This window comes from Streptomyces sp. BRA346, from assembly GCF_052851135.1.
The window spans coordinates 1-85,708 of record NZ_JAIWIH010000032.1 but is presented as its reverse complement, the minus strand read 5'-3'; the positions used below and the strand labels follow the sequence as shown (position 1 = coordinate 85,708).

The window sequence follows — 85,708 nt, the reverse complement described above, 5'->3', positions numbered from 1 at the left end:
CGAGGTGCCCAGAGCATCCGTGCCGTGCAGATCGTCGTCCTCGACGTGCACGGCCTTGTCGGCACCCATCGACAGCGCCTTGCGCAGCGCGTCCTTGGCGTCCTCCGGGCCCACGGTCAGCACCGTGATCTCCGCGTCGTCCGCCTCGTCCGCGATCTGGAGGGCCTGCTCGACCGCGTACTCGTCCAGCTCCGAGAGCAGGCCGTCCACATCGTCACGGTCGAGCGTCAGGTCCTCGGCGAAGTGCCGGTCGCCGGTGGCGTCAGGCACGTACTTCACACAGACAACGATCCTCAAGCTCACGCCGGCTCTCCTACTGCATCGTCTCTTCCGGGCTGCCTTGTGCTGGCAGCATAGGCGCCCTCGGGGGCTGTTCCCGGTCGGTTGGCGGCCGGGGTCGGCCCATGCACCGAACGAAATATTACTCGCCAGTACACCCAGGGTGTTCCCCGGACGCAAGCCGGTTGAACTGTGACCTTGCCAACGGATGATCAGCGGGCGGCTCAGTCGCGCAGCGCGTTGAAGCGCCCCTGGTGGTACAGGAGCGGACGACCGGCTCCCGCCGGGTCGCCCGCGACCACCTCGCCGATCACCACGCGATGGTCCCCGGCGGGTATGCGCGCCACCACCCGGCACACCAGCCACGCCAGCACCCCGTCCAGCACCGGCACCCCCTCGGGGCCGGTGTGCCAGCCGGTGTCGGGGCCGAAGCGGTCCGCGCCGCTGCGCGCGAAGGTGGCGGCCAGCTCCCGCTGGTGCTCCCCCAGGACGTGCACGCCGACGTGCTCGGCCTCGGCGATCACCGGCCAGCTGGAGGAGCCCTTGCCGACGCCGAAGGAGAGCAGCGGGGGCTCGGCGGCGACGGAGGCCAGGGAGGTCGCGGTAAAGCCGACGGGGCGCGTCCCCTGCGCGGTGATCACCGCGACACCGGCGGCGTGCCTGCGGAAGACGGAGCGGAAGAGTTCGGGGGCGCTGAGCCGGGGCGCGCCGAGATCGGGTGAAGCGGTCATGAACATGTCCTTCTGCGGTGGGGTACGAACGGGAGGAGCCGTACTGTCGTCGTCGCTCACCCGCCCGGACACCGCGCACTCGCGGTCCGTACCAGGTCCACGTGTACGCGTCCGTAGAGAAGAAGAAGTCCAGGCCGCATGACGTCACCCTGACGATGCCCGCAGCGCACCGTCAAGTGCGGACCGGTGGAGGGAAGTCCGTCGCGGGGTCTCACACACCGTGACCTCACGCCGGATCAGACCGCCTCGCCGAGGGCGGCGATGACGTCCGCGGTCCGCGGCTGTCCGGCCGCGCGGCGCACGATCCGGCCGTCCGCGTCGAGGACCAGCACGGTGGGCGTCCGCACGATGTCCAGCATCCGTACGAGTTCCAGATGCGCCTCGGCGTCGATCTCGACATGGGCCACGCCGTCGACCATGTGGGCCACCTCCGCCAGGACCCGCCGGGTGGCCCGGCAGGGCTGGCAGAAGGCGCTGGAGAACTGGACGAGGGTGGCCCGGGTGCCCAGATCCGCTCCGAGCTGGGCGGCTGCGACCCGTTCGCCCTCGTCCGCCTCGCCCTGCCCCTGCTCGTTTCGCACGCTGTCCTCCGCGGTTCGGATGCCGTCATAGGGTGCAGCGACATGGGCTCTTAGGGGATTCCCCAGAGCCCGACGTGATGAGGATCTCCCGGACTGGGTGGGACCCGCGCTAGCACAGAGAGATGACATAGGGCACCATCTGCCAGAAGCCGGGAAACCTACGGCTGCGTAACTTCCGCCGGGAGAGCCCTCCCAGGGAAAACGATGAAGGGTCCCTCTATGGCAGAGCTCGTCTACCCGCCGGTGATCGGCGCGGCCCGCACCATGTTCAAGGCGCTGGACCTGCGTATCGACATGAAGGGCACCGAGAATGTCCCGGAGCGGGGTGGCGCGGTTCTGGTGAGCAACCACATCGGCTATCTCGACTTCGTGTTCGCCGGGCTCACCGCCCGTCCGGCGAAGCGGCTGGTGCGGTTCATGGCGAAGGAAGCCGTCTTCCGCCACAAGGTCTCCGGGCCGCTGATGCGGGCCATGAAGCACATTCCGGTGGACCGGGCCGCGGGCATGGACGCCTACAAGCACGCCCTCAAGGCCCTGCGCGCGGGCGAGATCATCGGTGTCTTCCCGGAGGCGACCATCTCGCGCTCGTTCACCCTCAAGAACTTCAAGTCGGGCGCGGCCCGGCTGGCCCAGGAGGCGGGCGTACCGCTGCTGCCCATGGCGCTGTGGGGGACGCAGCGGCTGTGGACCAAGGGCCAGAAGCGGGCGCTGGGCCGCAACCACTTCCCGATCACGATGCGCGTCGGCGAGCCGATGGAGGCCGACCCGACGGAGCCGTCCGACACGCTCACCGAGCGGGTCCGGTCGCGGGTGCAGGAGCTGCTGGAGGCGGCGCAGCGGGCGTATCCGGTGCGTCCGAAGGGCCCGGAGGACACCTGGTGGGTTCCCGCCCACCTGGGCGGTACGGCCCCCACCCCGGCGGAGGCCATCGCCCTGGACCGCGGGCGGTAGTCCGTCACGACGCGGCGGCCGCCCTCCGGCGGGGGCGGCCGCGCCGTGCACCGGGTGGCTAGCGCTTCATCTCCTCCCGGAGGGCCGCCACGAAGCCGTCGACGTCCTCTTCCCGGGTGTCGAAGGAGCACATCCACCGCACGTCGCCCGCCGCCTCGTCCCAGAAGTAGAAGCGGTACCGCTTCTGGAGGCGTTCGCTCACATCGTGCGGCAGTCGGGCGAAGATCGCGTTGGCCTGCACGGGGTGCAGGATCGTGACGCCGTCGACGCCGCGCACCCCCTCGGCGAGCCGCTGGGCCATCGCGTTGGCGTGGCGCGCGTTGCGCAGCCACAGGTCGCGGGCGAGCAGGGCCTCCAGCTGGACGGAGACGAACCGCATCTTGGACGCCAGCTGCATGGACAGCTTGCGCAGATGCTTCATCGCACGCACCGCGTCCGGGTCGAGGACGACCACGGCCTCGCCGAAGAGCATGCCGTTCTTCGTGCCGCCGAAGGACAGCACGTCCACGCCCGGCACATTGGTGAACGACCGCATCGGCACGTCCAGCGCCGCGGCCGCGTTGGCTATCCGGGCCCCGTCGAGGTGGACCTTCATGCCGCGCTCATGGGCGTGCTCACAGATCGCGCGGATCTCGTCCACCGTGTAGACGGTGCCCAGCTCGGTGTTCTGGGCGATCGAGACGACCTGCGGCATCGCGCGGTGCTCATCGTCCCAGCCGTACGCCTCGCGGTCGATGAGGTCGGGGGTGAGCTTGCCGTCCTCGGTGGGCACGGTGAGCAGCTTCAGCCCGCCGACCCGCTCGGGCGCACCGCACTCGTCGACGTTGATGTGGGCGGTGTCGGCGCAGATGACCGCGCCCCAGCGGTCGGTGAGCGCCTGGAGCGCGACGACGTTGGCGCCGGTGCCGTTGAAGACCGGGAACGTCTGTGCGTACGGGCCGAAATGGCTGCGCATGACGTGCTGGAGATGCGCGGTGTAGTCGTCCTCGCCGTAGGCGACCTGGTGACCGCCGTTGGCGAGGGCGAGCGCGGCGAGGATCTCCGGGTGGCCGCCCGCGTAGTTGTCGCTGGCGAAGCCGCGTACCTCGGGGTCGTGATGACGGCGTGCGTCGGTCCTCACGGCTTGGGGGTCAGCCACTGGCGGGTTCCGTTCACTTCCCGGGCGGGCCGGTCCCAGAGTCCGGTGATGGCCTCGGCCAGCTCCGTGACGTCGGTGAAGCCCGCGAACTTCGCGTTGGGGCGCTCCGCGCGCATGGCGTCGTGCACCAGCGCCTTGACCACCAGGATGACAGCCGCGGCCGCCGGGCCGCTCTCGCCCCCCAGCTTGCGGAAGGAGTCGCCGAGGGCGAGCGTCCACGCCTCGGCGGCGGCCTTGGCGGCGGCGTACGCGGCGTTGCCGGCGGTGGGCTGGGACGCGCCCGCCGCGCTGATCATCACGTAGCGGCCGTTGCCGGTGCGGCGCAGGGCGTCGTGGAAGGCGAGCGAGGTGTGCTGGGCGGTGCGGATCAGCAGGTCGTGGAGGGTGTCCCAGTCGGCGAGCGGGGCATCGGCGAAGGTCTTGCTGCCGCGCCAGCCGCCGACGAGGTGGACGAGGCCGTCGACGCGGCCGAACTCCTTCTCGGTCCGGTCGGCCCAGGCGCGGGTGGCGTCCAGGTCGAGCAGGTCGACCGTCTCCCCGGTGACCCGGGCGCCGCCGTGGGCGTAGCGCGCCGCGTCGACGGCCTCGGCCAGCCGCGCGGGGTCGGAGTCGGAGGCGACGACGGTGGCACCGGCCTCGGCGAGGCGGAGCAGCGTGGCGCGGCCAGCCGGGCCCGCCGCACCGGCCACCGCCACCACGGCGCCGTCCAGCGGCGTCCCGCCGCCCGGCTCGTTGGGGGTCGGGCTCGACGTCGGTGTGGTCATGCTCGCTGTCTCCTCATCGTCGGTGCCGTGGTGCGGTCGTCCGGTGCCGTGGTGCGGTCCGCCGCGGGGCTCACGCCGCCGCTCGTACGTCGTCGTCGCCGGCCGTGATGCCCTTGGTCGAGGCGACCACGTCCCGCAGCTTCTTGGCGAGCGCCTCGTAGAACATGCTCAGCGGAAACTCGTCGGGGAGCACGTCGTCGACGAGCTTGCGCGGCGGCTGGGTGAGGTCCAGCGCGTCCGGGCCCTTGGCCCAGACGGAGCCGGGGTGCGGGGCGAGATAGGTCGACACCAGCTCGTACGCCTTGAACCAGTGGACGAGCTTGGGCCGGTCGATGCCGTCCCGGTACAGCTTCTCGATCTCACCGCACAGCTGGTTGGTGACCTGCGCGGCGCGCGACCAGTCGATGTGCAGGGTGTTGTCCGTCCAGCGTACGACGTCGTGCTGGTGGAGGTAGGCGAACAGCAACTGGCCGCCGAGGCCGTCGTAGTTGCGGACCCGTTCGCCGGTGACGGGAAACCGGAACATCCGGTCGAAGATCACGGCGTACTGGACGTCCCGGGCCTGGGCGAGCCCCTCCGCGTCGAGCTTCACGGCCTCCTTGAAGGCGGTGAGGTCGCAGCGCAGCTCCTCCAGGCCGTACATCCAGAACGGCTGGCGCTGCTTGATCATGAAGGGGTCGAACGGCAGGTCGCCATGGCTGTGGGTGCGGTCGTGGACCATGTCCCACAGGGCGAACGCCTCCTGGCAGCGCCGCTGGTCGGCGAGCATGTCCCGGATGTCGTCGGGGAGTTCGATGCCCAGCGCCCGGACGGCGGCCTCGCTGACCCGGCGGAAGCGGGCGGCCTCACGGTCGCAGAAGATGCCGCCCCAGGAGAAGCGCTCGGGGGCCTCGCGCACGGCGATGGTCTCCGGGAAGAGCACCGCCGAGTTGGTGTCGTAGCCGGAGGTGAAGTCCTCGAAGGCGAGGCCGAGGTAGAGCGGGTTGTCGTAGCGGGTGCGCTCCAGTTCGGCCAGCCAGTCGGGCCAGACCATGCGCAGGACGACCGCCTCCAGGTTGCGGTTCGGGTTGCCGTTCTGCGTGTACATGGGGAAGACGACGAGGTGCTGGAGGCCGTCGGCGCGCGCCCGGGCGGGCTGGAAGGCGAGCAGCGAGTCGAGGAAGTCGGGGACGCCGAAGCCGTCGTCGGCCCAGCGGCGCAGATCGGTGACGAGCGCGCGGTGGTACGCGGCGTTGTGCGGGAGCAGCGGGGCCAGCTCCTCGATGGCCGCGATCACCCTTTCGAGGGTGTCGCGGGCGCGGTGGCGCGGTGGCGCCCCCTCGGCGTCGAAGTCGATGGAACCGTCCTTGGACTGCCAGGGGCGAATCGTTTCTACAGCACCTTTGAGGGATGGCCAGGCCGGGTGTTCGATCACACGCTCCGCAGGCAGAATGCCACCGTCCGCTATCACGGACGAAAGAATTTCCGTCATGACGACTCCTTCACCGGAGAACCTTCCGTGTGGACACCGTATCCGTGAATGACCTCGCCACTCAAGGCCAGGTAACGGAAATCGTCCTGCGTCACCTCCGCATCACCGCGGTTTTTCCTGCCCCATCCGCCCCGGACCATGCCACGGCCGCGCTTGACCGGTCCTGCCGGAGTCGGCCGTTAGGCTGAGCGCCGGTCCGGCGAGCCCGTGCCTCCACACAGCCGAAGAGCGACGAAAAGCCCGACAGAAGAGCGAGATCACGTTGACCTTTCTCACCATCGGACACCGCGGAGTGATGGGCGTCGAACCGGAGAACACCCTGCGCTCCTTCGTCCGGGCCGAGCACGAGGGCCTGGACGTCATCGAACTGGACCTGCACCTCAGCAAGGACGGCGCACTCGTCGTGATGCACGACGCCGAGGTCGACCGCACGACCGACGGCAAGGGCCCCATCAGCGACTTCACCCTCGCCGAGCTGCGCGAACTGGACGCCGGGGACGGCGAGCGGATCCCGGTCTTCGAGGACGTCGTGGACGCGGTGAAGGCACCGCTCCAGGCCGAGATCAAGGACGTGGCCGCCGCGCGGGCCCTGGCCGAGGTGCTGACCGGCCGCGATCTGCTCGGCCGGGTCGACGTGATCTCCTTCCACGACGAGGCCCTCGCCGAGATCCGCACCCTGCTGCCCAGTGCCCGCACCGCCCTGGTGGCCAGCCGCTACGGGCTCGACGCCATCGACCGGGCGCACGCCGTCGGCGCCGGGATGCTGGTGCTCAACATCCGCCGGCTGACCCTGGAGCTGGTGGAGCGCGCCCACGCCGCCGATCTCAAGGTCATCGGCTGGACGGTGAACACCCCGGACCACCTGAAGCTGGCCCGCGGGCTCGGCCTCGACGGCGGCACGACCGACTTCCCCGAGATCCGCCGGGCGGTGCGCTACACGGCGTGAGCCCGCGGATGTGAGGTCAGCCCAGCGGCTTGACCAGCAGCTCGAACGCGAGGTCGGGACGGCGCGGCACGCCGAAGCGTTCGTCGCCGTACGGGAACGGGGTCATCCGTCCCGTACGGGCGTAGCCGCGCCGCTCGTACCAGGCGATCAGCTCCTCGCGGGCGGTGATCACCGTCATGTGCATCTCCCGGACCGCCCACTCGGTCACCGCGAACCGCTCGGCCTCGGCGAGGACCGCCTTCCCGAGCCCGCCGCCCTGGAGGCCCGGCCGCACGGCGAACATGCCGAAGTAGGCGTGTTCGCCGCGGCGCTCCAGCTGGCAGCAGGCGATCAGCTCGCCGTCCCGCTCGACGACCATCATCCGGCCGTCCGCACTCCGTACGACGTCGGTCACGCCCTCGGGATCGGTGCGCTGCCCGCCCAGGATGTCCGCCTCCGTCGTCCAGCCGGTCCGGCTGGCGTCCCCGCGGTACGCCGACTCGATCAGCGCGACCAGCGCGCCGACGTCGGCCTCGGTGGCCCCGCGGTAGGTGAGCGCGGCGGTGTTCGTGGCGGGGGTGTGCATGGCGGCGGTAGTCCTCTCCCTGCGCGGCCGGAACCGGCGGATGACGAGAACAAGACCCTAACCCCGTCCCGTCCGGGGCGGGGTGCGTAGGGTCGCGGTCATGGTGCACGTACTGAGCAGCCGCACACTGCTGCGGCCGACGGACCCCGACCGTTCGCGGGCCTTCTACGGCGAGGCGCTGGGCCTGGCGATCTCCCGCGAGTTCGGGACCGGCCCCGAGCGCGGCACGGTCTACTTCCTGGGCGGTGGCTTCCTGGAGGTCTCCGGCCGCTCCGAGACCCCGCCCGCGCCCGGACTCCAGCTGTGGCTCCAGGTCGCGGACGCCGAGGCGGCCCACGAGGAGCTGGCGGCCCGGGACGTGGAGATCCTGCGGCCGCCGAAGAAGGAGCCGTGGGGGCTGGTCGAGATGTGGATCGCCGACCCAGATGGCGTCCGCATCGCGATCGTGGAGGTCCCCGAGGACCACCCGATGCGCTACCGGCCGGGGATCTAGGGGGTGTCCGCAAAGTCCCGTCGGGCCCGCGACGCCTGGCACGCTCCCCCAGCTACCGCTGGGAGGTGACCCTCCGCCTTGCGATCGCACGCGCCCCCAGCTACCGCTGGGAGGTGCCCCCTGACGCCGCGGGCTGATCCGACGCGACTTTGCGGACACCCCCTAGCTCCAGCGCCACGCCCTGCGGTGGCGGGACCGGTCAGGCCACGCCGAGCAGGCGCAGCCCGGCGGCGGTGACGGCCGCGGCCAGGACGACCACCAGGAACGGCGCCTTGCGCCAGGCCAGCACCCCGGCCACCACGACCCCGGCGGGGCGGGCGATCCCCGCGGGGCCGTGGCCCTCGGTGAGCGCCGTCGTCGCCGCGACGGCGGCCAGCAGGACGATGGCGGAGGTCTCCATCAGCTTCTCCGCCCGCGCCGGAAGCGTGATCCGGCTGCGCAGCAGCGGCCCGGCGAACCGGAGGGCGAACGTACCGGCCGCGAGTGCGAGGATCGCGGCGGCCAGCGTCAGGGAACCGGGCACGGGCGCTCCTTCTCGGGGTCGTTCGTCCTGTGCGGTACGGCGGCGAGCGCCACCCCGGCCAGGGCGAGCAGGACGGGCACCCCGGCGGGCAGGAAGGGGGTGGTGGCCAGGGCGATGGCGACGCCTGCCGGGACCGCCAGCCGCTTGTCCCGGTCGCGCAGCGCGGGCAGGACCAGGGCCAGCAGGATGGCCGGGAACATCGCGTCGAGCCCGAACAGATCGGTGTCGTCGATGACCGTGCCGATCAGTCCCCCGGCCACCGCGCCCAGCGGCCAGCACAGGAGAATGCCCAGGCCGCAGGCCCAGTAGGCGGCGCGCTGCCGCGCGATGCCGTCCTGGGCGAGCGCGAAGACGACGCTCTCGTCGTTCATCAGATGGCTGCCGAGGAGGCGCCGGCGGCCGCGTCCGAGGACAGCGGGCAGGGCCAGCCCGAACGGCAGGTGGCGGGCGTTGACGACGAGCCCGGCCAGCACCGCCGCGACGGGACTGCCGCCAGCGGCGATGAGCCCGACGAACAGGAACTCCGAGGCACCGGCGAGCACCAGCACGCTCAACGCCGCCGGAACCCACAGCGGGAGACCGGACGCGACGGCGATCGCCCCGTACGACAGGCTGGTGACACCGACGGCGAGGCAGACGAGCGCGATGTCCCGCAGCAGCACACGATCGAGCGTTCTCCATATCGAATGCATGACGCATATAATGAACACAGGGGAGCGCGTTCGTCAAACCGAACACATGACGTCTGGAGCGAACGGATGGCACAGGAAGTACCGGCAGCGGCTTCGGCGGCCTCGACGACTTCGGCCGCTGCGGCAGCCTCGGCCGCTTCGGGCAAGGTCCCGATGGACTCGATCGCGGCCGTACTGCGACGCGAGCGCGGGCGGGCGGGGCTGTCGCTCACCGAGGTGGCCCGGCGCGCCGGAGTCGCGAAGTCCACGCTCTCCCAGCTGGAGTCCGGCAGCGGGAACCCGAGCCTGGAGACCCTGTGGGCGCTGTGCGTCACCCTGGACGTGCCGCCCTCGCGGCTCCTCGACCCGCCGCGCCCCCGCGTCCACGTGATCAGGGCCGACGAGGGCGTGACGCTCGCCTCAGCGCAGGCCGACTACCAGGCCGCCATGCTCTCCGCGGGCCCGCCCGGCGCGCGCCGGGACATCTACCGTCTCAGCGCCGAGCCCGGTGCGGCGCGCGCCTCCGATCCCCATATGCCCGGCGTGGTGGAGCACATCGTCCTGGCCTCGGGCCGGGCCCGGGTCGGCCTCGCCGACGACCCGGTCGAGTTGCGCCCCGGTGACTACGTCTCCTATCCGGCCGATCTGCCCCACGTCTTCGAGGCGCTCGAACCGTCGACGCGGGCCGTGCTCATCTCCGAGCACAACTGACCCTCTCGGTGGGCATCCGCGCGCTCCCCCACTGCGCCCGTGCGCTCCCGTAGCCCGGTCCGCGCCCGGGCAACCTCCCGGCATACGTCCGCAGACATCCGCGGCGTTCCGGACCGGGAGGTGTGCCGTGCACGGACCGCCGCTGATCGGCTGGCTGCTGGTCGCGCTGTGCGCCGCCACCGGCACGTACTGCCTGCTCCAGATGCGCGGCGAGCCGCCAGGACCGGACCGCCGGAGCGCGCGCGCCGAGGCGCTCATGGGGTGGGGGATGGCGGCGATGGCGGTGCCGTCCGCCGTCCTGGACCCCCGGCCGTGGGGCCCGTCCGCCTTCGCGGCGGTGTTCGGCGTGGCGGCCGTACGGGCGGTGGGGCACCACCATCTGCACCACGCCATAGGGGCGTCGGCCATGGCGTACATGGCGTTGGCGATGATGGCGGGCACCCCGGGCGGCCACGGTCATGACGCCTCCATGGCGGCGGGCGGGCACATGACGGCCGGCGGTGACATGGCGTCGGACGCGGCGGCGAGCGGCATACCGGTGCTCACCGGCGCGCTCCTCGCCTACTTCGCCGTCTACGCGGTCCGGTCCGGGCTGCGGCTGCTGCCGATGACGGACGGCGCGGTGGCGGCCGCGGGCGCGCCGTCCGTCGGCTGGTCGCGGCGGCCCGAACTGCGGCATGCGTGCAGGCTCACGATGGCGATAGGGATGTTCGCGATGCTGCTGACGCTCTGACCGCGCCTGACGCTCCGAGCACGCCCGCCGGGGCGTACGCCGGGTGGCGGTGCCCGCCCGTCGGGCACACCGGGTGACCCCGCCCCGGCAAACCGTGGCGTACGTCACTTCGCCCGCGCGGACATACCCGGGCCGACCGCCCCGACCATAGGGTGACGGCCATGATGGTCCCGCTCGCGCTGATGGGCCTCGGCGCACTGGTGGCGGCAACGGCGCCGCGCCTGATGTCCCGTTCCACATGGGTCGACCGCGAACCCGTACTCGCATTGTGGGTATGGCAATGCGTCGTCGTAGGAGTGCTGCTGTGCTGCGCGCTCACCATGGCACTCACCGCCGCAGCGGCCTCGGAGGCCATCCGCGGGAACGTCTTCGCGCCCGCGCCCAACGGCGTCGTGGAGGCGTACGCGCTGTCCGGCTACGGTCCCTGGGCGGCGCCCGTCGCCCTCGCGCTGGCCTTCGGCGCCGTATGGTCGGCACTGATGCTCAGCCGCGAGATCGGCCGCGCCCGCGCCTGGCGCAGGCAGCACCGCGCCGAACTCCTCGTCCGCTCCCCCGTGTTGCCCGGCGAGGAGCCCGCCGGGGAGCGGCTCGTGGTCCTGGAGGGCGACAAGCCCGACGCCTGGTGGCTGCCGGGCACCACGCCCCAGCTCGTCATCACGACCGCGGCCCTGCGCCGCCTCAAGGGGCGACGGCTGGACGCCGTGATCGCCCACGAGCAGGGCCACGCGCGCGCCCGCCACCACTGGCTGCTGCACTGCGCCGGTGCGCTGGCCGGAGGCTTTCCGCAGGTGCCGGTGTTCGCGGCGTTCCAGGACGAGGTGCACCGGCTGGTCGAGCTGGCCGCCGACGACTCCGCGTCACGGCGGTTCGGGCGGACGACGACCGCGCTGGCGCTCGTGGAACTCAACGAGGACCGGGGGGTGTTCGGACCCTGCCCCAGCGGACTCGCGCAGGTCCCGCAGCGGGTGGACCGGCTCCTGGCCCCCGCGGCGCGCTTCTCCCCCGTACGCCGTCTGCAACTCACCGCCGCGGCCGCGCTGGTCCCGGTCGTCCCCCTGCTGGTGACCCTGGTCCCGGCGCTGCGGGTGCTGGGCTGAGCGCTGCTGGTGCCGGGCTGGAGTCTTGCCGGTACCGGGCTGGAGCGCCGCCGGTGCCGGGCTGGAGCGCCGCTCTCACCCGCGGGACGGCTCCCACCTGCGTGCTGGCCCCGCGCACCCGGCGTCGGCGATCATCGACCCATGCAGCCGCAGACCCGCCCCCCGCACACCGTCCGCATCGCCGCGGTGCTCAGCGTCCTCTTCGTCGTGCTGCTCGCCCTCGTCGCCGCCCGCTGGGGGCCGCTGACGGGCGCGGACCGGGACGGTGTCGTCCCGCTGCACCGCATCGCGCTCGACCACCCCGGCTTGACCCAGACCAACAGAGTGCTGACGGACTGGATCTGGGACCCGTGGACGATGCGCGCCCTGACGGCCGTGATCGTCCTCTGGCTGCTGCTGCGCCGTGAGCGGACGCCCGCCCTGTGGGTCGTCGTCACGGCCGCCGCCGGTACCGCCCTCCAGCAGGGCGTGAAGGCACTCCTCGACCGCCCCCGCCCCCACTGGGCGAACCCGGTGGACTCGGCGCACTACGCGGCCTTCCCCTCCGGCCATGCCCTCACCGCGACCGTCACCTTCGGACTGCTGCTGTGGATGCTGAAGCTGCACGCCGCACCCGCCCTGTGGCAACGCCTGGCCACCGCCGTGGCCGCCGTCTCCGTGCTCGGCGTCGGATTCACCCGGCTGTACCTGGGCGTCCACTGGCCCACCGACATCCTCGGCGGCTGGCTGCTGGGTGCCGCGCTGGTTGCCTGGGCGGTCGCCACGTACCCCGTTATCCACAGGGGCGAGCGGAAGTCCTCCTCCGATGGGAGAGTTCGTCCATGAGCAATCTCGATCTGCGGCCCACGGCGACCGTATGCGGCGGCCGCGCCGACGTCACCGCGCGGCCGGTGCGCGAGCTGCTGGCCTCCAAGCAGGTCCCGCTGGGCGAATCCACCGTGGTGCGCCGTCTGCTGCCGAACCTGGGCCGCCGCATGATCGGCGCATGGTGCTTCGTCGATCACTACGGCCCGGATGACATCGCCGACGAGCCGGGCATGCAGATCCCCCCGCACCCCCACATGGGCCTCCAGACGGTGAGCTGGCTGCACGACGGCGAGGTGCTGCACCGCGACAGCCTCGGCAGCCTCCAGACCCTGCGCCCCGGCGAGTTGGGGCTGATGACCTCGGGCCGGGCCATAGCGCACTCCGAGGAGTCCCCCCGCACCCACGCCCCGCTCCTGCACGGCGCCCAGCTATGGGTGGCCCTCCCCGACAGCGACCGCCACACGGCCCCCACCTGGGAGCACCACGCCGACCTCCCGCGGATCACCGGCGGCGGAGGCCTGCGCGCCACCGTCATCCTCGGCGACCTCGACGGCGCCGCCTCGCCCGGCACCACCTTCACTCCCCTGATGGGCGCCGACATCACCCTGGCGGCAGGCACCGACACCCGCCTGCCGGTGCGCCCCGACTACGAGTACGCCGCCCTCACCATGTCCGGCGAAGCCGAGGTCGACGGCGTCCGCCTGGCCCCCGGCTCACTCCTCTACCTGGGCTGCGGCCGCAGCGAGCTTCCCCTGCGGGCGGATGTGGACAGCGCGTTCATGCTGCTGGGCGGCGAGCCGTTCGAGGAGAAGATCGTGATGTGGTGGAACTTCATCGGGCGCTCCCACGACGACATCACCCAGGCCCGAGAGGACTGGGCTTCGGGCCGCCGCTTCGGCGAGGTCCACGGCTACGACGGCCCTCCGCTCCCCGCCCCCGAACTCCCTCCGGTCCCCCTGAAACCGCGCGGACGTACGCGTTGACCTGCACTTTCGCCGAAGGCGAGCCAGCCCCGAAGTCTTGATCACTAACGGCCAAAGGCCAGGACGCCCTCCTCGCGGAGCAGAAGCCGTCGGCCCTCGGGGCCACCTTTGTACTTGGGGTACCGCGGTGCCTCAATGGAGGATGCGACCGTGGGCTACGGCTTCCGTCCCACGCGTGCCGGCGGCTGGCTCCTGGCCCGGCCGCGAACAACCCCGATGGTTGAATCGTTCCTATGTGCGAGCCGATCGTTACCTGGCAATCGCATGGTCACACGTTCGTCGTGATGGGGCGTCAATGGGAACGCTGCCACCACCCGCGAACGGCGAGTCACCGGCCGTCGCGGCATCCGTTCGGGCAGGTGAAGGGCCGTACGTTGCGACGGCTGAGTCCGTCCGGCACTGCCGCGAGCGCCGCCACCTGATGTGCGGCTCGGCTTCTCCCGCGAATCGCGTCGCAGCCGCTCCCACGACGACATCACCCAGGCTCGGGAGGACTGCCTGTTGGGGCTCGGTGACCCGGACATCCGGCTGAAGGAGACCCTGGCCCGGACGCACATGTACCTCGACGCGGGCGCGGACGGCATCTTCGTTCCCGGCGTCACCGACACCGCCACCATCGCGGCGTTGGCCACAGACATCGCCGTACCGCTGAACGGCATGGCCGGCCCCGGCTCCCCGACCGTTGCCGAGCGCGGCGCCCTCGGCGTGGCTCGCGTCAGTCTCGGCTCGGGCGTGGCGCAAGCCGCCTACGGTGCCGCGCGCCGCGCCGCGCAGGAACTCTTCGGCACCGGTGGCGACGACTCCCTCGCCGAAGGCATGGCCTTCCCGGAACTCGACGCGCTGTTCTCCGATCCCCACTGATCCAGGTCGAGCCGGGCGGCGCCGCGGGTGAGGTAGCTCAGCCGCGTACGCGGGAGGCTCGCAGCGCGCCGTACTGGAGCGCCGCGAAGCCCGCGACCACGGCGGCCTGGAGCGGGATCCACACGGCCCCGGCGGTGGACGGCGACAGCCACAGCGCGAGCGCCGCGATGCTGAGCACCGCCCACGCCAGGTTCGCCTCCACGACGCCCCGCACCGCGAGGACCGGCGGGTGCTCCCGGGACGCGAGGAAGCCGACGCCCGCCGCGTACACCAGCAGGAACGCTCCCGCACAGACGAGCAGCACCCGGTCGACGCCGAGCAGGCCGCCGAAGGGCCCGGAAGCGGCCAGGTAGGCAAGGCCGTTGGCACCGGTGACGGCGGCGTCGAGGGCCAGGAAGCGGCGCAGCCAGACGCGGGCGGCGTGGGCATCGGCGGGTGCGGTACCGCCCAGGTGCGTTGCGGACATGGCGATCAACCTCCGTCAAGGGAAGGGGCGTTGGTCAAGACCGGGCCCGGAGCCGGAGTGCACCGACTCCGGAACCCGATGGCCCTCACCTTGCCGTCGCCCGCGCGGACGGTCGATTACCCCGCGGGTAAGGGGCCAACAGGCCGGGCTACCGTCGGACCGCGGGCGAAGCCGGACGCCGCGGTGTCCCGGGCAGGGTCGGCGCGGCGGGCCGGTTGCGGGCCAGCATGAGCGCGGGCACCGCGGCGAGGACGAAGAGCACCCCCGCCATCGCGACGTAGAGGTACACGCCGGTCGCCGAGCTCACCGGGGCGCCGTCGGCAAAGGTCTCGGGAACAAGGGTCGCTTTGAGCACCTCGCCCCCGGCGATGTTGAAGACGACCGAGCCGAGTGCGAGCACGACCGACACCAGACCGGCGACCGTGCCCTGCCGCTCGGGCGCTTCCAGACTGGTCGCCAGGTTGTAGCCGGAGGCGCCGATCGCGCCGGCGGCCATGCCGAGCAGGGCGCCGCAGGCGATCGCCAACGGGAGCACCGATACGCCCGCCAGCATCGCGAAGGTCGCCACGGCCCCGACGGCGATGCCGCCGAGGAGGGGCAGTGCGGGACCGAACCGCCCCGCGATCCATCCGGCGCACGTGCCGCCGATGACGATGCCGACATTGGGCGTGGCGAGCAGCACCGCGACCGCCTCTCCGTCGCCCAGCCCGTAACCGAGCCCGAGGTCGGGGGGCACCTGGGCGATGATGCCCGTCAGTTGCAGCATGCTCCGGAAAGAGCCTGCCGCCAGTACCAGGGCCAGCAGCGTCAGCAGGATCGGGCGGCTGAGGGCCCGGATGTCGATGATGGGTTCGTCGCCCCGCAGCGCGCGGAACGCCCAACCGGTCAACGCGGCGACACCGGCGGCCAGCAGCGCGATCATGCCCCCGGACAGCCATCCGAGGTCACTCCCGAGGCTGGCGTAGCCGAGCACCGCGCCGAGACCGCCGCCGAGCAGGAGCGCCCCGCCCACGTCGATCCGGCCGGGCTTGCGGACCGGCGACTCCGGGATGAAGGAACGCACGCAGAGCGCGGCCGCGGCGGCGAGCAGCGCCGCCACGATGAACACGCTCCGGTAGCCGAACACATCGATGACCGGCTGCATCAGGAACGGCTCGATGATTCCGACGAGCGACGAGCCCGACGTCACGAGCCCGACCAGGGCCATCGCCACCCCCGGGGTGCAGATCTGGCGTGCGAGGGCCACCGTGATGAAGACCGCGGCGAAGGCGGCGCCCTGGAGGAAGCGCCCCGCCAGGAAAATCCAGACGTTGGGGGCGACGAGGCAGACCAGCGCTCCCGCGCAGGCGAGGAACAGGGTGCCGATGAGTATCCGGCGCTTGCCGAAGATGTCGGAGCTCTTCGCGAGCAGCGGCGACCAGATGGCTCCGGCCAGCATCGCGCTCGCGTTCAGCCACGCGGCCTGGTCGGTGTCGAAATGCTCCAGTAACTGGGGCAGGACCATCATGGGCGAGCCGATGACCACATCGGCCAGGACGTTGGCGAGGGTGAGGACGGCCGCCCAGAGGATGAGCCGCTTGCTCCAGCGGTGCTCTCGGGCGCCCGGGGCGGGCTTTTCCAGCGTGTCTTTCACTGTGCCTTCTCTCCAGCACATCGAGGGTCGGGTCCCGGAGCGGTGCCGGGGGCTTGCAGCGCCTTGTTACGGGCGGCAATGGCGGCCCAGGTGGTCGGCAGCATGCGGTCGCGACCGCTGTGGACACGGTCCTGGGCGAAGGTGACGTACGGGCGCTGCCGGGCCTCGTACCGGGCGAACGCGGCGGTGTGGTCATGGCCGCACCGCTGAAGTTCTTCGGCGAGAAAACGGGCACCGGTGAGCGCGAGTGAGGTGCCCCGGCCGGACAGGAAGGCCGGGCTGTACCCGGCGTCCCCGACGAGGGCGACGCGGCCACGGTGCCAGGAGGGCATATGGATCTGGCTCGCGGAGGTGAGGAAGAAACCGGGATCGGCGCGGGCCGCATCGAGCAGCTCCGGGATCCGCCACGACCGGTGGCCCGCGAAGGCCTCGATGAGGATCTTCTTCTGGGCGTCCAGGTCGTGGTGGTCGTAGTCGATCGGTTCCGAGCGGAACTGGAAGACCGCGACGGCCTTGCCCTTGTACCGGAAGAGGCCCGCCATCCGGCTGGGGACGTTGTATATCGAGTTGGCGCCCTCGGATCGCGCCTCGCCGGGGTGGTCGGCGAGGGCCAAGTAGACACCGAGGTGCCGGAGGTAGTCCTCCTCGGGCCCGAACACCAGCCTGCGGACCGCGGAGTGCTGGCCGTCGGCACCGATCACCAGGTCGTACCGCCCGGTGCGGCCCGACGCGAAACGCACGTCGACGCCGCCGTCGTCGTTGCCGCCGTCTCCGTCGCCGTCGGTCAGTGTCTCGATCGAGTCGCCGAAGCGGGTCGCCGCGGTGTCCGGGAGCGCATCGGCGAGGATGCGCACGAGGTCCTCGCGGAGGAGCTCGATGTCGTCGTCGGAGTCGCTGATCTCCGCCATCGGGATCCGGGCCACCGGCTCGCCGTCGCTGTCGACGAACTGGGTGAGCTCGGACATCCGGATGCGTTGCTTCTGGATCTCCGCGAGCAGTCCCATCTTGTCCGCGGTCTCGATGGCATCACCGCGGATGTCGATGGGTGTGCCGGTGAGCCGGAGGTGGCGGGCGTACTCGACGACGGTGACGTCGTGGCCCCGGGTGCCGAGCTCACGTGCGCAGGCGAGCCCGGCGATGCCGGCTCCGGAGACAAGGATCTTCACGTGTGCGCTCCAGGTTTCGCTGAGGTGGGCGTGCGGATCGGATCGGCCGCCGCTCGCCGGTCGGGCAGGCGAAATCCGCGGAGCGGTGCGGCCGGCGGGCAGGCCGCTGCCACGGCAACCCGAACACTTAAAGAAACAGTCTGTCGCTTTTAGCGAGCTTACTGACGACCGGCTTGCACCGCAACGCCGCACCTGACGACAATCGGCACCCCAGCAGAAAACAGGAGGTGAGCGCGGCGATGGCCGACGGGACCGCTGACCGGCAGCCCGCACGGCGCCCCGGTGGCCGCAACGCGCGGGTGAGGGCGCAGATCCTCGCCGCGACCGTCGAACTCGTGGCGCGCGACGGCATCGCGGGCTTCCGCTACGAGGAGGTCGCCGAGTTCGCCGGCGTGCACAAGACGAGCGTCTACCGCAACTGGCCCGACCGCGAGGAGCTGGTGGTCGAAGCCCTGCTGCGCTACGCCGAGGATCTCGCGTCGGTCGCCGACACCGGCGACATCCACCGGGACCTGGTGGACTTCATGCTGGCCCTGGCCGGTGGTCTGGAAACGCCGTTCGGCCGGACGCTCGAACAGGCCATCCAGCCCGCCCGCCACAGCGCCACCGTGAAGGCGCTGACCAAGATCCTCGATCAGCGCGTGGCCGCCATGCGGCGGCGGGTGGACACGGCCGTCGACCGGGGCGAACTCCCCCCGGTCGACAGCTCCTTCCTCGGCGAGATGATCTCCGGCCCGGTGCACCTCATCGTCAACCGGGGCATGCGCCCGTTCACCCGCACGGACGCGGAGCGCATCGTCGGCGTCGTGCTCGCCGGTATCCGGGCCACGGCACCGCACGCCTGAGCAACGCCCCGGCCGCACCGTGCAGATGAGCCTCGCCGGATGCTACGGATGGGCCTTCTCGGTGTGATCGGTCACGGCAGGATCTCGACGTACCCGTCGGTGCCGTGCACACGGATCCGCTGCCCGTCCCGGATCAGCCGGGTGGCCTGCTCCACTCCTACGACGGCGGGCAAGCCGTACTCCCGGGCGATCACCGCGCCATGGGTCATCAGGCCGCCCACCTCCGTCACCAGGCCCGTGATGCCGACGAACAGCGGCGACCAACTGGGATCCGTGAAGGACGTGACGAGGATGTCGCCCGCCTCGAGATCGGCCTCCGTCATGTCGAGGATGACGCGGGCCCTCCCCTCGATGGTCCCGGCGGAAACCGGGAGGCCGATCAGGGCGCCGGACGGCACGTCGTCGCGCCGGTACGACCCGGTGAGGGCCTCGCCGTCCGAGGTGAGCACCCGGGGCGGGGTGAGCGCCTCGTACGACCGGAACGCGTCCTTGCGCTGCCGGATGAGCCGATCGTCCACCTGGTTCGAGCGCACGACGTCGTGGAGTTCCTGGAACGTGAGGTAGAAGACGTCCTCCTTCTCAGGAAGCACGCCTGCCTGTACGAGGCGCCCGGCCTCCGCCAGCAGGGCCTGCTTGTAGACGAAGTAGCGGCTGACGACGCCGTACTTCGGGTACTCCCGGTACCCGACGAAGGTGCGGACGCGGTCGATCATCCGCTTGGCCTCGTCGGCTTTCCGGTCCCCGTCCGGCAGGGCCCGCAAGCGCGACAGCACGTCCTGTTCCTTCTTCTGCGCCTTCTGCCGCCCTTCCTCGAAGCGCCGTTCGGCGGCGCCCGGCTCGAAGTTCCTGACGTTGTCGAGGATCACGGGCACGAGCGTGGTGGGGCGTTCGCGCCAACGGGGCCTCGTGATGTCGATCTCGCCGACGCAGCGCATGCCGTACCGGTCGAGGTAGGTCTCGATGGCGTCGCGTGCTTCGGCCCCGCCCGCGAGCTTCGCCAGCTCGTCCAGGAAGGCATCGTCCTCGACGTTCTCGACGCCCCGGAGGAACGCCACCACCTCCGGATGCGGGCGGATCACGTCCGCGACGTCGAGCAGCGCCAGTCCCATCTCCGACGTGATGTTGTCGGGGGCGGACAGCGTGAGCGTGTCAGCCGCGTTCTTCTCGCCCAGCCACTCCCGCAGCTGGTCGTTGAGCCACCACGTGGCCTCCATCCCCGCCATGATCGCCTGAAAGCTCAGCGGATCGCTGAGGACGCGCTTGTGCTCCTCGAAGGCCTCCAGCAGGAAGTCGAACAGCGCCGGTCCGGTCTTCGTGCGGATGTCGCGCTCCAGGGCGGCGATGGACGCCTGGCTGCGCTCGATCAGCCCGGTGACGATGGCCGGATCGGTCGCGATCGGGGCGGGCGCGGCGCCGCCGGTCCGCGGCCCGCCGGGATCCGCGTCCGGGAGCGACGGGACGAAGTCGTCGCGGTCGAGGACGGTTTCCAGCGCGTCCCTGACCAGCGGGTCGCCTCGTCCCATGAGGTCCAGGAGGCTGGCGCGGCTCGTGGGCGAGGCCAGGCGCCGGGTGACGTCGACGAACAGCCTGCCGCCGGCCGTGTGCATCGGCGCCATGGCCGTCAGCTGCCACATGGAGAGCCCCAGGGGCTTCATGGGGTCGGTCATCATCTGCTGATGGCCGACGGAGACGTAGACGTGATGCTCCTGGTCGCCGGTCTCGGGGATGGGGAACAGCGTGGTGATCGGCCGACTCTGAACGATCTGGAAGCCGTCGTCGACCAGGCACCATTCGATGTCCTGCGGGCGGCCGAAGTGCGCTTCGATGCGCCGCCCGAGCTGTACGAGCCGCACGACCTGCGCATCCGTCAGTGCCGGTTGCTCCTGCCGCTGCGCATCGATCGCCACTTCCCGCGTACCGCCGGTCGGCAGGGCGTGAACGGCGCGCTGTTTGGCGGCGATCGTCTTGGCGGCGACTTCGCCGTCTCGCACCGTGAAGACGTCCGGGTTCACCAGGCCGGAGACCAGGGCCTCGCCGAGGCCGAAACCGGCGTCCACGGTGGCGACTTTCCGGTTGCCCGTGACGGGGTCGGCCGTGAACAGGATCCCGGCCGCATGCGGGAAGACCATCTGCTGCACGACCACGGCCATGTGGACCGTACGGTGGTCGATGCCGTTCCGCCGACGGTAGGTCACGGCCCGCTCGGTGAACAGCGAGGCCCAGCACCGGCTGACGTGCTGGAGGATCGCCTCCGGCCCCACGACGTTCAGGTACGTGTCCTGCTGGCCGGCGAAGGAGGCCGTCGGCAGGTCCTCTGCCGTCGCGCTGGACCGGACGGCGCAGGCGGCCTGCTCGCCGAGTTGGGCAAGCGCGCGGGTGATCTCCCTCGCGAGATCGCCCGGGATGGCGATCCCTTGGATGGTCCGGCGGATCTGCGCGCTGAGCGTGCGGATCGCCTCCCGGTCATCCGGGTTCACGCGCGACAGCTGATCGAGCTGATCGTCGATCGACGGCGCTTCCGCCATGATCCGCCGGAAGGCGTCCGTCGTCACGCAGAAGCCACCTGGCACGCGGATGCCGCCGATCCGCGACAGCCCTCCCAGATGCGCGCCCTTGCCGCCGACGACCGCGACCTGCGTCGCGTCCACCTCTTGAAGATCCCGCACGTACTGCACGTCGTGCCCCCCCATTTCCGCAGGTTGTGGTCTCGGCCGACGATTCTGCGCCGCGACCAGGGTCTTGCCGCAAGCCCCCCATCGCGCTATAACTTGAGAGTGGCAAGGAGAGCGATCTCCTTGCCTTTGCTGTGTGTCGTCCGCTGCTGGCGTCAGCCAACTGACGCGCGCCCCATACCGTCGTCAACCGGCCGCTCAGTTTCTGACGCACGCCTCGATGACCGCCGCGACCTGTTCCGTCGCCGCCGAATTCTGGTCCGGTCGGCGTGCCAGCCCCAGGTCGACGGTTTCGGTCTCGACGAGCGGCAGGTAGGTCACGCCGTCGAGGCGGAGGCTCTGTACGGACTCCGGGACCAGGGCGACGCCGTGGCCCGCGGCGACGAACACGACCAGGGTCGCGGTCTCACCGACCTCGACCAGCGCGGAGGGCTCGAAGCCCGCGCGGGCGCAGGCGGCGAGGACCAAGCCGTGCATGGAGGAACGGGCGCGCGACGGATGGACGACGATCGGCTCGTCGGCGAGGGCCGCGAGGGGGATCTCGTGGCGGTCCGCCAGCGGATGCCCGGTGGGCAGGACGGCCACCAGGCGTTCGGAACGGAGGGTGGTGACCTCGACGGCGGCGTCCACCGGGGTGTCGGTGCGCATCAGGGCGAGGTCGTAGGTGCCGTGGAGGAGTCCTTCGACCAGTTCGGGGTTGAGCAGCTCACCGCGCAGCTCCAAGGACACGCCCGGCAGCTGTGCCCGCACCGTACGGGCGATCCGCGGCAGGACGTCGTAGGTGGCGGTTCCGACGAAGCCGATGGACACGCGTCCGGTCCGGCCGGTGGCGAGCAGTGCCATCTGGTCCTTCGCCCGCTCCACCTCCTCCACGATCGACCGTGCGTGGGTGACCAGGTGGCGGCCTGCCTCGGTGAGCTCCACGCGCCGCGTGGAGCGGGTGAAGAGCGTCGTCCCGAGCTCTCGCTCCAGCTGTTTGAGCTGCTGGGAGAGCGCCGACTGGGCCACGTGCAGGCGCTGGGCGGCGCGGCCGAAGTGGCATTCCTCGACCAGAGCGAGGAAGTAGCGGACATGCCGGAGTTCCATGACCTCAGCTTATCTCTCCGACTGATCAATCCAGCGGAACTGGATACTGGATTAGATCAATCCTCGGACCTACGTTGAGTCCATGGTTGCCAGCTTCGTCTACACAGCAGCGAGAACGCCGTTCGGGCGGTTCGGTGGAGCGCTCGCCGAGGTGCGGCCCGACGACCTCGCCGCGGTCGCCGTCTCCGGGGCCCTGGCCAAGGCGCCGTCGCTCGACCCGGCCCTGATCGGCGACGTGGTCTGGGGCAACGCCAACGGCGCGGGCGAGGAGAACCGTAACGTCGGTCGGATGGCGGTCCTGCTGGCGGGGCTGCCGACCTCGGTGCCCGCCACGACCGTCAACCGCCTCTGCGGCTCCTCGCTGGACGCGGCGATCATCGGCTCGTGTGCCGTCGAGAGCGGTGACGCCGACATCGTCCTCACCGGCGGAGTGGAGTCGATGACGCGGGCTCCGTGGGTGCTGCCGAAGCCGTCACGCGCCTTCCCCGCCGGTCATGTGACCGCCGTGTCGACGACCCTGGGGTGGCGGCTGGTCAACGAGCGCATGCCGAAGGAGTGGACCGTCTCCCTGGGCGAGGCGAACGAGCAACTGGCGGGGCGGTTCGCCATCGACCGGGAACGGCAGGACGAGTTCGCCGCCCGCTCACACCATCTCGCCGACGACGCCTGGAACGCGGGCTTCTACGACGACCTGGTGGTGCCCGTCGTCCTGGACGGCGAGGTCCAACTCTCCCGCGACGAGGGCATCCGGCCCGGATCGACGCCGCAGAAGCTGGCCGGTCTGGGGCCGGCGTTCCGCCCCGACGGCGTCATCACCGCCGGAAACGCCTCGCCCCTCAACGACGGCGCGTCCGCCGTGCTGATCGGCTCGGAGGAGGCGGCGTCACGCATCGGCCTCGCACCGCTGGCCCGGATAGCGGGCCGCGGGGTATCCGCGCTGGAGCCGCAGATGTTCGGGTTCGCACCGGTCGAGGCCGCCGAACGGGCCCTGAGGCGGGCGGGGATCTCCTGGTCGGACGTGTCCGCGGTCGAACTCAACGAAGCCTTCGCCGTTCAGTCGCTGGCCTGCGTGGACGCCTGGAAGATCGATCCGGCCATCGTGAACACCAAGGGCGGTGCGATCGCCATCGGCCATCCCCTCGGCGCCTCCGGCGGACGGATCCTGGGCACGCTCGCCGCGCGGCTGCGCGCGTCGGGGAAGCGGTGGGGCGTCGCCGCGATCTGTATCGGTGTCGGACAGGCCCTGGCGGTCGTCCTGGAGAACGTTGCGGAGCAGACACGATGACCGTTCAGGTGTGTACGGATGCCGATGAGGCCGTGGCCGGGATCAGCGACGGCTCGACGGTGCTGGTCGGAGGGTTCGGCATGGCGGGCATGCCGGTCGAGCTGATCGACGCGCTCATCCGGCAGGGCGCGGGCGATCTGACGGTGGTGTCGAACAACGCGGGCAACGGCGACACCGGGCTGGCCGCCCTGCTGGACAAGGGACGGGTGCGCAGGATCGTGTGCTCCTTCCCCCGCCAGTCCGACTCCTGGGTCTTCGACCGGCTCTACCGCGAGGGACGGATCGAGCTCGAAGTGGTGCCACAGGGCACCCTGGCCGAACGGATGCGCGCGGCCGGTGCCGGTATCGGCGCGTTCTTCTGCCCCACGGGCGTCGGTACGCCCCTCGCCGAGGGCAAGGAGACCCGCGAGATCGACGGCCGCACCTATGTGCTCGAGTACCCCATCAAGGGCGACGTCGCCCTGATCGGCGCCCACACGGCGGACCGGATGGGCAACCTCGTCTACCGCAAGACCGCCCGCAACTTCGGACCGGTCATGGCCACCGCCGCGACCACGGTCGTGGCACAGGTCCGCGACATCGTGGAGACCGGCGCCCTCGACCCGGAGACCGTCGTGACCCCGAGCATCTACGTCGACCGCATCGTGCGGACGGAGGCGGCCGCATGAACCCGACCAACTCGACTGTGGAGAACCCCGACCGGGGGCCGCTGGGCAAGGACGAGATGGCCGCCATCGTGGCGCGCGACATCCCGCACGGCTCCTACGTCAACCTGGGCATCGGCCAGCCGACGCGGGTCGCCGACCACCTCCCCGACGGATCGGGGGTGGTGCTGCACACCGAGAACGGCCTGCTCAACATGGGCCCCGCGGCCAAGCCGGGCGAGGTGGACCCCGACCTCACCAACGCGGGGAAGATCCCGGTCACCGAGCTGCCGGGCGCGGCCTACTTCCATCACGCCGACTCCTTCGCGATGATGCGCGGCGGCCACCTCGACGTCTGCGTGCTCGGCGCGTTCCAGGTCTCGGCCGCCGGCGACCTGGCCAACTGGCACACCGGCGCGCCCGACGCGATCCCCGCCGTCGGGGGCGCGATGGATCTCGCGATCGGCGCCAAGAAAGTGTTCGTGATGATGTCGCTCTTCGCGAAGGACGGCTCGCCCAAACTGGTGCGGGAGTGCGGTTACCCGCTGACCGGGCTGGGATGCGTCGACCGCGTCTACACCGACCTCGCGACCTTCCGTCTCGGCCCCGAAGGCGCCACCGTGCTGGAGACGTTCGGCATCACCTACGACGACCTCGCGGCCCGTCTCGACGTACCGCTCGCACCGGCGGACGGGGCCGCCTGCTGACCCAGCTCGATCACGCCCGATCACGCCCGATCACGAGGAGGAACCGGAGGCCCAGGACGCCCGGTCGAGGGCTGTCAGCACGTCCGCGCGCCGGGGCTGCCCGGACGCCCGGCTCACGACCCGACCAGCCGGGTCGAGGACCAGCACGGTCGGCGTCCGGAGGATGCCCAGCCGCCTGACCAGCTCCAGCCGCTCCTCCGCGTCGATCTCCACATGCGCCGTGCCCGGCATCGTCCCGGCGATGTCCGCGAGCAACCGCCGCGTCGGCCGACAGGGGGCGCAGACGGCGGTGTCCGGCGTCCCGCCACCGCGCCCTCCCCCACCACACGATCGACCTGAGCGAACTCGATCTGTCGTACGTGGAGTTGGACGGCGCGGACCTCGCGGGCGCGCGGCTCGTCGATACGGACCTGACCGGCGCCCGCCTGGCCGGAGCGAAACTGACCGCCACCTGTCTCCAGGGCGCCGATCTCACCCGCGCCGAGCTGGAGGGCGCCGACCTCACCTACGCGCAGCTCGACCGCGCGGACCTCTCGTACGCCACACTCGAGCGGGCCTCCCTCAGCGGCACCTGGCTCAACCGCGCGAAACTCACCGGTGCCCGGCTCGACGAGGCCGACCTCACCCGTGCCCAGATGGACCGCACCGACCTCACCGGGGCCCACCTCGACGCCGCGAACCTCACCGACGCCCAGATCCAGCGTGCGAACTTCGGCGAAGCCCGCCTCGTGGAAGCGGACCTCACCCGCGCCTGCCTCGACGCGGATCTGACCGGCGCCACCCTGTACGCCGCCGTCCTCACCGATACCTGGCTCGACGGCGCGGACCTGCGGGACGCCGGGCTCATCACGGCGGAGCAGGTGGCGGCGGCCTGCCCCACCCCGACCACGCGGCTGCCGTCCGAGATCGCCGACGATCCCCGGGTCACCGGCCGCATCGCCACCGTCGCGACGTGGGGAACCCGATGGACCGTCTCCACCGTCTCCGTCACCTTCACCCGGCGGACGGCCCGCGGCACACGCGGCGCGAAAGGCGACGAGGTCCTGGCCTTCCGGCGCAACGCCATCGAGACGGGCCCCGCGGCGCGGCGTTAGGGGGTGCGGGCGCTCAGCCCGACGGAAGCCTGAACCGCAAGCGGCCGCTTGGCACATTATTTCTTCCGCCGAGATCCGCCGAGATCGGAACCGCCTGCGAAGGTGGAGCGTCAGTGATGACCACAAGGTGATCGTCGATGATGCGATCGGCAGCGGATTTCACAACGCCGAACGATAGAGCGAATACACACCCGCTTCGCTCCGATAACATGATCGAACTCATGAAGAGCGCCCTCATCGCCCGCCAAACCATGCCACTGGCGCGAAGAGGAAACCAACATCGAACACATCGGCCGAATAATTGATACCTAAAGCATCGCGGGTGTTTTCGCGAATAAACAACAAAAACGCGTTCGCCGCGTGGCGCGGGCCACGGGCGATCCTGTGGGTCACGGCGGGTGTGGCGACCCTCGGATTCCTCATCGGGCTGGAGATCACCGCACGTCGCTACGGCCTGCCGGGGCCGCTCACCAGCCAGGTGCAAGAGGTGATAATCGCGCCCAAATCGGGATTTCTCCTGTACGCCGGTATGGCATTGATGATGGTGGTGCTCACCTGGCGGGAACGGTTCATCGCGACCGGTGCCGCGATCGGCATCGACGTCGTCTTCTTCCTGGTGCGGTGGGCGGTCGGCGCGAAGGTGACCGAGGGTCATCCCTTCGGCAACGGCGCGCTGTGGGTGATGCTGGGCTGCGCGGTCATCGCCCTCACCGCCCGCACGGGCCGGGAGCGTGCCCTGCTGCTGAAGGGCGTCGGCCTTGGCCTGCTGCTGGTGGCCGGGCGCAAGACCGGTGACACCTGGCTGCTCATCACGGCGAAGACCCGCCCGGCGGTGCTCGACCCGTACCTGGCGGTCGCCGACCACGCGCTGGGCAACCCCTCGTGGCTGGTGGGCCGGGCCCTCAAGGCCACCGGTCCGATCGGGACCCATCTCCTCGACTACGTCTACATCCAGCTACCGGTGGCCGCGGTCATCGTCACGCTGTACCAGATGCGCAACGTGGCGACCGAGCGCCGCTTCCCGAGCCACCACCTGGTGCGCACCTTTCTGGTCATCGGCCTCCTCGGACCGGCCATCTACATGATCTTCCCCGTGGTCGGACCGGTCTTCGCCTACGGCGGCGGCGCCTTCGGCACCGGCGGCGAGCACTGGGCGATCGCCACCCTGTGGCCGAACACACCGGCGCCGATCAACCCCCCGCACCCGGTGCTGTACGACAACCTCACCCCCCGCAACTGCATGCCCAGCCTGCACACGGCGTGGGCCACCGCAATCTTCATCCATTCCCGCAAGGGCCCGCGGATTCTGCGATGCGCGGGCACGTTCTGGCTCGTTGCCACGCTCGGCGCCACCCTGGGATTCGGCTACCACTACGGCGTGGACCTCATTGCCGGTGTGGTGTTCGCGCTCACGATCGAGGCGGCGCTGCGTTCGTCCGCACGCGGCTGGGACCGGTCGGGAATCCAGCTGGTCGCCTACGGCACAACGGTCTTCGCCGCGCTCCTGGTGGCGTATCGCCATCTGCCGATGGAGATGGCCAGGCATCCATGGGTGTTCGGGCCGCTCCTCATTCTGGCGATGGCCTCGGTGATCCAGGGATACGTACGGACCACCCAGCTGTGGGACCCGAAAGTGCCACCGGTGCCGCAGCCGGAACCGCATCCCGAACTAGCGTGAGTCCTGCGGGTACCAGCGCAGTTCCACGGTGTTGCCGTCCGGGTCCCGCACATAGAGGGAGACCGCGGTGCCCCGGGCGCCGTAGCGCTCGCCGGGGCCGTCCAGCACCGTGAAGACGCCGGAATCGATGACCTGCTGCCAGTCGAGCGGTTCGACCACCAGACAGATGTGGTCGACGTTGGAGCCCTCCGGCCGCCCCTCGGGGGCCCCGTCGCGCGTCCCGTCGGGCGCCTCGACGAGGTCGATGATGGTCGTGGGGCTCACCCGCACGGATGGGAAGGACACCTCGCCCGCGCGCCACTCCTCCGCCCGTACCGGTTCCAGCCCCAGCGGGCCGGTGTAGAAGGCGAGCGAACGCTCGACGTCGGCGACGTTCAGGACGAGGTGGTCGAAGGCGATCACGCGCATGGGTGTCTCCGCGGAGTCGGGGCGCCGGGGCGCCGGTGGGTTGCGTACGACGGGGCGCTACGGCTGCCGTGCCCCGCCGTCGACCTCAGCATCGCCGAGCGGAGATCCATCGGTCCAACACATGTTTGTCATCCGACCCATCGTGTTTCACGATGGATCGGTGGACCTCCAGCAGATGCGCTACGTCCTCGCGGTGGCGGAGACCGCGAGCTTCACCCGCGCCGCCGAGCGCTGCCACATCGTCCAGTCCGCGCTCAGCCACCAAGTGGCCCGGCTGGAAAAGGAACTGGGCGCCCGGCTGTTCGAGCGGACCAGCCGCCGGGTGCGGCTGACCACCGCCGGAGAGGCGTTCCTGCCCGCCGCCCGCCAGGCCCTGGAGGCGGCCGAGCGGGCCCGGGCGGAGGTGGCGGCGGCCACCGGCGAGATACGGGGCAAACTGGCCGTCGGATCGATCTCCACCGTGGCCGCCGTCGACCTCCCGGCGGCGCTGCGGGACTACCGTCTGCGCTACCCCCGGGTGCGGATCAGCCTGCGGGTCGACTCCAGCGAGCGGCTCGTCGAGCAGGTGCGCGACGGCCGACTGGACGCTGCGTTCCTCGGCGTACCGCCCGGATCCCGGCCGCAGGGCGTCCGCGACCGGGAACTCACCCAGGGGCGGCACGTCGCCGTGATCGCCCCGGGCCATCCGCTGGCGGCGGAGGACGAGGTGGACCTCCCCCGCCTCGCCGAGGAAGTGTTCGTGGACTTCGCCGACGGCAGCGCCGCCCGCGCCCAGTCGGACGAGGCGTTCACGGCGGCCGGTCTGCGGCGCGAGGTCGCCTTCGAGGTGTCCGGCGTCGAACTCATGGCCCGGATGGTCCGCCATGGCCTGGGCATCGCCCTGCTGCCCGCGGCGTTCGCCGCCGACCTGCCCGGCCTGCGGAGCGTGCCGGTCCGCAACGGTCCGGTACGGGTGGAGCGCCTCGCCTGGAGCCGGTTCGCCCCCTCCCCCGCCGCCTCCGCCTTCCTCGCCCTGCTGGGCGTCAGCGAGCGGGATGGGGACTGAAGCCCGGTGAAGCCCCCACCCCGGCCCTCCCGAGCCGTCAGCCGACGGCCGCGCCGAACCACTGGGGCAGGGTGCCGAGCAGATCCTGCTGGTCCTCGCCGACCCACGCCACATGGCCGTCCGGCCGCACCAGCACCGCGGGCGCGTCCAGTTCCCCGCTGACGTCGACGACGTGGTCGACCCGGTCCGCCCAGCCCGCCACCGAGAGCCGACCGGTCTGGTCGAGCAGCAGCCCGCGGCCGCCGTGCATCAGCTCGTAGAGGTGCCCCCGCTTCAGCGCCACGTTCCGCAGCCTCCGGCCGAGCAGTTCGTGGCCCTCGCCGAGGTCGTAGCGGACGTCGACCGCGGTGATGATCCCGGTGACGTACCGGTTCACCTCCTCGAAGTCCATCAGCTTCGAGAACAGCTCGCGCAGCGCGGTCGCACCCGGATCTGTCCCCAGCAGCGTCATCTGCGCGCGGGTGTTGTCCAGCACGGCGGCGCCCACCGGGTGCCGTTCGGCGTGGTAGGTGTCCAACAGCCCGTCCGGCGCCCAGCCGTTCACCGCGGCGGCCAGCTTCCAGCCGAGGTTGAACGCGTCCTGGATGCCGAGGTTGAGCCCCTGCCCGCCGGTCGGCGGGTGGATGTGCGCCGCGTCGCCCGCCAGCAGCACCCGGCCGAGCCGGTAGCGCTCGGCCTGCCGGGTGGCGTCGCCGAACCGGGACAGCCAGCGCGGCGAGTGCACGCCGAAGTCGGTGCCCGCGGTGGCCCGCAGCTGCTGGCGGAACTCCTCCAGGGTCGGCGGAGTCGTACGGTCCTCCGCCACGCCGTCGGCGGGCACGCCGATGCGGTACACCCCCGCGTTCCCGTCCACGTCGGGGATGGCGCCGAACCGCAGCTGGGTCTTGCGGACTTCCTCGACGACGGCGGCGATCGTCGCCGGGTCCTCGGTCGCCTCCATGTCCCCCAGCAGCGTCTCGACCTTCGCGGGCTCGCCGGGAAAGCCGACGCCGAGGCGCTTGCGCACCAGGCTGCGACCGCCGTCGCAGCCGACGAGGTAGCGCGAGCGCAGATGCGTGCCGTCCGCCAGTTCGACGGTCACCCCGTCGTCGTCCGCGGACTGGCTCAGCCCGACCACCTCGCAGTCGCGCCGGATCTCGGCCCCGGCTTCGAGGACACGCTCGTTCAGCAGCCGCTCGGTCAGCTGCTGCGAGACGGCCAGGCCGTACGGGTGCGCCGTGTCCAGCCGGTCCGGCCACGGCTTCATGATGCCGCCGAAGAGGCCACCGACCCGGAACGTCTCGCTGACCGCGAGGAATCGGTCCAGCAGGCCGCGCTGGTCCATCATCTCGACGCTGCGCGCGTGCAGACCGCGCCCGCGGGACTGCCGGGTCGGCTCGGTCAGCCTCTCCAGCACGACCACGTGCACGTCGTGCAACCGCAACTCGGCGGCCAGCATCAGCCCGGTCGGTCCGCCGCCGACCACGATCACATCAATCATGAAAAGCCCACCCATTTCCCCCGGTTCCGGCCCTGGGCGGGTTATTCTGCGGCACGACGGGGGCCTTGCCGCAAGGCCCCCGGTGCGCTATACGTTGAGAGTGGCAAGGAGAACGGATGACCTCCTTGCCTTTCGTTGTGCGGTCTCCCGTACCGCCTCCTTCGCCGCCTCAGCGGTTGCCCGTACGCACCGCCCCCGCGCTCGCCGCGACCACCATCGCGATCGCGGCGCACTGCGGCAGCGACAGCCCCTGGTCCAGCACCAGATAGCCCGCCGCCGCGGCGACGGCCGGGGCCAGGCTCGTCAGGACCGCGAACGTCGCCGCGGGCAGCCGTCGCAGGGCGAGCAGTTCCAGGGCGTAGGGCACGCCCGAGCTCATCACCGCGATCGCCAGGCCCAGGCCGACCGCCACCGGGTCCAGCAGGGCCCCGCCCGATGCCCCGACGCCCAGCGGCAGGCTGATCAGCGCGGCGACGGACATCGCGATTGTCAGGCCGTCCAGACGCGGGAAGCGGGCGCCGGCGCGGGCGTTGAGGACGATGTACGCCGCCCACATCACCCCGGCGCCGACCGCGAAGGCCACGCCCGCGGCGTCGAGCTGCCCGAAGCCGCCGTGCCCCAGCAGGTACACCCCGGCCAGGGCGAGACCGGCCCACAGCAGGCTGGTGGCGCGGCGCGAGGCGACGACCGACAGCAGCAGCGGGCCGAGCACCTCGATGGTGACCGCAGCGCCCAGCGGGACGCGGTCGACCGCCTGGTAGAAGAGGATGTTCATGCCGCCCAGGGCCACGCCGAACCCGCAGGCCACCGCCCAGTCGGTGCGCCCGTATCCGCGCAGCCGGGGCCGGGTGATGACCAGCAGCAGCAACGCCGCGATCGTGATCCGCAGCGCGACCGTGCCGAGCGCCCCGGCGCGAGGGAACAGCAGCGCGGCGCACGCCGACCCGAACTGCACGGACACGGTGCCGATGAGGACCAGGCCGACGCCGCCGAGCGTGCCGCGGCCGGAGGTGTGGCGGAGGAGGACGGGGGCGGTCGTCGTCGCGGAAGCGCTGCGCGCCGGTGATGTCATGCCCTCACGCTAGGAATCCGGACCACGCCGTGTGAAATGCGCGATTCCCTGCGGTTATGCTTCTCGCGTATGACCGTTGAGCTGCGGCACCTGCGCGCCTTCCTCGCCATCGCCGAGGAGGGCAACGTCACGCGTGCCGCCGCCCGTCTCCATCTGAGCCAGCCCGCGCTCTCGCGCACACTGCGCCAGATCGAGGAACACTTCGGCACCCGCCTCGTCGACCGCTCGACCCATCACCTCCGGCTGACCGCGGAGGGCCGTACATTCCGTGACAAGGCCCTGGCCGCCCTGTCCGCCGTCGAGACCGCGCTCGATCCCCGGGGCCTGAAGAGCTGGCCGCTGCGGCTGGGCCACCCGTGGGCCGCGCTCGGAGACCACACCATCCCGCTGCTGCGCCGCTGGGACGAGACCCACCCCGGCACCCCGCTGGAGCTGCTCCGCATCGACGACCGCACGGCGGGCCTCACCCAGGGCAAGGTCGACGCGGCCCTGCTGCGCGGCGAGGTCACCGCGGAGGGGCTCCGCACGGAGCTGCTGATGTCCGAGGAGCGGGTGGTGGTCATGCCCGCGGACAGCCCGCTGGCGGCCCTCCCCCGGGTCACCCTGGCGGACCTCGCCGCCCATCCGATCGCCCTCAACACCGTCTCCGGCACCACGACGATGGACCTGTGGCCGCCGACGGCCCGGCCCGTCGCGGCCATCGAGGTGACCAACACCGACGAGTGGCTCATCGCCATCGCGGCGGGCCGCGCCGTGGGGATCTCCACCTCGGCCACCCCGAGCCATCACACCCACCCCTCGCTGGTCTTCCGCCCGCTCACGGACGCACCGGCCATTCCCGTCGTCCTGGCCTGGCGCGAGGGGCTGGGACACCCGGCCATCCCCCACCTGGTGGCGCTCGCCCACCAGGTCATCGCGTCCGACGGGACGGGGCGCACCAGCTGGTGACCGGCGCGCCGCCCGGCTTTCACGGGTCCAGGCGGCGGACCCGGACGCTCAGCCCCTCCGGGCCGCTCACCCTCGCGTCGCGGCGCCCGGCCTCGTCCCGCCAGGTGACGGCGCCCGGGCCGTCGTCGCGGGCGCGGGCGAGGACACCGTCCAGATCCTCGACGGCGACGACGAGTTCCCACCGCGGGACGGCGGCGAGGGGGCCGGATGCGGCGACGAAATCGGCGCGGGCAAGGCGGGCGCCCGTCGTCTCGCGGTAGAAGCGCCGGGCCCGGTCCGGCTCCTCGCACGCCAGGACCATGCGGTGGGGGGCGCCCGCGGTGCGGGGCGGGAACCCCCACCCGCTGAACCGATACGGCTGCCACAGGGAGAAGGCGGCGCCCACCGGGTCGATCAAGGTCGCCATGCGGCCCTGATCGCCCGCGTCGAAGGGAGGGACGACGAGGCGGGCGCCGTGGGCCGTCGCCGCTTCGGTGCGGCGGTCGACGTCGTCGACCGCGAGGTAGTACGCGATGTGCGCGGGGGTTTCCGGTGGGTACACCGGTTGCGCGAGGTCGCTCACGCCGCCGATCCGGTGACCGTCGACGGCTATCACGGTGGCCCGGCGCCAGTCCTCCTCGTCCACCGCGAAGTGCCAGCCCAGTGTCTTCGAGAAGAAGGCGGCGGTGCCGGGCAGATCACGGGTCTTGAGGTCCATCCAGCAGAACGCGTTCACTTCGTCACCACTGGGTTGATGCGTCGTCATGGCAGCATCCTGCCAGCGTGGACCTCCGCTCCCCGCGGAGCGCACCCCTGTGCGGGGGCGACGTGCCTACGGCGAGGACCGACGAGATCAGCCGGTTCAACTTCACCGTCGTGTCGGCGAGCTGACGTCCGCAGGGGAAGGAATCCGCCGGTTCGGACGATCCCCCGCGTCGCCCGAACCGGCGGAGGTTACAAGCCATCCTCGGGAGATCGTCGGACAGCATCCTGCGCCCTGAGTATATTGGCTCGCAGCCAACCAACGCAGGAGTTATAGCTTGTCCCCCCGCAGCCCGTCGGTCAATGAGGAGTTGCGCCGCCGGTCCCAGGCCCGTCTGCTGCAAGCGACGGTGGAACTGGTCGGTGAGCGCGGCTACGAGGCGACGACGCTCGCCGACATCGCCGACCGGGCGGGGGCCGCCCGCGGGCTGGTCTCGTACTACTTCCCGGGCAAGCGCCAGCTGCTCCAGACCGCCGTGCACCGGCTGATGCACGAGGAACTGGCCAAGGCCCTGGAGCGCGAGCCGCGCCCGGAGGGCGAGGGCGCGGGCCGCGAACTGCTGGCGCGCGCGATCGACGCGATCCTGGGGCTCGCCCGGGACCAACCGCGGCTGATGCGGACGCACATGGCGGGGATCCTCACCGCGGAGGGGTTCATCCAGTGCCCGGAGCAGCAGCGGCTGGCCGCCCTGCTGCACGACACGGTGACCCGCTACGGCTCCCGGGACCCGGAGGCCGACTACCGGCTGCTGCGCGCGCTGCTGATGGGCGCGGTGGTCGCGGTGCTGCTGCCGGGGGCGCCGATGGAGCCGGAGCGGCTGCGGACGGAGCTGTTCCAGCGCTATGGGCTGGACTGGGAGCTGGGTGTCCCGCCGGGCGGGGAGCCGCCCGGCGGGGCCCCGGCGAACGATCAACCGGAGAAGGGTCGGACAGGCTGAGCGCTCGGGCGAGCCGTCAGCGGTAGTCCGGCTGCGTCTGGACGTTCAGCTCGCGCAGCCGCACCGACCGGGCGCTGTCCGTGCGCCGGTCGTCGATCTTCAGGACGTCGAAGCCCTTGGTCATGTCGTTCGAGTAGATGTGGCCGTTGTAGTAGTACGCGGACCAGGCGCCGCCGGAGACCAGCGTGTCGGCCGAGATCGGACCGCGTTCGAAGTAGCCGATCTCCTTGGGGCGGTCGGAGTCGGTGAAGTCCCAGATGGACACGCCGCCCTGATACCACGCCTGGACCATGATGTCGCGGCCCTTGGCGGGGATCAGCGAGCCGTTGTGGGCGACGCAGTTCTCGGTGGCGGCCTGGTGGCGCGGGATCTTGTAGTAGCTACGGAACTTCAACTTTCGCTTGTCGCCCTTGCCGACGATGTCGTAGATGCCGTCGGCGCCGCGCGTCGGGCCGGTCGCCTCGTTGCAGGTCGCGGCCCCGCCGCCGCCCAGCTCATCGGTGAACACGACCTTGTTCCCGCGCTCGTTGAAGGTCGCCGAGTGCCAGAAGGCGAAGTTGACGTTGTCCTCGACCCGGTCGATGACCCGTGGCTTGGCGGGGTCGGCGATGTCGAGGAGGATGCCGTCGCCCATGCACGCGCCCGCCGCCAGCTTCAGCTCGGGGAACGTGGTGAGGTCATGGCAGCCGGTGGTCTCGCTGACGCCCGGGTTGGTGGAGCCGCCGGGGTTGCCGCCGTCCGGGAAGAGCACGGGGAAGTCGACGACCGCGGCCTTCTCGGGCGCCTTGCGGGGCACCTTGATGACGGAGATGCCGTCGTGCGGGGGCTGGCAGTCCGGGAACGTCTTGCTCGGGTAGTACGAGGAGACGTAGACGTACACGTTCTTGCGGTCGGGCGCCAGGGTGTGGGTGTGCGAACCGCATGAGGTCTCGACGGCGGCGACGTAGCGCGGGTTGCGCTTGTCGCTGATGTCGAAGACCTTCATGCCCTCCCAGGAGGACTTCTCGGTGGCGGGCTGCGTGGTGCTGTTGCAGGAGTTGTCGCTGCGCGAGGAGTCGGTGGACAGGAAGAGCAGGTTCCCGGAGACCGATACGTCGTTCTGCGCACCGGGGCAGAGCACCTGGCTGACGATCTCCGGGTGCTTCGGGCGGCTGATGTCGTAGATGACGAAGCCGTCGTAGTTGCCCGCGAAGGCGTACTTGCCCTGGAAAGCGAGGTCCGAATTGGTTCCCTTGAGGTCCTGCTTGGGGATGTTGGTGAGGTGACTGACGTTGTCGCTGTGAACGATCGCGTCCACCCGGGGGATCTCGCCGCTCTCGATGGCGGCCCTGGTGCCGGATGCCTGATCCTTCGTCATCCGCTCGTTGTGCGGCGCGTCACCGGGGTCCGGTGTCGCGACCGCGGGGCTCGCCGCCAGCAACGAGACCACCAGGCCAAGCGCGGCCACGGCCGCACCGAGGTATCTGCGCCGCTGCGGGGGTCTTTCCCACGGCTTCACTGCGTCCTCCCTTACGTCCCTGATGCCCGTTCGGAGTTGAACGGTTCATTGGACGACGTGGGCAGTATCGCGCCTCTCATGTACACCACAACAGACGGCAACATGGTCGTAACGGAAAATCCCGACTTCCCCTGGAGGCAACGGTGTTGCACCGGCGTACGAGGCTTCACGCCGCATCCCTCGCGTTCGCGGTGACGGCCGCCGCCGTGATGTTCGCCCTCACCGGCTGTGAGTCGGACGGCGACCGGCAGGACACCGGGAAGGGGAAGGACGGGAAGCCCGCGGTGATCGCCCCGGGGCGGCCGGGCGAGGCGGCGGAGACGCTGTCGGCGGAGGAGGCGGCGAAGGCGGGCGACGACGACTCCCCCAACGCCGCCGACCGCCGTTACGTCGCCATGATGATCGAGCATCATCAGCAGGCCCTGGTCATGACCGACCTCGCCCCCGACCGCGCGCGATCGGCCAAGGTCAGACGGATCGCCGAGCGCATCGCGGCGGCGCAGCGGCCGGAGATCGACGCGATGCGGGGCTGGCAGCGGAGGTCCGGCGGCGGCGCGGCCGACCAGCACCACCACGGCGGGACGGCGGACATGCCCGGCATGGCCACGCCGAAGCAGCTGGACGCGCTGCGCGCCGCCGAGGGGGCCGACTTCGACGCGCTGTTCCTCAAGCTGATGATCGCCCACCACCGGGGCGCGGTCTCCATGGCGACGGATGTGCTGGGCCGGGGCAACAACGTCCGGGTGGAGGAGATGGCCAACGATGTGATCGCTCAGCAGAGCAGCGAGATCCGCCGGATGCAGCGGGTGACGTGAGCGGCCCGCCCAGGCAGCCGGCGTGAGCGGCTCGTCCATGCGTCCCGGGCGGCTCGCCCGGGCGACCTGCCCGGGCGGCTCGCCTGAGCGGGCCTCGTAAGCGGCTTGCGTCGGCGCCTCGCGTGCACCAGGAGCACCTTCCGTCACTCGTCCTCGTCGTCCGGCGCGTAGCGCCGCACACCGCCGCCCGCCGGGTGCGATGCTGGAGACAGCCTGCGGAAGGAGTTCCTCCGTGCTTCGCGTCGCCGTCGTGGGATCCGGGCCGAGCGGCGTTTACGCCGCCCAGGCTCTCGTCCAGCAGCAGGCCGTACCCGAGGTGTCGGTGCATGTGCTGGACCGGCTGCCCTGCCCGTACGGGCTGGTGCGCTACGGCGTCGCGCCCGACCACGAGAAGATCAAGTCGCTCCAGAACACCCTGCGCGCGGTCCTGGAGCACCCGCGGGTCAGCTTCCTGGGCAATGTGCACGTGGGTCCGCCGCCGCTGGTGCCCGAGCGGCTGCTCGGGCTCTACCACGCGGTGGTCTACTGCGTGGGCGCGGCGACCGACCGGCGGCTCGGGGTGCCGGGCGAGGAGCTGCCCGGCAGCTACTCCGCCACCGAGTTCGTCTCCTGGTACAGCGCCCATCCGGACGCCCCCGGCGACGCCTTCGCGCTCGGCGCGCGCTCCGCCGTCGTCGTCGGGGTCGGCAACGTCGCGGTGGACGTGGCCCGCATCCTGGCCCGCGGGGCGGAGGAGCTGCGGCCCACCGACGTGCCCCATCTCGCCCTCGGCGCGCTGGCCGACAGCCGGGTCGCCGATGTGCACGTGGTCGGGCGGCGCGGTCCGTCGCAGGCGAAGTTCACCACCAAGGAGCTGCGCGAGCTGGGCTCGCTGACCGGTGCCGATGTGCTCGTACGCGCCGAGGAGCTGGCGCTGGACCCGGCGTACGGCGACCCCTCGGAGCTGCCCGCGGCCAACCGGCGCAACGTCGAAGTGCTGCGCGACTGGGCGCGGCGCGAGCCCATGGGCCGTCCGCGCCGCATCCATCTGCGCTTCTTCCTGCGGCCCGCGGCACTGCTCGGCGAGGGCGCGGTGCGCGCCGTACGGTTCGAGCGGACCGCGCCGGACGGGCGGGGCGGGGTGGCGGGCACGGGCGTCTTCGAGGACATCGAGGCGCAGCTGGTGCTGCGGTCGGTGGGCTACCGGGGTGTACCGCTGCCCGGGCTGCCGTTCGACGAGCAGCGGGGCACCGTGCCGAACGCGGCGGGGCGGGTGCTGCGCGGCGGGGCGCCCGCGCCCGGTGAGTACGTGGCGGGGTGGATCAAGCGCGGCCCGACCGGGGTGATCGGCACCAACCGTCCGTGCGCCAAGGAGACGGTCGCCTCGCTGCTCGCCGACGCGGACGTCCTGGCGGCGCGGCCGGTGGCCGAGGACCCGCTCGCCGCGCTGCGCACGGCGGGGGTGGAGCCGGTCGAGTGGACGGGGTGGCTGCGGATCGAGGCGGCGGAGGCGACGCTCGGGGAGGCGCTGGGCCGTACGAGGGTGAAGATCCCGGACTGGACGGGCCTGCTGGGCGCGGCCCGCGGGGAGGACTGAACTCAGCGGTGGTCGCCCGCCCGGTCGTCCTGGCGGACGACGGCGGTCAGGACGCTGTCGAGCAGTCCGGGGAACAGCGCGTCCAGGTCCTCCCGGCGCAAAGCGTTCATCTTGGCGGTGCCCCGGTAGATCTGGTGGATCAGGCCGCATTCGCGCAGCACCCGGAAGTGGTGGGTGGTGGTCGACTTGCTGACGGGCAGGTCGAACACCGAACAGGACAGGTCGCAGCCCTCCTCGGCCAGGGTCCGCACGACCCGCAGCCGCATGGGGTCGGACAGCGCGTGCAGCACGTCCTCCAGCCGGATGTCCTCGCGCCGCGGATGCTCCAGCGAACGGCCCGTCCCCTGCGCCTGCGGCGTGGTCTGCGTCTGCACGACTGCTGCTCCTCGTCGCGTCGTTCCGGGACCCACCATCGTACGAAGCTCCTCGTAGTTTGGCAGCCGCCGTACAACGACGGCAGGACGACAACGCGGGCGCGGGCGCGGGCCGCTGGGCCGCCGCCGTCGACGGCGAGCCCGCCACGGCAGTGAACCGGCCGACGACCTGACGCACCCGCTCCCACCTGCGGGAAGCCGCTTCCACGGGCCGTTGTCAGTGGTGGGGTGCAGACTCTGTGATGTCGGACACATCCTGCGTCAGTCTTCTCACCCTCTCCCCTCCCGCTCCCCCTCTCCCCCTCCCCTCTCCCTACGTCCCAAGGAGTGAGTCCGTCATGGACGATGTTCTGCTCGCCGTCGGCACCCGCAAGGGTCTCTTCCTCGGCCGCCGCCGCCCAGGCCCGGGCTGGGATTTCACCGGGCCGCACTTCCCCATGCAGGCGGTGTACTCCGTCGGCATCGACACCCGACGCTCCGGCACGCCGCGGCTGCTGGCCGGAGCGGACAGCTCCCACTGGGGCCCGTCGGTCTTCCGCTCCGACGACCTCGGGGAGAGCTGGCACGAACCCGCCCGCCCGGCGGTGCGGTTCCCGGAGGGGACCGACACGTCGCTGGAGCGGGTGTGGCAGCTGCACCCGGCCGGGCCCGCCGCGCCCGACGTGGTCTACGCGGGCACCCAGCCGGGCGCGCTGTTCCGCTCCGAGGACGGCGGCGAGACCTTCGAGTTCGTCCGGAGCCTGTGGGACCACCCGCAGCGGCCCGAGTGGGGCGCGGGGTTCGGCGGCCAGGCGGTGCACACGGTGGTCACCGATCCGCGGGACGCCGACGCGGTGACGGTGGCCGTCTCGTCCGGCGGGGTGTACCGGTCGGTGGACGGCGGGGCGAGCTGGGCGCCGTCGAACAGCGGGCTCAGGGCGGAGTTCCTGCCCGATCAGTACCCCGAGTTCGGGCAGTGCGTGCACAAGATCGCACAGGACGCGACCGACCCTGACCGGCTGTATCTCCAGAACCACGGCGGGGTGTACCGCAGCGACGACCGCGGGGCGCACTGGCAGGAGATCGGCAAGGGGCTGCCCGCCGACTTCGGGTTCGCGATCGCCGCCCATCCGCGGCGCGGCGGAGTCGCCTACCTCTTCCCGGTGTCTGACGGCTCGGACCGCTATCCGCCGGAGTACCGCTGCCGGGTCTTCCGCACCGAGGACGCGGGCGCGTCCTGGGAGGAGCGGTCCACCGGGCTGCCGGGCGAGCCGCACTACGGGGTGGTGCTGCGGGACGCGCTGCGTACGGATGACGCGGACCCGGTCGGGGTGTACTTCGGCAATCGCAACGGGGAGGTGTACGCGAGCGCGGACGAGGGCGAGAGCTGGCAGCAGATCGCCCGGTACCTTCCCGATGTGCTCTGCGTACGAGCGGCGGTGATCGGATGAGGCCGTGACCGGGTGAGGCGGCACGCGGCCACGCGCTGAGCCACTAGAGTGACGCGGTGTGGCTGCACGACCGTTGAACGAGATTGTGGAACCGGGCTGGGCCAAGGCACTTGAGCCCGTGGAGGAGCGCATCGCGGCGATGGGCGACTTCCTGCGGGCCGAGATCGCGGCGGGCCGTACCTATCTGCCCGCCGGACCGAATGTGCTGCGCGCCTTCCAGCAGCCCTTCGACGAGGTGAAGGTCCTCATCGTGGGTCAGGATCCGTATCCGACGCCCGGTCATGCGGTGGGCCTGAGCTTCTCGGTGGCGCCGGAGGTGCGGCCGCTGCCAGGCAGCCTGGAGAACATCTACCGCGAGCTGCACACCGACCTCGGTCTGCCCCGCCCGTCCAACGGCGATCTCACGCCCTGGACCGGGCAGGGCGTGCTGCTGCTCAACAAGGCGCTCACCACGGCGCCGCGCCGCCCCGCGGCCCACCGCGGCAAGGGCTGGGAGGAGGTCACCGAGCAGGCCATCCGGGCGCTCGCCGCGCGCGGCCGTCCGCTGGTGTCCATCCTGTGGGGCCGCGACGCGCGCAACGTCCGTCCGCTGCTCGGGCCGCTTCCCTCGGTCGAGTCCGCGCACCCCTCCCCCATGTCGGCCGACCGGGGATTCTTCGGTTCGCGCCCATTCAGCCGGGCCAACGACCTGCTCGTACAGCAGGGAGCGCAACCCGTCGACTGGCGCCTTCCCTGAGCGCTTCTTTCCAGGTGGGCGAGGGGTAGTCTGCCCGCCATGACGACTCATCCGAACACCCCTGCGGGCTGGTACGCCGACCCGCAGGGCACCCCCAACCAGCTGCGCTGGTGGGACGGCGCCCAGTGGACCGAGCACACCCACCCGGGGCAGCAGCCCGCACATCCCGGACAGCAGCAGGGACACCCGGGGCAGCAGCCCGGCCACCCCGGGCAGCAGCAGGGTCACCTCCCGCCGCATCAGGCCGCCCAGCCGCACCCCAACCCGGCCAAGGTCCAGCACCAGGTGCAGCAGCAGGCGCACGTCGCCCCGGGCGCGGGCGGCGGCGGCACGCTGTTCACCGAGCCGGTGCTGGTGGTGAACCAGAAGGCCAAGCTGATCGAGCTGACCAATGAGTACGGCGTCTTCGACCAGCACGGCCGGTCCGTCGGGTCGGTGGTCCAGGTCGGTCAGAGCACGCTCAAGAAGGTCGCGCGGTTCGTGTCGAGCCTCGACCAGTTCATGACGCACAAGCTGGAGATCCGGGACGCGGCCGGGCAGCCGCATCTGGTGCTCACCCGGCCCGCCAAGTTCATCAAGTCCAAGGTGCTGGTGGAGCGCCCGGACGGCCAGCCGGTCGGCGAGATCGTCCAGCAGAACGCCATCGGCAAGATCAACTTCGGGATACAGGTCAACGGCCAGCAGATCGGCGCCATCAAGGCGGAGAACTGGCGCGCCTGGAACTTCGCCATCGTCGACCACACCGACACCGAGATCGCCCGGATCACCAAGACCTGGGAAGGTCTGGCGAAGACCATGTTCACGACGGCGGACAACTACGTCCTCCAGATCCACCGTCAGCTTCCCGACCCGCTGCTGAGCCTCGTGGTGGCCACCGCTCTGACCGTGGACACCGCGCTCAAGCAGGACTCACGCGGGTTCGGCTGAGCCGGTGGACGATGCGACACATGTGCTCGGGATCGACTCGGGCGGATCGGGCGTACGGGTGGCCGTGGCGCGCGCCGAACCCCAGCTCGGCGGCGCCGCAGAGACGCCGCTGACCTGGGCCTCGGCCACCCCCGCCGGGATCGGCGACCGGGGCATCGACGCGGCCGGGCTGCTGGAACGGGTGCTGCCCGCCGCCCATGAGCTGCTGCGCCGGGCCGGGGCGCGGCGCCCGGCGGCCGTCTGCGTGGGCGCCGCGGGGATGGCCTCCCTCGGCGACGATCTGCGGGCGACGCTGCCGGGCGCGCTCGCGGAGGAGTTCGGGGTACGCCGCCTCGCGCTCGCCGCGGACGCGGTGACCGGCTATGCCGGGGCGCTCGGCCAGCGGCCCGGCGCGGTGGTTGCCGCGGGCACCGGCCTGATCGCGCTGGGCGCGGTGCCGCTGCCGGTGCCGGTGGCCCCGCCCGGGGGCGCGGCGCGTGACCGCCCGGGCGGCCCGGACCGCCCCGGCGACGGCACGCCCGGAGACCGTACGGCCGGGGAACGGACGCCGGACGACCGTACATCCGGGGGCCATGCGCCCGGGTGGCGGCGGGCCGACGGCTGGGGGCATCTGCTGGGCGACTGCGGCGGCGGGGCGTGGATCGGGCGGGCCGGTCTGGAGGCCGCGATGCGCGCGTACGACGGGCGCGAGGGCGGCTCGCGGCCGCTGCTGGCCCGGCTGGAAGCGGTCTTCGGCCCGGCCGCCGAACTGCCGGGCACGCTCTATCCGCGGCCCGACCGGCCCGCCGTACTGGCCTCCTTCGCACCCGAGGTCGGCCGGTGCGCCGCCGCGGGCGATCCGGTCGCGGAGACGGTCCTGCGGGACGCCGCCCGCCACATCGCCCAGGCCGCGGAGGCGGTCTGCCCCCGGCTGGAGTCCGGTGAGGTCGCGCTGACCGGCGGCCTCTTCCGCATGGGCGCACCCCTGCTGACGCCCCTGCGTGCCGAGTTGGCCGCACGACTGCCGGGGGTCCGGGTCACCGAGGCGGCCGGGGACCCGCTGGACGGCGCCCTGCGCATCGCGGCGGCGCTCGCCGCCGGGGAGCTGCGGCTGCCGCTGGACGCCGGGCTGCTGAGCGTCGTCACCACATGAGGTGACGACGGCCACGACCGATAGCCGGAACGGCGGCTCCGGATGACGAACACCCTATCGGCTGTACGAGCAGCTCTGTTCGCCCACCGCACAGCAACGAACAGCAAGGCTCGGCAAAAGGGGACAGAAAACGCCCAGTCGCCCCCCTCCCGAACAGCCAACCCTATAGAGCGACTAACATGCGGCGCCATGAGCTCCCCCACAGGGCCCGCGTCCGGCCTGCCAGTACGAATGCCGCGTCCCCGCCAGTCCGGACGGCACCGCCGCCCGGAGCCCGCGGCCGCACCCGTGGGCGCACCGCCGCTGGTGCTGGCCGTTCCGGGGACCCCTGAACCCGCCACCCGGGGTCTGGCCGAGGAGATCGTGAGCATCGCCCGCTCCGAGCTGCCCGGCCTCGACGCCCAGGTCGGCTATGTGGACGTGGAAGGCGAGAACGAGGAGTTCCCGCAGCTGGAGGCCGTGCTCGCGCGGGCCGCCCAGGACCGCACCGAGCGGCTGCGCCAGGCGCGGGAGGCCGCCAAGGCCACCGCCGCCGCCACCGCGGAGGCGATCGCCGCGGCCGAGGCCGCGGGCGAGGAGATCCCGGAGATGCCTCCGCCGCCGCCCGTCCCGACCGACGGCCCGTCGGCCGTGGTGGTCCCGCTGCTCGCGGGCCCCGACAACGCGCTGCTGCGCCGGATACGCCAGGCCGTCGTGCACAGCGGCTCCGCCGCCGACCTCACCGACGTCCTCGGCCCGCACCCGCTGCTCGCGGAGGGTCTGCACGTCCGGCTGTCGGAAGCGGGCCTCGCCCGTGCCGACCGGGCCCGCCTCTTCACCGTGGCGACCGCCGCGGACGGCATCATCCTGGCCACCGTGGGCGGCGGCGAGGCGGCCGACGCCGGTGGGATCACCGGCATGCTGCTCTCCGCGCGCCTCGCAGTGCCGGTGATGGCCGCCGCGCTGGACGAGGACGGGGCCGTGGTCCGCGTCGCCGAGCAGCTGCGCTCCGCCGGTTCGGCCCGGCTCGCGCTCGCGCCGTACCTCATCGGCCCGGAGGTGTCCTCCGAGCTGACCAAGGCGGCCGCCGAGGAGGCGGGCTGCGCCGCGGCCGAGGCGCTGGGCGCGTACCCGGCCGTGGGCAAGCTGGTCCTGGCGAAGTACGCGGCGGCGCTGGGCATCACGCTTCCGGCGTCCTCGGGACTGCGCTGAATCGTCCCTCCAGCCGAAAACAGCCGAAGGGCCCGCGCCGCGCGGGGCATACCGTCCCGCGCGCGGCCCGCGCCCTGCGGTCCCCCCTCCAGGCGCCCATGGCGGTCAGCCGAAGATCACGCAGGACGCCGCCGGCACCTCGAGCGAACCGTCCCGACTCGGCACCCCCGTGGTGGGGTCGAGGGTGAACCAGGTGACCTCGCCCGAGCGTTCGTTCGCGACGTAGAGACGGCTGCCCGAGGGGTCGAGGGCCAGGTCACGCGGCCAGTGGCCGCCGCAGGGTGTGGTGGTGACCAGCTCCATCCGGTCGCCCGGGGTGTCGAGGGCGAGCGTCGCGACGCTGTCGTGGCCGCGGCTTGCGACCCAGACGAAGCGGCCGTCCGGGGAGACCGCCGCCTCGGAGGGGAAGGTGGCGGTGTCCGTACCGGGCGGGACGACGCGGGTCTCGCCGAGCGGTGCGAGGGTGCCGGACGCCGCGTCCCAACGGCACACCGTGACCGTCGGGTCCAGCTCGTTGACCACGTACGCGCAGTCGCCGCGCGGGTGGAACGCCAGATGGCGCGGACCGCTCCCCGCCCGCAGCCGGACCTTCCGGTGCGCCCGCGGCCCGGCGGGCTCGTACACCCACACGGCGTCGGCGCCGAGGTCGACGCTCAGCAGCCAGCCGCCGGACGGGTCGGGCAGCACCTGGTGGGCGTGCGGTTCGCCCTGCCGCTCGCGGTTCGGGCCGCTGCCCTCGTGCCGCAGCACCGCCGTCGGCTGCCCGAGCCCGCCGTCGTCGCCGACGGGCAGCGCGCTGACGGTGCCGGAGCCGTAGTTGGCGGTGAGCAGATACCCGGCGGCGAGCGCGAGATGGGTGGGTGCCGCGCCGTGGACGGGCACGGGGGCGCCGAGGAGGGTGAGCGGGCGGGCGGGGTCGTCGCCGGTCCGGAAGGCGGCGGCCGCGCCGTCCTCCGTCTCGCTCACTGCGTAGAGGACGTCCCCGCCGGATGAGAGCGCGAGATACGAGGGGTTGGCGACCTCGTCCGTGGTGTACCGCGGGGTCAGCGCGCCCGTGTCGCGGTCGACGTCCGCGACGGTGATCCCGGCTCCGCCCGCCTCGGTGAACGACCCGATGTACGCCCTGTACGCCCGTTGCTCCGTGGTCACCGTGCTGCCTCTCCAGCGGTTCCGCTTGCGGCCGACGCTAACAGCCCGGTCCGGACCAGGACCGTGGAATGCCCGATTCCCTGCATGACGTGCCGTCAGCGCGCCCCGGTTGGAGGAACCTTCCTCAGGCGCGCAGCGGGTCCGCGAGGCCCGTCAGGGCGGCCTCCAGGTCGTGCAGATGGGCCAGGGCGCGGTCGGTGGCCGGGTGGGGCGGCGGACCGGCGGCGGGTGCGGGGGCGGCGGCGGACGGGGGGACGGGGGCGGTCAGGCGGCTCACCGCCGCCTCGACCCGCGCGCACGCCGCGGTCAGGCGGACGTCGTGGGACGCGACCGGGTCGGCGGCGAGCGCGGCGAGACCGCGCGCCTGGCGGGCGCAGTCGTCGAGCGCCAGCATGACCTGCCGGGCGCGGGCCCGCCGGGCGCGCAGCGGGCTGAGCGGGTGCAGCAGCGGGGCGATCGACATCCGCAGGCCCCGCAGCGCCGCCTCCAGCTCGGCGACGTGCGGCGCGGGGTCCGCGGCCGGGTCGCCCGCGAGCCGCCGCGCGGCGTCGGCGGCGCAGCGCCGTACGGACTCCAGGGCGCGCCGGATCCACGCGTCGGTCGCGGCGTGGGTGGTGACCGGGAGTACGAGGGCCACGGCCAGTCCCGCCCCGGCCGCGCCGATGGCGGTCTGCTCCAGGCGCAGCGCGAGCAGCCCGGGATGCAGCACGCCGAGCAGGCCGTACAGCAGCCCGGCCATCAGCGTCACGAAGAACACCATCCAGCTGTACGACAGCGGCGCGGTGTAGAAGATCCCGAAGACGCAGGCGGCGACGAGGACGGCGGTGGGCGCCGGGGCGCCGTGCAGCGGTACGGCGACGGCGAGCCCGGCCGCGATGCCGCTGACAGTGCCGACGACCCGGCGGAAGCCGCGTACCAGCGTCTCGCCGCGCGAGGCGGTGTTGACGAAGATCCACCAGGCGGTGCCGACGGCCCAGTACCACCGCTCGCCGGAGAGGGCCTGGCCGGCGGCGAGCGCGAACGCGCAGGCTGCGGCCGCCTGGAAGGCCTGCCGCGTGGCGGGCCGGGCCAGGCCCGCTCCACCCGGCGGCGCGGGCGCGGCGGCGGGCGCCCCGGGCGTACGCCGCTCGATGCACCACACGCCGAACCGTACGAACGCGGCGACCGCCAGGCCCAGGGGCACCGCGACGGCCAGCACGGGCAGTTGCCGCGGTCCCGCCTCCAGGAACTGCGCCGCGAAGAACATCATGAACGCGAAGATGCCGAGCGCGTTGCCGCGCGGCCCCCACCGCCGGGCCGCGACACCGCAGAAGACCACCGCGAGGAAGGCGGCGTCGCGGCCGAGCGGAACCCGGTGCAGTGCGACGGCCAGCGCCAGCACCGGGAGGCCGACGGCCGGGAGCAGCGCGGTGGTGACGGCCTGGCGCCGGGGCGTCGGGTCCGCCACCGTGAACAGCGCGAGGAGCGCCGCGAGCCCGCCCACGACCGCGGCGGACAGCGGCAGCCCGGCCCACGCCACCGCGGCGACCGCCGAGCCGACGCCGAGCACGGCCCGCGCCGAGATCCGCAGCCGCCGCAGCCCCGGGTCCGGAGCCGTGAACATGGTCGCGCACGGCCTCACCGCCGTCTGGAACTCCCGCAGCACCCCTGTGTCCCTTTCACGTCCGACGGCCGGGCATGACAAAGGCGCTGCGGGGACCCGGATGCGGCTTCCTTGCCGTCCGGCGCAGCCCAGCGCAACGCCATCTGCCTCCAAGAGAAGCACCCCGCCGCCATCGGCTCAAGCGATCACTGTTTCGCTGGGCCATTGGTACAGTCGCCCGTCGAGGAAACCGACCACGAGGGAGCCGATGGCCCATGCCCGCACCGGTGGACGCGGTGGACGCGCTCGACGCGAAGATCCTGCGGCTGCTGCTGGAGCAGCCGCGCACCAGCGTGCGCGAGTACGCCCGGATCCTGGGCGTCGCGCGCGGCACCGTGCAGGCGCGGCTGGACCGGCTGGAGCGGGACGGCGTGATCACGGGCTACGGCCCTTCGCTCTCCCCCGCCGCCCTCGGCCACCCGGTGCTGGCCTTCGTGCACATCGAGGTCACGCAGGGGCATCTGGACGACGTGGGGGACGCGCTGGCCACCGTCCCGGAGATCATCGAGGTGTTCTCGACCACCGGCGTGGGTGATCTGCTGACCCGGGTCGTGGCGCGGGACAACGGGCATCTGGAGGACGTCGTGCAGCGGGTGATCCGGCTGCCGGGGGTGGTCCGCACCCGCACCGAGATGGTGCTCAGGGAGCGGGTGCGCCATCGGATGCTGCCGCTGGTCGACGCCGTGGGGCAGACCGCGGGAACCCCCCGTCGGCCTTGATCACGTACTTGGCATGCTGGTCCGTATGAGCATCCGGCGCACCCCTTCCGTGATCTTCGACCTCGACGGCACGCTCGTGGACAGCGAGCCCAACTACTACGAGGCGGGCCGGCGCACCCTCGCGCAGTACGGCGTCACCGGCTTCAGCTGGGAGGAGCACACCCAGTTCATCGGGATCGGCACCCGCGAGACCCTGGAGACCCTGCGCGCGCGGTACGCGCTCGACGCGCCGGTGGACGAGCTGCTCGCCGTCAAGAACGGCCACTACCTGGAACTGGTCCGCACCTCCACCACCGTCTTCCCCGAGATGCGGGCGTTCGCCGAGCGGCTGCACTCCGCCGGGCATCCGATCGCCGTCGCGTCCGGCTCCTCGCGGCCCGCGATCGAGGCGGCGCTGACCGCCACCGGTCTGGACGCGCTGCTGCCGCTCTACGTCTCCGCCGAGGACATCGGGCGCGGCAAGCCCGAGCCGGACGTCTTCCTGGCGGCCGCGCGGCTGCTGGCCACCGATCCGGCCGACTGTGTGGTGATCGAGGACGCCGGGCCGGGGGTGGAGGCGGCGCGGCGGGCCGGGATGCGCTGCGTCGCCGTCCCGTACGACGAGCACGCCGCCGGGGACGGATCGGCGTACGACCACGCCGGGATGATCTTCCGGGGCGGGCAGCGGGAGTTCGACGCGCGGGCGGCCTACGACTGGGTGACGTCCGGCAGTTGAGACCTGACAGATATTGAGACCCGACACATCATCATTTCTCGCCCGGTGAGAGGATGCCAGCGCCCATCCATCATCCGAGGAGAGCGAGGGCGTATGGGAAGACATGGGGGTAACGCGGTCCGCCGCTGGGGAGCGGCGGTCATCGCGTCCACGGCGGCACTCGCGGTCGCCGCACCGGTGGCGAGCGCGCAGGCGGCTCCGGCCGCCGCACCGGCCGCACGGGCCGCCGCCGGACCGTCCGGCATCGCCGCCAAGGGCGCCTATCTGCTCGACAACAGCGCGAACAAGAAGCTGTGGAGCAAGAGCCCGGACACCAAGCGCCAGATGGCGAGCATCACCAAGCTCATGACGGCCGTCGTGGTGCTCGACACCCGGGGGGTGAACCTCAACAAGAAGGTCACCGTCAAGAAGGCGTACCTGGACTACATCAGGACCAGTGGCGGCAGCGCCGCCGACCTGAAGCAGGGGGACAAGCTCACGGTCAAGCAGCTGCTGTACGGCATGCTGCTGCCGTCCGGCTGTGACGCCGCGATGGCCCTCGCCGACACCTTCGGCAGCGGGAGTACCACGGCGAAGCGCACCACGTCGTTCATCTCCAAGATGAACAAGAAGGCGGACGCGCTGGGGATGACCAAGACCCAGTACGACTCCTTCGACGGCATCTCCACGCACGGCGCCAACTACACGACCGCCCGTGACCTGGCGAAGCTGGCGCGGCACGCGCTCGGCAACGCCACGCTGCGTACGGTGGTCAAGTCGGTCGGGACCGAGCAGAAGGCCCCGGCGGCCAACGGCCGGACCCGGACCTACTACTGGAACAGCAGCAACAAGCTGCTTGGCTCGTACGACGGCGCCATCGGCATCAAGACCGGTACCGGCACCGCCGCCGGCAAGTGCATCGTGTTCGCCGCAAAGCGGAACGGCCGGACGGTCGTCGGGGTCCTCCTCGGCGACAGCAAGCGGTACCCGGACGCGAAGAAGATGCTCGACTGGGCGTTCCACACTCGCACCGCGGTGACGTGGCGCCGGCTTCCCGCGGGCACCCCGCAGGACTGATCACCCGCACCGCCCGGTGCCCCGGCCGGAATCCCTTCCGGCCGGGCACCCGCGTCCCGCGATCCGCTCAGGCGCGTGCCGCGAAGTCGCGCCAGGGCTTGCCCGCGACCGGCTCGGTGTCGACCCACAGGGACGTCACACAGTGCGGGCAGACGTAGGCGACGACGGTGAGCGCGTCGTGGACGCGGACGTCCCGGCCCAGGTCGTCCGGGCCGAGCGCCACCCGGCCGGCAAGCCCTTCCCAGCCGCCGGACAGGCTGCCGAGTCCGGCTCCGCAGTGGCGGCACGCGGCGGACGGCCCGCCGGGGCCGGGGGACGTCCTGAGGGCGCTGCCCCAGATCCCGGAGGGCTCCCCCGTGACCGTACGGATCCCCGCCGCCGCGGGCGCCCCGGCGGCCGGGGCGGTCATGCGGGCCCGGCGGTCCTCGCGGATCCGCTCCCGGCGGGCCGCCGTCGCGGGCTCGTCCACACCGCCGTCCGGGGTCAGGGCGACTCCGTACAGCCGGGCGGCGGACTCCGGGGTCACCGCGTGGCGTTCGACGTCGGCGGCCACCCGGGCGGGGTCGCGCAGCAGCGGGTCGCCGTAGCCGCCGCCATTCTGGACGGTGCACTCGAAGACGTCGCCGTGGGCGATGCGGGCCGCCGGGGAGACGCCGGGCAGCGTTTCATGGCTGCCGTCGAGTTCGGCGAGCCGGGTGATGGGCTGTCCGGATGCCAGCCGGTCCAGCGGCGCCGCGGAGGTGACGCGCTCGAAGCGGGCGCACGAGCCGGGCAGGCCGCCGAAGAGGCCGGTGCGGTTGGGCAGCGAGACGCCGTGGGTGCCCAGGACCCCGGTCACCTCCGGGGTGTCGATCGGGGTGAGGGCGAACTGGATGCCGTTGCCGCCGCGGTAGGTGCCCGCGCCGCCGGAGTCGGGGACCTGACGGCGCCACAGGTACATCAGCGGGTGCCGCATCTCCTGCTGTTCGACGTCGGTCGCGCCGCCACCGAGGATGACCATGGCGCCGCCCGCGTCCACGCCGTCGCGGAAGGAGAAGGCGGGCCCGCCCCACATCAGCGAGTCCATGTACATGGAGGCGAACGGCTGCCCGTGCTGGTCGGCGCCGCCGAACTGGCTCAGCTGCCAGGATCCGTCGCTCGGGCCGAAGGCGAAGCTCTCGTAGCGCTCGGAGAAGCTGAGCATCTTGGCGATCGCGCCGCCCGCGGAGCAGGTCGCCGTCCAGTTGGCGCCCGCCGCGCCGCCGCTGACGGGCATCGGCTCGACGGCGGTGACACACAGCCCGTCGGGCGCCTTGACCTCGACCGGGCGCATGATGCCGTGGTTCCAGGGGATCTCCGAGCCGAACGTGCACAGCATGAGCGTGGCCACGGCGCCGAGCAGCCCGCCGCGGGTGGTCATGCCGTACGCGGGGCTCTGCGGGCTGGAGCCGGAGAAGTCGAAGACCAGCCGGTCGCCGGTCTTCTCCATCCGGCAGGGGACCTCCAGCAGTTCGATGCCCTGGTCGCCGTCGTTCCCCGATCCGTCCGGGCGGTCCAGGTACGAGGTGTGCTCGTACACCCCGTCCGGCAGCTCCTCCAGCATGGCCCGCAGATCGGCCTCGCTGTGGTCGAGGGTGCGTTCCATGGTGGTGCGCACCTGGTCGCCGCCGTAGCGGTCGCACAGCTCGTGGAAGCGGCGCTCGGCGACGCGCAGCCCGGCGAGGAAGGCGCGGAAGTCGTTGGCGACCGTGCCGGCCATGCGGGAGTTGGCGACGATGGTGTCCCACAGCTCCTGGTTGACGGTGCCCTTGCGGACGATCCGGCCCGGCGGGATCCGGATGCCCTCCTGGTACACGTCGGTGGCGGTGGTGCACCAGCTGCCCGGGTCCATGCCGCCGAGGTCGACCTGGTGGGCCATGCAGCCGAGCCAGGCGACCAGTTCGCCGTCCCGGAAGACCGGGCTGCAGAACTGCACGTCGTTCTGGTGCATCGCGGCGATGTAGGGGTCGTTGATGATGAAGACGTCACCGGGCTCGATGTCGTCGTACCGGCGCTGGAACTCCTCGATCGCCATCGCGCCCGTGTAGACCGGGGTCAGCAGATAGGTGCCGATGACGGCCATCTCGCCGGAGGCCGTGTAGATGCCGAAGTTGTAGTCGGTGGCGTGGACGACCGGGGAGCCGGAGACGTGCTCGACGGTGGTGGCGCCCTCGGCGTTGATGGACCAGAGCTTGTGCCGGATCACCTCGTGGGTGACGGGGTCGGCCGTCCCGTTCGCAGCCGTCCCGTTCGCGGCCGCGGTCGTGCGTGCGGCGGTGTTCATCGTTGCTCCTTGATCGGGGGCGCTGCTCACGGGCGGTTGTGGATGACGATGCCGCCGAGCCGGTCGACCACGGCCTCCTGGCCCGAGCCGATGACGACGGTGGTGTCCGGCAGTTCGACGATGGCCAGGCCGTCGATGCGCAAGCCCTCGTGGAGATGCTCGGCGCGGTAGACGGCGGCGTCGGTCCACTCGCCGTCGCTGAACACCCGGCGGCTGCCCGGCCCGGCCACGGACCCGACGCCCTGGGGCAGGCGTCCGGTCTCGAGTTCGGCGCGTGGGACGGGGCTCGCGGCGACGACCCGGAAGGTGGTGATCTCCACCCCGGCCTCGGGGAACGCCGAGCCCTTGCCGAACCGGCCCTCGTAAGCGTCGATGAACCGCGCGACCATGGCGTTCACGCCCTCGGCGGTGATCGGGCCGTCGTCGAAGGAGACGGTCAGCACATGGATCTGGGCCCGGAACCGGATCTCGACGGACCGGGTGAAGGTGACCGTCTCCCGGTCCGCACCGGCCTCGACGAGCCCGCGCGCGGCCTTGTCCTGGAGCTCGGTGAAGGCCGCCTCGATCTCCTCCGGCGGCAGGGCGGCGCCGTAGTCGGTGGTGCCGGGCGGCGCCTGGAGGGGCTTGGACAGCTCCTCGACCATGGTCAGGTCCGAGCTGCCGATGCCGAACGCCGAGTGGACGGAGGCGGTGAGCGGGACGACGATCCGCGGGCAGCCCAGCTCGGCGCCGTAGGAGAAGGCGTGCAGCGGGCCCGCGCCGCCGTATGCGAACACCGCGAAGTCGGCCGGGTCGTAGCCCTGTTCCACCGTCACCTGGCGCACCAGGTCGGCCATCCGGGCGTCCACGATGGTCTTGATGCCCTCCGCGGCCTGTTCGACGGTCAGACCGGTCGGCCGGGCGATGTGCTCCTCGATGGCGGCGCGGGCGCGCTCGACGTCGAGGGTGAGCCGCCCGCCGAGGAAGTTGTCCGGGTTGAGGTAGCCCAGCACCAGGTCCGCGTCGGCGACCGTGGGACGCGCGCCGCCGCGCCCGTAACAGGCCGGTCCGGGGCGGGCGCCCGCGCTCTCGGGCCCGACGGTGAGCACCCCGCCCCGTACGGAGGCGATGGAACCTGCCCCGGCGCCGATGGCCCGCACCGCCACGGACGGCAGGGCGAGCCGGTCGCGGCCGATGAGGGTGGTGTTGGACATGACGGGACGCTCGTCGAGCACCAGCCCGACATCGAAGCTGGTGCCGCCCATGTCGGTGGTGACGATGTTGCGGTGCTGGTCGCGGCTGCCCAGGTACTGGGAGGCCACCACTCCGCCGACCGGCCCGGACATCACGGCCGCTGCCGCGCGCTTCTCCGCCTCCGCGAAGGTCGCGAGCCCGCCGCCCGACTGCATGAGCAGCGGCCCGGTCCGCAGGCCCGCCTCGGCCAGGGTGGATTCGAAGCTGTCCAGCGACGCCCCCAGCAGCGGGCGCAGGCCCGCGTTGACCGCGGTGGTCAGGGTGCGCTCGTACTCCCCGATGCGCGGGAGGAATGCGCTCGACAGGGTGACGCTCGCCCCGGGCACCTCCTCGGCCACGATCTCGCCGACCCGGCGCTCGTGCGCGTCGTTGGCGAAGGACCAGAGCAGCGAGACGGCGAACACCTCGGCCCCGGCGTCCCGCAGCCGCGCCACGGCGCGCCGTACGTCGTCCTCGTCCAGCGGACAGACGACCCGGCCCGCGTAGTCGACGCGCTCGGTGACCTCCTCGGTCAGCGAACGGGGCACCGCCGGGGGCTGTTTCACCAGCGTGCGGAACCGCTTGATCTCCTCTTCCTCGAGTCCGGAGCCCTTGAACCCGCGCATGGTCGTCAGGGTGTCCCCGAAGCCGCGGGTCTGGATCAGGCCGACCCTCTTGGTACGGCCTTCGAGGAGAGCATTGGTGGCGATGGTGGTGCCGTGGGCGAACATCTCGACGTCCGCGAGCAGTTCGCCCAGGTCGACGCCGTGCTCCTCGGCGGCGTCGACCAGGGTGCCCAGCACGCCCTCGGCGGGGTTGTCGGGAACGGTGGAGGACTTGTACCTGCCGACCCGTCCGTTGTCATCGATCACGACGGTGTCGGTGAAGGTGCCACCGATGTCGGAAGCCACGTAGTACGAAGGCATCCGGGAAGGATCACTCCTCGGTATTCAGCTGATGCACGACGTAACGAGCCTTTCCGCCACGCCGGATCACTGTCAACCGGAAATGATCTTGATCGGCGCCTCCACCGGTGCCGGGGCCGGGGGCCGGGGCGTCACGCGGCGGCGTGTGCTCCGGCCCCCTCCTCACGGTGGATGGGCGTCCCCGAGCCGGTCAGCGGCACGCCCGTGCCGCCCCGCCGTGCCGCGACGATCTCCGCCGCGATGGACAGGGCGGTCTCCTCGGGCGTACGGGCGCCGAGGTCGAGGCCGATCGGCGAGCGCAGCCGGGCCAGTTCGCGGTCGGTGAGACCGACCTCGCGGAGTCTGCGGAGGCGGTCCTCGTGGGTGCGGCGCGAGCCCATCGCGCCGACGAACGCGACCGGCAGCCGCAGGGCCTCCTCCAGGAGCGGCACGTCGAACTTGGCGTCATGGGTGAGCACGCACAGCACCGTGCGGGCGTCGGTCTCCGTCTGCCGCAGATAGCGGTGCGGCCAGTCGACCACGATCTCGTCGGCCTCGGGGAAGCGGAGGCGGGTGGCGAAGACGGGGCGGGCGTCGCACACGGTCACGTGGTAGCCGAGGAATTTGCCGGTGCGCGCGAGTGCCGCGGCGAAGTCCACGGCGCCGAAGACGATCATCCGGGGCGGCGGCACGCTCGACTCGACGAACACCGTCAGACCGCCCTCGGAACCTTCCGGGCTCTCCGGCAGGGTGAACGCGCCGGTGCGGCCCTCGGCCAGCAGGGCGCCCGCCTCGTCCGCCGCCGTGCGGTCCCGCTCCGGGCGGCCGCCGAGGCCGCCGTCGTACGAGCCGTCGGGGCGGACGAACAGCGCCCGGCCGAGGAGCCCGGCCGGGCCCCGGGACACCCGGGCGACCGCGGCCGTCTCCCCGCGGGCGGCGGCCGCCAGGGCCGCCGCGAACACCGCCCGGTCCGGGGCGTCCGCCCGCACCGGGGTGACCATGACTTCGAGCACACCGCCGCAGGTCAGCCCCACCGCGAACGCGTCGTCGTCGCTGTACCCGAAGCGCTCCAGGACCGTCTCGCCGTCCTCGAGCGCCTGGACGCAGCGGTCGTACACCGCGCCCTCCACACACCCGCCGGAGACCGACCCGATGGCCGTGCCCTCGGCGTCGACGGCGAGGGCGGCGCCGGGACCCCGCGGCGCGCTGCCACCGACGGCCACGACGGTGGCGACGGCGAAGTCCCGGCCCTCCTCGACCCACCGGTTCAGCTCGGTGGCGATGTCAAGCATCCACGTCCCCACCCGGCGCGGTACCCGCCAGCAGGACGCGGTCGGGGCGGATCGGCAGGTGCCGGTGGCGCACACCGGTCGCGTGCCAGACGGCGTTGGCGATCGCCGCCGCCGCGCCCACGATCCCGACCTCGCCGACGCCCTTGATGCCCACGGGGTCGTCCGGGTCCGGGTCGTCCACCCAGCCCACCTCGATGGGCGGCACGTCGGCGTGCGCGGCGACGTGATAGCCCGCGAGGTCCGGGCCGACGTGGCTGCCGAAGGCCCGGTCCCGGATCGCCTCCTCGTGCAGCGCCATGGACAGGCCCCAGACCATGCCGCCGCGGAGCTGGCTGCGCGCGGTCAGCGGGTTGACGATCCGGCCCGCCGCGAAGACGCCGAGCATGCGCCGTACGCGCACCTCGCCCGTCGCGGTGTCCACGGCCACCTCGGCGAACTGCGCCCCGAAGGAGTGCCGTTCCTTCTGGGCGAGGGCGCCGATGGCCTCGGCCGTGTTCGACCGGGCGGTGATCCCCTCCTCAGGGATGGCGCCGCCGAGGGCCAGCTGCTCGCGCAGCTCCTTCGCCGCGGAGGTCACGGCCCAGGCCCAGGAGCGGGTGCCCATGGAGCCGCCCGCGATCATCGCCTGGCCGAAGTCGCTGTCCGCGATGCGCATGTGGATGCGGCTCGGCTCCACCTCCAGCGCGTCCGCGGCGATCTGGGTCAGCGCGGTCCGGGCGCCGGTGCCGATGTCGGCCGCGGTGATCCGTACCGTGAACGTGCCGTCCGCTTCGGCCGTCACCGCGGCCGTGGACGGCATCGCGTTCGAGGGGAACGTGGCCGCCGCCGTGCCGGTCCCGAGCAGCCAGCGGCCCTCGCGGCGCACCCCGGGACGCGGGTCGCGGTCCGCCCAGCCGAACCTGCGGGCGCCCTCCTCGAAGCAGTCGATGACCCTGCGGGTGCTGTACGGCAGCCCGGAGACGGGGCCCGCCTCGGGTTCGTTGCGCGCCCGCAGCGCGATCGGGTCCAGGCCGCACTTTTCGGCGAGTTCGTCGAGCGCGGACTCCAGCGCGAACGAGCCCGGGGCCTCGCCCGGCCCGCGCACGAAGGTCGGGGTCGGCACGTCGAGCGCCACCACGCGGTTGACGGTGTGGTGGGCGTCGGCGTCGTACATGGCGCGCCCGTAGTCGGCGCTGCGCTCGATGAACTCGTGCACGGTCGAGGTGAGGCTGAGGGCCTCGTGGTCGAACGCGGTCAGCCGCCCCTCGGCGTCGGCTCCCAGCCTGACCCGCTGCACGGTGGGGCTGCGGTAGCCGGTGATGGAGAACATCTGGCGGCGCGTCAGCACGACCCGGACCGGGCGGTGCAGGACGGTCGTGGCCATCACGGCGGCCACCTGGTGCGGGCGGAGCCCCTTGGAGCCGAAGCCGCCGCCGACGTGCTCGGACAGCACCCGCACCGAACCCAGGTCCAGGGAGAACATCTTCGCCAGCTCGTCGGCCACCCACATGCTGCCCTGGTTGGAGTCGACGACCTCCAGCCGGCCGCCGTCCCAGCGGGCCGTGGCCGCGTGGGGCTCCATCATGGCGTGGTGCTCTTCCGGAGTGGTGTATTCCGCGTCCACGACGGCGGCCGCCGCGGCGAGTTCGGCCGCGAGGTCCCCCTTCTCGGTCTCCGCCGACGGGTCCTCCGGCTTGCGCGCACCGGGGTGCCCGGCGGCGAACGCGACGTCGTGCGGCTCCTCGTCGTAGCGGACCACCAGCGCCTCGGCGGCCTCCCTGGCCTGCTCCGGCGTCTCCGCGACGACCAGCGCCACCGGCCAGCCCGCGAACGGCACCCGGTCGGTCTGGAAGAGCGTGACGGTCGGGTCGGGCTTCCCCAGCAGGCCGACGTACTCGCCGTCGACCTGCGGGGCGTTCCCGTGGTGGAGGACGGTGAGGACGCCGGGCATCGCCTCGACGGGGGCGGACTCCACCGAGCGGATGCGGCCGCGGGCGATGGTGGACACCACCAGCCAGCCGTGGGCCAGGTCGGCGAAGGGGATCTCCCCGGCGTAGCGGGCCGCTCCGGTGACCTTCTCCCGGCCCTCGACGCGGGTGTGCGCGGTGCCGACGGACGGGGTGACGGCGGCGGTTCCGGTCGTCGTGGTCATCGGACGGCCTCCTCGGAGAGTTCGGTCAGCATGGCCACGACGAGGTTGCGCATCAGCGTCACCTTGTATCCGTTTCCGGGCAGCGTCTCGGCGGCCGCCAGTTCGGCGTCCGCGGCGGCGGCGAACGCCTCGGCGGTCGCCGGTCCCCCGGTCAGCGCCCGCTCGGCCGCGCGGGCGCGCCACGGCCGGGACGCCACCGCCCCGAAGGCCAGGCGCACTTCCTGGACGACCCCGTCCCGGACGTCGAGGGCGGCGGCGATCGAGCCGATCGCGAACGCGTAGGAGGCGCGCTCGCGCACCTTCCGGTAGCGCGAGTGGGCCGCGACCGGGGCGGGCGGCAGGGTGATGCCGGTGATCAGCGCGCCGGGCGGCAGGGCGGTCTCCAGGTGCGGGGTGTCCCCCACGGGCAGATAGAACTCGGCGAACGGCAACTCGCCCGGGCCGTCCGCCGTTTCGTACCGCACGACGGCGTCGAAGGCGGCCAGCGCCACCCCCATGTCCGAGGGGTGGATGGCCACGCAGTGCTCGGAGGCGCCGAGGATCGCGTGGTTGTGGTTCTCGCCCTCGACGGCGGGACAGCCGCTGCCGGGGACCCGCTTGTTGCACGGCTTGGCGGTGTCGGTGAAGTAGCCGCAGCGGGTGCGCTGGAGCAGGTTTCCGCCGACCGTGGCCATGTTGCGCAGTTGTCCGGAGGCCCCGGCCAGCACGGCCTGGGCCAACGCCGGGTAGCGGGACCGCACATCGGGATGGGCGGCGAGGTCGCTGTTGGTGACGGTCGCGCCGATGAGCAGGCCGCCGTCCGGCGTGGCCTCGATCTGGTCGAGGGGGAGGTCGCGCACGTCGATGAGGCGCGCGGGCCGCTCCACCCCGGTCTTCATCAGGTCGACGAGGTTGGTGCCGCCGCCGAGGTAGCGCGCGTCGGGGTCGGCGCCGAGCAGGGCCACCGCCCCGGAGACCTCGTGCACGCGCTCGTAACCGAATTCCCTCATACCGCTGCCTCCGCTTCCGTCGCGCCGATCTCGTCACCCGAGCCGCCGGATGGCGGCTGCGCGGCCTCCGCCGCCCGTGCGACCGCCTCGACGATCGACACGTACGCGCCGCAGCGGCACAGGTTGCCGCTCATGCGCTCCCGGATCTCCTCGGCCGTGAGCGGCTGCACGCCCGCCTCGGGTCGCACGTCCTGGGTCGCGGCGCTCGGCCAGCCCGCCGCGTGTTCCTCGATCACGGCGATGGCCGAGCAGATCTGGCCGGGGGTGCAGTAGCCGCACTGGTAGCCGTCGAGGTCGAGGAACGCCTGCTGCACCGGGTGCAGGTCCTCGCCTTCGGCCACGCCTTCGATGGTGGTGATGACACGCCCCTCGGCGGCCACCGCGAGCTGGAGGCAGGAGACGGCGCGGCGCCCGTCGATCAGCACCGTGCAGGCGCCGCACTGACCTTGGTCGCACCCCTTCTTCGTGCCGGTCAGGTCGAGACGTTCGCGCAGGGCGTCGAGCAGGGTGGTGCGGTGGTCGACGGGCAGCGTGTGCTTCTCGCCGTTGATGTTCAGCGTGATGGCGCTGGACGTCGGGGAGGGGGCTGGGGCCATGATCAGCCTTCTTTCGCGTAGCTGGTGCGCGTCGAGCGAGATGATCCGGGCGGTGCGGGAAGGGTCCGGGGAGTGCCCCGGGAAGAGTCTGGGAAGGTGAGCGGGCTGGTGGCGACCGGCACCAGCCGTTCGCACTGGCCGGATCTGCCGCTAAGGTAGACCTAAGTGGACAGTTGTCCGGCTGGTATGAACGTATCGGACAGTTGTCCGGTTAGCAAGGGCGGCCCGACCGCGGTTCCGGGAAGGAGGAGGGCGTGCCTGAGAAGAAGGACACCCCACTGCGCTCGGACGCGCAACGGAATCGCGAGCGCATCCTGGAGGTGGCCCTCGCGGAGCTGACGCGCTCGGCGGACGCCCCGCTGAGCACGATCGCCAAGAAGGCGTGCGTCGGACAGGGAACGTTCTACCGCAATTTCCCCAACCGTGAGGCGCTGATCCTGGAGGTCTACCGCTACGAGGTGCAGCAGGTCGCCGACACCGCGGCCCAGCTGCTGCGGACCCGGGCGCCGGACCAGGCGCTGCGGGAGTGGATGGACCGTCTCGCCCAGTACGCCATGACCAAGGCGGGCCTGGCCGGTGCGCTGCACAAGGCCACCAGCGCGCACGGCGGCCTGGTCCAACTGGCACGCGGCTCGCTGACCTCCGCCGTCACGCTCCTGCTGACGGCGAACGAGGAGGCCGGGACCATCCGCCCGGGGGTCACCCCCGACGACTTCATGCTCGCCATCGCCGGGCTGTGGCAGATCGACCCCTGCGGGGACTGGCAGGGCTGCGCCGGGCGACTCCTGGACCTGGTCATGGACGGCCTGCGCGCCGGTGCGCCGGGGCAGGCGCCTCGCTAGGACCGGCGGCGCGGCTTGCCGCGCTTGGCACCCTTGGGGGCCTTGGGGGCCGCGGAACGGCCCCGCGGGTTCTTCCCCGCCCCGCCTGCCTTGCCTGATGTCGTCTTGCCGGACGCCGACTTGCCCGCCGCGGGCTTGCGCTTCTGCTGCGCCGGGGGCGGAGTGCGGCCCCGGGTGCTGTTGACGGTCCGCCCGCGGACGATCCCGATGAAGTCCTCCACCAGGTCGGTGGTGGCGTCCTCCGGCCACGACAGCGCGACGCTCGACTGGGGCGCGTCCGTGAGCGGCCGGTACGTGAGGTCCCTGCGGTGGTGCAGCCGGGCGAGCGACTGCGGCACGACCAGCAGCCCCACCCCGGCCGCCACCAGCTCGATGGCGTCCCCCGTCGTGGCGGGGCGCTCGATCGCGGGCCGCCCCGGCGGGCGCTCCCAGCCGATCACGTCGTCGAGCGGGTGCAGCACGATGTCGTCGGCCAGATCGTCGGTGGTCACCTCGTCGACCGCCGCCACGACGTGGTCCTTCGGCACCACGACCACCGTGGTCTCGGTGTAGAGGGGGATCGCGCTGAACACCGTACGGTCCACCGGCAGCCGCACGAGCCCCGCGTCGGCGCCGCCGTCCCGCAGCACATCGGGGGCTTCGGCGGCGGACACCGCGAGGAGGGTGAGCGGGACGTCGGGCAGGCGCTCGTTCCAGATCCGCACCCACTTGGCGGGCGTCGCCCCCGGGACATACGCGAGCCGGAACGCAGGGGATTCTTCCGAGCCTGTCACCCCGCCAGGCTACCGGTCGCGCGGCCCGAGGCCGTGGTCCGGGGCCGCGTCTGCGGTCGATACCCTTGACACCATGAAGTCGCACCAGACCACCCAGACGATGAAGCCCGCGACCGCGGCGAAGAAGCTGGGTGTGTACCTCCAGGCCACCCCCGCCGAGTTCCAGGAGGGTGTCGTCACGCGCGCCGAACTGAACGCCCTCCAGAGCGATCCGCCCGAGTGGCTGCGGGAGCTGCGCCGCAACGGCCCGCACCCCCGGCCGGTGGTCGCGGCGAAGCTGGGCACCTCCATCTCGGGCCTGGCGCGCGGCGGTATCACCGAGGCCCTCACCACCGAGCAGATCGAGGCCCTGAAGGCGGAGCGCCCCGAGTGGCTGGAGAAGGAGCGCGCCACCCAGGCCGAGGTGCGCAAGGAAGCGGTGCGGATCAAGGAGAAGAAGGCGGAGCAGGCCGAGAAGGCGGAGCGCGACGCCCAGTCCGGCCCGTCGCACTCCTGACCCTTCCCAGCCCCGTTCAGTCCCTTCAGTCCTTGTAATCAGGGGCGACGCGCTCCACGAGCCGCAGCAGCGCCGACCAGGCCAGGTCGTACGCCTTGTCGTCCTGGAGGTCGGAGCCCGCGTCCTCGCCCGCGAGCTGACGGGCCGTCAATGCGCGGATGTCCGGAGGCGGCATGACGAGTTTCGCGCCCCCGGCCGTCGCCGCGACCTGGATCTCGCACGCCTTGTCCAGGTAGTACATGCGCAGGAAGGCCTGGGCGGGGGTTTCCCCGACGGTCAGCAGGCCGTGGTTGCGCAGGATCATCGCCGGGTGACCGGCGAGATCGGCGACGAGCCGCTGTTGTTCGGCGAGGTTGAGGGCGACGCCCTCGTAGTCGTGGTAGCCGAGCCTGCCGTAGAACTCCATGGAGATCTGGTTGAGCGGCAGCAGGCCCTCCTCCTGGGCGGCGACGGCGCATCCGGCCTTGGTGTGGGTGTGCAGCACGCAGTGGGCGTCGGGCCGGGAGGCGTGGACGGCGCTGTGGATGACGAACCCGGCGGGGTTGACGGGGTGCGGGGTCTCCACGACGGGGTGGCCGGACAGGTCGACCTTGACGAGGTTCGACGCGGTGATCTCCTCGAAGAGGAGACCGTAGGGGTTGATCAGGAAGTGGTGTTCGGGGCCGGGGACGCGGGCGCTGATGTGCGTGAAGATCAGGTCGGTCATCCGGAAGTGCGCCACCAGGCGGTAGACCGCGGCGAGTTGGCGGCGCAGCCGCACCTCCTCGGCGGAGGTGTCCGGTGCGGCCGGATCGGTGGGGTGGGGCGTCGAAGCGGTCACGGGGTGAGTCCTTGGGTCGTGGGGGTGACGGAGGAGTCGGTCCGTCTCAGACGGTCACGGGTGCGGGTTCGGGTGCGGTGGCCGGTTCGCCCGCCACGCGGCGGCGCCAGGCGTCGACCGCGGCCTCCTCGGTCGGCTTGGTGGCGAGGCTGACGGCCACGTAGGCGACGAGGGCGGCGAGTCTCTTGCCCCACCAGCCGACACCGACGATGGCCAGCAGATATCCGAGCATGACGAGGTAGTCGACGGCCATCAGGTCCTCCGAAGCAGAACGGCGTAGGGCGGGGGTGATGCGTGACGCTACCCACGGTGCACACTGGCGCTGAACCCGCGGACCCGCCCGATGTGAAACCGTCCGTTGGACGAATCCGACACCCCGGCGCGGTGCCGCAGGATGAGAGGATCCCTGCCTTGTGACCGAGCACGATCCACCGTCCATCCACCTCAGCGTGCTGCTCGCCGATCCCTCGCTGGGGTTGCGCCAGGTTGCCGGTCCCGCGGAGGACCGGCGCATCGGCACGGTCGGCACCACCGAGATCGAGGACCCCACGCCCTATCTCGTCGGCGGCGAACTCCTCCTCACCGCCGGAGTGCGGCTGCCGCCCGACGCGGACGGCATCGACACCTATGTGGCGCGCGTGGTGGCGGCCGGGGTGGCCGCCCTCGGTTTCGGTGTCGCCCCGGTGCACGAGGAGGTACCGGCAGAGCTCGTGGCCGCGTGCGACCGCCACGGACTGCCGCTGCTGCGGCTGCCGCCGCACACCCCGTTCGTCGCCGTCGGCCGGGCGACCTACGCCGCCATCGCCGAGGCCCGCAACCGCGACCTGAAGACGGTCTCGCAGGCGCAGTCGGCCCTCGCCTCGGCCGCCGCCCGCCCCGACGCGCTCCAGGCCGTGCTCACCCAGCTCACCGCGCACACCGGCACCTGGGCGGTCCTCTACGACGACCGGGGCAACGAACTGTTCCGCGCGGGCCGGCGTCCCCCGGAACCGGTGCCCGGTCTGTTGCGCGACCTCGCCGTCCGTACGACGACCGCCCGCCCCGCCACCGGCCGCGCCGCGAGCGGGCCGCCGCCACCCTCGGCGGCGGCCCACCACCACGACGGTGCGCACCTGACCGTGCACACGCTGCCCGGCGCCGACGGCACCACCACCCTGGCCCTCGGCCAGGCCGCCGCCACCGCCGCCCTGCCGCTGGTCCACCGCCAGGTGACCAGCACGGCGACCGTCCTGCTGTCCCTGCTCACCAGCCCGCGCCACGCGCTGAACACCGACAGCCACAGCGTCGGCGCGCTGGTGCGGCTCATGCTCGGTGCCACCCCGGCGGAGGTCGCGCCCGCCCTCGTACCCTCCGAACACCCGGGGCACGACCACTGGGTCGTCGTCCACGGACGGCAGGATCCCCACCACCGGTCCGCGCGGGCGGCGCGGCGGGGCGAGGACCCCGCGCAGCTCGCCACCCTCGGGACGGCCCTCGGCACCCCCTATCTGCACATCGACGGCCCGGTGCTGAGGGCCCTCGTCCCCGGCGCGCCGGGGACCCGCCCGCGCGCCCCCGCCCAGGCCGCCGCCCTCGGGTGGACCCTCGGCTTCAGCGACCCCTCCCCCGCGGCGGATCTGCCGCGCGCCGACGCCCGGGCCGAACGGGCCCTCCAGCGCGCGATCGCCGCCGGGGTGCCGGCCGTCGTACACGAGGCCACCGCACCGGCCGTGCACGGCCTGGTCTCGCCCGCCGACGCCCGCGAGTTCGCCCGCGCCCGCCTCGCCGCGCTCGACCGGGCCGGGCCGCCGGGCGCCGCCGTCCTGCTCGGCACCCTGCGCACCTGGCTGACGTTCCACGGCAGTTGGGACCGTACGGCCGCCGAACTCCAGGTCCACCGCAACACCGTGCGCCACCGCATGACCCGGGTCGCCGAACTCCTCGGCGCCGACCTCCAGGACCCGGCCGTCCGCATGGAACTCTGGTTCGCCCTGGAGTGGCTTTCCGAGGACGACTTCTAGCCCGGGCTAGTCCGGCAGCCCCCACGGCTTCGCGTCGCCGACGGCCGGTACGTCGCGCGGGCCCGGGTCCGGGTGGGTGCCGCGCGGGGCGACGACGGCCGTCTCGTCCCGGCGGAGCGGGATCTCGATGCGGCCCGGCCCCGTCTCCCGGTACCGCAGCCGCCTGCCGCGCTCGTCCCGTACGTCGATCGCACCGCGGATGCCGTGGTCCAGCACCAGCGGCGCGCCCGCCTCGCTGTGGACGCGCACCCACCGGGTGCGGCCACCGGCCCGGTCCGCGTCGATCAGGAACGCGCCCTGGGCGCGCAGGGAGGCCACGGACGCGTCGGGCCAACGGCGCGATACGGACGGGAAGACCCGCACCACACCGCCGTGGCTCTGCACGGCCATGTCGAGCACCGACTGCGTCGCCGTCAGGGGGCTCTCGATGCCGAGGTTTCCGCCCTCGACGTACATGGTGTTCGGGGTCATCCAGGCGTTGTTGATGACATTGCCGCCGGTGAAGAAGGTGAGGAAGTCGAGGGCCTCCTCGGGACGGCCCATCCGCGAGGCCATCGACGAGGCGGCGGCGTAGCTGTAACCGGCCCACAGGGCACGGTCCTTGACCCAGTGGTCGAAGGTGGTCCGCATGATGTCCCGGTCGCCCGGCCGGTCCCAGTCCAGCTCGTGCAGCGGATACAGCCACAGCATGTGCGAGAAGTGGCGGTGGGATTCGGTGAGCGGCTTGTCCGCGCCGATCATGACGCCGGTGGCGTCGCGCGGGTAGTCCACCAGCCGCTTCAGGATCTCGCGCCAGCGCGCGGCACGCGGATGGTCCGTACGGAGGATCCGCAGGCAGTCGAGGAGCGTGGCGCAGCCCCAGCGGAGCAGGGAGAGGTCGTAGGTGCAGTCCTCGGCGTCCGCCCACTCGGGGGAACGGGTCAGCGGAAGGTGCAGCTTGCCGTCGCCGCCCTCGTGCAGGAAGTGGTCGTAGAAGTTCACCGCCTTGACGAGGATCGGGTAGAGGACGTCCCGCACGATGCGGGTGTCCATGGTGTGGCGGTAGCTGAGCCAGACGTTGTGCATGGCCCAGATGAGGTTGCCGTTGTTGTCGGTCTTGGTGGAGGTGCCGGGGATGCCGACGGTCTTGGCGCCGGGACGCAGCATCCAGTCGGAGGGGTGGGCGAGGGCGTAGGTCTGCCCGTCCTGGTACTCCGGCGGGACCGAAAGCGGCAGATACTTCTCGAAGTCCTTGAAGGTGGAGGTGACGGAGTCGAGTTCGAGGTGGTTGGACCCCTGGATCAGCCAGGTGGCGATCTGCACGTTGAGGTTCCACCAGACGGCCGTCCAGCTGCCGCCGGTCTCCGGGTACCACGGCCCCCACTCGGACATCGAGGGCCCGTCGGCCCGGGTGGCACAGGCCGCCTTGTAGAGCTGGATCCAGTAGAAGTCCTGGAGGCGCTTGTCGGGTACGGACAGCATGCTGCGCCGGTAGAAGCGGTGCCACCAGGCGCGGTGTTCGGCCACCAGGTCGTCGGGGTCCGCGGCCAGCGTACGGGCCACTTCGGCGACGGCCAGCTCGGTGGTGCGGGACAGGTCGTCGGGATGGCGGTAGACGATGTGCGCGGCCAGCAGCCTGCCGGTGCCGACGCGCCGTTCGCGCCAGGCGGTGGTCCAGCCGCCGCCCGCGATGAGCGGCTGCTCCACGTATCCGGTGTCGCCCGCGGTGCCGGTGCGGGGGTCGGGGTTGCCCGTGTAGTCGGCGGGCTTGTCCTTGGTGCGCGGCGAGGCGGCGGGCAGCCACGTGAACGACCAGGCCGCTTCGCGCTCGCCCGCGCTGGGCCGGGTGGAGATCAGCAGCGCGGTACGGGTGTTGTGCACCAGCATCGAGAAGCGGACGCTGCCCCGGGTGGTGGTGACGGTGCCGCGCAGTTCGGCGTCCCAGAGGTCGAGGGTCCAGTCGACGCCGGTCACCTCGCCGGCCAGGGTGAGGTCGAAGTGGCCGATGGGCAGCCGCGAGAAGCCGTACGGGGCGCGCCACTGCGGCCGCTGGTCCTGCACCTGACTGTGGCTGACCATGACCTTCACGGAGTTGGGCGTGGCGCCCCGGTAGACCTGCGCGCCGAGCAGTCCGTTGGCGAGGAAGGGGCCGTCCTTCCAGTCGCCGGGCATCCGGCGCCACCGCAGGGTCGCGTCCTTGACGATGCGTTCGGTGAGGTCTCCCCCTTCGTTCGGCTGCTGGGGCGTGGCCCAGGCGGTGCCGGATCCCGTCAGCCAGCCCGCGGCGCCGACGGCGGCCGCCGAGCCGATCACACCTCTTCGAGAGATCCCGTTCCCTGTCGTCGGGGTCACGTATGTGCCTCCCATACCTGGTGGTGAACTACCCGGCATGGTGCAGGGGTTGGAGCAGCTAGGGAAGACCTCCGACGTATCGGAATTCAACACGTTCCATCTACGCAGGTGAATGAGGCGTGCGCAATCGCAGCACGACGAAGGGAGTGCCAGTCAACCGATCTCTCAGACGCTGACCATGAAGAGGAGAGCGACCACACCCCCGAAGCCGAGACCGCCGAGAGCGGTTCCGGCGATGGCCGTCCACAGACGGCCCGCACCGCGGCGGGCGTGGTGGATACCCATGGCGCCGAGGGCGACGGCGAGGCCCCCCGCGATGGGCACCAGAGGGAGGGTGAAGGACAACAGCAGGGACGGCAGCACGCCGACGATGGCGAGGACACCGACGACGGAGAAGACACCGAGGACCAGCGCGGTGGGGCCCAGCGCGACGGCGGGCGTGTCGGTACGGCGGGTCGTGGTCGGCTCGGCCATGAGGTCCCTCCCCAGGAACGGGCTCACGTGACGTACCGATCCTAGCGGGGGGGTATCGCGGCCCCCCGGTGGGCAGGGTGGGTGCGTCAAGTTCCCTTGCTGGAGAGGACGTTGCCGTGCGAGGAATTCTTCGAAGACTTGGTCCGCTCGTGGCGGTTCTCCTCACCGTGGCGCTGGTGTCCGTCGCCCAGGGAGCCGAGCGGAGCCGGGCGCGCACCGCGTCGGCCGAGGAGGGCGGCGGGCCGCGTCCGGGCGGCCACTGGGTGGGGACGTGGACGTCCATGCCGCAGCTGACCGAGCCGGACAACATGCCGCCCCCGCCGTACACCCAGGACGGCACGGTCTTCGCCGACAGCACCCTGCGGCAGACCGTGCACCTCTCGGTGGGCGGCCGCCGGTTGCGGCTCCGCTTCTCCAACGCCTTCGGCGGGGCACCCCTTCCCCTCTCCCGCGTCTCCGTGGCCCTTCCGGAGGGCGGCAGGGCCGGGGTGAGCGCGATCGAACCGGGCACCTCCCGGACCGTCACCTTCGACGGCCGCGCCGCCACCACGGTGCCGATGGGCGCCCTGATGGTGTCCGACCCGCTGGACTTCCGGCTGCCGCCGGGCGCGAACCTCACCGTGACCGTGTACCTGGCCACCGGACAGCAGTCGACCGCCATCACCTCCCACCCCGGCTCGCGCACCGCCTCCCACATGCTGCGTGGCGACCATGTCGACGCGACCGACCTCAAGGGCGCGGCCTCGGTCGAGCACTGGTACTTCCTCAGCGGCGTCGAGGTGTGGTCACCGGCGCGCGCCCGCGCCACCGCCGTGCTGGGCGACTCGCTCACCGACGGGCGGGGGTCCACCAGCAACCACAACGACCGCTGGACGGACCGGCTGATGGCCCGTCTGCGCGCCGACCACCGGACGGCCGACACCGCCGTGCTCAACCAGGCGGCGGGCGGAAACCGGATCCTCCAGGACGGTCTCGGCCCGAACGGGCTGGCCCGTCTGGACCGTGACATCCTGGCGCAGAGCGGCGTCACCTCGCTCGTCGTCTTCGAGGGCATCAACGACATCGGCACCGCCCCCGCCACCCCCGGCGCACAGCGGGACGTGGCCGACCGGCTCATCTCCGCCTACGGCCAGATCGTCGTGCGCGCCCACGCACAGGGGATCCGTGTCTACGGCGCCACCCTCACGCCCTTCGGCGGCAACACGCCCTACGACGACGCGGCGGGCCACCGCGAAGCGACCCGGCAGCGGATCAACGACTGGATACGGACCAGCGGCCGCTTCGACGCCGTCGTCGACCTGGACAGGGCGACACGGAACACGGCCGAGCCGAGCCGCCTGCGCCCGGACCTCGACACGGGCGACCACCTCCACCTCAACCCCGAGGGCTACCGCGTGATCGCCGACGCCTTTCCGCTGCGCCTCTTCCTGAACCGGCCCCTGCCAAGGGACTTCGGCCACCACTGACGCCACGCGCGGCGACCCCGCGTTCCTTGCTGTACCCCGTTCCTTCGCTTACGAATAGGCGGGGGGCTGCGCCGTCGGTGCAGAACGAACATCGGCGCAGAACGAACAAGCGGCGAATCAGGAGCATGCGCATGCAGAGCAACCGCACGGTCGAGGCCGGGGCGTCCGGAGAGCAAGGCCCGGTGTCGCGCCGGTGGTTCCTGGGCGTCTCCGGCGCGGCCCTCCTCACGGCGGGCTGCAAGGACACCGGCGGAAAGACCGAGGGCGCCGAGAACGCCGAGAACGCATCCGAGGGCCGGGCCGTCGTGCCGAGCGGCGCACTGGGGGCCAACTTCAACGAGGACCCCTCCACCATGGACTTCTCCATGCTGGAGGGCCTCTCCGCTGGCTGGCTGCGCGGGTTCGTGCCCATGCCGGACATCGACGAGACCCCCGCCCCGGAGCAGGACACCGTCAAGACGCTTCTGAGCGCGCACGACCAGGGGTACGGCACGGTCTTGTCGCTGAAGTTCCCCTACAACGGCCGCCCGATGCCCGCGGTGGACAGCGCGGACATGGACGACGAACTGGCGCGGGTGGACAAGGTGCTGGACGCCGCCATGGGCAAGGCGGACATCCTCGCGCTCGCCAATGAGCCCTTCATCGAGAGCCTGAAGAAGGACCACGACGACGGAACGCTCAACGTCTTCTACGAGAAGGTCGCGCAGCACGTCATCGCCTACCGCAAGAAGCACTTCGGGGAGCGCTGCCGGACACGGCTGTACATGGGCTCCCTCAACCACCTCGACAGGCCCGACTGGCGCACGCAGGCCACCGATCGCTGGATGGAGTTCACCCGGAAGACCCCGGAGATCGAGGGCGTGGACATCCACCCGCACGTTGCCGCCATCGAGGACTCGCAGAAGTACCTGGACTACATCCTTCCCAAGCTCCGCCGCGACCAGAAGTTCCTGGTCACGGAGTTCTCCCTGGTCCTGTGGTGGAAGGAGCACATGAGCGACACCATCCCCGCCGAGTTCGCCCGGCGCTACGAGCTGCCCGCGGACACCAAGGTGTGGCAGGTGATCAGGCAGGCGACCGAGCACCCCTTCACTCAGACGAAGTGGCACGACTTCCTGTCCATGAGCCCGTGGTACGAGACCCACAAGCACTTCCTGCGGAACCAGATCCAGAAGTTCCGTGACACGGGGCAGCTCGCCGTGGCCACCTACGGCGTGGCGCAGGCGCCGGCCATGGTGAAGGACTTCGGGCCCCGCAAGCCGCCGTGGCTGCTGAACAGCCTGTACTCCAACCTGACCGTCCAGGAAGGTGAGGGCGGAGAGCCCGCGCGGAGCTACGGCTTCTTCGACGACTTCCGCGCCCTCCAGCGCGCCGAGGACCGCCGCCCGGTGCGCACGGCCGAGACGACGACATGAGCCGCCGTTGAGGACACCGGGTCACGCCCGCAGATAGGCGAGCACCGCCAGCACTCTGCGATGGGTCGCGTCGGTCGGCGGAAGGTCCAGCTTGCCGGAGATGTTGCCGATGTGCTTGCCCACGGCAGCCTCGGACACAGCTGCGCGCGGTGCCCGGCGCCGAGGTGTCCGCGAGCGCGTCGAGCGCCGTCTCCGTCCTGGAGGACGGCGTGTCCCTCGTGACGTCCGGGGCCCGCGCCGTCGACCCCGGCCCGCTCACCGCCACCACCCGGCTGCCGGTCGAAGCCGGTGAGGCCGCTGATCTCGACGACGACTCCCTCATCGTCAACGGCGAGTGGCAGCAGCACACCGTGGGCCGACGCGTCCAGGTGTGGCTGGGCGACGGCACCAGGAAGCGGCTGCGCATCGCCGCGGTGATGGCCACCGGCACCGGCGGCAACGGCGTCTACGTCACCCCGCGCAACGCCCCGGGCGCCACCGTCGACCGGGTCGACGTCGCCCTCGCCGACGGCGCCGACGCGAGCGCCGTGGCCACCGCGCTGAGGAAGGCGGTGCACACCGCGGGCGGGCGGCTCCTCACCAAGGACCAGTGGGTCAGGGCGAGTTACCCCGAGACGAAGGACATGACCCGGATCGGCCTGCTGCTGGTCCTCGGCATCGCCCTCCTCTACGCCGGCATCTCCCTGGCCAACACCATGGCCATGGCCACCTCCGACCGCGTCCGCGACCTGGCCACCCTGCGCCTGGCCGGGGCCACCCCGGGGCAGATCCTGCGGCTGGTCGGCGCCGAGGCGCTGATGGTGGTCGTGGTCGGCGCGGTCCTCGGTGTCCTCGTCGCCGGGCTCAACCTGATGGGCATGGCAGGCGCCCTACACCTGGTGTCGGCGCCGACCACGATCCGGATCCCCTGGACGGCCATCGGCGCGGCCACGGGCGCGTGCGCGATGCTCGCCATGGTCTCGTCCGTCGCCCCCGCCGCGCTCGCCCTGCGCAGGCCGACCGCCCCGAAAGCGCTTTTCCCACGGACCGGATCTCGTCGCCGTGGCGGCTGAACCGAATACCCGCCAGTTTATTACGGCGGCTCTGAACGAGCGCTGAATGCACGCTGAGCAAAAGGCCTGACCTCCTATACATCCGCCCTGAGCGTCGATCATGATGATTCAACCTTCATCGGCGGGACGGCGACACCGGAAGGCACCGTCCAACTGAATTCCGCTGCCAGGTTTTGCCATTGCGGATATGCGTCCCTCATGAGGAGCCCATTGCCAAGGCGCCGCGCCGGGTGCGGCCCAGTGGCCGGAAACGCGTATCCGGAATCGCAATCAGGATGGGGAGATCCACTGTGACGCCGACTCGTGACCTGTTCTATCCGGACTTTCCGACGCTGGTCGACGCCGTGCGGTGGTGGGCGGAACAACGCCCCGAACACGTCGCCCTGGCGTTCCTGCCGGACGGCGAGCGGGAGCAGGCGCGGCTGACGTACGCCGACATCGACCGGGCCGCGCGCCGGACCGCGGCGGGACTGCGTCAACTGGCCGCGCCCGGCGACCGGGTGCTGCTGTGCTGCTCGTCCAGCCCGGACTTCGTGGCGTCCTTCCTGGGCTGCCTCTACGCCGGGATCATCGCGGTCCCGGTGCCCGCGCCCGGAACCACCCGGCACGTCGACCGGCTGTCCGGGATCGTCGCCGACTCGGGCGCGACCCTCGTCCTCGCCGACGCCGACACGTTCGGCCGGTTCGAGGTCCGGCCGGGCGAACCGTTCATGGGCATCCGCTGGGCGACCGTACCGGACTTGCAGGCCGCCGCCGAGGGCACCGCCGCGGAGTGGAACGCGCCACCGCCCGAGCCCGGCGGTATCGCGTTCCTCCAGTACACCTCCGGTTCGACGAGCACCCCGAAGGGTGTCGTCGTCAGCCACCGCAACCTGGCCGTGAACATCGCGATGATGGCCCGGTCGTCGGGCATGCACCCGGGCACCCGGATCGTCAGCTGGCTGCCGATCCACCACGACATGGGCCTGATCGGGGCGCTGCTGCTGCCGCTGTGGCAGGGGCTCTTCGCGGCCCTGATGCCACCGGCGGCCTTCATCCGCGACCCGATGCGCTGGCTGCGTGCGATCTCCCGGTACCGGGCCACCTTGGTCCACGGGCCGAACTTCGCGTACGAGCTGTGCTGTAGCCGGGCGAGCGGCAAGGATCTCACCGGACTCGACCTGTCCAGCCTGGAGACGGTCGTCAACGCCGCCGAGCCGGTCCGGCCCGCGACGCTGGAGCGTTTCAGCCACCAGTTCGCCCCCGCCGGGTTCCGCCGGTCGTCGTTCTATCCGTCGTACGGCCTGGCCGAAGCGACCCTCGTCGCCTCGGGCGGCTATCTGGGCGCCGAGCCGGGGATCACCGTCGACGCGGACGCGTTCGAACAGGACCGCGTGGTCGACGCCGCGAGCGGGGCGCCGGGCCGGACCGTGGTGAACTGCGGCCGCCCGTCGCTCGGGTTCACCGTGGCCATCGTCGACCCGGAGACGCTCCGCGCATGCGGCCCCGACGAGGTGGGCGAGATCTGGCTCGCCGGTGAGAGCGTCGCCCTCGGCTACTGGAACAACCCGGAGGCGACCGCCTCGGAGTTCGGCGTGCAGCTGCCGTCCCGGCCCGGCCACGCCTTCCTGCGCACCGGCGATCTGGGCTTTCTGCGCGACGGCGAGCTGTATGTGACCGGCCGGTTGAAGGACCTCATCATCGTGGCCGGCCGCAACCACTATCCGCAGGACGTCGAGTCGACGGTCGAGGAGCATCCGGCGATCCGGACCAGCAACAGCATCGCCTTCGCGCTCCCCGGCGACGACACGCTCTCTGACGGCGACACGCTCTCCGGTGGCGACGGCGAACAGCTCGGCGTCGTCGCCGAGGTGCGGGGCAGCCAACTGCGCGGCGACCTGACCACGGTGGCCGAGGAGCTGGCCGCGGCCATCTGGGACGCACACGAGCTGCGCGTGCGCGAGGTCGCCCTGATCCGGCCGGGCGCGCTGCCGAAGACGTCGAGCGGCAAGCTGCGCCGCCGGTACACCCGCGAGCTGCTGCGCGGCAACGAGCTGAAGGCCGTGCTGCGCTGGCCGGAGGCGGCCGCCCCGGTGGACGGCGGCCCGGACACGTCGCTGCGGCTGCGGCTGGAGCACCTGCCCGACGCGGACCGCGGCCCCCTGCTGCGGGAGGCGGTCACCGGTGAGCTGGCCACCGTACTCGGCAGGTCGGCCACCGACGGCGTGACGCCCGACCGCCCGCTGCGCGACCTCGGGCTCGACTCCCTCCAGGCGGTACGGCTCCAGCGGCGCCTGGCCGACGCCACCGGGCTCGCCCTGCCACCCACCCTGTTGTACGACCACACCACCCCGGCGGAGGTCGCGGAGTACCTCGGCATGGCGTGGAACGTCGCCGAGCTGATGTCCGCGGCCGAGCAGGCGGGCGCCCGGCTGCGGCTGGACGGCGACGGGCCGGACGGCGACCGGCTGGTGGTCGACGCGCCGCCCGGCGGGCTGACCGGCGCACTGCGGTCCGCCATCGACCGGTACGAGACCGAGCTGATCGCGGCGCTGCGGCACGGCGAGACGGACACGCCGATCCTCCCGGCCGACGCCGACCCGGCGGACGACGGCGACCCCCTGTCCGTCGGCCAGGCCGGGCTGTGGCTGATCGAGCGGTCCCTCGGCGCGAGCGCGCTGTACCACGTGCACTTCCGGCTGCGCTGGACCGGCCCGCTGGACCGGGACGTCCTGGCCTCCTGCCTGCGCGGCGTCGTCGCCCGCCACGCCGCCCTGCGCACCCGGTTCACCGACCGGGACGGGACGCCGCGGGCGCTGGTGTCCCCCGATACGGACGTCGAGCTGGGCCACCTCGACCTGCGCGGCCGCCCGGACGCCGACGCCGCCGCGGACAGCGCCATCGCGGACCAGCAGCGGACGGCGTTCGACCTGAGCACCGGTCCGCTGCTGCGCGCACTCGTCATCACCCGGTCGGACCACGATCACCTCATCTCGGTGACCCAGCACCACATCATCACCGACGGCTGGTCGATCGGCCTGCTGCTCACCGAGCTGCTGGAGGACTACCGCGCGGCCGCCCTCGGCGAGCCGCTCCACCGGCCGGTCCAGGCGCTCCAGTACGCCGACTACGCGCGCTGGCAGCAGAGCCGCCGCGACACCCCCGCGTACCGGCGGACGCTGGACTGGTGGGACACCCACCTCGACCAGCTCGAACCGCTGCCACTCGGCGGCAGCGGGCCCCGGCCGTCCGCGGCGGCCCCGAGCCGCCACGGCGCCACCGAATCCTTCGAACTGCCCGCCGAACACGCCGACGCCCTGCGGGACGTGGCCAAGGCCTGCGACACCACCCTCTACACCGTCCTGCTCGCCGCCTGGGCCGCCGTGCTGCAACGGCACACCGGCCGGGACGACTTCGCCATCGGCACCATCACCAGCGGCCGGGCCCGGGCCGAACTCCAGCAGATGGTGGGCTTCTTCTCCAACACCGTCGTGCTGCGCTGCGACCTGTCCGGCGATCCGGCCGCCACCGAGCTGATCGGCCGCCTCGGCGCCGAGACGGCGGCCGCGTTCGCCCACGAGGTGCCGTTCGCCGACGTGGTGGTCGCGGCCGGGGCGGCCGGTGGCAGCGATCTGAACCCCCTCGTGCAGGCCGCCTTCATCTTCGAGAACGCGCAGCTGACCCCGGGCGCCGAGGCGGACCTGCTGTCCGGGCTCGACGCGCGGGTGGCCCTGGAGGGGCGTATCGACGCGGCCGTCGAGGGCACGGCCAAGTTCGACCTGTCGCTGGTCGTCTCCGAATCCGGGGCCGGGCTGACCGGCCTCTTCGAGTACGCGACCAGCGCCTTCGACCCCGCCGACATGGTGCGGCTCCGCGACCACTTCCTGACCCTGCTGCGCAGCCTCACCGACCGTCCCGGCGATCCGATCTCCCGCCTCGACCTGGTCGGCGACGCCGAACGCCGCGAGCTGACCGGCAACTTCTCCGGCGCCCGGCTGGACTTCCCCCGGGAGCTGTGCCTGCACGAGCTGTTCGAGGCGCAGGCCCGGCGGACACCGGACCAGGTGGCGGCGGTCGAGGGCGAGCGCACCGTCACGTACGCCGAGCTGGACGCGTGGGCGGAGCACCTGGCCGGGCTGCTCGGCACCGGTGGCCTGCGGGCCGGGGAGAACGTCGGCGTGGCGCTGCACCGGTCGCTCGAGCTGATCGCCGCCGAGCTGGCCGTCCTGAAGGCCGGGGGGACGGTCGTCCCGCTGGACCCGGACCTCCCCGCCGACCGGCTCACGTTCCTGCTCACCGACAGCGCCTCCCGGTTCGTGCTGAGCGACAGCGGGACGACCCTGCCACCGGCCGTCGGAGCCGGCGTCGGAGTCGGCCGGATCGACGCCGACCGGGAGCGCACGGGTGGCGCCCGGGCGGTCCCGGCGCGCGGCATCGGCAGCGAATCGGGGGCGTACGTGCTGTACACCTCCGGGTCCACCGGCGCCCCGAAGGGCGTGCTGCTGCCGCACCGCGCGATCGTCCGGCTCGTGGTCAGCGGTGGACTGGTGCCGTTGGACGCGGACACCCGCTCGGCGTTCGCGTCCAGCCCGAGCTTCGACGTGGCGACCCTCGAAATGTGGGGACCGCTGCTGTGCGGCGGCCAGGTCGCCGTGATCAGCCGGGACGAGGTGCTCGACCCGCGGCGCTTCGGCGCGGCGCTCACCCGCCACGGCGTCAATCTGCTGTGGCTCACCGCCGGGCTGTTCAACGAGTACGCCGACCAGCTCACGGAGCAGTTCGGCGCGCTGCGCCACCTGGTCGTCGGCGGCGACGCGCTCACCCCCGACGTGGTCGCCGGGGTGCTGCGGTCGAACCGCCCGCCGCGGCACCTGGTCAACGGGTACGGGCCCACGGAGAGCACCTTCGCCGCCTCGTACGAGGTGCCGGAGGCGCCCGACGGATGGCGCAGCATCCCGATCGGCCGCCCGCTGCCCAACACCCGGATCTACCTGCTGGACGGGCACGGCCGCCCGGTCCCGGTCGGTGTCACGGGCGAGCTGTATCTCGGCGGGGAGGGCCTGGCGCACGGCTACCTCAACCAGCCGGGGCTGACCGCGCAACGGTTCCTGCCGAACCCGTACGCCGACCGGCCCGGCGCCCGCATGTACCGCACCGGGGACCTCGGCCGGTGGCTGCCGGACGGCACGATCGAGTTCCTCGGGCGCAACGACTTCCAGGTGAAGGTCCGCGGCTTCCGGGTCGAACTCGGCGAGATCGAGGCCCGGCTGCGCGAGCATCCGGCAGTCGGCCGGGCCGCCGTCCTCGCCCGGGAGGACTCCCCCGGCGCCAAGCGCCTGGTGGCCTACTACGTCCCCGCCACGGCCGACGCTCCCGACGCTCCCGACGCTCCCGACGCGGAGGAACTGCGCGGCCACCTGGCGCGCACACTGCCGCCGTACATGGTCCCGGCCGCGTTCGTCCGGCTGGACCGCCTGCCGCTCACCCCCACCGGCAAGATCGCCCGGCGGTCGCTGCCCGCCCCGGCCGACGATGCCCTGGTCACCCGCGCCTACACGGCGCCGCAAGGAGAGCTGGAGCAGCGGCTGGCCGACGTGTGGGCCGAGTTGCTCGGCGTCGACCGGGTCGGCCGCGGCGACAACTTCTTCGACCTCGGCGGCCACTCCCTGCTGGCCACCCAGGTCATGTCCCGGCTGCGGCAGGCGTTCGGGGTGGACGTGGCGGTCTCCGCGCTGTTCGCCCGGCCGGTGCTGGCCGACTTCGCGACCGAGGTGGCCGCCGCGGCGGCCACCGGCCCGGACCACGCACCGGCCCCCGATGACGGAAACCTGGTGCCGCTGACCCAGACCCGGATGTGGTTCATCGCCCAGCTGCCCGGCGGCAGCGAGGCCTACCACATGCCCACCGGCCTGGACCTCCGCGGACGGCTGGACCGTCAGGCCCTGCGGTCCGCGCTGGACACCATCGTCGCCCGGCATGACGCGTTGCGCGCCGTGTTCGCCGTGGACGGGGACGGACAGCCGGTCCAGCGGGTCGTACCCGCCGCCGACGTCCGGTTCGACCTGCTCGAACAGCACGCCGTCGATGACACCGAGCTGACCCGGCTGGCCCAGGAGGAGGCCCGCAAGCCGTTCGACCTCACGGTCGGGCCGCTGGTGCGCGGCCGGTTGATCGCGCACGGCGAGGACCGGCATACGCTGCTGATCACCATGCACCACATCGTCTCCGACGGGTGGTCGGTGCACATCTTCCTCCGGGAGCTGGCCGCGCTCTACGGTCCCCTGGCCCGGGGCCGGGCCCCCGAGCTGCCGGAACTCGCCATGCAGTACCGCGACTACGCCGCCTGGCAGGCCGCCCAGGTGTCCGAGGAGCAGCGGGAGCAGCAGCGCTCCTACTGGCAGGAGCTGCTGGCCGGATCACCCGCCGCGCTGCGGCTCCCCCTGGACCGGCCCCGCCCGGCGCACCAGGACCGGTCCGGTGATGTCGTGCCGATCGACATACCGCCCGAGTTGGCGCGACGGCTGAACGAGCTGGCCCGTCGGCACGACACGACGCTGTTCATGACGCTCCTGTCGAGCTGGGCGCTGCTGCTGTCCCGGCTCGGCGGGGACGAGGACCTGGTGATCGGCATCCCGTCCGCGTCCCGGCGCCGCCCGGAGGCCGAGGCCCTGATCGGGTTCTTCGTCAACACCCTCCCCATCCGGGTCGACCTCACCGGCCTGCCGGACGTCGGTGAGCTGCTGGGCCGGGTGACGCGGCGGGTGCTCGACGCGATGGCGCACCAGGACGTCCACTTCGAAGAGATCGTGGACCTGGCCAACCCGGTACGCAGCGCCGCGCACGACCCGCTCACCCAGGTGCTGTTCGCCTGGCTCCCGGACCTGGGCCCGATTCCCCAGCTCAGCGGGGTGAACACCGACCTCATGCCGACCGCGTCGTACGGCACCTCCCGGGTCGACCTGATGCTGTCGCTGCGGGAGGGCGGCGACACGCTCGGCGGCTGGCTGGAGTACGCCACCGCGCTGTTCGACCGCGCCACCGCCGAGCGCATGGTGCGCTGCTATCTCGAACTCCTCCAGTCCATGGTGGACCACGCCGAGGCCCCGGTGGCACGGCTGCCCATCCTGCCGGCCGACGAGTATGAGACCGTCGTCGACACCTTCAACCCCGCCGATTCGTCAGCCGATCCCGAGCACTGCCTGCACGAGACCTTCGAGGCACAGGCCGCGGCAACGCCGGATGCGGTCGCGGTCGTCCACCGCGATACGCAGGTCACCTACCGGGAGCTGAACGAGCAGGCGAACCGGATCGCGCACCGGCTGCGCGCAGAGGGCGTGAGCCCTGGTGCACGGGTCGGGATCTGCGCCGAGCGGGGCGTGGGACTGCTGGCGGCGGTCGTCGGTGTGCTGAAGGCCGGTGGCGCGTATGTGCCGCTGGACCCGTCGTACCCCGCCGAGCGTGTGGCGTTCATGCTCACCGACGCGAAGCCGATGGTGGTCCTGACAGACGGCGCCGAACCGGCCGCCCTGATCCAGGCCACCGCCCCGGAGGACACCGTGGTGTGGGACCTGACCACGGACTTCACGAACGCACCGGTCGGCAACGTCCCCGTGGCGGTCTCCCCCTCCGACGTCGCCTACGTCATCTACACCTCGGGATCCACCGGCACCCCCAAGGGCGTACTGGTGGAGCACCGCCAGGTGGCCCGCCTGTTCACCGCAACGGACGACTGGTTCGGCTTCGGCCCCTCCGACGTATGGGCGCTGTGCCACTCCTACGCCTTCGACTTCTCGGTATGGGAGATCTGGGGCGCCCTCCTCCACGGCGGCCAACTGGTGGTCGTGCCGAGCGATGTGGTGCGCGCACCGGATGAGCTCTGGCGACTGGTGTGCTCGGCCGGAGTCACCGTCCTCTGCCAGACCCCGGGAGCCTTCACGCGCCTCACCGACGCCCGCCTCCGTGCTCCCGACACCGAAGACCGGCTCCGCTTCGTCATCTTCGGCGGCGAGGCACTGGAAGTCGCCGCGCTGCGGCCATGGTTCGACGCCACGGCAGGCGGCGGGCCGACCTTGGTGAACATGTACGGGATCACCGAAACCACCGTCCATGTGACCTGGCAGCCAATCCAGCCCGACATGGCCGGTGGCCTGGGCGGTTCCCTCATCGGCCAGCCCATCCCCGACCTGCGGGTCTACGTGGTCGACAGCCACGGCCGCCCGGCACCGGTGGGTGTCGTCGGTGAGCTGATGGTCGGTGGCCGCGGCGTAACGCGCGGCTACCTCGGACGCCCTGGGCTGACCGCCGAACGGTTCGTACCGAACTGGCTGACCGGAGACGGGTCCCGGCTGTACCGCACCGGAGACCTGGGCCGGTGGCTGCCCGACGGCACGCTGGAGTTCATGGGCCGTAACGACTTCCAGGTCAAGGTCCGCGGCTACCGCATCGAACTCGGCGAGATCGAAGCCCGGCTCCTCGACCACGACGCCGTCCGGGAGGCAGTGGTCGTGGCCCGCGAGGACGTACCCGGGGACAAGCGGCTGGTCGCGTACCTCGGGGTGCAGCAGCACAGCGGTGCCTACCAGGACGACGAGGAATCGGCCGAGCAGCTGGAACACTGGCGGCAGGTCTTCGACGTGACGTACGACGACGTCGTCACCGACGACATGCCGGACACCGCCCCCGCCCCCGTCGATCCCACCTTCGACATCCGCGGCTGGAACAGCAGCTACACGCGCGAACCGATCCCCGCCGAGCAGATGCGCGAGTGGGTCGACCACACCGCGGACCTGATCCTCGCCACCCGCCCCGAATCGGTGCTCGACATCGGCTGCGGCACCGGCCTGACCGTGTTCGCCGCGGGACCGCGGGTGCGGACGTACTGGGGCACCGACCTGTCCGCGGTGGCCGTCCGCAACCTCCGCCGCGCCGTCGCCGAGTCCGAGCTGCCGCCGGGCCGGGTCACGCTCTTCGAGAGCGCGGCCGACGATCTGGACCGGGTGCTGCCCGCGCAGACCTTCGACGTGGCCGTTCTCAACTCGGTCGTGCAGTACTTCCCGGACGAGCAGTATCTGCTCGCGGTCATCGAGGCCGCGGTACGCCGCCTCGCCCCGGGCGGGACCCTCGTCGTCGGCGATGTCCGCAGCCTGCCGATGCTCCGCACCTTCCACACCACGGTCCAGGCCGCCGCGGCGTCGCCGGACACTCCGGCCGACCAGTTGCGGGCGCGCATCGACCGGGCCGTCGCCGACGACGAGGAGCTGGTCATCGACCCGCACCTCTTCACCACGCTGCCCACGCGGATCCCGGACATCGCCACGGTCCGGGTCACGCCGAGGCGCGGGCGGCACGACAACGAGATGACCACCTTCCGGTACGACGTCCAGCTCACCAAGAGCGGCGGCCCGGCTCCCGAGGCGCCGGCACCCGACACCGTGGACTGGCTCGACTGGCAGGGTGAGAACCTCACCGTCGACGGCCTCCGGAAGGAGCTGGCCTCCGACCGGCCCGATCTGCTCGCCGTCCACGCGATCCCGAACGCGCGGCTGCGACCGTACGCCGGACTGCTGGAGCAACCGCCCGCCGAGCCCGCGGTCGACCCGGAGGATCTGATCCGCCTCGGGGCCGACACCGGATACCGGATCGACCTGGACTTCGCCGAACACGGCGAACACGGCGAGCTGCGGCTCGTGGCGCGGCGATGCGACGAGACCGGGGAACCGGTCGTGGGGCTCCCGGCCACGGGCGGCCCGGGGGCGGGGCTCCCGGCCGGGGACCCGATGTGGTCCGCCTTCGTGAACAGCTCGCTGCGGCGGACCACCCGCCGACTGGTGACGTCGCTGCGATCCCGGCTCGACGCCCACCTCCCCGGCTACATGCTGCCGTCGGCGTACGTCTTCCTCGACGAGATGCCCCTGACCCCGAACGGCAAGGTCGACCGCCGCGCGCTGCCCGCGCCCGGCGCGACCGCCACCTCCGGGCAGCGGTACGAGGCCCCGGACGGACCGGTGGAGACCACCCTCGCCGGGCTGTGGGCCGACCTCCTGCGCCTCGACCAGGTCGGCCGCCACGACAACTTCTTCGAACTCGGCGGTAATTCCCTGCTGGCCGTGTCGCTGGTGGAACGGATGCACGCGGCGGACCTGCCGGGCGACGTCCGAACCGTGTTCACCGCCCCGACCGTGGCCGGGATGGCCGACGCGATCGCCGAGCTGGAGCCCGGCACGGACGACGCGGCCGTCATCCCTCCCAACCTCATCCCTGACCTGCCCGGCGATGATCCCGACACCGAGCTGGAGTTCACGCTATGACCGTCGACGAGTTGCTGTCCCGGCTCACCGGCCTGCCCATCCGGCTCCGTCGCAAAGGCGACGAACTGGCGGTCAGGGCGCCGGAGGGGGCGTTGGACCCGGAGCTGGTCCGCGGATTGCGCGCGCACAAGGCCGAACTGCTCGACAGGCTCGCGCTGAGCGAATCGGAGTGGTGGACCCCGCCGGCCCGGATCACCCCGGAGATGCTGCCGCTGGTCGAGCTGTCCCAGGAGCAGATCGACACGGTGGCCGCCTCGGTGCCGGGTGGCGCGGGCAACGTGCAGGACATCTACCCGCTCGGTCCGCTCCAGGAAGGCATCTTCTTCCACCACCTGATGGACGGCGAGGGCGACCCCTACCTCGGGTGGGGCATGTTCGGCGCGGACTCCCGTGCCGATGTGGACCGGTTCGTCGCGGCACTGCAAACCGTGGTGGACCGGCACGACATCCTGCGGACCGCGGTGGCCTGGGAAGGGTTGCCGCAGCCGGTGCAGGTGGTCTGGCGGCGCGCCGACCTCCCCGTCGAAGAGGTCACCTTCGACGCGGAGCACGAGGCGGGGCACGAGGCGGGGCACGGCGCGGGGCTCGACGCGGCTGAGCAGTTGCGGTCCCGGTTCGATCCGGCCGGGTTCCGGCTGGACCTGCGCACCGCACCGCTGCTGCGGGTGGTGACCGGGTACGACGCGGCGAGCGAGCGGTGGCTACTGCTGGTGCTGATGCATCACCTGGTCGGCGACAACGCCACGTGGAACGTCCTCCAGCAGGAGATCTCGTCCGTCCTCGCCGGGCACGCGGACGCGCTGCCGGAACCGGTGCCGTACCGCAACGTGGTGGCCCAGGCTGCACGGGGCATGACGCGTGAGGAGCACGAGGAGTTCTTCACCGGGCTGCTGGGCGACGTGGACGAGCCGACCGCGCCGTTCGGCCTGACCGATGTGCACCACGGCACCACCATCGCCGAATCGCGGATGCCGCTCGACCCGGCCCTGGCCGCCGCGGTGCGGGAACAGGCCCGGCGGGCGGGCGTCTCCACGGCGAGCCTGTGCCACCTGGCCTGGGGCCTGGTGCTGTCCCGGCTCACCGGCAGGACGGACGTCGTGTTCGGCTCGGTGCTGCTGGGCCGGACGCAGGGCGGTGTCGGCAACGGCGTCGGCCTGTTCATCAACACCCTGCCCGTGAAGGTCGAGGTGGGTTCCCGGGGCGCGTTGGACGCCGTCCGCGACACCCATGGGGTGCTGGCCGAGGTGCTGCGCCACGAGCATGCGCCGCTGGTGGTGGCCCAGCGGTGCAGCCAGGTCCCCGCCGGGCTGCCGCTGTTCACCACCCTGCTCAACTACCGGCACAGCGCCCCGGCGGACCCGGCCACATCCTCGGGCACGGCCGGAGCGCCGATGTCCGGGTTCGAGGTGCTGCACAGCGCGGAGCGCACCAACTACCCCGTCATGGTGGCGATTGACGACCTGGGCGCGGCGGGCTTCGCGATCACCACCCAGGTCGACCAGCTGGTGGACCCGGCGCGGGTGAACGCCCTGCTGGTGGCCGCCTTGCGGGAGCTGACCGGAACGTTGGCGGCCGACCCGGGGGCGCCGGTGGCGGGCCTCGAGGTGCTGCCCGCGGCGGAACGGGCGCTGCTGGTCGAGGAGTTCAACGCCACCGCGCTGCCGCTCCAGACGGATGCGTGCGTGCACGAAGCGTTCCAGGCGCAAGCGTCGGCGACCCCGGAGGCCGTGGCCGTCGTCCACGACGGTGCGCAGGTCACGTACCGGGAACTCAACGCGATGGCCAACCGGATCGCCCACCGGCTCCGGTCGGCGGACGTCGGCCCGGATGTGCGGGTGGCACTGTGCGCTCGACGGGGCGTCCGGATGCTCGCCGCGATGCTGGGTGTGCTCAAGGCGGGCGGTGCGTATGTGCCGCTGGACCCGTCGTTCCCGGCCGAGCGGCTGGCGTTCATGCTCGCCGACGCCCGGCCCGGGGTGGTCCTGACCGACGGAACCACCCTGGCCGCGGACGGCGTACCGGTCCTCGACCTGGCCACCGACTTCGCCGACGAACCCGACACCGACCTGCCCGGCGTCGCCTCGGCAGCGGACGTTGCGTACGTCCTCTACACCTCCGGCTCGACCGGTGTCCCCAAGGGCGTCGTGGTCGAGCACGGCGCGCTGACGAACTTCCTGGCGGGCATGCGGCACCTGGTCCCGCTCGGATCCGCGGACGCGCTGCTCGCGGTGACGACGGTGGCGTTCGACATCGCGGCGCTGGAGCTGTATCTGCCGCTGATGAGCGGGGCGCGGGTGGTGATCGCGTCCGAGGAGACGATCGCGCAGCCCTCGGCCCTGATCGAGCTGATACGCCGCGCCGGTGTGTCGGTGGCACAGGCCACGCCGTCGATGTGGCGCATGCTCGCCTCGCACGATCCGGACGGGATCCGCGGGCTGCGCATGCTGGTCGGCGGAGAGGCACTGCCCGCGCCGCTGGCCGACCAGATGCGGGACGTCGGCGACGACGTCCTGAATGTGTACGGCCCGACCGAGACGACGATCTGGTCGACCGCCGCGGCGCTGACCGACCGCGACGACACCGCGATCGGCAGCCCGATCCTCAACACCCGGGTGTACGTGGTGGACGGCTACGGGCGTCCGGTGCCGGTGGGGGTCGTCGGTGAGCTGTTCATCGGTGGTCTCGGTGTGGCCCGGGGCTACCTGGGTCGACCGGGGCTGACGGGTGAGCGGTTCGTACCGGACTGGCTGACCGGGGACGGCTCCCGGCTGTACCGGACCGGGGACCTGGTGCGGTGGCTGCCGGACGGCACGCTGGAGTACGTCGGCCGCAACGACTACCAGGTCAAGGTCCGCGGCTATCGCATCGAACTCGGTGAGATCGAGGCCCGTCTCCTCACGCTCGATGGTGTGCGGGAGGCCGTCGTGGTGGCCCGCGACGATCGCCTCGACGCCTACTACGCGGCCGACACCGGCATCGACGCCGGAACCCTGCGCGACGCACTGGGCAAGGTGCTGCCGTCGTACATGGTGCCGTCGGCCTTCGTGGCACTGGACGCGCTCCCGCTGACCCCGAACGGCAAGGTGGACCGCGCCGCGCTGCCCGCGCCGGATGGCGGCGCGGTGGTGGCGCGTGGCTACCGCGCCCCGGTGGGCGTGGTGGAAGAGGTGCTGGCCGCGATCTGGGCGGACCTGCTGGGCGTGGAGCGGGTCGGCCGCGACGACGACTTCTTCGAGCTGGGCGGGCACTCGCTGCTGGCGGTCTCCCTGGTCGAGCGGATGCGGGAAGCCGAGCTGTCGTGTGACGTGCGGGTCGTCTTCACCAGCCGGACCATCGCCGAACTGGCGGCGGCGGTCACGGCTGGTGCGGCGGGTGGTGGCACGAACCTGGCGGTGCCGCCGAACGCGGTTCCGGCAGACTCCGATGTCATCACGCCGGAGATGCTGCCGCTGGTCGAACTGAGCGAAGAGCAGATCGCCCGGGTGGTCGCCTCGGTCCCGGGTGGCGCGAGCAACGTGGCGGACATCTACCCGCTCGGGCCGCTCCAGGAGGGCATCTTCTTCCACCACCTGATGGGTGGCGAGGGCGACGCCTATCTGCTGTCGAGCGTGTCCGCGGTGCCCTCGCGGGAGTGGGTCGACGAGTTCGCCGGCGCGCTCCGGACCGTAGTGGATCGGCACGACATCCTGCGGACGTCGGTGGTGTGGGAGGGTCTCCCGCAGCCCGTCCAGGTGGTGTGGCGGCGGGCCGAGCTGCCGGTCGAGGAGGTGACGCTCGACGGCGACGGCGACGCGGCTGCTCAGCTGCTCGCGCGTTACGACCCGCGCCGCTACCGGCTGGATCTGGGCGCGGCGCCGCTGCTGCGCGTGGTCACGGCGTACGACGCGGCGCAGGACAGGTGGCTACTGCTGGTGCTGATGCACCACCTGGTGGGCGACCACACGACGCTGGGAGTGGTGCAGGAGGAGATCGGGGCGCTGCTGACCAGTCGTGCCGACGCGCTGCCGACGCCCGTGCCGTATCGCAACGTGGTGGCCCAGGCGGTGCTGGGCACCAGTCGTGAGGAACACGAGGAGTTCTTCCGCGCGTTGCTCGGCGAGGTGGACGAGCCGACCGCACCGTACGGTGTGCTGGACGTCCGCGGTGACGGTACCGGCATCGCGGAGGCACGCGTCGACGTGGACGCCGCGCTGGCCCGGACGGTCCGGGAGCAGGCCCGCCGCGCGGGCGTGTCCCCCGCGAGCCTGAGCCACCTGGCGTGGAGCCTGGTGCTGTCCCGGCTGACCGGCCGCGCGGATGTGGTGTTCGGTACGGTGCTGTTCGGGCGCACGCAGGCCGGAGCCGGTGCGGAACGCGGCCTCGGGCTGTTCATCAACACCCTGCCGGTACGCATCGACGTGACCGGGCGCGGCGTCCTGGACGCTGCCCGGGACACCCAGCGGTTGCTCGCCGATGTGCTGCGCCACGAGCACGCCCCGCTGGTGCTCGCCCAGGGGTGCAGCCAGGTCCCGGCGGGGCTTCCGCTGTTCACCAGCCTCTTCAACTACCGGCACAACACCCCGGCGGACCCGGATGCGACGGGCGCGGCGATTCCCGGGGTCGAGGTGCTGCACAGCGAGGAGCGCACCAACTACCCGGTCGTGGTGTCGGTCGATGACGCAGGTACGGGGTTCTCGATCACTGCTCAGGTCGATGACCGGCTCGACCCGGAGCGCGTGTGCGGACTGCTCCTGAACGCCATCCAGGAGATCAGCCAGGCCTTGGAGACGGCGCCCGATGCGCCGGTCGCCGAGGTGGAGGTGCTGCCGGAGGCGGAGCGGGCGCTCGTCGTGGAGGGCTTCAACGCCACGCAGACGCCACTCGACCGGACCGCGCGGGTGCACGGGCTGTTCGAAGCACGCGCGAAGGCGACACCGGACGCGGTGGCGGTCGTCCACGGCGATACGCAGCTCACCTACCGGGACCTGAACGCGAACGCCAACCAGATCGCCCACCGCCTGCGGTCTGTCGGGGTGGGCCCGGACGTACGGGTCGGCATCTGCGCCCGCCGCGGGGTGCCGCTGCTGGCGGCGATGCTGGGCGTGCTCAAGGCGGGCGGCGCGTACGTACCGCTGGACCCGTCGTATCCGGCGGAGCGGCTGGCGTTCATGCTC

The 85,708-nt window shown here is 72.2% G+C and carries 69 protein-coding genes and 4 pseudogenes; 36 read left to right on the top strand and 37 right to left on the bottom strand.

The annotated features are described in order from the left end of the window. From LCH29_RS31725 to LCH29_RS31710, 4 genes are all read right to left on the bottom strand, one after another. On the bottom strand, positions 1 to 303 hold a 303-nt coding region (locus LCH29_RS31725; protein ID WP_446465136.1), incomplete at its 3' end, for an electron transfer flavoprotein subunit beta/FixA family protein. Between the two features lie 200 nt (positions 304 to 503). Beyond that, the gene (locus tag LCH29_RS31720) at positions 504 to 1,010 is read right to left on the bottom strand and encodes a flavin reductase family protein (protein ID WP_446465135.1); all 507 of its coding nucleotides are present in this window, start codon (positions 1,008 to 1,010) and stop codon (positions 504 to 506) included. 56 nt (positions 1,011 to 1,066) lie between these two features. Then, complete coding sequence (locus LCH29_RS31715) at positions 1,067 to 1,150, bottom strand: putative leader peptide (protein WP_373689202.1); 84 nt, start codon at positions 1,148 to 1,150, stop codon at positions 1,067 to 1,069. 96 nt (positions 1,151 to 1,246) lie between these two features. After that, a complete protein-coding gene (locus LCH29_RS31710) occupies positions 1,247 to 1,591 on the bottom strand; it encodes a TlpA family protein disulfide reductase (protein WP_446465134.1) in 345 nt (114 codons plus the stop codon). 219 nt (positions 1,592 to 1,810) lie between these two features. Between LCH29_RS31710 and LCH29_RS31705 the strand changes: the two genes are divergently transcribed. Then, complete coding sequence (locus LCH29_RS31705) at positions 1,811 to 2,542, top strand: lysophospholipid acyltransferase family protein (protein WP_123108801.1); 732 nt, start codon at positions 1,811 to 1,813, stop codon at positions 2,540 to 2,542. A 58-nt stretch (positions 2,543 to 2,600) separates the two neighbouring features. Here LCH29_RS31705 and LCH29_RS31700 read toward each other — a convergent pair whose 3' ends face one another. From LCH29_RS31700 to LCH29_RS31690, 3 genes are all read right to left on the bottom strand, one after another. Continuing rightward, a complete protein-coding gene (locus LCH29_RS31700; protein ID WP_446465133.1) occupies positions 2,601 to 3,662 on the bottom strand; it encodes a threonine aldolase family protein in 1,062 nt (353 codons plus the stop codon). Continuing rightward, entirely contained in the window at positions 3,659 to 4,444 is a 786-nt protein-coding gene (locus LCH29_RS31695) for an SDR family NAD(P)-dependent oxidoreductase (RefSeq protein WP_446465132.1), read from the bottom strand. The genes LCH29_RS31700 and LCH29_RS31695 overlap by 4 nt, the downstream gene beginning before the upstream one ends. Before the next feature lie 70 nt (positions 4,445 to 4,514). Further along, entirely contained in the window at positions 4,515 to 5,915 is a 1,401-nt protein-coding gene (locus LCH29_RS31690) for a DUF6421 family protein (RefSeq protein ID WP_446465131.1), read from the bottom strand. 262 nt (positions 5,916 to 6,177) lie between these two features. Between LCH29_RS31690 and LCH29_RS31685 the strand changes: the two genes are divergently transcribed. Beyond that, positions 6,178 to 6,861, top strand: a complete 684-nt coding sequence (locus tag LCH29_RS31685; RefSeq protein ID WP_123108797.1) for a glycerophosphodiester phosphodiesterase — start codon at positions 6,178 to 6,180, stop codon at positions 6,859 to 6,861. Between the two features lie 16 nt (positions 6,862 to 6,877). On the opposite strand, the gene LCH29_RS31680 is transcribed toward LCH29_RS31685, so the two are convergent. Continuing rightward, the gene (locus LCH29_RS31680; RefSeq protein WP_446465130.1) at positions 6,878 to 7,426 is read right to left on the bottom strand and encodes a GNAT family N-acetyltransferase; all 549 of its coding nucleotides are present in this window, start codon (positions 7,424 to 7,426) and stop codon (positions 6,878 to 6,880) included. A gap of 100 nt (positions 7,427 to 7,526) precedes the next feature. On the opposite strand from LCH29_RS31680, the gene LCH29_RS31675 reads away from it, so the two are divergent. Beyond that, positions 7,527 to 7,919: a VOC family protein gene (locus LCH29_RS31675; RefSeq protein WP_446465129.1), complete on the top strand. Its 393-nt coding sequence runs from the start codon at positions 7,527 to 7,529 to the stop codon at positions 7,917 to 7,919. 199 nt (positions 7,920 to 8,118) lie between these two features. Here LCH29_RS31675 and LCH29_RS31670 read toward each other — a convergent pair whose 3' ends face one another. Both LCH29_RS31670 and LCH29_RS31665 read right to left on the bottom strand, forming a co-directional pair. After that, entirely contained in the window at positions 8,119 to 8,442 is a 324-nt protein-coding gene (locus LCH29_RS31670) for an AzlD domain-containing protein (RefSeq protein WP_446465128.1), read from the bottom strand. Then, the gene (locus LCH29_RS31665) at positions 8,427 to 9,134 is read right to left on the bottom strand and encodes an AzlC family ABC transporter permease (protein ID WP_446465127.1); all 708 of its coding nucleotides are present in this window, start codon (positions 9,132 to 9,134) and stop codon (positions 8,427 to 8,429) included. The genes LCH29_RS31670 and LCH29_RS31665 overlap by 16 nt, the downstream gene beginning before the upstream one ends. A 153-nt stretch (positions 9,135 to 9,287) precedes the next feature. On the opposite strand from LCH29_RS31665, the gene LCH29_RS31660 reads away from it, so the two are divergent. From LCH29_RS31660 to LCH29_RS31635, 6 genes are all read left to right on the top strand, one after another. Continuing rightward, positions 9,288 to 9,824, top strand: a complete 537-nt coding sequence (locus tag LCH29_RS31660; RefSeq protein ID WP_446465126.1) for a helix-turn-helix domain-containing protein — start codon at positions 9,288 to 9,290, stop codon at positions 9,822 to 9,824. A 127-nt stretch (positions 9,825 to 9,951) separates the two neighbouring features. After that, entirely contained in the window at positions 9,952 to 10,557 is a 606-nt protein-coding gene (locus LCH29_RS31655; protein ID WP_446465125.1) for a DUF5134 domain-containing protein, read from the top strand. Between the two features lie 161 nt (positions 10,558 to 10,718). After that, positions 10,719 to 11,654, top strand: a complete 936-nt coding sequence (locus LCH29_RS31650) for a M56 family metallopeptidase (protein WP_446465124.1) — start codon at positions 10,719 to 10,721, stop codon at positions 11,652 to 11,654. 141 nt (positions 11,655 to 11,795) lie between these two features. Beyond that, a complete protein-coding gene (locus LCH29_RS31645; RefSeq protein WP_446465123.1) occupies positions 11,796 to 12,479 on the top strand; it encodes a phosphatase PAP2 family protein in 684 nt (227 codons plus the stop codon). Continuing rightward, positions 12,476 to 13,444 (top strand): pirin family protein, encoded by a 969-nt coding sequence (locus LCH29_RS31640; protein ID WP_446465122.1) that lies wholly within the window; start codon positions 12,476 to 12,478, stop codon positions 13,442 to 13,444. The genes LCH29_RS31645 and LCH29_RS31640 overlap by 4 nt, the downstream gene beginning before the upstream one ends. A gap of 423 nt (positions 13,445 to 13,867) precedes the next feature. Further along, positions 13,868 to 14,305 carry an isocitrate lyase/phosphoenolpyruvate mutase family protein gene (locus LCH29_RS31635; RefSeq protein ID WP_446465121.1) on the top strand — a complete coding sequence of 146 codons (438 nt, stop codon included), beginning with the start codon at positions 13,868 to 13,870 and terminating at the stop codon, positions 14,303 to 14,305. A gap of 37 nt (positions 14,306 to 14,342) precedes the next feature. On the opposite strand, the gene LCH29_RS31630 is transcribed toward LCH29_RS31635, so the two are convergent. From LCH29_RS31630 to LCH29_RS31620, 3 genes are all read right to left on the bottom strand, one after another. Next, a complete protein-coding gene (locus LCH29_RS31630) occupies positions 14,343 to 14,771 on the bottom strand; it encodes a hypothetical protein (protein WP_446465120.1) in 429 nt (142 codons plus the stop codon). 148 nt (positions 14,772 to 14,919) lie between these two features. Further along, the gene (locus tag LCH29_RS31625; protein WP_446465119.1) at positions 14,920 to 16,404 is read right to left on the bottom strand and encodes an MFS transporter; all 1,485 of its coding nucleotides are present in this window, start codon (positions 16,402 to 16,404) and stop codon (positions 14,920 to 14,922) included. After that, positions 16,401 to 17,570, bottom strand: coding sequence for an FAD-dependent monooxygenase (locus LCH29_RS31620; protein WP_446465118.1), 1,170 nt, complete (start codon positions 17,568 to 17,570; stop codon positions 16,401 to 16,403). Before LCH29_RS31620 ends, LCH29_RS31625 begins: the two co-directional genes overlap by 4 nt. Before the next feature lie 239 nt (positions 17,571 to 17,809). On the opposite strand from LCH29_RS31620, the gene LCH29_RS31615 reads away from it, so the two are divergent. Beyond that, positions 17,810 to 18,415, top strand: coding sequence for a TetR/AcrR family transcriptional regulator (locus LCH29_RS31615; protein WP_446465117.1), 606 nt, complete (start codon positions 17,810 to 17,812; stop codon positions 18,413 to 18,415). A gap of 71 nt (positions 18,416 to 18,486) precedes the next feature. Here the strand turns inward: LCH29_RS31615 and rph are convergent, their stop codons facing one another. Together rph and LCH29_RS31605 are read right to left on the bottom strand one after the other, a co-directional pair. Then, on the bottom strand, positions 18,487 to 21,105 hold the full coding sequence (gene rph, locus LCH29_RS31610; RefSeq protein ID WP_446465116.1) for a rifamycin-inactivating phosphotransferase: 2,619 nt from the start codon (positions 21,103 to 21,105) through the stop codon (positions 18,487 to 18,489). A 180-nt stretch (positions 21,106 to 21,285) separates the two neighbouring features. After that, complete coding sequence (locus LCH29_RS31605) at positions 21,286 to 22,173, bottom strand: LysR family transcriptional regulator (RefSeq protein ID WP_446465115.1); 888 nt, start codon at positions 22,171 to 22,173, stop codon at positions 21,286 to 21,288. Between the two features lie 82 nt (positions 22,174 to 22,255). Here LCH29_RS31605 and LCH29_RS31600 point away from each other — a divergent pair, with 82 nt between their 5' ends. From LCH29_RS31600 to LCH29_RS31590, 3 genes are read left to right on the top strand one after another with little or no spacing between them, the layout of a single operon-like run. Further along, the gene (locus tag LCH29_RS31600; RefSeq protein WP_446465114.1) at positions 22,256 to 23,458 is read left to right on the top strand and encodes a thiolase family protein; all 1,203 of its coding nucleotides are present in this window, start codon (positions 22,256 to 22,258) and stop codon (positions 23,456 to 23,458) included. Further along, positions 23,455 to 24,126, top strand: a complete 672-nt coding sequence (locus tag LCH29_RS31595) for a 3-oxoacid CoA-transferase subunit A (protein WP_123108746.1) — start codon at positions 23,455 to 23,457, stop codon at positions 24,124 to 24,126. Before LCH29_RS31600 ends, LCH29_RS31595 begins: the two co-directional genes overlap by 4 nt. Then, a complete protein-coding gene (locus LCH29_RS31590) occupies positions 24,123 to 24,809 on the top strand; it encodes a 3-oxoacid CoA-transferase subunit B (RefSeq protein ID WP_446465113.1) in 687 nt (228 codons plus the stop codon). The genes LCH29_RS31595 and LCH29_RS31590 overlap by 4 nt, the downstream gene beginning before the upstream one ends. A 30-nt stretch (positions 24,810 to 24,839) precedes the next feature. Here LCH29_RS31590 and LCH29_RS31585 read toward each other — a convergent pair. Further along, a pseudogene (locus LCH29_RS31585) lies at positions 24,840 to 25,100 on the bottom strand (TlpA family protein disulfide reductase); the annotation flags it as partial. 68 nt (positions 25,101 to 25,168) lie between these two features. Here LCH29_RS31585 and LCH29_RS31580 point away from each other — a divergent pair. Then, a complete protein-coding gene (locus LCH29_RS31580) occupies positions 25,169 to 25,903 on the top strand; it encodes a pentapeptide repeat-containing protein (RefSeq protein WP_446465112.1) in 735 nt (244 codons plus the stop codon). 234 nt (positions 25,904 to 26,137) lie between these two features. Here the strand turns inward: LCH29_RS31580 and LCH29_RS31575 are convergent, their stop codons facing one another. Beyond that, on the bottom strand, positions 26,138 to 26,296 hold the full coding sequence (locus LCH29_RS31575; protein ID WP_446465137.1) for a hypothetical protein: 159 nt from the start codon (positions 26,294 to 26,296) through the stop codon (positions 26,138 to 26,140). Here LCH29_RS31575 and LCH29_RS31570 point away from each other — a divergent pair. Further along, the gene (locus tag LCH29_RS31570; protein ID WP_446465111.1) at positions 26,226 to 27,581 is read left to right on the top strand and encodes a phosphatase PAP2 family protein; all 1,356 of its coding nucleotides are present in this window, start codon (positions 26,226 to 26,228) and stop codon (positions 27,579 to 27,581) included. The two genes, LCH29_RS31575 and LCH29_RS31570, sit on opposite strands and share 71 nt — an antisense overlap. Here the strand turns inward: LCH29_RS31570 and LCH29_RS31565 are convergent. Next, a complete protein-coding gene (locus LCH29_RS31565; protein WP_446465110.1) occupies positions 27,573 to 27,989 on the bottom strand; it encodes a VOC family protein in 417 nt (138 codons plus the stop codon). The genes LCH29_RS31570 and LCH29_RS31565 overlap by 9 nt on opposite strands. Positions 27,990 to 28,149: 160 nt before the next feature. Between LCH29_RS31565 and LCH29_RS31560 the strand changes: the two genes are divergently transcribed. Next, entirely contained in the window at positions 28,150 to 29,034 is an 885-nt protein-coding gene (locus LCH29_RS31560) for a LysR family transcriptional regulator (protein ID WP_446465109.1), read from the top strand. Between the two features lie 37 nt (positions 29,035 to 29,071). Here the strand turns inward: LCH29_RS31560 and rox are convergent, their stop codons facing one another. Further along, on the bottom strand, positions 29,072 to 30,514 hold the full coding sequence (gene rox, locus LCH29_RS31555; RefSeq protein ID WP_446465108.1) for a rifampin monooxygenase: 1,443 nt from the start codon (positions 30,512 to 30,514) through the stop codon (positions 29,072 to 29,074). A gap of 169 nt (positions 30,515 to 30,683) precedes the next feature. Then, on the bottom strand, positions 30,684 to 31,586 hold the full coding sequence (locus tag LCH29_RS31550; RefSeq protein WP_446465107.1) for an EamA family transporter: 903 nt from the start codon (positions 31,584 to 31,586) through the stop codon (positions 30,684 to 30,686). A 69-nt stretch (positions 31,587 to 31,655) separates the two neighbouring features. Between LCH29_RS31550 and LCH29_RS31545 the strand changes: the two genes are divergently transcribed. Then, on the top strand, positions 31,656 to 32,534 hold the full coding sequence (locus LCH29_RS31545) for a LysR family transcriptional regulator (protein ID WP_446465106.1): 879 nt from the start codon (positions 31,656 to 31,658) through the stop codon (positions 32,532 to 32,534). A 19-nt stretch (positions 32,535 to 32,553) separates the two neighbouring features. Here LCH29_RS31545 and LCH29_RS31540 read toward each other — a convergent pair whose 3' ends face one another. After that, positions 32,554 to 33,279: a VOC family protein gene (locus LCH29_RS31540; protein ID WP_446465105.1), complete on the bottom strand. Its 726-nt coding sequence runs from the start codon at positions 33,277 to 33,279 to the stop codon at positions 32,554 to 32,556. 274 nt (positions 33,280 to 33,553) lie between these two features. On the opposite strand from LCH29_RS31540, the gene LCH29_RS31535 reads away from it, so the two are divergent. After that, positions 33,554 to 34,213 carry a TetR/AcrR family transcriptional regulator gene (locus tag LCH29_RS31535; protein WP_446465104.1) on the top strand — a complete coding sequence of 220 codons (660 nt, stop codon included), beginning with the start codon at positions 33,554 to 33,556 and terminating at the stop codon, positions 34,211 to 34,213. Between the two features lie 16 nt (positions 34,214 to 34,229). Here LCH29_RS31535 and LCH29_RS31530 read toward each other — a convergent pair whose 3' ends face one another. Next, positions 34,230 to 35,711, bottom strand: a complete 1,482-nt coding sequence (locus tag LCH29_RS31530) for an LVIVD repeat-containing protein (RefSeq protein WP_446465103.1) — start codon at positions 35,709 to 35,711, stop codon at positions 34,230 to 34,232. Positions 35,712 to 35,854: 143 nt separating this feature from the next. Between LCH29_RS31530 and LCH29_RS31525 the strand changes: the two genes are divergently transcribed. Together LCH29_RS31525 and LCH29_RS31520 are read left to right on the top strand one after the other, a co-directional pair. Continuing rightward, positions 35,855 to 36,526 (top strand): DUF305 domain-containing protein, encoded by a 672-nt coding sequence (locus LCH29_RS31525; RefSeq protein ID WP_446465102.1) that lies wholly within the window; start codon positions 35,855 to 35,857, stop codon positions 36,524 to 36,526. Positions 36,527 to 36,758: 232 nt separating this feature from the next. Further along, positions 36,759 to 38,102, top strand: coding sequence for an FAD-dependent oxidoreductase (locus tag LCH29_RS31520; RefSeq protein ID WP_446465101.1), 1,344 nt, complete (start codon positions 36,759 to 36,761; stop codon positions 38,100 to 38,102). Positions 38,103 to 38,104: 2 nt separating this feature from the next. Here the strand turns inward: LCH29_RS31520 and LCH29_RS31515 are convergent, their stop codons facing one another. After that, positions 38,105 to 38,476: an ArsR/SmtB family transcription factor gene (locus LCH29_RS31515; protein WP_446465100.1), complete on the bottom strand. Its 372-nt coding sequence runs from the start codon at positions 38,474 to 38,476 to the stop codon at positions 38,105 to 38,107. A gap of 338 nt (positions 38,477 to 38,814) precedes the next feature. Between LCH29_RS31515 and LCH29_RS31510 the strand changes: the two genes are divergently transcribed. The 5 genes from LCH29_RS31510 (at position 38,815) to LCH29_RS31490 (ending at position 43,892) form a co-directional block, all read left to right on the top strand. Then, the gene (locus LCH29_RS31510; RefSeq protein ID WP_446465099.1) at positions 38,815 to 39,906 is read left to right on the top strand and encodes a WD40/YVTN/BNR-like repeat-containing protein; all 1,092 of its coding nucleotides are present in this window, start codon (positions 38,815 to 38,817) and stop codon (positions 39,904 to 39,906) included. Positions 39,907 to 39,964: 58 nt separating this feature from the next. After that, positions 39,965 to 40,642 (top strand): uracil-DNA glycosylase, encoded by a 678-nt coding sequence (locus tag LCH29_RS31505; RefSeq protein ID WP_446465098.1) that lies wholly within the window; start codon positions 39,965 to 39,967, stop codon positions 40,640 to 40,642. A 39-nt stretch (positions 40,643 to 40,681) separates the two neighbouring features. Further along, a complete protein-coding gene (locus LCH29_RS31500) occupies positions 40,682 to 41,569 on the top strand; it encodes a phospholipid scramblase-related protein (RefSeq protein WP_446465097.1) in 888 nt (295 codons plus the stop codon). A gap of 4 nt (positions 41,570 to 41,573) precedes the next feature. Next, positions 41,574 to 42,701 carry an N-acetylglucosamine kinase gene (locus LCH29_RS31495; RefSeq protein ID WP_446465096.1) on the top strand — a complete coding sequence of 376 codons (1,128 nt, stop codon included), beginning with the start codon at positions 41,574 to 41,576 and terminating at the stop codon, positions 42,699 to 42,701. A 189-nt stretch (positions 42,702 to 42,890) separates the two neighbouring features. Next, complete coding sequence (locus LCH29_RS31490) at positions 42,891 to 43,892, top strand: hypothetical protein (protein WP_123105724.1); 1,002 nt, start codon at positions 42,891 to 42,893, stop codon at positions 43,890 to 43,892. Between the two features lie 105 nt (positions 43,893 to 43,997). On the opposite strand, the gene LCH29_RS31485 is transcribed toward LCH29_RS31490, so the two are convergent. Both LCH29_RS31485 and LCH29_RS31480 read right to left on the bottom strand, forming a co-directional pair. Then, on the bottom strand, positions 43,998 to 45,041 hold the full coding sequence (locus LCH29_RS31485) for a lactonase family protein (protein WP_446465095.1): 1,044 nt from the start codon (positions 45,039 to 45,041) through the stop codon (positions 43,998 to 44,000). Positions 45,042 to 45,165: 124 nt separating this feature from the next. Then, a complete protein-coding gene (locus LCH29_RS31480) occupies positions 45,166 to 46,644 on the bottom strand; it encodes an FUSC family protein (RefSeq protein ID WP_446465094.1) in 1,479 nt (492 codons plus the stop codon). 254 nt (positions 46,645 to 46,898) lie between these two features. Here LCH29_RS31480 and LCH29_RS31475 point away from each other — a divergent pair, with 254 nt between their 5' ends. From LCH29_RS31475 to LCH29_RS31465, 3 genes are all read left to right on the top strand, one after another. Next, on the top strand, positions 46,899 to 47,402 hold the full coding sequence (locus LCH29_RS31475; RefSeq protein WP_446465093.1) for an Lrp/AsnC family transcriptional regulator: 504 nt from the start codon (positions 46,899 to 46,901) through the stop codon (positions 47,400 to 47,402). A gap of 25 nt (positions 47,403 to 47,427) precedes the next feature. Continuing rightward, on the top strand, positions 47,428 to 48,117 hold the full coding sequence (locus tag LCH29_RS31470) for an HAD family hydrolase (RefSeq protein WP_446465092.1): 690 nt from the start codon (positions 47,428 to 47,430) through the stop codon (positions 48,115 to 48,117). A 93-nt stretch (positions 48,118 to 48,210) separates the two neighbouring features. After that, complete coding sequence (locus LCH29_RS31465) at positions 48,211 to 49,173, top strand: D-alanyl-D-alanine carboxypeptidase family protein (protein ID WP_446465091.1); 963 nt, start codon at positions 48,211 to 48,213, stop codon at positions 49,171 to 49,173. A 67-nt stretch (positions 49,174 to 49,240) separates the two neighbouring features. On the opposite strand, the gene LCH29_RS31460 is transcribed toward LCH29_RS31465, so the two are convergent. The 6 genes from LCH29_RS31460 to LCH29_RS31435 form a co-directional block, all read right to left on the bottom strand. Further along, a complete protein-coding gene (locus tag LCH29_RS31460; RefSeq protein WP_446465090.1) occupies positions 49,241 to 51,475 on the bottom strand; it encodes a hydantoinase B/oxoprolinase family protein in 2,235 nt (744 codons plus the stop codon). Positions 51,476 to 51,501: 26 nt separating this feature from the next. After that, entirely contained in the window at positions 51,502 to 53,613 is a 2,112-nt protein-coding gene (locus LCH29_RS31455) for a hydantoinase/oxoprolinase family protein (RefSeq protein ID WP_446465089.1), read from the bottom strand. A 131-nt stretch (positions 53,614 to 53,744) separates the two neighbouring features. Beyond that, the gene (locus tag LCH29_RS31450; protein ID WP_446465088.1) at positions 53,745 to 54,884 is read right to left on the bottom strand and encodes an XdhC family protein; all 1,140 of its coding nucleotides are present in this window, start codon (positions 54,882 to 54,884) and stop codon (positions 53,745 to 53,747) included. Next, positions 54,877 to 57,015 carry a xanthine dehydrogenase family protein molybdopterin-binding subunit gene (locus tag LCH29_RS31445; RefSeq protein WP_446465087.1) on the bottom strand — a complete coding sequence of 713 codons (2,139 nt, stop codon included), beginning with the start codon at positions 57,013 to 57,015 and terminating at the stop codon, positions 54,877 to 54,879. Before LCH29_RS31445 ends, LCH29_RS31450 begins: the two co-directional genes overlap by 8 nt. Continuing rightward, complete coding sequence (locus tag LCH29_RS31440; protein ID WP_446465086.1) at positions 57,012 to 58,004, bottom strand: FAD binding domain-containing protein; 993 nt, start codon at positions 58,002 to 58,004, stop codon at positions 57,012 to 57,014. The genes LCH29_RS31445 and LCH29_RS31440 overlap by 4 nt, the downstream gene beginning before the upstream one ends. Beyond that, on the bottom strand, positions 58,001 to 58,600 hold the full coding sequence (locus tag LCH29_RS31435; RefSeq protein WP_446465085.1) for a 2Fe-2S iron-sulfur cluster-binding protein: 600 nt from the start codon (positions 58,598 to 58,600) through the stop codon (positions 58,001 to 58,003). The genes LCH29_RS31440 and LCH29_RS31435 overlap by 4 nt, the downstream gene beginning before the upstream one ends. Positions 58,601 to 58,854: 254 nt before the next feature. On the opposite strand from LCH29_RS31435, the gene LCH29_RS31430 reads away from it, so the two are divergent. Further along, positions 58,855 to 59,442 (top strand): TetR/AcrR family transcriptional regulator, encoded by a 588-nt coding sequence (locus tag LCH29_RS31430; RefSeq protein ID WP_446465084.1) that lies wholly within the window; start codon positions 58,855 to 58,857, stop codon positions 59,440 to 59,442. Here the strand turns inward: LCH29_RS31430 and LCH29_RS31425 are convergent. Continuing rightward, a complete protein-coding gene (locus LCH29_RS31425; protein WP_446465083.1) occupies positions 59,439 to 60,215 on the bottom strand; it encodes a LysR substrate-binding domain-containing protein in 777 nt (258 codons plus the stop codon). The two genes, LCH29_RS31430 and LCH29_RS31425, sit on opposite strands and share 4 nt — an antisense overlap. Positions 60,216 to 60,288: 73 nt before the next feature. Between LCH29_RS31425 and LCH29_RS31420 the strand changes: the two genes are divergently transcribed. After that, positions 60,289 to 60,711 carry a DUF5997 family protein gene (locus LCH29_RS31420; protein WP_446465082.1) on the top strand — a complete coding sequence of 141 codons (423 nt, stop codon included), beginning with the start codon at positions 60,289 to 60,291 and terminating at the stop codon, positions 60,709 to 60,711. Between the two features lie 25 nt (positions 60,712 to 60,736). Here the strand turns inward: LCH29_RS31420 and LCH29_RS31415 are convergent, their stop codons facing one another. Together LCH29_RS31415 and LCH29_RS31410 are read right to left on the bottom strand one after the other, a co-directional pair. Continuing rightward, positions 60,737 to 61,531 carry a class II aldolase/adducin family protein gene (locus LCH29_RS31415; RefSeq protein ID WP_446465081.1) on the bottom strand — a complete coding sequence of 265 codons (795 nt, stop codon included), beginning with the start codon at positions 61,529 to 61,531 and terminating at the stop codon, positions 60,737 to 60,739. 46 nt (positions 61,532 to 61,577) lie between these two features. After that, entirely contained in the window at positions 61,578 to 61,784 is a 207-nt protein-coding gene (locus tag LCH29_RS31410) for a hypothetical protein (RefSeq protein WP_446465080.1), read from the bottom strand. Between the two features lie 160 nt (positions 61,785 to 61,944). Here LCH29_RS31410 and LCH29_RS31405 point away from each other — a divergent pair, with 160 nt between their 5' ends. Beyond that, positions 61,945 to 63,531, top strand: coding sequence for a PucR family transcriptional regulator (locus LCH29_RS31405; protein ID WP_446465079.1), 1,587 nt, complete (start codon positions 61,945 to 61,947; stop codon positions 63,529 to 63,531). Between the two features lie 6 nt (positions 63,532 to 63,537). Here the strand turns inward: LCH29_RS31405 and LCH29_RS31400 are convergent, their stop codons facing one another. Both LCH29_RS31400 and LCH29_RS31395 read right to left on the bottom strand, forming a co-directional pair. Continuing rightward, on the bottom strand, positions 63,538 to 65,862 hold the full coding sequence (locus LCH29_RS31400; RefSeq protein WP_446465078.1) for a glycosyl hydrolase family 95 catalytic domain-containing protein: 2,325 nt from the start codon (positions 65,860 to 65,862) through the stop codon (positions 63,538 to 63,540). A 165-nt stretch (positions 65,863 to 66,027) separates the two neighbouring features. Then, entirely contained in the window at positions 66,028 to 66,336 is a 309-nt protein-coding gene (locus LCH29_RS31395) for a hypothetical protein (protein WP_446465077.1), read from the bottom strand. Positions 66,337 to 66,485: 149 nt separating this feature from the next. Here LCH29_RS31395 and LCH29_RS31390 point away from each other — a divergent pair, with 149 nt between their 5' ends. Both LCH29_RS31390 and LCH29_RS31385 read left to right on the top strand, forming a co-directional pair. After that, positions 66,486 to 67,802, top strand: a complete 1,317-nt coding sequence (locus LCH29_RS31390) for an SGNH/GDSL hydrolase family protein (protein ID WP_446465076.1) — start codon at positions 66,486 to 66,488, stop codon at positions 67,800 to 67,802. A gap of 131 nt (positions 67,803 to 67,933) precedes the next feature. After that, the gene (locus tag LCH29_RS31385) at positions 67,934 to 69,217 is read left to right on the top strand and encodes a hypothetical protein (protein WP_446465075.1); all 1,284 of its coding nucleotides are present in this window, start codon (positions 67,934 to 67,936) and stop codon (positions 69,215 to 69,217) included. Positions 69,218 to 69,238: 21 nt separating this feature from the next. On the opposite strand, the pseudogene LCH29_RS31380 reads toward LCH29_RS31385, so the two are convergent. Then, a pseudogene (locus LCH29_RS31380) lies at positions 69,239 to 69,412 on the bottom strand (DNA-binding response regulator); the annotation flags it as partial. Between LCH29_RS31380 and LCH29_RS31375 the strand changes: the two are divergent. The 3 genes and pseudogenes from LCH29_RS31375 to LCH29_RS31365 all read left to right on the top strand — a co-directional run. After that, positions 69,355 to 70,269: pseudogene (locus LCH29_RS31375) on the top strand (FtsX-like permease family protein); the annotation flags it as partial. The pseudogenes LCH29_RS31380 and LCH29_RS31375 sit on opposite strands and share 58 nt — an antisense overlap. Before the next feature lie 290 nt (positions 70,270 to 70,559). After that, positions 70,560 to 80,555: an amino acid adenylation domain-containing protein gene (locus LCH29_RS31370; RefSeq protein ID WP_446465074.1), complete on the top strand. Its 9,996-nt coding sequence runs from the start codon at positions 70,560 to 70,562 to the stop codon at positions 80,553 to 80,555. A gap of 14 nt (positions 80,556 to 80,569) precedes the next feature. Beyond that, positions 80,570 to 85,708: pseudogene (locus tag LCH29_RS31365) on the top strand (amino acid adenylation domain-containing protein); the annotation flags it as partial.

Excerpts from the sequence above, each read along its gene's own strand:
- LCH29_RS31590 (WP_446465113.1), top strand. The coding sequence starts at position 24,123 with ATGAACCCGACCAACTCGACTGTGGAGAACCCCGACCGGGGGCCGCTG.
- rox (WP_446465108.1), bottom strand. The coding sequence starts at position 30,514 with ATGATTGATGTGATCGTGGTCGGCGGCGGACCGACCGGGCTGATGCTG.
- LCH29_RS31615 (WP_446465117.1), top strand. The coding sequence starts at position 17,810 with ATGGCCGACGGGACCGCTGACCGGCAGCCCGCACGGCGCCCCGGTGGC.
- LCH29_RS31645 (WP_446465123.1), top strand. The coding sequence starts at position 11,796 with ATGCAGCCGCAGACCCGCCCCCCGCACACCGTCCGCATCGCCGCGGTG.
- LCH29_RS31500 (WP_446465097.1), top strand. The coding sequence starts at position 40,682 with ATGACGACTCATCCGAACACCCCTGCGGGCTGGTACGCCGACCCGCAG.
- LCH29_RS31410 (WP_446465080.1), bottom strand. The coding sequence starts at position 61,784 with ATGGCCGTCGACTACCTCGTCATGCTCGGATATCTGCTGGCCATCGTC.
- LCH29_RS31440 (WP_446465086.1), bottom strand. The coding sequence starts at position 58,004 with ATGAGGGAATTCGGTTACGAGCGCGTGCACGAGGTCTCCGGGGCGGTG.
- LCH29_RS31665 (WP_446465127.1), bottom strand. The coding sequence starts at position 9,134 with ATGCATTCGATATGGAGAACGCTCGATCGTGTGCTGCTGCGGGACATC.
- LCH29_RS31675 (WP_446465129.1), top strand. The coding sequence starts at position 7,527 with ATGGTGCACGTACTGAGCAGCCGCACACTGCTGCGGCCGACGGACCCC.
- LCH29_RS31640 (WP_446465122.1), top strand. The coding sequence starts at position 12,476 with ATGAGCAATCTCGATCTGCGGCCCACGGCGACCGTATGCGGCGGCCGC.
- LCH29_RS31480 (WP_446465094.1), bottom strand. The coding sequence starts at position 46,644 with ATGTTCACGGCTCCGGACCCGGGGCTGCGGCGGCTGCGGATCTCGGCG.
- LCH29_RS31600 (WP_446465114.1), top strand. The coding sequence starts at position 22,256 with ATGGTTGCCAGCTTCGTCTACACAGCAGCGAGAACGCCGTTCGGGCGG.
- LCH29_RS31565 (WP_446465110.1), bottom strand. The coding sequence starts at position 27,989 with ATGCGCGTGATCGCCTTCGACCACCTCGTCCTGAACGTCGCCGACGTC.
- LCH29_RS31395 (WP_446465077.1), bottom strand. The coding sequence starts at position 66,336 with ATGGCCGAGCCGACCACGACCCGCCGTACCGACACGCCCGCCGTCGCG.
- LCH29_RS31630 (WP_446465120.1), bottom strand. The coding sequence starts at position 14,771 with ATGTCCGCAACGCACCTGGGCGGTACCGCACCCGCCGATGCCCACGCC.
- LCH29_RS31445 (WP_446465087.1), bottom strand. The coding sequence starts at position 57,015 with ATGACCACGACGACCGGAACCGCCGCCGTCACCCCGTCCGTCGGCACC.
- LCH29_RS31695 (WP_446465132.1), bottom strand. The coding sequence starts at position 4,444 with ATGACCACACCGACGTCGAGCCCGACCCCCAACGAGCCGGGCGGCGGG.
- LCH29_RS31475 (WP_446465093.1), top strand. The coding sequence starts at position 46,899 with ATGCCCGCACCGGTGGACGCGGTGGACGCGCTCGACGCGAAGATCCTG.
- LCH29_RS31420 (WP_446465082.1), top strand. The coding sequence starts at position 60,289 with ATGAAGTCGCACCAGACCACCCAGACGATGAAGCCCGCGACCGCGGCG.
- LCH29_RS31385 (WP_446465075.1), top strand. The coding sequence starts at position 67,934 with ATGCAGAGCAACCGCACGGTCGAGGCCGGGGCGTCCGGAGAGCAAGGC.
- LCH29_RS31540 (WP_446465105.1), bottom strand. The coding sequence starts at position 33,279 with ATGACGACGCATCAACCCAGTGGTGACGAAGTGAACGCGTTCTGCTGG.
- LCH29_RS31455 (WP_446465089.1), bottom strand. The coding sequence starts at position 53,613 with ATGCCTTCGTACTACGTGGCTTCCGACATCGGTGGCACCTTCACCGAC.
- LCH29_RS31470 (WP_446465092.1), top strand. The coding sequence starts at position 47,428 with ATGAGCATCCGGCGCACCCCTTCCGTGATCTTCGACCTCGACGGCACG.
- LCH29_RS31705 (WP_123108801.1), top strand. The coding sequence starts at position 1,811 with ATGGCAGAGCTCGTCTACCCGCCGGTGATCGGCGCGGCCCGCACCATG.
- LCH29_RS31690 (WP_446465131.1), bottom strand. The coding sequence starts at position 5,915 with ATGACGGAAATTCTTTCGTCCGTGATAGCGGACGGTGGCATTCTGCCT.
- LCH29_RS31595 (WP_123108746.1), top strand. The coding sequence starts at position 23,455 with ATGACCGTTCAGGTGTGTACGGATGCCGATGAGGCCGTGGCCGGGATC.
- rph (WP_446465116.1), bottom strand. The coding sequence starts at position 21,105 with ATGGGGGGGCACGACGTGCAGTACGTGCGGGATCTTCAAGAGGTGGAC.
- LCH29_RS31650 (WP_446465124.1), top strand. The coding sequence starts at position 10,719 with ATGATGGTCCCGCTCGCGCTGATGGGCCTCGGCGCACTGGTGGCGGCA.
- LCH29_RS31510 (WP_446465099.1), top strand. The coding sequence starts at position 38,815 with ATGGACGATGTTCTGCTCGCCGTCGGCACCCGCAAGGGTCTCTTCCTC.
- LCH29_RS31545 (WP_446465106.1), top strand. The coding sequence starts at position 31,656 with ATGACCGTTGAGCTGCGGCACCTGCGCGCCTTCCTCGCCATCGCCGAG.
- LCH29_RS31435 (WP_446465085.1), bottom strand. The coding sequence starts at position 58,600 with ATGGCCCCAGCCCCCTCCCCGACGTCCAGCGCCATCACGCTGAACATC.
- LCH29_RS31490 (WP_123105724.1), top strand. The coding sequence starts at position 42,891 with ATGAGCTCCCCCACAGGGCCCGCGTCCGGCCTGCCAGTACGAATGCCG.
- LCH29_RS31465 (WP_446465091.1), top strand. The coding sequence starts at position 48,211 with ATGGGAAGACATGGGGGTAACGCGGTCCGCCGCTGGGGAGCGGCGGTC.
- LCH29_RS31680 (WP_446465130.1), bottom strand. The coding sequence starts at position 7,426 with ATGCACACCCCCGCCACGAACACCGCCGCGCTCACCTACCGCGGGGCC.
- LCH29_RS31660 (WP_446465126.1), top strand. The coding sequence starts at position 9,288 with ATGGACTCGATCGCGGCCGTACTGCGACGCGAGCGCGGGCGGGCGGGG.
- LCH29_RS31450 (WP_446465088.1), bottom strand. The coding sequence starts at position 54,884 with ATGCTTGACATCGCCACCGAGCTGAACCGGTGGGTCGAGGAGGGCCGG.
- LCH29_RS31460 (WP_446465090.1), bottom strand. The coding sequence starts at position 51,475 with ATGAACACCGCCGCACGCACGACCGCGGCCGCGAACGGGACGGCTGCG.
- LCH29_RS31550 (WP_446465107.1), bottom strand. The coding sequence starts at position 31,586 with ATGACATCACCGGCGCGCAGCGCTTCCGCGACGACGACCGCCCCCGTC.
- LCH29_RS31605 (WP_446465115.1), bottom strand. The coding sequence starts at position 22,173 with ATGGAACTCCGGCATGTCCGCTACTTCCTCGCTCTGGTCGAGGAATGC.
- LCH29_RS31720 (WP_446465135.1), bottom strand. The coding sequence starts at position 1,010 with ATGACCGCTTCACCCGATCTCGGCGCGCCCCGGCTCAGCGCCCCCGAA.
- LCH29_RS31715 (WP_373689202.1), bottom strand. The coding sequence starts at position 1,150 with ATGCGGCCTGGACTTCTTCTTCTCTACGGACGCGTACACGTGGACCTG.